Here is a 113,650-nt window from a genome sequence, read left to right as displayed (position 1 = left end):
CTCCTGGCTACCGACACGATCGACGTCACCCTCAACGGCACCGCCGGGCAGTCCCTTGGCGCGTTCCTTCCGGCCGGTATCACCCTGCGCATGTTCGGCGATTCCAATGACTACGTTGGCAAGGGCCTGTCCGGTGGTCGCATCATCGTCCGCCCCGACCGCACCAACGTGTTCCAGGCAGAGCGGAACGTCATTGCCGGCAACGTCATCGGCTACGGTGCCACCAGCGGCGAGATGTTCCTCCGCGGCCAGGTGGGCGAACGCTTCCTGGTCCGCAACTCCGGCGCGACAGCCGTCGTCGAAGGTATTGGCGACCACGGTTGCGAGTACATGACCGGTGGCCAGACGCTGATCATCGGACGCACCGGCCGCAACTTTGGTGCCGGGATGTCCGGCGGTACCGCCTACGTGCTGGACCTGCAGCCCGAGCGCGTCAACAAGGATGCCCTCGACTCCGGCGAACTCCAACTCATGGAGCTGGATGCCGAAGACCGCGACATCGTGCACGGCCTCCTCACCAAGCACCTTGAGGAGACCGAATCCGTCCTGGCCGGCCGTCTGCTCGAAAACTTCGACGACACCGCCGCCCGCATCACCAAGGTACTGCCGCGCGATTACGCTGCAGTGCTGCAAACCCGACTCAACGCCATCGAAGAAGGCCTCGACCCCGACGGCGAAGAAGTATGGTCTCGAATCCTGGAGGTAACCGGTGGCTGATCCACGCGGATTTCTGAAAGTCCGGCAGCGCGAAACGCAGCCACGCCGTCCCGTTCCCGTCCGCATCATGGACTGGAAGGAAGTGTACGAAGCCCAGGAAAAGGGCGTCCTGAAGAGCCAGGCCGGCCGGTGCATGGACTGCGGCATTCCTTTCTGCCACCAAGGCTGCCCGCTGGGGAACCTCATCCCCGAGTGGAACGACCTCATGTGGCGGGACAAGGGTGAAGAAGCGATCGAGCGCCTCCATGCCACGAACAACTTCCCCGAGTTCACGGGCCGCCTGTGCCCTGCACCGTGTGAAGCGTCCTGCGTGCTTGGCATCAACCAGCCGGCTGTCACCATCAAGCAGGTGGAGGTCTCCATCATTGATGAGGCTTTCGACAACGACTGGGTTCACCCGCTTCCGCCCACCCGCCTCACCGGCAAGACGGTCGCCGTCGTTGGTTCCGGCCCCGCGGGCCTGGCCGCTGCCCAGCAGCTGACCCGCGTTGGCCACACCGTTGCCGTGTATGAGCGCGACGACAAGATCGGCGGCCTGCTCCGCTACGGCATCCCCGACTTCAAAATGGAGAAGGAACAGGTTGACCGCCGCCTGGAGCAGATGAAGGCCGAAGGCACCCGTTTCCGTACCGGGGTGGCCGTTGGTACCGACGTCACCTGGGAGCAGCTCCGCCGTCGATATGACGCCGTGGTTGTTGCTACCGGTGCCACGGTTCCCCGCGACCTGCCCATCCCGGGCCGCGACCTTGACGGCGTCCACTTCGCCATGGACTACCTCGTCCCGGCAAACCGTGTGGTGGCGGGGGAGAACCCCGCGAATCACATCGATGCCCGCGGCAAGCACGTGGTGATCCTTGGTGGTGGCGACACCGGCGCCGACTGCATCGGCACCGCGCACCGCCATCAGGCAGCATCGGTGACGACGCTCGCAATCGGCAAGCAGCCGCCGTCGGAGCGTGCCGCACACCAGCCGTGGCCTACGTTCCCCACGCTCTTTGAGGTGGCCAGCGCCCACGAAGAAGGCGGCGAACGCACGTACCTGGCGTCCACCGTTGAGTTCGTCGGCGAGAACGGCAAGCTCACGGGCGTGAAGGTTGCCGAGACCGAATTCGTTGACGGCAATCGTCTCCCCAAGGCCGGAACCGAGCGGGTCATCCCCGCGGACCTCGTGTTCCTCAGCCTTGGTTTCACCGGCCCTGAACCGGCCGGTATCACCGAACAAGTAAGTGCAGAGTTTGACGGTCGTGGCAACGTTGCCCGCGATGGCTACTACATGACGAACACCGAGGGCGTGTTTGTTGCCGGCGATGCCGGGCGTGGCCAGTCTCTGATTGTGTGGGCCATCGCGGAAGGCCGTGCTTGCGCGGCAGCCGTAGATAAGTTCCTCATGGGAAGCACCATCCTGCCGGCGCCGGTAGCCCCCACAGACCGGGCAATCGCGGTCTTATAGCGCCGGAAGGAACCTTCTTTTACTCAATCAGCAGCACACTACTTAGGGTAGGTATATGAGACGCGCGAAAATTGTGGCAACATTCGGCCCGGCTATTTCCAGCTTCGACAACACCCTCGCGGTGCTGGAAGCCGGCGTTGATGTTGCGCGTATGAACATGAGCCACGGCGACTACTCCGTGCACGACAACACCTATGAGAACGTCCGCAAGGCTTCCTCGCAGCTGCGCAAGCCGGTGGCGATCATGGCTGACCTCCAGGGCCCCAAGATCCGCTTGGGCCGCTTCGTGGACGGTCCGCACGAGTTGGCTGTTGGTGACACCTTCACCATCACCACCGAGGACGTTCCGGGAACCAAGGACATCTGCTCCACCACGCTGAAGAGCCTCACCGAGGACGTCAACGTGGGAGACGCCCTGCTGATCGACGACGGCAAGGTCGCGCTCCGCGCGATCGAGGTGGACGACGTCAAGGTTGTTGCCACCGTGACCGTGGGCGGCAAGGTGTCCAACAACAAGGGCATCAACCTCCCCGGCGTTGCCGTGAACGTTCCCGCCTTGAGCGAGAAGGATGAGGACGACCTCCGCTGGGCGCTCAAGCGCGGCGTCGACCTGGTTGCCCTCTCCTTCGTGCGTGACGCTGCTGATATCAAGCGCGTGCACGAGATCATGGACGAAGAAGGCCGCCGCGTGCCGGTCATCGCCAAGATCGAAAAGCCGCAGGCCGTGGACCAGCTCCACGAGATCATCGATGCGTTCGACGCGATCATGGTTGCCCGTGGCGACCTTGGCGTTGAGCTTCCGCTCGAAGAGGTGCCGATCGTCCAGAAGCGCGCCATCGAACTGGCCCGCCGTTGGGCCAAGCCGGTCATCGTGGCCACGCAGGTCCTCGAGTCCATGATCGACAACCCGCGTCCGACGCGTGCCGAGGCTTCCGACTGCGCCAACGCAGTGCTCGACGGCGCCGACGCAGTGATGCTCTCCGGTGAGACGTCAGTGGGTCAGTACCCGATCGAAACCGTCAAGACCATGGCCCGGATCATCGAATCCACCGAAGAACACGGTCTGGAACGCGTCCCCCCGCTGGGCACCAAGCCCCGCACCCGCGGCGGCGCCATCACTCGTGCCGCCGTCGAAATCGCCGACCAGCTGGACGCCAAGTACATCTGTACGTTCACGCAGTCCGGTGACTCCGCACGTCGTCTTTCCCGCCTGCGCCCGGTGAAGCCCGTCTTCGCCTTCACGCCGGTGGAGCACGTCTGGAACCAGTTGGCCCTCACCTGGGGTATCCGTCCCGTGCTGGTCTCCATGGTTGGCCACACCGACGAGATGACCGCCCAGGTGGACAAGAGCCTGCTGGACATGAAGCTCGTGGACGAAGGGGACCTGGTGGTCATCGCTGCCGGTTCGCCTCCCGGACAGGCCGGCTCCACCAACTCGCTCAAGGTCCACAAGGTGGGCGACCTCGCAGACACCTCCAAGGTCTCCGGTTCGCGCAAGGAACCTGTTGGACCGTGGCCTGAAGACGAGACCAAGAACAAGGCCTAGCCTTCGTAGTGGCTTGGCAGGACCCCGCCTCTTTGAGGCGGGGTCCTGTTTTGCGTTTAAGCACGACGGCGGGAGGTGGCTGTGTTGCTTTGACGCCGGGTGGTGACGTTGTTGCTTTGGCGGCGGGTGGTGACGTTGCCGCTTTGGCGGCGGCCGTCGTCGTGCGTGTTTCTGGGCACGCAAAAGGCGGCCTCCCGAATGGGAAGCCGCCTCTCCTGGCGTTAGTTGACCTGGTTGATGATGGTCTCGGCAACCTCGCGCATGCTGAGGCGGCGGTCCATGGAGGTCTTCTGGATCCAGCGGAAAGCCTCGGGTTCGGTGAGGCCCATCTTGGTGGTCAGGAGGCTCTTGGCGCGCTCCACAAGCTTGCGGGTGGCGAACTGTTCCTGCAGGTCCGAGACCTCGTTCTCGAGGGCCTTGATTTCCTCGTGGCGGGAAAGGGCGATCTCGATCGCAGGGACCAGGTCCGCCGGCGTGAAGGGCTTCACGACGTACGCCATGGCGCCGGCGTCGCGGGCGCGCTCCACCAGTTCCTTCTGGCTGAAAGCCGTCAGGAGGACCACGGGAGCGATGCGGGCCTTAACGATCTTCTCAGCTGCGGAGATGCCATCCATCACGGGCATCTTGACGTCCATGAGGACGAGATCCGGCTTCAGTTCCTCGGCCAGTTGCACGGCTTTCTCGCCGTTGTCCGCCTCACCGACGACGTCGTAACCCTCGCCCTTCAAAATCTCGATAATGTCCAGTCGGATGAGGGTCTCATCCTCGGCAACGACGACGCGTCGGGCCGGCTGGGCTGCGGGTGCGGACTCCGTCTGTTCTGTCACGGGATCTCCTTGCAAAGGTTCGGCGGGTTCATGTCCATCTTAGTGCGGGCGCATCCGGGGCAGGTTTTGTTGCACGCGGCGCGTCCGGTTCTTTGAAACAGCCTATCTGCATGTAGAGTAGTTTCGCGTGCTGGGAACGGATCGCGTTGCTCACAGAAATGGAGCCGCTTTCAACCCGGTATCTCCGCGCCCGAGTGGCGGAATTGGCAGACGCGCCGCACTCAAAATGCGGTATCGAAAGGTGTGTGGGTTCGAGTCCCACCTCGGGCACGGCATGAAAAAGACAATTCATGACGACCCTCTCACTCAGCACAGCGTCCCCATTACGGCGGCGGATACTCGACAACAAGAGTGCGGCTATGTAACGGGGGGACGGCTCGCTACCGCAGGCAGTGGCGCAAATACACCTGAAGGGCTCCGGAGCTTTCCCACTCAGCAGCCGTCATCACCTTCTTGACCTTGCTCACATAGCCGGAGGCGGTGTCGAGGAGCTCACTTGAGAGGCCGGTAAGGTCCACTACTTCGTTGACTGCATCCAGTTGGTAGTTGGCCGTCGTTATGGCTCTCCGAAGCTCTTCCCACACAGTCTTGTGCGTCGGGGGCTGGGAGGGGCCAGAGGAGGGGATCCCTGGCAGTGGGCTAGATGAGCTCTTCGAAATCCCCGACATTCCATCGGCGTACAGCGAGCAAGTAGTGCTTTTCAGTAGCCGCCGTGCTGTGGCATCCAAGTGCTGCCTGAACGCTTGCGAGGGCGTTCTCATCAGGGAAGCTGATACAAGTTCGACCGCGTCCTTGCTGATGAAACCCATGACCTCATCTGAGGCGCCCAACATTGCAGCAACCTGTTTTAGGGCCGCTGCTCGCTGCGCGGCGGCATCAACGGTTGCCTTCTCGGAAGCACTCAGCGAGGTTCCTTCCGGGATGTCTTTCAACATGTCATCAATCTTCGTGGACAGGCTTTTGAACTCCGAAGGGTCCGCCGCCCTGCTCAAGAGGCTTCCGGCTTCATCTGCGCTGCTCTTCAGATTCGCCAAGGCCTGAACAGGTTTGCTGCACGATGTCAGGACCAACAGCAGAGCGGCGAACAACACCGACAGGAGATACTGTCGTCGTCCTTGCTGCCGCATACTGGCCACCTTCAGCCGCTGGATCCTGGACTCCTGTATACGCCGAGTGGGCAGCGGCGTCCAGAGGGTGTGGCGCCATTGGAAGTCAGCTACAGACGCCGTTCCGAGAGGAATATGAAGGCGCTCCACGGCCTCAATACCAATCGACAGTCCTGCCTGTGCCGGGCAGCAAACGAGGGCTGACGCTTCTGTCCCGCACGGAACATAGCCCGTGCGTCACAGGACAGGCAAACCAATTAGGGGGCCGCATGTTTCACCTCATCAATGTCCGGACAGATGCCACATGACCGGTCGGGCGCTTATAGCCCAACCAAAGCTGCCTTGACCATGCTGGCCCAGACACTTGCCTTGGAATGGGCGCCGGACGGCATCCGCGTCAACGTCGTGTCCCCGGCATGACTCAAACGAGGATGACCGCAAAGATGTATGAAGATCCAAAAATCAAGAAAGCTAGGGGAGACATCATCCCGCTGGCATGGATCGGAGAACCAATAGACATTGCCAACGCTTAGCTCGCTGTCGCGGAAGTTTCAGTCCGGTTTGTGGACCAAGTCATCGGCAACGCGCCGAAGGTCTTGGAGCCAGCCGATTGAACGGGTAGGCGCCGCAGTGTTGGATTCAAAGTTTTCCAAGGCTGTGGCCAGATGGTTCAGTGCTTCGGATAGGTTGGCTTTGACGGCTGCGTATCCTTCTTCGGAGCGGGGGTCGGCTGAGGCCGTGGACAGTTGCTCGGCACCGGCTTTGATGATGAGTGAGGCTTCGAATTCGTTCATGTGCCACCTCGCGTCTTAAGGCCGGGAACAGGCGTTTCCCGGTGTGCCAACCGTACACCCGGAGCAGGCTCCCGGGCTGGAGGTCTTCTCGATGACGCGGCTTGCCGGCCGAATCAAAATCTGTACTAAAGGTTTCTCCTCCGTGGGACCAGTAGTGGATCAACCTGGCTTCGCCGAGGGCTATGAGCAGGTTTGTCGTACAAGGGTCACCGGAGTAAGGGCAGATCCAGGGCTCGGCGGATGTTGCATTCAACCATCGCGGTCTTTCCGTGCCGAGTCCTTCCTCTTAGGCGTGTGGAGGAGGGGAGCGGTGGAGAATTCATGCCCAGGCCACGCGCGCTGCTTTCGTTGGACTACATCCATGCTTCTTTGGCCGCCCTCCCGTACCCCGTCAAATGGAAGAACAAAGATTCGCAAGTGCCCCTGTCAGCGAGGACGACGGCGGGAGTTATCCTCCCGCCGTCGTGAGCCGTTCGGCTTGACGCGCAGAATTGTTGGCGCGACGCTCAGCCCTCAAGCTTGGAATGCTCGCCCAGACGGTGCCATGACCGGTTGTGGTAAACCAGAGCGTCGCCGGGTTCGCCCGCGTGGACGTCACGCAGCACCCGGGACTCCAGGGCGTGAACGGCGATGATGGTGGAGGTCCCTACCTCCATGCGATCGATGACGGCGCAGCGCACCCAGGCGCGGACGTCGTCATACACCGCTTCGCCGGTTGCAAGCGCCGACCAGTGGTGCGTCTGGTCAAAGCGGTCGGCGCCGGGGGTCGCTCCAAACTTCGCCAAGTCGACGTCGTGAGCGTCCAGCAGGTGCACGATGACGGTCTCGGCGCGCGAGAGCACATCCGACGCAGAGGACAGTGCCGAGACCGAGAAAATCAGCAACGGAGGTTCCGCACTGACCGACACGACCGACGACACCGTCAGTGCCACCGGTCCTTCGCCGGCATCGGCCGTGATGACGGCGACACCTCCCGGGTGGCCACGGAACAGTGCCTTGAAGTCGTCGGCCGAGAGGGAAGACGGGAAGCTTTGCGTCGGAGCCCCGAACCAAGTGTCTGCGGGGTAGGCGTGAAACATCGTTATGACGCCCTGGGGGCGGAGCGCGCGAGTTCCTCGCGAATGATGTTGGTCCCTGCGCTGAGAGCACTCAGCTTGGCCAGTGCGACGTCCCGGGGGAACGGTGCCATGCCGCAGTTGGAGCTGGGGATGAGCTTGTCCGCATCGACGAACTTGAGGGCCTTGCGGAGGGTGTCGGCGACCTCCTCCGGGGTCTCAATGGTCTCGCTTGCGACGTCGATAGCACCAAGCATGACCTTCTTGCCGCGGAGAAGCTCGATGAGGTCCATGGGCACATGGGAGTTCTGGCATTCCAGCGAAATGATGTCGATGCTGGAGCCCTGCAGCAGCGGGAACGATTCCTCGTACTGCCGCCACTGTGAGCCGAGCGTCGCCTTCCAGTCCGTATTGGCCTTGATGCCGTAGCCGTAGCAGATGTGCACGGCGGTCTCCGCACGCAGTCCCTCTGCCGCTCTCTCAAGCGCAGCCACGCCCCAGTCCTTGACCTCATCAAGGAAGACATTGAACGCGGGCTCGTCGAACTGGATGATGTCCACGCCGGCCGCCTCCAGTTCTTTCGCCTCCTGGTTCAGGATCGTGGCGAACTCCCAGGCGAGCTTCTCGCGGCTCTTGTAGTGGTCATCGTAGAGCGTGTCCACCATCGTCATGGGACCGGGAAGAGTCCATTTGATCGGCTGGTCCGTGGCTGCGCGGAGGAACTTTGCGTCTTCGACGAATACCGGCTTCTCGCGGCGCACCGGTCCGACGACGGTCGGCACGCTGGCGTCGTAGCGATCCCGGATGCGCACGGTCTTGCGCTGTTCAAAGTCGACCCCGCTGAGATGCTCAATGAAGGTCGTGACGAAGTGCTGGCGGGTTTGCTCGCCGTCGCTGACGATGTCGATGCCGCGCCGGCTCTGCTCGTGGAGCGCGATGCGCAGCGCATCCTGCTTGCCCTCGATCAGCGCTTTTCCCTCCAGCTTCCATGGGGACCAAAGAGTCTCCGGCTGCGCGAGCCAGGATGGTTTCGGCAGGCTTCCGACAACGGTGGTGGGCAATAGAGTGTTCATGATTGACGATTCTCCGTGGGTCAGTTGACGAGGGCGGGATAGTTGGCGGTCCACTGGTCCAACAGGTCCTTGTGGGGGGTGATGAAGTGCTCCTCCGTGTACTTCGCCTGCGTGACCGCGAGCTGGCTGCGCTCGACGCGGTCGTAAGCGATCTGGGTCCGCGAGAAATCCTGCTCGCCCAGGCTCGGCTGGTAGACGTGGGCGGCGGCCGAGTTCGCGTTGTAGATCTCCGGGCGGTAGATCTTCTGGAACGTCTCCATGGTGCTGATGGTGCCAATGAGCTGCAGGTTGGAGTAGTCGTTGAGCAGGTCGCCGCGGAAGTAGAAGGCGAGCGGCGCAACGCTGCCGCGTGGCATGAAGTAGCGGACTTGCAGTCCCATTTTTGCGAAGTACGCGTCCGTCAGCGAGAACTCGTCTTGCTGGTACTCGACGCCCAGGACCGGGTGACGGTTTCCGGTCCGCCGGTACGTCTTGCTCGTGGAGACGCTGATGCAGACCACCGGCGGCTGCGGGAAGCGTTCCTGGCCTTCGGGGGAATCGAGGAAGTGCTGGAACAGTTTGCCGTGAAGATCGCCGAAGTCCTCGGGAACGGTGGGCTTGCCCGAGTCGCCTGCTGCCGCGGGCAGCACGACGCTGAAGTCGAAGTCACGGACGTAGGAGGAGAAGTTGTTTCCCACAATGCCTTGGTGACGAACCCCGTTCAGCAAGTCGAGGATCTGGATGTCGAGGACTTCGAACAGCGGGAACTGCTGATCCGTTCCATCCCCGGTGAGCTGTATCTGCACGGAGACGATCTCAAGCTCCAGGGCGTAACGGTCCCGGTCCGGATTATCCCAGTCGGCGAGATCGTTGAAGCGGCGCCGCATCATGGTCAGGGCATTGCGAAGGTTCTCCTGGCGGTGCTCGCCACGTGCCAGGTTGGCGAAGTTCGTGGTGATCCGCGAGCCTTCCGAAGGGGAGTAGTCCTCGTCGAAGCGGGTGGTCGTGATGCTGAAGGAGAAGTCGTCTGCCATGCGCTGCCAATCCGTGGGTGATGGGCCGGGACGGCCTTTTCGAAAGGGGATGCATCCATGGTGCCGACTTTCAAGGGGTATCAAGTAACTCGTGGTTACTATGCATTCATATAGACTTTTCCTATGCCCCAGATTTCGAGCGGATTGACCCTTCAGCAGCTCCGCTACTTCATTGAAGTTGCCGCTGAGGGGTCGATCTCCGCGGCTGCCGATCTTCTCTACGTAGCGCAGCCGACAATGTCCGCAGCGATGAAGGAGCTTGAGGCCCGGGTGGGCCGTGCGCTCCTGGTTCGCTCCGCGCGCGGGGTCACCCTTACCGCAGACGGGGCAGAGTTCCTCGGCTACGCCAGACAGGTGGTCGAGCAGTTCTCCCTCCTCGAGCAGCGCTACCTAGGCAGGCCACCGACTCGGCGACTGCTCGGAGTCTCAACGCAGCACTACTCGTTCGCGGTGGACGCGTTCGTCCGGATGGTCAAGGCCACTGAGGTGGCCGAATACGAGTTCTCGCTTCGTGAGTCCCGCACCTGGGACATCATTGAGGATGTCCGGACTCTCCGCAGCGAGATAGGCATCCTCTACCGGAACGATTTCAACCGGAAGGTCATCGACAAGCTGCTCCGGGAATCCGGGCTCGCGTTCACACCGCTTTTTCTCGCTGATCCGCACATTTTCATTTCACGAAAGCACCCGCTCGCCTCCAAGGAGCGTGTAACTCTCGCTGATCTCGCCGGCATGCCGCGGCTAACCTTCGATCAAGGTGCGAACAACTCCTTTTACTTCGCCGAGGAAATTCTCTCCACGCTGTCCAGCAAGCAGGAGATCCGGGTTTCTGACCGTGCCACGATCTTCAATCTCATGATCGGGCTCCACGGTTACACGATCTCGACTGGCATCATCAGCGGGGAGCTCGACCCGGAGATCGTGGCCATCCCGCTAGACGTTGACGAACGCATCGAGATCGGCTGGATCGGCCACGCCTCGATTCCGCTCACTGACCAAGCGCAGCGCTACCTCAAGGAATTGCGCGCCGTGGTTGCTGAGTTCGGCGTAGCGCTACTCGACTGACTGCCGTACAGCGGACGACGTAAAAATATCACTTGATTGTCTAGATATATGGCAAGCTAACTAAGCGAGGCAATGCACAAGGTCTAAGGTGACCTACATCACACTATTTCGGCCGTGAGGATTCGTCTGGCAGGCACGTCTTATTCATGACGGCGCACAAGGAGCGCCGCAATCAACGGACAGGAGCATCGCCATGACGATCCAGACGCACACCCCCGCAGACGTACCGGCCAAGACCAAGCAGAACGCCTCTGCAGCCGTGGCGGATGCACCCACCCGGGACAAGGGCAAGGACGGCCGCGGCGCAACCACCGTCGCCGATGGAGTAGTAGCCAAGATCGCCGGCATCGCCATCCAGGAGATTCCAGGAGTGCATGCCTTGGGCGGCGGTGCGGCACGCGCCATCGGTAACCTGCGGGAGAAGGTTGGCCAGAAGGACCTCACCCAGGGGGTCAACGTTGAGGTAGGCCAGACCCAGGTAGCCGTTGACGTGACCCTGGTTGTCGAATACCCGCACCCGCTCCAGGAAGTAGCGGACAACGCCCGCGACGCCGTGTACACCGCCATCGAGGACCTGGTGGGCATGGAAGTAACCGAGGTCAACGTGACCATCACGGACATCCACGTTCCATCCGAGGACTCCGATTCCGAAGACTCCGACCGCGAACCGAGGGTCGCATGAGCCGCACGATTGCGGGCCTTGCCGTAGGGGCGGTGCTTGCGCTGGCGGGTCTTGCCTTCGGGTTCCGGGGCCTGCTGCTGACGGCACTTTTCATGGGTGTCGGGGCGGTGCTGGGCCGTTCCGCCGAGGGAAAGCTTGACCTTCGCGGGGTGCTTGATGCCCTGCGGGGCAAGCGCTCCTCCTCATGAGCAGCGCCGCCGCCGCGAACCGTGGCTCGATCGATGTTCACCGGATCGGACATAACCGGCTAACCCACACCGCGATCCGGAAGACCGTGGAGTCGGTCACGGCCCAGGCGTTCCATGTAGATGCGGGCGACGTGTCAGCCACGGTGGAGGACGACGCAGGAAAGCTCGGCGTCAGCGTCTCCGTCAAGCTGACCCTCCCGCCGCTGCTGAAGCCTGTCCCGCTGCTGAAACCTCAGCCCGGCAGGGAACCACAGCCCACCCCAGCGACCGTTTTCGAACAAGCCCGGGCTGTCCGGAAGGGAATCGTGGCCCGTGGCACGGCAATGACTGGCCTGGACATAGGCCGGGTAGACATCCGCCTCACCGGAGGAAAGTCCGGACAGCCCAAGGAAAGGAGGGTCGAATGAGCAAAGACGTCACTATCCGCCGCCTGGTCCAGCGTGAAACTCACTCTTCGAGGGCGGTCCCGTCCATTGTGGTTGCCTCCCTCCTGATGGTCGCTTCGCTGTGGTTGGCCTTGGAATCCGTGCTGTGGCTGCTCAAACACCAGCCCCTGCTGGCCAGCCCCGCAGAGATGTTCCGCTGGTTGATCGAGCTTCCGGCCAACACCACACCTACAGGCCTGGTGGCGTCCGGTGCCGGGTTGGGAATCCTGGCGCTGGTGCTGCTCGGACTGGCCTTTGGGAGGGGCCGCAGGCAACGCCTGACCCTGGGTAGCCAACGCGCTGCCGTCGTGGTGGACCACGAGGTGATTGCGGCAGCGGTGTCCCGCAAGGTCCGCCGCGCCGCGGGCCTCGCTCCGGGCCAGGTGACCACCACCGTCGGTGGACGGTCCGTCCGTGTCCAGGTGCGTCCGACGTCGGGCGAACCGCTGGTGCCGGCAGACATCCAGGCGACGGTCGACGGCGAACTGGCCGCCTACGCGCTGGATCGTCCAGTGCGGTCCAGCGTCAACATTTTGAACGAAGGAGCGGTAGGGCAATGAGAAACACGAACAGGGCCCTCAACCGCATTCTGCTCAGCGTTGCGGGGGTGGTCCTGCTGGGAGCCGGAGCCGCATTGATCGCGGCCGGCAACCTGCCTGGGGCGGCAGAGTCCTGGACAACCACAGCGGCTTCAGCACGGGAGGCCGTGCGCGAGCTGGCGGGCATTGCGCCCCTGCCTGACCCCGTCCGGAGCTGGTGGTTGGTGTTGGGGATCGCCGTCCTGCTGGCAGGCGCCATCCTGGGCGCGGCCTGGATCGCGTCCCAGGGCGGCGGCAGGACACCACGCCTCGCCGAGGACTCGGAAGGCATTGCGGGCCGAACCGTGGTGGATGCCGGGCTGGTCTCAGCCGCCGTCAAGGAAGCCCTGCGTGGTAACCCCGATGTGCTCGCCACCTCTGTTTCCGCGTGGGAATCCCGGCGCGGCACTGCCTTGCGGCTCCGTCTGGAAGCCCGCAACGGGGCATGCCCCAGGGAGCTTGCCGACACGGCGGTCCGGCTGCTCCAGCAACTTGATGCCTGGCTTGGCCATCCGGTGCCCGCCCTGGTCCGAATCACCACCGGTCCCAGGACCCAGGTGTCCGGATCGCGCGGAGCCCGGTAAGCAGACCCCGGTAAGCAGAGCCCGGTAAGAGGCATCGCAACGTACTTCACACAGGAAAACACCAACAGAAAAGGGAGCACCATGGGAATCAACGACAAGATCAACAACGCCGCCACCGAGCATCTTGGCGCGGCCAAGGAAGGTGCCGGCAAGCTCACCGGCGACTCCGCCCTGGAGCGCGAGGGCCAGCACGACCAAGCCCAGGCCAAGCTCCAGCAGGCCGGCGAAAAGGTCAAAGATGCCGCAGCTGACATCGGCGGGAACATCCGGGACGCTGCCCGAAAGCTCAAGGAAGGCTTCACGGAAAAGTAGGCCGGCAGCAGGGACGGTTCCGCCGCACGCGGAACCGTCCCTGTCCATCCGCAGATCAAGCGCCGCACTCACAACACTGGAAAGGCAGGAACGTGACTGGTTCACCTGTGGCCTCTGCCGCAGCTAAGCAACACCTGGACCTCGTGCCGGACGCGTTGCTGGCCGGCCGGGCAGCAGATGGAGACACTGCCGCTTTCGAGGCACTGGCCCGGCGCCATGGACCGCTGATGCGGGCGACGGCGCGGCGGTTGACCGGCACCCTGGCAGACGCTGACGACGTCGTTCAGGAGAGCCTGATGCAGGCGTGGAAACAACTGGACAACCTTCGGGATCCCGCTGCAGTAAAAAGCTGGCTGCTTCGCATCGTTGGCACCCGCAGCATTGACCATCTCCGCAAGCGGCGCAACGACGTGGCCTTGGACGAGGCGGAGACACTCGCTGATGCCTCTTCCGGCCCACGCATCCAGGATCCGGAAAGCACCGCGGTCAACGCCTCCAGGGTGGACGCGTTGAAATCGGCGCTCCAACGGCTTCCCGAGGAACAGCGCCGCTGTTGGGTACTCAAGGAATTCAACGACCTGAGCTACGAGGAGATTGCACTGACCTTGAACATAAGCCCCGACAGCGTTCGTGGCCGTCTCGCCAGAGCACGGACTGCCTTGGCCCGCACAATGGAGGAGTGGCGATGAATTTCCCTGGCGATGCACTGGAATGCGGGCACAGCCTCGCGGAACTGAGCGCCTACTTGGACACGGGATACACTGCTGATCCCGCACACGTAGATGCCTGCCCCGAGTGCCAGGCCGGCCTGGCTTCTTTGCGCAGGCTCGCCGAACTGGGCCATGAACTGCTGGCCTCGGACGTGGCCGACGCCGGCTCGGGCAACGATGACTGGATGCAGAACATCCTGAACAACCTTCAGCTGGAGCTGCGTCCTGGCCGCAGCATCCCGCTCCGCTCTGAGGACCCGCACGATGCCCTCTGGGAGACCGAGGGCTCGGTATCTGCGTTGATCCGTTCAGTGGTCGACTCCATGCCCGGAACAGCTGCCGGTAAATGCCGCCTGACGGGAGACATCACGACGCCGGGAGCAGGAATCGACGTCGACGTGGAGATCGCGGTGGTCTTCGGACGCTCTCTGGAAGAGCACGCTGTGACGCTGCGGAATGAGCTGGCGGACATCCTGGCGGTCCAGACCGAACTCACCATCCAAGCCATCAACATCACCGTCACCGACGTGCTGGAGCCTCCCGCCCCGGCCGTCACGCCCACCACGGAGGACCAGCCATGACGGAACATGTGGAGACCAATACCCCCGCCCTTGCCGAGGAACTCCTCGGCGTTGTCCAAGCGGTGGACGGGGTCACGGCGGTCTTCCCTGCCCAGCCCTTGTGGCAGTCGATAGCCGGCGCAGCAGCCGCGGCGGTCACCGGGGAACAGCAGCCCTTGGTCGGCCTTTCGGGACAGGGGGAGGGAATGGGCGTCAAGGTGCGGATCGGCGTCGGAATTCACCGGCCCGCCCCGGAAGTGGCCCGCGACGTGGCCGCAGCGGTCCGCAAGCACTCGGGAAACGCGAGCACCGTCGTCGAAATCCTGGTGGTCAAGATAGGCCAGTAGAAACCTGTCCTTGTTTGGAAGGTGTCCGGGTCATCAGTGCTGGGTGCCTTCCTGGTGGTTGCGGGCGTCTGCGTTTGGGCGCCTCAACGCCAGGTCCTCAGTCTCAGGCTGACCGCTGTGGCATCCGGGGCAGCACCCGGAATCCGGGGCCCCGCTGCCGGCCTGGCCGGTAGGGGCGCCCAATAACTGGATAGGGACCGGTTCGGATGTGGCAGCCGGCGCGCAGCAGACATCGCCTTTCCAGGCGTTAGTGCCTTCGCGGACCGCGATGGCTGCGATCACCAAGGCGGCCCCGGCGTCCGCCCACCACCAGCCCAGGGTGCTGTTGAGGAGCAGGCCGACGAGAAGGACAGCGGACAGATACGTGCATAGGAGGGTCTGTTTGGAATCTGCGACTGCTGTTTTGGAGCCCAGTTCGCTTCCCGCCCGCCGCTGTGCCCATGACAAGACCGGCATGATGGCCAGGCTCAGCGCAGCAAGGACAATGCCCGGGGTCGAATGCCGGGCCTCACCGGTACCGATCAGGGAGCTGATAGCGTCCACGGCCACGAACGCGGCCAACGCGAAGAAGGAAACGGCGATGATCCGCAGGGTGAGATGTTCGCGGCGTTCCGGGTCTTGGGAAGAGAACTGCCAGGACAGGGCCAAGGCGGAAGCTACTTCGATGACCGAGTCCAGCCCGAAACCGATCAGGGCAGAAGAATCAGCGACGCCGCCGGCCCATAGTGCCACAGCCGCCTCAAACACGTTGTAGGTGATGGTCGCCGCGGCGAACAACCGGATCCGACGCATCAACACCAGCCGACGCTCCGGTGCCGGAGCTTGCTGAACGGCACTCATGCCACGCACGTGCCGTTGGGGGCACGGCAGGCCGGGTCAACAGCCAGGACAACACCGAGCAGATCTTTCAGGGCATGCCCCAGCCGCTCGTCGGCCAATTCATAGCGGGAGCGGCGCCCGTCCGGTACCGCTACGACCAACCCGCACCCCCGCAGGCACGTCAGATGATTCGACATACTCTGCCGCGACACCCCGATATTGTCCGCCAGGTCGGACGGGTACGACGGCGCCTCCGCCAGGGCCAGCAGGACCTGCGCCCTGGTGGGATCCGAGACCGCATAGCCAAATCGGGCCAGTACAGGTGCGTGCACTAGGGTTTCCATGAACCCGACAATACATCCTCTGCTGTATTCATCGAAATGTGTATCAAACATCGTCCGCGCCACCGAATGCTGCCATCCAAAACCTCGTAGTGCAGAATTGGCGCAGTGACCAGTACCCGAGCCATGTTCAAAAAGCCCAAGTCCGTCCTGCGCCACGTAGTGAATGTGTTGCTCGCCACCGTGTTGGTGCTGGCAGGACCCGCCCTGATGATCACGAGTTATCAGCAAGTCGACGCCGACGAAGAGCTCGCCCGCACCGGCGTCCACGTCACCGGGACCATCACCTATTTCAGCGACGCCAGGAAGGCGTCGAACCGGGACATCACGGTGGAATACGTGGCGGCCGACGGCGTGAACCGCTACGCCAATGCCCCCGTGGATCATGAGCAGCACCCCTCCGTTGGCGGGCAGGTCACCGTCTCCTATCGCGAACAAAACCCTGATCAAGCAGTCGTGCTCGGCTATGGAAGCAACAGCGGGTTTCCGGGTGGTGTCGGCCTGATCTTGACGGTAGTTTTTACAACGTCCGGCCTCGCGCTCATCGTTTCAGGGTTGCGGAGGCGGCGACGGGCCGCGGCCAGTGGCGGCTCCGGGCCTTAGCGCTGACCAAGCCCAAACAGGCCTGCCGGCAAACTATTTGGTTGCGGCCGCGTGCTTTGCCTTGTAGCGGTTTCGTCGTGCCCGGAGGTATAGCGCTCCAATGGCGGCAACGATGACGGGAACTGTAATGCCCAGAGGAGCAGCCCAGTCCTTGGTGACGTCGCTGACGACTTTGAGGATGCTGACGTTGACGTTGATGTCCCGTGTGTAGGTTTCAACTTCGAATTCGCCGTCGACGTTCGGAATGGGGGCGATCAGCCGGAGGGTCAGCGTTTGCGTGCCGGGTTTGTTGGGTGTGATGTACCAGCCCCATTCGCCAACTTCGTCGCTTGGCAAGGCGATAACGCCTGAGGAATCGCCACGCCGTTCGATGTCGAAGCCTTCACCGGTGAGGTCGGCGCGCATGAGGGCGCAGATCCGCGGGTGTTCGGTGGCTACCGGGCTGCCGCTGGGGAAGCCTGTGGCCGGGTTCTCTTCCGCGCCGTGCAGGGCGACCCGAAGGATGAATTCTTCGCGGCTCCCCAGTTCCATGGCTGCCGGAGGTGAGTAGGCGACTGTGCCCTTGAGGCATTTCTCCAGATATTCCTGAACATCACTTCCAGGCTCTGCGGAGGACGTTGCCGTGGGGTCCGGCGTCCCGGTATCGCTGGGGACGGGGCTGCCGGAATTGCTGCCGCTGGCTGTTGGAGTCGTGGAAGGAACAACAGGGGTTCCTGTTGGCTTTGGCGTGCCGGTTTCTGTTGGCGGCGGTTGTTCCTGCGTTATCTGGAGCTCGATGGCTTGTGACTCGCCCTGGGCGTTCGTGATTCGGGCGGTGTAGGTTCCGGGGGCCGGATAGGTGTGGTTCGTGCCGGCGCCGCAGGGGAACGTGATGGGGGCGGTTCCGTCTCCGGCGTCGAAGGTGCAAGCCGCCGACGGCGGATACGTCACCTTTGGTTTGAAGGTGCATGACGAGGTATTGCACGCGGCCGAATAACTCACTGACAGCACCCCCGCATTCGTCGGAGCGAGTTTGTCAGGTCCAAAATCCGGACCCACTCCTCCCAGGGCGGACGCCAAGCCAAGCAGCAATGCGCCGGCCCCCCGGCTCCAGCGGCTTATACCGCTCCGGCCCTTCGGCAAGTAGAGCATGGCATACCGAACCCATTGAGTATCCGCGACGATGCACGTCCTTTAGGGGCAGTTTGCGCCCTCACGTGGCCGGATTCAACCATCGATTTTATGGTGGGATGAAGTGGGAGAACGCCATCAGTGGGGCTAAATTCACCGCTGCGGAAGTGCCTGAGAAGTTTTAAACAAATGAGAAAACTTTCTTGCTTTAACGTGACCTGCGGCATAAGCTCGATTTATCAGGTTTTCCGGGCCGGACAGCCAGCCCAAACAGTCGGAGGCACGTCATGTTGCGCATAGTTGGAGAACACTCGGTCGGCCATACACATCGTTGCCGGTACGTTGCCGGCACGGGTTCCCACTGTCCGGTGAGCGGTATCTGGGCTCCCGTTGGTGTTGTTGGCCAGGGACTTCAGGTGCTGGAAGGAAGCATCATGCCGACGCATAGCAACGCAGCTGTGGTTTGGCATCTGGTCCAGGGCCTTACCAGCCGTGACTTACGTAGCTGAGGCAAGGCCGCGCCGGAGGAAGGCACGCCATGAGCCCCGCCGAAATGCCTTGGAGCGCAGGCTCTCGCAGTCGCGGGTGACTCGAGCCCGGGTAGACAGCCATGTACGGCTGCTGCTCGGGCGTCGAAACGAGGCGATTGGTGCGGCCCTGGCGGACAAGGTCCCCCTGGCCACGGTCTCCAAGATCGTCGGAATCCGGGCGAGCGACGTTAAGAGGCTCGGTGGCGCCTATCAGGATTTAGACTTTTCGGGGTTCCCCGAGGAATGGCACATAGCAGTACTTTCAGCCGCGGTCCGGCGACTCGACAGGGCTTTGGCTGAGAAACAGCGGTCAGTGCACGAGCTCCGCGCTGACGTCCTTGTTGGTTTGGAGCAAGGGGGCATGGATCTCTTCAGGATTGCGGCCCTGACTGCGCTTCCGGCCGAAAGAATCCGTGAGCTTATCCGCGATCCGCGGCCCATCCAGTGAGCGCACCCTTAAGTGCGGCAATCAGCCGGGCGGTGGCTTGGTCTTTGTTGAGGCCGATGGTGTTGATCAGGTCCAGAATTTCACGGGGGTCGAAGAGGATGTTCCACAGGAACATTGCCTCATCGCCAATCGGCGGCAGCCCCAGCTCCTCGCATGCTTCACGCAGCGGCCGCTCCAGGGCATCGGCCTGGACGGTCAGGTAGAACGCCCCCGCACGCAGGCGGGCCAGGTAACCTTCCCCGGAACGGGTGTAGAGCATTGCGCCGCCATGCCGCGTCACGAGGTCCACCCATTTGCGGCTCACGACCGTCAGAAGTTCGACGCCGGCCAGTTCCTGCTGCTTGAGGCTGAAGTCGCGCAGTTTCTCGCCAACGCCGAAGCGGTACTCCGCCAGGATGTCCTCAACGGAGGCGAAGTGCCGGTAAGCGGTGGCGGTGGAAATTTCCGCATGCTTCGCCACATCGGTCATGCTGATCGGGCCGCGGCGGGACGCGAAAAGCTGCCCCGCGGCCTTGACCAACTGTCTGCGGTTGCGCTGTGTATCACTACGCATTGATAGGCACCCTTTCGTCACCTCAAGCTTAGGTCCTTGAAGACGACCACCCGGTCAGGGCGGCCGTGAACGTTGTGACCAGCCGGGCAGATACCTCCGCCCCGTCCAGATCCAGGCTCCGGAGGAGGTCGTGGATCTCGCGGGGGTCGAAGAATCCGTTCCACAGGAAGAGTGCTTCGTCGCCTGGATCTTCGATGCCGAGGGCCTCTGCGGCCTCCCGCAGGGGCTTCCTGAGTGCCTCTGCCTGGACAGTCAGGTAGTAGGCCCCTGCTTTGACGCGGGCCAGGTACCCTTCCGCCGACCTGGTGTGGATCATGGACTCGCCGTGCTGGACCACTAACTGCACCCACTTGCTGCACACGGCATCCAGCAGTTCCAAACCCTGGGCTTGATGGTTTTGGCTGAACGCCAGGAGTTCACGGCCCACCTCGAAGCGGTACGCAGCCAACACGTCATCCACTGATGCGAAGTGCCGGTAGGCAGTCGCTGATGAGATGCCGGCTTCGGCTGCGATCTCGCTCATGGTAGCCGAACGGCCGGCTCCGAAGAGCCGGCCGGCGGCATCCACCAACAGGGTCCGGTTCCGTTGCAGATCCAGGCGCTGGCCGGATGGTTGGCTGAGCAAGGTCATCCTACTGGCCGCAGTGCCGCCAGGCCTGCGGCCAGCCGTTGGACGCCGATGGAAATTGCTTCGGCACTGGCGGCGTAGGAGAGGCGGAGATGGTGTTCACCGTTCCTGCCGAACTCGCTGCCCGGACGAACGGCGACGCCGAACTCACGCAGGTGCGTCACCATCCGGGCCGCGGGCATGTCGACGTCGTACTTGGGGAATAGGTAGAACGCGCCTTCGGGAGAGCTGACGGTAAGGCCCGGGATCTTGCTGAGGCCCTCAACCATGAGTTGCCGGCGTTCGGCGTAGGAGGCGTGCATGCGCTTGATGTCCGGCCCGCAGGTCTTGAGCGCTGTCAGTGCCGCCATTTGAACGGCAGTGTTCATGGAGCCGTTGAAGGTGTTGTGGACGCGGGCGGCAGAGGCGATGACCTCGGACGGCCCCCAGAGGTAGCCGACTCGCCAGCCTGTCATGGCGTAGCTCTTGGAGAACGTCTGGCAGTAGATCGTCCTTCCGGCCAGTCCGGGGATCTCCAACGCAGAGGTGAAAGGTTCTTCCGTGTAGACGAGGTCGCTGTAAGCCTCATCTGACAGGACAAGGGTGTCCGTGTCCGCCAACATCCCGGCGAGCGCTTCGAGCTCTGCGCGGGAGTGGACTATGCCTGTGGGGTTCGACGGGTTGCAGAAGACGAACATCTTGGCGCCTTCAAGGGCTGTGGCCAGCGCCTCAAGGTCCCAGTGCAGGTCCTCGGTCAGCGGAACGGGAACAACCATGCCGCCCGCCATGCTGACGAGGTCCGCATACAGGGAGTAGGTGGGATCCGGAATGACCACCTTGTCGCCAGGGTTGACGATCCCCAGGATGGCCGCCGAAAGGCCGGCTGTTCCGCCTTGGGTGATCAGCACGTCGCCGGGGCCGGCCACTTCGCCGAGGAGCCGGCCGATACGGGCAGCCAGCTCCTCGCGAAGCACCAGCTCGCCGAGCAACGGCGAGTAGTGGGTGTACCCCTCTTCGAGTGCGCGTGCGGCGGCGGCGCGTACTTGTTGGGGGGTGTCGAAGTCCGGCTCGCCCATGGCGAGCGAGACGAGGTCGCCTTTGGACTGGGGTTGCTGGACGCGCAGAGACGTGCGCTGGACCCGCAGCACAGCTTCAGAGGGTTGGAAGGTCGCGACGGCGGTGGATGGTTCGAGGGTCATGGCAGTCCTGCTTCGAAGTGGTTGGGCTGGAAAGTATGGGGGAGTAGCGGTCAACGCTGCGGCAGATCGTCCTGGGGCGCGCCGGTCCAACGGCTGATTTCGATGTCACCGGAGGTGTCGCGCTGCACGGTGGGTGCGATCACGAGCTCCTGGACCACGGTGCGCTGCGGCAAGGTGGCCACCAGGTGGATGGCGCGGGCCACGTCCTCCGGTTGGACCATGGCTTCGCGTTCCTCGGACCTGGGTGGCCGGGCCCGGTTGTCCAGGATGGGTGTCGCCGTTTCCCCGGGAAGGATGGTCACGGCGCGGAGCCCTTCATTGCGGAAAGTGTTGTGGAGGTAGGTCATGAAGTTCCGGACCGCGGCCTTCGCTGCACCGTAAGCTGCGCCGCCCAGGAGGTTCGGGTTTACTGCCGCCAGTGAGGAGACAGTGATGATGGTGCCCGTGTTCCTGGAGAGCATGCCCGGAAGCACTGCCTGCGTCAGCAGGTAGACGGCGTTGAGATTCACATCCAGGACGTCGTTCCATTCCTGCTGGCTGATCCACCGCACATTGAGCACCCTGCTGGCACTTCCGGCGTTGTTCACCAGGATGTCCACGGGTCCGAAGTTTTCCGAAACCCACTCAACCAGGGCATCGACGTCGTCCTTTGACGCGATGTCCGCGGCGCGGGCCTGCACTGTGCCGCCGGCGGCCTTGATCTCTGCGGCGGCTTCCTCAAGAACGGCGAGGCGCCGGCCCACAAGGACCACGTTCGCTCCTTCGGCTGCGAGCAGCGCGGCGGTGGACCGGCCCATGCCGGTGCCCGCGCCGGTAATTACGGCAACTTTGCCTTCGAGAAGTCCCATGGTTCCGTTCCTGTAGGGTGGGTGATCTTGAGAGATCCATCGCATATGCGAAAAGTTTCTCATTTGTTGGGTCTGGTGGTCAAGCGTCGCCGGGGAGAATGATCAGGCCGCTGTAGCGGTGGTGACCTGCCCGGAATGATGCGGGAGGCCGGTGGCCGCGAACAGGTTGGCTACCCGCGAATCGAGCAGGCCAAGCAGGCGTTGCGACTCGTGGTACGCCTCCACGGCATCGTGCTGGCTGACCCAGCGGAAGGTCATCCGCTGGCCGGGACGTGCCTGTCCCAGCATGGGCAAGGACGCTTTGGTGGCGAAGGCCACGATCGGGTATCCGGCGGTGAGCGTCCGGTAGCGGCCCAGGATGATGAGTTCATCCCCGTGCGGAATCTCGAAGGCTCCGATCGGAACGCCGTGGGACACTATCTCGCCGAGGCCCTCAGGGTGAACCACCGGTCCGTCCAAGCGGAGTCCGACGTGGTTGGACTTGGCTGTGACTGTGTATTCACGCGAGGAGAGCAGTTCCCGTATTCCGGCCGCCGCATCTGTCTCCGGGCCTTCAACGATGTCAATGGTCCAGAGCGGGTGGTCAAACGACGGGATGGGCACGGGAAGCCTGAAAAGGGGCTGGGTGAGGTACGGGTGCTCGAAGCCGGCATAGGAGGTCCTTAGTTCCAGTTGCTGCCCCGCCGCAATGGTTTGCGGAAAGCCCATCCGCGCTTCAGGTGCGGCGCTCCCCATGAAATGTCCTGATGCCAAGGTTCCGTTGAAGGCCACGTAGTTGCGCATCCCGCCGTGGGCGTTCGCAATCACCACCCGGCCCTTGGCAGGGACGCAGACGGGCTCCCATAGAGAGGCTTTGCCGCCATTGACCGTCACGTCCGCCGGGGCTCCTGTCACCGAGATCAGGATCGGCTCGGAAGCCGTGAAGGAAAACCGGCCGCCCATAAGTTCCAGCAACGTGGCCCCTCGCTGATTGCCTACCAGGACGTTGGCCACAGCTGCTGAATGCTGGTCCGCAGCTCCGCCGCAGGGAACACCCAAGGCTTCAGACTGTTCCCTGCCCAGATCCTGGAAGGTGGCCAACCAGGCTGTCTCGCGGACTTTGAGGGTAACGTCCCGCTCCGGTGCCATCAGTGTGCCCTTTCCATCAGGTATGGCTCGTTCATGAGGAACTGCCCTTCCAAACGCTCCCACTCCGACTCCGGCACGACCTTGAACCTGACGGTATCCCCGGGTGTGTAGGAAGTGGGCGGGTCCTGCCGGATATCGCAGATGGTCAGGGGAGTGCGCCCGATGACTTTCCAGCCAGTGGGGCCGGGGAAGGGCTGGATGATGGCGTTGGTTCCGGCGACCATGACGGATCCGGGATCCACGTTGGTCCTTGGCTCCTTGCAGCGGCTGACCTGTCCCGGGAACTGTACTGTGCCCATCATGGGGGCCATTGCGGATGCCAACAGATTGATCGACAGCAGGGAATCCTGGAGAGAGTCCAAGACCGCTTCCTCGCTGATTCCCAGCTCCGCGGCAACGTCCTGCAGATCCGGCGCGAAGGCTTGGTTGACCACCATCGGGATCACGAAATGCTTGTGGGCATGAGTGTGCCCGGCGGTGTCCTGGAAGCGTCCGGCGGCGGCCAACCGGATGGTCTGCGCCAGCTGCTCGTGGCCCACGGCCAGGCAATCGAACTCCACCAATAGCGAGTCGACACCAGCTACGACGTCGTGCAGTCCGTAGGGGCGGACGTCGAGGAGGATTTCGCGGAGCCTGCGGCTGCCCGCTTGTCGTTCCTCGACGGTCCCGGAGGCCAGGCTGATCATCAGGGCGGAGTCGCCGAAGGGGACCGCCTTGATGTCCGGAGTCTGCCCGGTGTCTGGGTTCGTACTCATGGGTCCTTAGCTTGTTGTCTCAGGGAAAGGGTCAGACGGCGGCCAGCTTGGCCTTTTCGGCCAGCACTTCCTGCAGGCCCGTGGCCTGGATGCCGGCCTGGGCCAGCGCGGCGCGAAGTGCGGTGCCGTTCTCGAGGACTTGCGGGTGGTCGCCGTGGAGAAGGGCGACGTCGGCATCGTGGCCGAGCGGGACCACCTTGCCCGTCACGGCGCGCACCGTTCCTTCGGTGACTACCTGGACAACGCGCCGGCCGATCTCCCCGGGGTCATGAAGAAGGGCGCCTTCAGTATTGCGGGAGACGGGCATGCCGTCCTCGCCGTAACCACGGTCAGCCAGGAAAACGTAGCCAACCTCCAAGCCACGTTTGCGGGACTCCTCGGCGAGCAGGCCGTTCTGGCAAATCACAATGTAGGAAGGGTCGTAGGCCTTGATGGCGTCGGTGATCGCGCGGGCGTGCTTGGCGTCGGTCTGGGCGATGCTGCCCATGCGGCCATGTGGGGCAACGTGGCTGATCCTGCCGCCATGGATGCGGGCAAAGGCGTCCAAAGCACCGATCTGGTAGAGGACATCCGTGCGGATTTCTTCTTCGCTGGCTTCGATCAGGCGGCGGCCGAAGCCCACGAGGTCCGGGTAGCCCGGGTGCGCACCGAGTTCGATGCCGCGCTCGACACAGGCCTTGACTGTGGTGTCCATGACGCGGGGGTCTCCGGCGTGGAAGCCGCAGGCAATGTTGGAGGCCGTGACAAGGCCCAGCAGGGCGTCGTCATCGCCGATGGTGTAGTTTCCGTAGCTTTCGCCGAGGTCTGCGACGACGGCGACAGAGTTGATGCCCAAAATGACTCCCAATGGTTTTCGTTGTGGTGCTTCATGGTCCAACGACGGCGGCCGTGCGGCAATGGCGGCAGGCCGCCGTCGTACTGTTTTGTTAGTGCGTGGCCAGTGGCTGGCCCTTGGTCTCCTTCAGGAAGTAGACCGAAACCAACGTGATGATTGCCGTGCCGATCGACGCGTATGCCGGGACCATGCTGTTGCCTGTGGCCTTGATGATTTCGGTCATGACCAGCGGAGCACTGCCGCCAAAGATGATGGTGCTGAGGCTGAAGCCGATGCTGTAGGCGCTATAGCGGACCGTGGTGGGGAACATTTCGGTCAGGACCGTGTGGACTACGGCTGCGTGGCCGGAGAACGCGATGGCCATGACCACCGTTGCGATGCAGGCCATGAGCATGTTGCCCGTGGTGATCATCGCGAACATCGGATAGGACACCACGGCCATGAGGACGGCGGAGAGTGCCAGTACCGGCTTCCGGCCGATACGGTCCGAAAGCCGCGCCATCAGTGGGATGGCGATGATGATGGCTACCAAGCTGAAAGCGGTGACCGTCAAGGCCTGCAGCATGCTGAAGTTGTTGCCTTGTCCAAGTTGCGTCTTCAGGTAGGTCGGCATGTACGCGAAGAGCAAGTAGTAGCCCGGGCCGTTCAGGGCCGGAAGGAAGATGGTCAGGGCAATGGCCTTGAGGTGGCGCTTGGAGGTGAAGACGGCACGCAGCGGGTTGCGTTCCACTTCATTGCGCTCCCGGAGTGCCTCGAAGTGCGGGGTGTCTTCCATCTTGGAGCGGATGTAGTAGCCGACGTAGCCCAACGGCACAGCGAACAGGAATGGAATGCGCCAGGCCCAGGATTCCATGGTGACGTCGCCCAGGGTGGTGATGAGTACCGCCGAAAACGCGCTGCCGAAGAGCAGGGCGCAGAAGGAGCCGACGGCGATGAAGCTCATGGAGAAGTTGCGGTGCTTGTTGTGCGCGTACTCGCCTACGAAAGCCATGGCGCCGGCCACTTCGCCGCCGGCCGAGAAACCCTGCAGGATGCGGAGCAGGATCAGCAGCGCCGGAGCAGCCCAGTCAATCACGGACGACGACGGGATCAGGCCGATGCAGGCAGTGGCGCCGGAGATGAGCAGCAGGAGCATGGACAGCAGGTTCTTGCGGCCCAGCTTGTCACCGAGGTAGCCACAGATGACGCTGCCGAAGGGACGTGCCAGGAAACTGACCAGGAAGCCGACGTTGGTCAGGAGCAGGGACCCGATGTCCTTGGAGCCCATGATGTTGATGGCGAGGTACGTTGTCAGGAGGCCATAGATGCCGTAGTCGTACCATTCCACGAAAGAGCCCATGGTGCCGGCAATGGTTGCTTTGCGGACCATCTTGCCGTCAGCAGTGACGACTTTTACTTGTGCGGTGTTCAGTTCCACTGATTCCGTCGATGAAGTAGACATTGGTGGTTCTCTCAGTTTAGGTCCCGGTATGGGGGCAGGGCGGAGATTAGCTGTATTCCCGGGTGATCTCGGCTGTCATTTCCGCCTCGTGGACTGCTACGGCTCTGACCAGTTCGAGGATTTCCGCGGCCCGGGCCTGCGGGATGATCACGACGCCGTCATCGTCTGCGGCGACGATGTCACCGGCGGAGCATACGATTCCGCCGATCGCGACGGGCTCACCAATCACCCCGGGCCCGTTCTTGAACGGGCCGGCGGGGGTGGTGCCGCGGGCGAAGACCGGGAACTTGATGTCGGTGATGGTCGCCCGGTCGCGGATGTAGCCATCAATGACGGCGCCCGTTGCACCGGCGGCCTCGAAGCGCTGGGAGAGCTGCTCGCCCACCAGGGCCCGGTGCTCATGGCCGAAGCCGTTGATCACAAGGATGTCGCCTGGCTCAATGTAGTTGAGGGATTCGATGACCGCAGCGTTGTCGCCTGCTGCACCCAGGACGGTGAGGGCTGACCCGACACATTTGGCGCCGGCCCAGACGGGATTGATGTTGCCGTCCACGAGTCCGAGGCGTTCCATGGCGTCGCCGATGTTGGCTACCGGGAACTCTTCGAAGGCGCGGACCAGTTCCCGCGGCGGGCGGGTCCACTGTGCCTTGCGGACTGTGAGCTCGAGAGTTGTTGCCATGGGTGTTCCACCTTTGGGGTTGGTGCGAAGTCGGGGAGACTGCGGCGGTTGAGACCACAATCACATATGAGAAAAGTTTCGCGTTTTTTCGTCTCCGCGTCAAGCCCTCATGTCATCTGCCCGAAAAAGAAGGAGGGCGGCCTGGGCTCCTGTGGGTGAACTCACAAAAAAGCGTTGACTTACGGTTCGCGATTTGCGAAGCTCTTCTCATTCGCGAAACTTATCGCAGTTCACTTCCCTTGGATTCCAGCCGGCTTCGGCCCGTTCGCATCCGCCGAGGCCAGGCCCAAGGGCGACCAGGAGGTTCATCCCCTATGCAAGGACGTTCCACGTTCATGGCCGCGGCGGCAGCTGCCACTGCCGCCGCTTTCCTCTTGACCGCTTGCACCACCGGCGGCCAGGCTCCGGCGGGCAGCACTGATGGCGGTGGCATGTCCACGGACACCATCCGAACGGCGCTCAATGCCGACCCAACCACCTTCAACGCCGCCAAGGCCAACGCCAAGGACGACTACGAGGTTGCCAGGTTCCTGTTTGACACTGTGGTCAGGCGTGATGCTGACGGCAAGTTCATTGGAGGGCTGGCCACAGAGTGGGAGTCCACAGCCACCAACGCCACCTTGACCATCCGTAAGGACGCCACCTGCGCAGACGGGACGCCCATTACCCCCTCGATCGTGGCCAAGTCGCTGAGCTACTTTGCCGACCCGGCCACCAAGAACAACTTTGGCAAGCTCGTCTTCGGTCCAGGTCAGCCCACCATCACCGGTGACGACACCGCCGGTACCGTGGACATCAAGCTGGCCCAGCCGTGGTCCGAGCTCATCGGCGGCCTGACCCTCGCCCAGACAGGCATCATCTGCCCGGCCGGGCTCGCCGACCTGGAAGGGCTGGCCAAAGGAACAGTCAAGGGAGCCTTTTCCGGTCCCTACACGCTGACCAAGGCCAGCCACGGCGTCAGCTACGACATGACGCTTCGTGAGGACTACGACGCCTGGCCCCGGTACTCCAAGCCGCTGGAAGGTGTTCCGGCCAAGACCGTCCGGTTCTTCCCCGGCGTCAACAAGACCACAGTGGCAAACCAGCTGCTCACCGGTGAAATGGACGTCTCCGACATCGCACCCGCAGACGTCCAGCGTTTCGAAGGCAATAAGGACTACACCGTCACGTCGGTACCCTTCGCCGGCATCTTCCTCTTGTTCAACCAGCGTGAAGGCAGCCCCTTCACCGATCCTGCCTTGCGCAAAGCAGTCGCCCAGCTGATGAACCAGCAGGCGTTCAACGCAGCGGCCTATGCCGGTAAGGGCATCACGTACAACTCCATCGTTGCGCCTACAGTCCCGTGCGTCCTGCCCGATAACTCCAGCATGACCAAAGAGGACGCCGACGCAGCCAAAGCCGTTCTGGCAGGGAAGACCTTCAAGATGGTCGGCACCACCAGCATCGGCCCCAACGGAGCAGGCAGCACCTATGTCCAGGAAGCCCTCCGGGCAGCCGGGGCGACCGTAGACCTGCAGCTCGTGGACAACGGAACCTGGGCCACAATGACCCAGACCAAGCCGGAAACCTGGGACCTGACCGTCCAGGGCGACGCCAACTTCGTGGGGACGGTCGCGGCCTCCCTCACGCGCATCGCCGGAGTACCTACCGAAAAGGGCGGCCGGAACATCGGCGGCGGCGAGAACGCGGACATCCTGGCCGAAATCGCTACTGCACAGTCAGCGACGGACGAGGCCGCCCGTTGTGAGGCCTACACGAAGGCCCAGAAGAGCATCCTGAGCGACAACGACATTGTTCCCTTCGTCGGTGAACCGCAGATCGTCGCCCAGCGCTCCGGATTCTCCATCCAGGCGCCATCCGGGATTGTCGACTACGCCACTCTTCGCATCACCAAGTAAGCAAAGGTTTCACGATGACTGAACCCACCATGCTCTCCAAGGAAGTACAGATCCTTGAGAGCCAAACCCCGGGGGCCGCCAAAGGCCCCCGGGGCAGGGCCCTGAGCCTCTCACCTTGGGCCGACTACGCCCTTCGCCGCGCCGGCGGCGTCCTCCTCTCCGTCGCCCTGCTCGTCGTCGTGACCTTCTTCATGGTTCCGCTCATCCCGGGCGACCCGGCAGTTGCAGTAGCCGGCGCTGACGCCACCACCGAACAGATCGAGGCGATCCGGAACAACCTCGGACTCAACGATCCCCTCTACGTGCAGTTCATCAACTACGTCGGCGGCCTCCTCACCGGTGACCTCGGCGAATCATTCGCCTACAGCACCTCCGTGTCCCAGATCATCGCCACCAAGCTGCCGTTCACCGCCGAAATCGCCCTGCTCGGAATCATCCTGGTGCTGGTGGTTTCGGTTCCGGCGGGCATGCTGGTGGGAATCCTCACCCGCGGAGGACGGAACAAATGGCTCGACGTTTCCTTCGGGATGCTGACAGCCTTCTTCCAAGCTGTACCCCAGTACGTGGTATCCACCATGCTCGTTGTGGTTTTCGCCATCATCCTCAAGGTGCTGCCCGCCGCGGGCGCCGCCTCACTCAGCGCACTCATCCTTCCCGTTGTTGGCTTGTCCATAGCCCCCATCTGCTCCATTGCCCGAGTGGTTCGCCGCGAGACGGCAACTGTCCTGGAGCAGGACTACCTGCGGACCGGACGTGGCTGGCGGCTTCCGGCGCTGCGGCTCTATGCCCGGCACGCCTTGCCCAACCTGCTCACCACGGCCCTGACCCTGGCTGGACTCATCCTCGCCGGCATGTTGGGCGGGGCCATCATCGTAGAGAACGTCTTCAACTGGCCCGGCCTCGGACGGGAGATCGTCACGGCGATCGTGAACAAGGACTACCCGGTCATCCAAGGGATCATCCTGGTACTGGGTTTTCTGGCGATCCTGCTCAACTTGCTGGTCGACGTGATCCTCGGCCTCATCGACCCCCGTACGCTGGGAGGCAAATCCAATGGCTGAGACAGCTCCGCGCCACAGGTTCCGTTGGACCACCGGCCTGATCATCGGCATCGTGCTCATGACTGTCATGGTGCTCACCGCCCTCATTGCACCGTTGTTCCTCAGCGAGGCTGCCGAGAAGCTGACGCCCCAAGCGTCCCAAGGCCCCAGTGCCGAGCATTGGTTGGGAACTGATGACTTCGGCCGCGACGTCCTCGCCCGGTCCTTGGTGGCCGCCAGGTTGACCCTGCTCATGACCGCGGCAACCACGGCCATTGCCGTCGTCGCCGGCATCGCGGTGGGTACCGCAGTCTGGCTCGCACCGCGCCGCATCCGTACGGCGGTCCTCCGGGTGCTCGAAGCTGCCGTGGCCTACCCGAGCCTCATCTTCTCCCTGCTGATCGCGGCCATCCTGGGCCAGGGCACCTGGTCGGCCGTACTGGCCATTTCCATCGCGAGTATCCCGGCCTTCGCACGCTTGACGGCGAACATGGCGGCCTCAATATCCCAGCGCAACTACGTCTCCACGGCCAGGTTGCTTGGTGTATCAGGGCCGCACATCATCACCCGCCACCTTCTGCCGAACATGGCCGAACCCCTCCTGGTCCTGACGGCTACGGTGTTCGCCACTACCCTGATCGACCTGTCCAGCCTGTCCTTCATTGGCCTCGGCGTGCAGAACCCCGAGTACGACTTCGGCCGGCTCCTCAACGAAGCCTTGGTCAACATCTACTCCCAACCGCTGCAGGCAGTGATGCCGTCCATCATGATCACCATCACCGGACTCTCCGCGATGCTCATCGGTGACGGTCTCGCCGCAGCCACCGATCCCCGCGGCGGCCGCAAGTTCGGCAGCCTCCGCAAGGCATCCGAGGTACCCGCCTCCCTGCGGGCCGACGCCGAAGCGCTGGTTGAGGTGGACAACCTCACTGTCACCACGCCGTCGGGCATTCCGTTGGTGAAGGGCGTATCGCTCAGTATCCACCCGGGCGAAGTGGTCGGGCTGGTAGGCGAGTCCGGCTCCGGCAAATCGTTGACGGCCATGTCCATCGCCGGGCTGCTACCCGAAGAGCTGGGGGTCAACGCGAAGACCATGCGCTTGGGGGAGCTCAACCTGCTCAAGAAGAACAACCCCCGCGAGCTCGCCACCTCCATCGGACTCGTGTACCAGGATCCGGGAACCAGCTTCAATCCGGCCCTTCGCATCGGCTCGCAGCTGACCGAAGTGAGCCGTGTGCACCTGGGGCAATCCAAGCAAACCGCCGTTGCGCGGATGGTCAAGGCGCTGGCCGATATCCGGATCACGCAGCCGGAGAAGCGCATGAAGCAGCACCCGCATGAACTCTCTGGCGGCATGCTGCAGCGGGCCATGATCGCCTCCACGCTGGTAACAGACCCGCGCCTGATCATCGCCGATGAACCCACCACGGCTCTTGACGTGACCGTCCAGGCTGATGTGCTCCGTCAGTTCCGGACCATCAACCGCGAGATGGGCACCGCAATGCTGTTCATCTCCCACGACATCGGTGTAGTCCAGGCACTGTGCGACAAGGTCATTGTGATGAACGGCGGCAAAATCCTGGAACGCCTCACGGGCGAGGAACTGGCTGCCGGCAAGGTCAAGCATCCGTACACCAAGGCCCTTCTCGCCGCGACACCGTCGATCGCCGAGCGCAAGGCCGAACTGGTGACCGTCAAGGCAACGGACTTCGAAATGGACGAAATTTACGACGACGAACCAGCCGCCGGCAGCAGGGTCGAGGAGGCAGCACAATGAGCGCACAAGCAGTGTTGGAACTGCAGGATGTCAGGGTCACCTTCGGTTCCGGGCGGTCAGCCGCAACCGTACTGAAGGGTGTCAGTGCGAGCATTCCCCAAGGGAACACCTTGGGAATCGTGGGGGAGTCCGGCTCGGGCAAGTCCACCATGGCCAAGGCGATCGTCGGGCTGGTGAAACCCAGCGGCGGCACCATCTCCTTCGACGGACGCGATGTCACTGCGATGTCCGGTGCAGACCGCCGCCGGATGCGACGTATGGTCCAGATGGTTCCGCAGGATCCCTATTCCTCCTTGAACCCGCGGAGGACCATCGGACAAACCTTGGCCGAGGCTATTGATCCGTTGCGGGCCAATCCCAAGGAGCATCGCGAGAAGATCTCGTACTGGCTCTCCACCATCCGGCTCGATCCGGACGTGGCCGAACGCTACCCCCACGAGTTCTCCGGAGGGCAACGGCAGCGCATCGCCATAGCCCGGGCACTGGCTGTCCAGCCGAAGCTCATCATCGCAGACGAGATCACCTCCGCGCTCGATCTCTCCGTTCAAGCCGAGATCCTGAACCTGATAGGGCGGCTTCGTAAGGAACTGGACCTGACAATGGCCTTCATCTCCCATGACTTGGACGTGGTGCACCACGTCAGTGACCAGATCCTGGTGCTGTTCCACGGGGAAGTCGTTGAACACGGGGACGTCGATGCCGTCTACGGCAACCCCCGGCATCCCTACACCCGTCGCTTGATCGACTCCGTTCCGGGCGGGCCGGGCTTTGATATCGGCGAACGGCGCGTGGCGGCAGCATAGGAAAAATCCAATCCGGGAAGGCCCTTGGGCGCCAGCCAATCCATGCAGGGGCTGGCGCCAGGGGCTCGGCTGGTGCCTTGACGATCACCTGTTCACTTGGTGTTGGCGGGGCCGAACGTTGCGCCGCCATCGGTGGACACCACGACCTCATCAATGGTGGCCGCCCACAAGGACGGAGTGCCGCTTGGTCCGCTCCCTGCGGCGATGGCCTGGACCTCGGACGCGACGCGGCCTTTCCTGGTCCAGGTAACACCGGCGTCGGCGGAGTGGTACGTGGTTCCGTCCGGAGCCACGCCGAAGGCGTCGGTGGGGTCCGCGAACGCGGCGAACTGGATCACTGGTCCGTCGGGGACCGCTTTCCAGGTCTTCCCGCCGTCGGTGGATCGCTGGATCCCGTTCTCGGTGGTGGCCAGCACCGTGTCAGAGTCGGCATGTCCGGCCAGGACGGCAGGGGCGAAGCCGGCAGCAGCGACCTCCCAGGCTTTACCGTCAGCACTTCCGCGCAACTGGCCGTCGTAGCCGACAATTCCGGACTTGGTGACCGTCAGGGCGTGGAAGTCTGATTCGCCTTGCCGGGAGAGTGCTTCCCAGGTCTTCCCGCCGTCGGTGGATTTCATCAATCCCAGCGGATCCGGCAGGGACGACCCGGGCCCGGGATGGCCGGAGGCGTAGAAGACGTTACCGGCGCCGACGGTGAAACCCATGAGGTCGTTCGTGTCACCGATCTTGGTCGCGGGGGTAACAGTAACGTCAAACAAACCCTCGTGGGTGGCGAGCAGGACCTGGCCGGACGCACTGTTGACGGCCAGCGCGTGCACGTGGTTGCCGGGCAGCGCGTTGTCCGTCATCCCATGTGAAGACTCTGCAGGGCCGGAAGACGGAGAGGGCTGGGTGCAGGCAGCCGTGGCAGGAAGGAAGGCGAGGAGTGCGGCGACTCCTGCCGCCCGGTATAACGACGGTTTGGCTAAAGGCATGGGAAGCTCCAGGGCTCGATGGCGGGGATGAGTCAAAGACGGAGGGGAGTGCCGGCGCTTCCAAGGCCGGCACTCCGCTGGCTGCTAAAGGACGGCGCCGGCCGCTAGAGGCTGGCCAGCAGTTGCTCCATCTCCTTGATCTCTGCCTCCTGCGCGGTGATGATCTCCTTGGCCAACTTCACGGCATCGGTGTTCTTCCCGTCGCGGGTTTCCGTCTCCGCCATCGCCACGGCACCGCGGTGGTGGGCAATCATCTGCGACAGGAACAGTTTGGCAGCCTCGGTACCCTGGGCTGCGTCGAGCTTGGCCATGTCATCGTCACTCATCATGCCGTCCATGCTGTGGCCCGAGGGCATCATCGTGGACTCGTTCCAGCCTTTCAACCAACCGGTCATTGTCTCGATTTCCGGGCCTTGGGCATCCTTGATACGGGTTGCCAACGCGCTCACCTGGGCAGGGATGTCCTGCTTGGCGAGGATCATCCCGCTCATCTCCACGGCTTGGGCGTGGTGGGGGATCATTGCCTGCGCGAACATCGCGTCGGCCGCGTTATGGTCCTCGGCGCTCGCGGGCGCGGATTGCGCGGGGGCGCTGGAGGAGCCCATATTTCCATGGTCCATCCCGGGCATGGACGTCCCCGACGAACCGGGGGTTCCGGTGCTGCATCCTGCGAGTGCCAGGGAAGCGACAAGGGCAACAGCGGAGAGGGGCAAAAGCTTTTTGGTTTTCACAGAACAGTCCTTCAAGCGGGTATTCGTGAACGCCGACGCGCTCACGGCAAAGCGGGATATGTGGACGCCGGGCCGGTAAGCCCGGGCCGCCGAGGGGGCGGCGCAAGACAGAGTGGCCCCTGGGTGAGCGGGGCGCAGGCCGGTGCCTATGTTCTGCTGATCGACAGTTCGCCCGGGGAAGGACTTCCGGGCAGGTAGGACCATAGCGTGCTGGAACCTGTAGCGACAGGCCGGAATGAGGACGGCACCGTCGTGGAGGTGTCCGGGAGCGGGGCTGCCAGGACGCTGGTGGCGGTTGAGGGGACGCAGGAGACGCCCATCGCATGCTCCGTGGAGCAGTTCCCCGAGCAGGCGCATTGTGCCAGTCCACCCGCGGCCGGACCCACGGCCGGACCGGCGTCGGCCTGCGCATCAGTGATGCCCGCCCCTCCGCCGTGGGGGTCGTGGGCGGCGGTGCCATGGTCCACCGTTTCAACGGATATGACCGTTGTTGTTGCTGCGGTGGTCATGGTGTGTTGGGTGTGCAGACCGGTCATGACGTGCATCCCCAACACGCCGGCGATCAATGCCATGACTGTCACCAGCAGCCCGATGTTAAGGAAGGTCCCGGTCATGGTCCGACGTGCCTGCATGACTGTCTCCTTCCTTTCGTGCGGGTTGCATGGCTTCTTGTGCTTCCAGCCTATCGGCCCCCGGCCCCGCCCCGATCCGTGGGGCGGGGCGCCCGGTGCGTGGTTGGTTTAACGAACCTGGGAGGGGTTCAGTTTCACCCGTCGGAGAAGCTGGGCGTTCAGGGCCACGACGATCGTGGACGCAGACATGAGCACTGCCCCGGCTGCCGGGGACAACACGACCCCCGCGAAGGCCAGAACGCCGGCAGCCAATGGCACGGCGATGATGTTGTAACCGGTGGCCCAGATGAGGTTCTGCCACATCTTGGTATAGCTGGTCCGGGACAGATCAACCATGGACAGCACGGCACGGGGATCGTTGCCGGCCAGGATGACTCCGGCCGATTCCATGGCGACGTCGGTGCCGGCGCCGATGGCGATGCCGACTTCGGCCCGGGCCAGGGCGGGGGAGTCGTTCACCCCGTCACCGACCATCGCAACTTTCAGCCCGCGGTCCTGCACTTGCGCGACCTTCTTGTCCTTGTCGGCCGGGAGGACCTCGGCGAAGACCTCGTCGATGCCAAGCTCGGCTCCCACAGCATCCGCAACCTGGCGGGCGTCACCGGTGATCAGAGCCACCTTGATGCCCCGGGCCTGCAGGGCCTTCACTGCTTGCCGTGACTCCGGACGGATCGCATCTTCCAGGCTCACCGCTCCGAGGATCCGGTCACCCTCTACGACGTGCAGCACCGCAGCGCCACGTCCGGCCCATTGCCTGGTGGTGGCGGCCATGGCGTCGGTTTCGGTCAGGTCGAGTTCGCGGAGCAGGGCCGGCCCGCCGACCTGCACTGTGCGGCCATCGATCATCGCCCTCACTCCGCGGCCGGTCATTGAGGAAAATCCGGTCGCGGTTGGCAGGTCCAGGCCTTGGTGGTGCGCGGCGCGGACGATGGCCCGGGCGACGGGGTGTTCACTGTCGGATTCCACGGCTGCGGCCACTGCCAGCAGTTCCCGGGGCGTGGTGCCGTCGACGGCGGTGATGTCTTTGAGCTCAGGTTCGCCTTTGGTCAGGGTGCCGGTCTTATCGAACAGGACGACGTCGACGGTGCGCATCCGTTCAAGGGCCATCCGGTTCTTGATCAGCACCCCGACCCGGGCGGCTTGTTCGGTGGATATGGCGATGACCAAAGGGATGGCCAGGCCCAGTGCGTGAGGGCAGGCGATGACGAGCACTGTGACAGTGCGGGTCACGGCTTCGGGCAGGCTGCCGAGCAGGATCCAGGCGATGAAGGTGACGACGCCGGCGATCGTGGCGAAGTAGAACAAGAACGCCGCCGCCCTGTCGGCCAGGGCCTGGGCTTTGGAGGAGGAAGCCTGCGCTTCCGCGACCAGCCGCTGGATACCCGCCAGGGCTGTGTCCTCTCCGACGGCGGTGATGCGCACCCGGACGGTGTTGTCCGTGGCGACTGTGCCGGCAACCACGGGGTCTCCGGGCCCTCGGGCGACGGTCTTGGACTCGCCGGTGATCATGGATTCGTCGAACTCGGCCTGCCCCTCCACGATCGTCCCGTCCGCGGGCATCCGGGCGCCGGAGCGGACCAGCACTACATCCCCTGGAGCGAGGTCGGTGACGGGGACTGTTTCCGTGCCGTTGGGGGTGACGCGTTCTGCTTCATCAGGCAGTAAAGCGGCCAGGGCATCCAGGGCACCTTGGGCCGAACCAAGGGCGCGCATCTCGATCCAGTGCCCCAGCAGCATGATGGCGACCAGCAGTGCCAGTTCCCACCAGAAGTCCAGATCGAAGTTCCCGATCCGCAGGCTGGTGGCCCACGAGGCGATGAACGCGACGCTGATTGCCATGGCAATCAGCAGCATCATGCCCGGCTTCCTGGATTTCAGCTCACTGAGTCCTCCTTTGAGGAACGGCATGCCGCCGTAGAAGAAGATCACGGTGCCCAGCGCTGGTGGGATCCAGGCCGAGCCCGGAAACTCCGGCGGCATGTAGCCGAGCAGGTGGGCGAACATCGGGCTGAAGAACACCACCGGGACGGACAATGCCAGGGTCAACCAGAACCGGTCCTTGAACATCGCCGTACTGTGCCCGGCATGCTGCCCATGGCTGTGCACCATATGGTCGTCGTCCGCAGCGTGGCCGTGGTGCTGTTTGTGCTGGTCGCCGTGCATTTCAGGGCTGTGCCCGGCGTGGTGGGTGGGGTCCGGTTCGGGTTCCCTGACCGGTGAGTGCGGGTGGTGGTGGGTGTGCTCTGTCATGGCGTGGTCCTCCAGTAACGGCCGCTTCAACGCCACAAGAGGCGGCACTGGCCGTTGGTGTATGGACTAGCGGTTGTTGGTGAGGCTGTAGCCGGCGGACGCCACAGCGTCCCGGACAGCGGAGGGCCCGGCAGGCCCGGTGACGACCAGGCGGGAGACCCCGCCCGGGACCAGCACGACCGTGGCGGACCCGACGCCGTCGACGTCCCGTACGGCGCGTTCAACGCGGTCCGCACAGCTGCCGCAGGTCAGGCCTTCGACGCCGTACTCAACACCTTGGGCGGTGGAGGCGGGGGATTCGAATCCGTTGGTGGAACAGCAACCGCAACCTGAGGAGGACTTTGCGATGAGGGGCAGTTCGGTACGTGGTGGTGTTTGCATGCCAGTTTCCATTTCTTAGCAGATGAGCGATGGATGCTGGGGATGAACGGCTGTGAAAGAGGGCGGACCCTCCGGGACATACCACTTCACTGACAACACCATTAACATACCCCTAGGGGGTATAAGAGGCAATGCCGGGCGCGCATGAGCTAGGTCACTTCAAGGGCCCCCATCATTCCCAAATCTTCGTGGTCCAAGATGTGGCAGTGATAGACGGACCGCCCGCTGAAGTCCTTGAACGCCACCCTGACCTTCACCCGCCCGTTGGCGGGTACATTGACCACGTCTTGCCAGATCACATCGTCCACGGACTGACCGTTCTCCTCGATGATCTGCATGGGCCAGACATGGAGGTGGAACGGGTGATCCATGGGACTGGCGTTGCTCAGCGTCCATTCCTCCACGGATCCGGAAGCCACCCTGGTGTCTATCCGGCCTTCATTGAACTCCCTGCCATTGATCGTGAAGCGCATCATGCCCATGCCCATGCCCATGCCCATGCCTCTGCCCATGCCGGCGGCCAGTACGATCCGCCGGCGTGCCGCCACCGCCGCTGACCGCAGGTCTTCAGGCACGTCTTGGATGGGCACCGTCGGAAGTGGCGGGACCGGTTCGCCGGCCACGCGGAGAGTTGCCAGTGCCGTACCGTCCGGCTGGTCGGCCGGGCCTCGTTCTCCGGGCATCTGCCCCATCATCCCCGGCATACTTCCCCGGTCCTGGTAGAGCGCGCGCAGTACCGATCCGCCGTCGTAAGTCACAAGAAGGTCAGCGCGGTTTCCTGGGGTCAGGAGAACTTCATTGACCGGCTTGGGCGCCGGGAACCGGCCGGAGTCCATGCCCAGCAGTTGCATTTGCTGACCGTCCAGCCGCAACCGGAGGTAGCGGGCCACGCAGGTGTTGACGATGCGCCACCTTTCGCGCTGGCCCGGGCGGGCATCGAAGTGCGGGTTACTTTGACCGTTGACAAGGAGCAGTTCACCCTGCCGGCCCATCATCCGTTCCATCATGGGCACTTGTGCAACGTTCCCTTGCCCATCAAGGGTGGTGTCCGAAATAAGCAGCACCCGCTCCAGGGCTGACTCAATCGGTTTCCGGTCTTCGACGATGATTGCTCCGAAGAGTCCTGCGAAGATCTGGTCGGCTACCATGCCGTGATGGTGGGGGTGATACCAATAAACGCCCGGGGGATGGTCCGCAGGGAGTTTGTAGCCATAGGAAAAGGCGTCGCCGGGGTTCACCGAAACAAAAACGTTGTCGCCGTTGCCCTCGGGTGAAACGTGGAGCCCGTGCACATGCAGGTTGGTGGCTTGGGCAAGCTTATTGACGAGTTCCACGCGGAGCACATCGCCTGGAAACAAACGAAGCGTTGGGCCGGGAATGCCGCCGTTATAGCCCAGCGCCGTGGCTTGCCGTCCTCCCAACACCATCGGTCCTGGTGCTGCTTGGAGGCGGACCTGCAACTGGCCGTTCGTGCTCCGCACTTCCGCGGGCTGGACCAGTTCGCCGCCCGTCCCGGCCGTCGTCCGCGGGGCCAGGGTCCAGGCCAACCCGCCCCCGCCGGCCGCAGTTGCCGCTATGCCCACCCCGCCAAGGAGCAACGCCCGACGGCGACTGAGCGGCTTCATTACGGGCCCTCATCAAGCACTTTGAGATGTTCGCGGTACTGGTCTGCCGTGAGTTCTCCTCTGGCAAAGCGCTCATCGAGGATCCGGCGGGCCGTGCTCCGTCCCGTAGGCGGGATGCTCCCCGGCATCTGTGGGTCGGCGGGTCCGTGTCCGCCAAAGAGCTTGACTGCCAGAAGTACCAGAATCGCGACGCCGACCAGCAGCAGGGGGACCCACAGCCACATCCACATCATGCCTTGTCCGTAACCCCACATCATGACCGGTCCTTCCGCTTTGGAGGTTTACTCCAGTCATAGCGCGGAGCCATGGCGGGTGGTAGGGTCCGAGGTCCCGGCGAGGCCAGGATGATAATTGACGCGGCTCAGCCCACGCCCCAGGGGTTTTCGGATCCTCAGCTGTTCTTGCTGCGGTCCTGAGTGAGGAAAGTCTGCAACGCTTCGACCACCAGCTCATGGTCGTCTTGCTGTGGCAGCCCGGACACTGTGGCTATGGCAACCACTCCTGTTCCGTCGACATGAATCGGGACCGCTCCGCCGTGGGACGCATAAAGCCGTTCGTCGAACCAGCCGTTGTCCTCAAGCCTTCGCCCGCCCCGCCGTCCCTTGAGCCCAACCAGGAGGGAGGGTTCCAGATAGCGCTGGGCTGTCCTGCTCTTGCGCTCTATCCATACGTCGTTATCAGGTGTGGCCCCCGGCAGGGAGGCATGGAACAGGATGTGCTGCTCCCGTCGGATGTCGATGGCCACCGGAAGTGCCCGGGTTGTGGCCAGGTCAACGAGCAGCAGACCCAGTGCCAAAGCATCCGATTGGTCGAACCCGCCAAGACGCAGCGTTAGTGCCTGGGTTTCCAACCGCTTGATGAGAGCGTCCAGGGCCTGTTCGGACTGCTCGCCAAAGTAATCGGGGTCGAAGGGAGCCGTTGCGTCGTGCGTGGCGGGGGATGGGGTGGAGTTCATGGGCGGTCCCTTGCTATGTGTGACGGGGGCTAAGTGTGAGGGCGCCGCTGCTGCCTGGTTAGGCGGACAGTGTTCGGGGGCGCCAGGTGGCTGTGGAAGACCTGATCTTCAGTTGTGGTTCGATGAGGGTGACCTGGGCAGGGGCGTCGGCGTTTCCTTCGGACAGACGGGCCATCAGCATTTCAGTGCCTTTGGAACCCACCTCTCCGGGGAAGCCCGCCACTGACGTCATGGGCGGGACCTGGGCAGCTGCGATCCGGGTGTCGTCGAAGGATGCAACGGCGATGTCCCTCCCCGGTTCCAGGCCGCGGCGGCGCATCTCGTCGTAAACCCCCTGCGCGACGACGTCGCTGTAGACCACCACCGCGTCGGGCAGGTTACCGCGGTCGAAGAGCCGGCCGAGGGCGGCGGCTCCGCCCTCCGGTGTGACCGGGCTACGGAGTTCTTCGCTGCTCCACAGCTGCACGCCATGGGCCTCGAGGGCGATCCGCAGGCCCTTTTCCCGTTCCCTGTACGACGGCGCAGGCCGGCCACCCACGAAGGCCACCGTCTTGCTCCCAAGAGCCGCGAGATGCTCTCCCACCATCCCCGCGCCCTTGACGTTGTCGCTGCCTACGTAGTCGAAGCCGGGGAAGTGGCGGGCCAGCAAAACGACGGGAATGTTGGCTGCAGTCACCTGTTTGGCCAGGCGTTCCCGGTCGGTGTCCAGGGCGGGAAGTATGAGCAGGCCGTCAACTTGGCGTTCAATCATGGAGGCGACGATCTCGTGTTGCCGGTCTTCGAGGTCCCGGCTGTAGCCGATGAAGATCGTGTAACCGGCATCATGGGTGATCTGGTCCACGGCCATGGCAAGTTCTGCGAAGTAGGGGTTGATGATCTCGGTGACGATCAGGCCCAGGGTCATTGTCCGGCTTTGCCGCAGGTTGGCCGCCTGCCTGTTGTACACGTAGCCGAGCTCATTCATGGCCTGCCGGACTTTCTCGGCCGTGGACTCGGGGATCCGCGAGCTGCCACGGACGACGAGCGACGCTGTGGAACGGGAGACGCCCGCGGCCTTGCTTACGTCTTCAAGGGTGATGCGGGGTGCCATGGTTTGTTCCTGCCCGTAAAGTCGAAAGGTGGAGACTGGAATCTCCACCTTTCGACTTTATCAATCCGGGGTGGGGTCTTCGCGGACGTGGAACAGCGGGTTACCGGCCGTTCTCCACCTCCACGGCGTCCCGGGGGTCTTCCAGGCTTCGACCTGCCGTTTCCGGGGTAAAGAACGTCGCGATAATGGTGATTACCGTAAGCAGCGACAGATACCCGGCGATGGGCAGCCATGCTCCGGTGCCGGCGTGGGGGACGGCGGAACCGCCCTCTGCGGTGACAACCAGGGACATCAGCCACGCGCCCACCATCGGCGCGATGCCGCCGGCGATGACAGCGGAACCTTCCCGTGCCACCGAGACGCCCAAGTAGCGCTGGCGGGAGCCGAAGAGCTCGCACATCAGCGCGCTTTGAGAACCAAACATGCCCCAGGTGCCGACGCCCAGGCCCAAGGACACGACGACGATAGTGAGCACGGTGTCACCAAAGCTGAGCGCGTACCAGACCGGGAAGGCCGCGGCCAGCTGGAAAATCGCGAAACCGCGGTAAACCCGGACACGCCCGTACCGGTCGGTGAGCCATCCGGCCAGCGGAACGACGGCGGCACCAACTGCTGCGGCGAAGACCAGGGAGAGCGCACCGATGGGTCCCTTGATCCCGATGGCGGCGCTGGATACGTAAGCTACGGCGAGGGCCTGGTAGATCGAGGACCCGCCGTTTTCGGCCATCCGGAGCCCGATGCCCACCAGCACCGTCTTGCCTGAACGCTTGACGAGGGTGCGCAGCGGCTTCTCGGTGATCTGTTCGTGTGGTTCCAGCTGCGCGAACGTCGGCGACTCCTTCAAACGGAGCCGGATGTAGATCGCGACGCCGAGGATAAGCACACTGGCCAGGAACGGTACGCGCCAGAGCCAGGTGTCGGTGATCATCACGCTCTGGTTGGTGTTCAGCAGCAGGAAGTAGACCAGCGCCGCAGCCACTGTTCCCAGCTGGACTCCAAGGAAGGGCAGCGCGGCGATAAACCCGCGCCGGCGAACTGGAGCGTACTCGGTCATCAGGATGGAAGCGCCGGCCATTTCCGCTCCGGCGCCAAGCCCCTGCATGAGGCGCAGGAAAACCAGGAGGATCGGCGCCAGGAGGCCGACGCCGCCGTCGTACCAGTCTCCTCGTGAGCCGTTGTAGGTCGGGAGGACGCCTATCAGGGTGCTGGCGCCACCCATGAGCAGGACAGTGGCGAGCAGGACGAACTTGCGGCCGAGACGGTCGCCCAGCCGGCCGAAGATGATGCCGCCCAGGGGGCGGACAGCGAATCCCAGGAAGTATGTGCCGAAGCTGAGGATCAACCCGGTGGCGGGGTTGCTCCCGGGGAAGAAAAGGGGGCTGAAGATGATGGCTGAGGCCAGGCTGTACAGCGCAAAGTCGTAGTACTCCAGTGCGCTGCCGAGGGAACTGGCCCAAGCGGCCCTTGTCAGGTCGCGGGTGGAGACATGATGCGCGGCGGGGGCGAGTGTTTGTTCTTGGTGGGAGGTCACGGTTGTCCTGTCCTGTGAGGAAGGGGATTCTTGCTTGCTGCCCGGTTTCCGCGTGAGGTCATGCCGTCGGCCAGGATGGTGTCAGCGACACGCAGGGCGTTGGCGGCGATGGTCAGGGCGGGGTTGAGGGCTGCCGAAGAGGGGAAGAAGGAGCTGTCAACAACCCAAAGGTTGTCCAGGTCATGGGCGCGGCAGTCCGGGGCGAGGACACTCGTGGCGGGGTCATGGCCGGCGACTGCTGTGCCGCATTGGTGGGAGTTGGTTTCAATCCCCATGCGTTGGGTCAGGATCACGGGGTATCCGGCCTTCCGTACTGCCCTCTTGACGCGCCGGACCAGCTCCTTGTGGGGAGCGAGGTTGTTGGGTTCCCACCACAGATGGATCTTTCCGTCGCTGACGCTGACGCCGTTCTCCCGGCGTGGCAGGTCTTCGGTGGTGAGGTAGATGTCGATGCTGCGGTCCGACATCAGTTTCAGGAGGATTTCAGGCGCCCACGGGCGGGCCATCTTGAGCATGCTGGACCTCAGTTTTCCCAGCATCTGGAGGTTTCCGAGCGGGTACCGGGTAGTGGGGCCTGCCTCGTACCAATCATTGAGGCCAAGGGTCTTCTGCCACAGCGTGCGGTTGATCCTGAGGGGATTGATGCCAATGAAGAAGGTGCTGTTGTGCACCATGTAGTTCCGGCCGACCAGCCCGGAGGAGTTGGCGAGCCCGCGGGGGTTGTCCTTGGTGGCTGACCTCAGCAGCAGGGCAGCTGAGTTAACTGCGCCGGCGGCGAGGATGAACTTGTCCGCCTCGATGCGGATGATCCTTCCGTTGTTCTCGGCGAGTGCCGCAACTATGGTGCGGCCATCGCCTCCCGGAATAAGCCTGGTCACCGTGGTCCCGGTCATGAGCCGCACACCCGCAGCTATTGCGGGGTCGACGGCGATCTTTTCGGCGTCCGCTTTCAGCCCCGCCTCGTTGGGCGCACCGTCGCTGGTTGCGCACAGGGCCCGCTTTTCGGGGGTGTCGGCGTCCAAACCGTTGGCCATCCGAAACGGATGCAGGCCCTGCCGGCGGAATGATTCGGCCAAATCCCGGATGGCCGGTTCATGGTCCAGTGCGGGGTGGGGGTAGGCCTCGGAGTGCGGCGGCTCCGTGGGATCTTCGTCCACCTGCCCGCGGACCTGGAAGAGCTTCTCAGCGCGGGTGTAGTAGGGCTCCAGGTCGGCGTAGGTGAACGGCCATGCCGGGGAGACCCCGTCCGCGTGCCGGACTTCTTCGAAGTCGCTGGCCCGGAACCGGGGAAGGCACGCGCCATAGACTTTCGTGTTGCCGCCCACCCAGTAGTAGACGCCGGGCTTGAATCCCGCCCCTGTGCGGCCGTTGTACCACGTGTCCGCATTCTTGTAGCGGCCTTTGAGGTAAACCTCCTCCAGGTCCGAGTTTTGCGGTTCGGTGGGGAGCCGGTTCCCGCGTTCGATGACCAGTACGTCCGCCCCGGAGTCCTTAAGGGCGTAGGCCATGGTGCCGCCGCCCATGCCTGAGCCGATGATCGCGACGTCGGTACGGATCACTTCGTCCGCGGTGATGGGCTCGTCGAAAGCCTGGGGCAGCGGTGCCTCGTCAATTGTTGCGTGTGCCATATCGCTCACGAGCTCCTGTGTTCGTTCCTAGCGGCGGGGCGCGTCGGGTGCGTCGACCCAACGGGTGCTCCGCGTCCCGACCTGGAGCTGGATCGTCTTCAGCTCACTGAACTCGGCCAGCGCCTGGCGGCCCAGTTCGCGTCCGATTCCGCTCTGTCCGTAGCCACCGAAAGGTACTTCCGGGTAACCATCCATCCACCGGTTCACCCAGACCGTCCCTGCCCGCAGGTCCCGGGCCGCGGGCAGTGCTTCATTAATGTCGTTGCTCCAGATACCTGCCGACAGGCCGAACGAGGTCGAGTTGGCGATGCTGATGGCTTCCTCGAGGGTGTCGAAAGGCAGGACTGACAGCACCGGACCGAAGATCTCGTCGGTGGCGATGGACATGGTGGCGGTGACATCGGTGAAGACTGTCGGCTGGTAGAACCGGCCGCCGTCGAGCCCTGTGTCGAGGAGACCGCCGCCGGTCAGCAAGTGCGCTCCTGCTTCGCGGCCCTCGGCGACGTAGCGTTCGACGACGGCGAGTTGCGCGTCATTGACCAGGGAACCGACCAGGGTTTCGGACTTGAGCGGGTCTCCAACGCGCATGTGGCGGGCGCGCTCCACCACGGCTGCTGCGAATTCGTCAGCGATGGAGCGATGCACGATCAGGCGGCTGCCGGAGTTGCAGCACTGTCCGACGTTGAAGTACCCGCCGAAGACACCGGCGTCCACGGCGGCGTTGAAGTCGGCGTTGGCCGTGATGATCTGGGGGTTCTTGCCGCCCAGCTCCAGTTCGACCTTCTTCAGGTCGCGGCCGGCGATGGAGGCGATCGACTTTCCAACACCGGTGGAGCCGGTGAAGCTGATCATGTCGATACCGGGATGTTCAGCGATTGCTGAACCGACCACACGGTTGCCGGTGACGACGTTGACGACGCCTGCAGGGAAGCCGGCCTCCCGGACCAACTGCCCCAGCATGACGGTGGTGGCCGAGGTGCTTTCGCTGGGCTTGATGACCGCCGTGTTGCCGGCGGCCAGCGCGAAAGGCAACTTCTGGCTGATGATGAGGAGCGGGAAGTTCCAGGGGGTGATCATGCCAATCACGCCGATGGGTTCGTGGACGACGAGGGCCAGGGTGTCCGGTCCCAGGGCATTGTGCGCATCGCCTTGGGTGTTGCGGGCCAGGCTGGCGGCGTACTCCCACAATTCGGCGGTGCTGGCTACCTCGTTGCGGGATTGGGTGATTGGCTTGCCGGTTTCGAGGGTTTCGGCCAGTGCGAGCTGTTCGGCGTCCCGGCGGATCAGGTCAGCAACCTTCAGCAGCAGTTTCGAGCGCTGGGCGCCGGTCGACTGGCGCCAGCCGTGGTCCAGGGCCCGGCGGGCGGAGGTGACTGCGCGGTCTACGTCTTCCGCGGTGCCCTTCGGGAATGAGGTGACTTCGACCTCGTGGGCGGGGCTGAGGCGGGTGAAGGTCTCGCCGGAGCTGGCCCGGGCGTCCTCCCCGTCGATAATCATGGGGCGGTAAGTGGGCTCCACGTCCGCGAGGGTGTAGTTCTTGGTTTCCATGTCGGTACGTCCTTAAATCCGTGTTGTTCTAGTTGTCGGTGAACCGGGCAGTGCGCTTCCCGCGGAACGCTGCAACGCCTTCGGCGAGGTCCGCGGTTGCCGCGGCAAGGCCGCCGGCCAGGGCTTCGAGCACCCTGGAGGGCGCGCCGTCGGCCGCAGCGTCGATGAGCTGCTTTCCGAGCTGCACCGCCACGGGGGCGCCGGCGAGCAGTTCGCCCGAGAGGCCGGCAACGGCGTCTTCGAGCGCGGAACGTGGGGCCGCAGCGGTAGCCAGGCCCCAGGCGACTGCTTCGTCGCCGGTGAGCTGCCGACGGGTCAGGACCAGCTCCTTGGCACGTGCCCTGCCGGCCAGTTCCGTGACCCGTTCGGTGCCGCCCCATCCCGGGACGGTGCCCAGTCCGGTTTCGGGGAGGGCGACCTTCGCTTCCCGGGCAATGACGCGGAAGTCGCAGGCCAAGGCCAGTTCCAGGCCGCCGCCGAAGGCAAGGCCGTCGACGACGGCGATGCTCGGCTGCCGCAGGCCGGCGAGGGCATCGAAGGCCCTGTGCCCGGTGGCAATCCAGTCCCGCCACATGCCTGCAGCGGAAAGGTCGGCGAAGTGGTTGATGTCGGCGCCGACGCAGAAGACCTTCTCCCCGGCGGTGCGGACGAGGACCAAGCGGGCCGTGGAGGCGTCCACGTCGCGTACGGCCGCTTCGAGCTCGTTCAGCAGCTGCAGTGTGAGCGCGTTCAGCTTGGTGGCCCGGTCGATCAGGATCGTGGCCGTATGCCCGTCGGGGGAGTATTGGACAGTGACCGTGCCGAGGTTCTGTGCCGTTGTTGCCGGGGCGCTCATGACTGGACCTTCCGCGTGCCGCCGAGTTCTCCGGCGAGGTGTTCGGCTGCGCGCATCACCACGGCCCAGATCGTCAGGGTCGGGTTGATCCCGGGGCAGCTGGGGAAAGCGGCACCGGAGTACATGAAGAGGTTGGGGGTGTCGTGCACGGCGAGGTGCTCGTTGAGGACCGTCCCTGCGGGGTCGTGGCCGAACCGGGCACCGCCCAGGTCATGGCTGGATCCCACTCCGGTGAAGTAGGGGCCCTGCCAGGTCTTCGTGGCTCCCATGTCCTTCAGGAGTCCGGTGGCTTTGTCAGCCATCCAGGAAGCCAGCCGGCGCTCGTTCTCACGCAGCCGGTAAGTTACCCGTACCAAGGGCATGCCCAGGCCGGAAGAATCGCGGTGGCGGGGGTCGACGTCGATCCTGTGGGAGGCGTAGGGCAGTGCGTCCGGCTGGATACGGATGACGCCTTGCTGGGACCACAGCTTGAGGTGGTCCCGGTACTTCGCGCCCCAACGGGGAACGTCCGGCGGCAAGGTTTCGCGGGCGATCTGGAGGGGTAGTGCCTGCTGTTCGGCGCCCAGGGTCGCTCCGCCGATGAAGCCGTGGTCCAGGGACCGGAAATCAGGGGAGAGGAAGTCGTCCAGGACCACGCCTTGGGCTGCGGGACCGGTGTGCCGGTTGAATTCCGTACCGGGGAAGAGGGCATCGACGTGGCCGAACATTTTGGTCATGTAGTGCATGCCGAGCTGTCCGGTGTTGTTGCCGAGGCCGTCCTGATGACGTGAATCCGCGGACAGGTACATCAGGCGCAGGTTCTCGTAGGTGTAGGCGGAGAGGATGACGGCGCGTGCGTACTGGCGGCGTACCCGGCCCAAGGGGTCGACCCATTCGACGCCGCGGGCGGCGCCGGCCTCATCGGTGATGATGCGGGTGACCCGGGAGTGCGTGCGGAGTTCAAAGTTTCCGGTGGCAATGGCAGCGGGAACGGGGCCGAGGCCAGGGTGCCAGCGGTCACCGCGGAAGGACCCGAGTCCGTTGTTCCAGGCACTGTACCCGGTGGCGGGGTGCCCGCCGTAGGACTCCGTGGTGAATCCCACCGGCACAGGGTGCGGGTGGAGCCCCGCGGCGCGGGTGGCGGCGGTGAACTTGTTGCCGAGGATAAACGGCCGGGTGGCCGGCAAAGGCAGCGGCTTGCTGCGCTTGATGAACGGGTTGGACTCGTCACCGGCGATCCCGATCAGGTGTTCGAGTTTGGTGTAGAAGGGTTCAAGATCCTCGTAGCTGACGGGCCAGTCCGCCAAAGTGCAGTCCTCAGGCAGCGCATTCGGCCCGTAGAGGGCGTCGTAGTGGCTCTTGGGCGCAAACTGCCACGCGTGGAAGCGCCGGAGCCAGGACCCGTAATGCCCTGCCGATCCGCCGACGCCGTTGACCATGCGGCCAAGCGAGAAGGTCGCCTCCCGGGTGTCCTCGTCGTCGGCGTTTTCGCGCCAGCGCGGGGTTTCCTGCTGAAACTTCGGGCCAAGGCCACCTCGCGTGTAGTAGGCGTGTTCCAGTTCATCGGGAAGGAATTCATCCAGCGGACGGAACGGGCCCGCTTCGAGGCCAACCACGCTGAGCCCTGCCTCGGCGAACACCTGCGCGCTGAGTCCACCCATGGCGCCCACACCCACCAGCAAGACATCAACCTCGTCGGTCATCTGCGGGTTGACGGCATTCTCGTAGCCGAGTTGCTTGAGCTTGTGCCCTTCGGCGTCGCGCGGAATTTCCTGCATCGCGTCGGAGAGCGTCTTGATAACGCCGCCCTTGGTGACGTGTTCGGGGCTGAGGTTCTCCTCGGCAGAGTTCTCCAGCCACACCCCGGGGTGATTGAGGAACTTCCAGCCGATGGCGTCCTTGTTGCCGCCGTGGGCCGGATCGGCAAAGAGGCCTTCCTGGGTGTGGGCGACCACCAGTCCGAAGAGTTCGCGCTGTTCCTTCACCGGCAGCTGGTCGGTCAATTCGCCCTGTTCCAGGAGGGCCAGCACATCCGCGCGCTCATCCAGGCTCAGGGTTGCGAAGTTGCGTCCGTGTTTGTCCTCGGCGAACCGGTCCAGTGCGCCGAAGAGCCACTGGTACTTGGGCAGTTCCTTCCGTCCATAGCCTTCGAGCGTGAGGTCAAGGTATTCGGTGACGCCGGCTTCCCGGACGTCCGGGCTGTGCCCGTCGGAGGGGAACATCGCCTCGAACATGGCATCGGCGAGTTCGGTCTCGTAGGGGGTAAGAATGCGGAAGCTTCTCATCGCGGTTGGTCCTTTCAGGTTTCGCCGGCGTCAGCGCACGGCCAAGGAAGAGGCCCGCTGCTCAAGGCGTTCGTGCAGCGGCAGTGTGGCCAGGTGGATGCCGGCGGGGGCGTCGGCGAAGAGGGCGAGGTCCATGGTGCGCAGGTCGTCAGCGACGATGAGCGGGAATTCGCTCCGGTCCAGGACGTCTTTCTGCAGATGCACGCCCGGGGCGATTTCCGTGACGACGAGCCCTGCATCGGTCAGTTCCATGACAGCGCGTTCGGTGATGTACTTGACCTTCTGGCCCCGGGCCAAGGCGCGGGGCCCCGAGAAAGTCACGGCCGAGACGTCGTTGACAAGCTTGGTAAAGGGTCCGTCGGCACGGATGTCGAGCCCGTTGTTGCCGGCAGTGATGTCCCGCCTGCCCGCGGTAAAGGCACCCATGAAAACGATCTCCGGGGCCGAGGACGTGATGTCGGCGAAGCCACCCACTCCGGCGGTGACGTGCCGCTTCTTGGGCAGGTGGTGGACGTTGACGTTGCCGTGCCGGTCGATTTCCAGGAAGGAAAGCAGTGAGCGGTTGAAGCCGCCTCCCTGCAACAGGGTGAACTGGTCGATGCTGGGCATGATCGCGTCGGGGTTTTGGGAGCAGCCGAAGGCGAAGTCCAACAGCGGGACGCCGCCGACGGCACCTTGTTCGATGACCCAACTGACCTCACGGCCCTGGCCTTCTTCGACCAGGATGTGGGGGACCAGGGCGGACACGCCAAAACCGAGGTTGACGATTTCTCCGGCCTTGAGTTCCTGGGCTGCCCGGCGTGCCGTGATCTTTTCGATCGAGAACCCTACGTGCGGCAGCGAGGACAGCGGCTTGCGCAGCTGGCCGGAGATTGCAGGGTCATTGGGCGTCAGGGTGGTTTGCAGCTGGTCTTCGGCGATGACGACGGCGTCAACCAGGATGCCCGGTACCTTGACGTGCTGGGGGTGGAGGCTGCCGGCTTCAGCGACGCGCTTGACTTGGGCAATGACGATTCCGCCGTTGTTGTGCGCGGCATATGCCAGATCGAGGGCTCCAAGGGGCGATCCCTCATCTTCGAAGGTCAGGTTTCCGTATTCGTCGGCGGTTGTGGCCCGGATAATGGCCACGTTCGGAACCACGGCCGGGAAAAAGAGCCACTCCTGGCCTGCGACCGTGGCAGTTTCAACGTGGGCTGCCGGGGTAGTGGTGTTCATTCGTCCGCCCTGAAGACGGGGATCGACGAAGGTGTCCAGGCCTACCTGGGTGAAGACCCCCGGCTGCCGGGCGGCGGCCGTACGATGCATCTGGTAGATGACCCCGGACGGAAAATTGTAGGCTTCAACCTCTTCGCGTTCGATCATCTGCCAGATGCGCGGCGGCTCGGCACTGGACGGGCCCGAGGGATAGGACCCGGCGATGACCTTGCGCAGCAGTCCCGGACGCGCGATGTGGTCAATGCCTTTGACCCCGTACATATCCCCGGCAGCGATCGGGTGGATGGACGTGAGATTGGCCGGGTGGCCGGTTTCGTCGAAGCGCTGGCCGATCCCTGAAAGGACAGCGTCGGGGCATCCCAAGGCACTGGAGGAGCTGACGGTGATGACGTCGTCGTCATTAATGAGGTCCGCTGCTTCGCGGGCCTGGAGGAGCTGTACCTTCTGCATGGCGTTCTTTCTGCTATTCGTTGATGCGGACAGTGCGTCCGGTGGTTGCTGACTTCTCCGCGGCCAGGGCGACCTTGAGTGCCATGAGGCCGTCACGGCCGTCGGCGGTGGGGGTTCCGGTCCCATCCACCGCTGCGGTGAAGGCGCGGAGACCGATGACATACAGGTCATCGGAGCAGTCGACGTCTACGTCGCGGGTACCGTTCCTGGTAGTGAGCAGGACCTGCCCCTTGGTGTCCTGGGTCATGGCATCGATGACTTTGATGGTGCCTTCGGTGCCGTGGACCTCCAGGGACGTCTCGGCGTAACCGACCGTAAAGGAGTCGTGGGTTTGGGCAAGGACCGGAGGCTTGCCGTCCTGTTCGTAGCGGATCACGGTCATGGCGGCATCTGCCTGGCCCCCGGCGTTCCACTCCGCCTGCTGGACAGCTACGGCGGTGACAGCAACAGGGTTGCCCAGCAACGGGTTGAGTACGGACGCGTCGTGGCAGGTGATGTCAAGGATGACGCCGCTGCCCGGCTTGCTCTGTCCAAGCCGCCAGCCACGGAGACGGCGGGGCAACAGGACGGCGTGTGCAACCTTCGCCGACAGGACTGTTCCGATGGCGCCGTCGGCGACGAGCTCACGGACTTTTGCGTGGAGGGGGCTGCCCGGGAGGTGGTGGTTCGCGGCCAGGACGAGGTCGAGGTCGTCCGCGAGGTTCACCATGGTTTCGGCTTCCTCTGCGGTGAGGGCGAGGGGCTTTTCGCACAGGACGTGCTTTCCGGCGCGGAGGGCGCGGCAGGCCTGCTCGAAGTGCTGGTCGTTCGTGGAAGAAACGTAGACAGCGTCGATGTCCCGGCCGAGGAATGTGTCCAGGTCCGTCGTGGCGCAGGGCAGTCCGTGGGCAGCCGCGAACTCTTCGGCCCTTCCAGCTGAGCCGCTGACCACTCCTTCTATGTGTCCGCCACTGGAACGGATCGCGTCGATGACACGGGTCGCGGCGATGTCGCTGGCGCCGATGAGGCCCCATTTCAAAGCTGGCATGGTTCTGCTCCTATGTTCGTGGTCGCCATTGGGCGGTGGAGGCGCGGACTTTCAACGCCGGTTCAATGAGGGATCGCTGCGGCGGAAGAGTGGAGTCGCGAATCCGGTTCAGCAGTGATTCCGCCGCCCGGCTGCCGATGTGCCCGGGATACGTGGCTACCGACGTCAGGGGCGGTAGCAGTAGTTCCGATAGTGCGATGTCGTCGAAGCTGGCCACTGCCACGTCTCTGCCTGGTTCGAGGCTGCGGCGGCGCAGTTCTGCGTAGACGCCAAACGCAACTGCGTCGCTGTAGGCGATGATGCAGCCAGGCCAGATTCCCTGATCGAGGATTCGTGCAACGCCCTGGGCGCCGCCAGCCGCATTGTTCGTGGTGGCAGCCGTGCCGTTCACGTCAAAGCCGACGCCGGTCCCGGCGAAGCCCGCTGCCAGCCCCCTGATGCGTTCTTTCCGGGCCGAGGAATTTTCGGGCCCGCCGACCAGGACCGCGAAGGTCACACCAAGGGAAGCGAGGTGTTGGGCCAGTTGCCGTCCCGCGCCGACGTTGTCAGGGCCGACGTAATCCAGTTCCTCGGAAAAGTACCGGGACAGTTGCAGGACGGGCACGTTCAAGCGGTCCACGATGCCGCATACCGGTGCAAGTTCCGATCCTGTGGCCGGCAGCAGGAAGATGCCGTCCACCTGCTGCTGGACCATGGTCTCGATTTGGGCGTACTGCCGTTCGGCATCGTCACGGCTGTAGCCCACGAAGAGTGTGTAGCCGGCGGCATGGGCTGCCTCCTCGATGGCCATGGTCAAGCCTGCGAAGTACGGGTTGCTGATATCCGTCACGATCAGGCCCAACGTCATGGACTCGTTCCGGCGCATGTTGGCCGCTCGACGGTTATAGACGTAGCCCAAGTCAGCCATGGCCAGCTTCACCCGGTCGGCAGTGGCCTCCGGAATGCGCGCACTCCCCCGGAGGACCAGCGAGGCGGTAGATCGAGATACTCCTGAAAGCTTGGCGACGTCGTCGAGGGTGATGCTTTTCATCCGTTTCCACCTCCTGGGGCTTCTCGTGGGACTATTCATAAGCAGTGACAGGTCAGAATGTTACACCGATCTACTAGATGCGCAACAGGCGGTTTTACGGCGTTCGCGGTCGCAGGGCATGGGCCAGGCGAGATGCTGAGATGCGGTCAATCGACATTGCGGGCAGCTTGCAAGAAAACTGTTGCATCGTTCTACTAGCTTATGTAACCTGAACCACAACGCAGGCTGACGCCGACCGTATGCGGGCCGGCGTCTCATAAACCCAAAGGAGAGTAGTCATGCGTGCAGGGAACAAAATCAAGGTTTCGCTCGCCGTCTCGGCAGCGGCGGGCCTCATTGCAGTAACGGGATGCTCGGCCAACCAGCCCGCCGGAAGTTCCCCGGGGGGCGGCTCCAACAAGCTGGAGATCACCTCCTGGTGGACCTCGGGATCAGAGGCGGAGGCGCTCAACGGGCTGATCGACGGCGTGAAGAAGGCTTCCCCGGGCCTGTCGGTGGACAACGCTGCAGTATCCGGCGGCGGTGGCGCCAACGCCCGGCAAGCCCTGGCGGCCCGGCTGCAGGCCGGCAGCCCGCCGGACTCCTGGCAGCTGCACCCTGCCGGTCAGCTGAAAAGCTATGTCGACGGCGGTCAGGTAGCCGACCTGACGGATCTGTGGACCCGCAACGACTGGGCTTCCAAGCTGCCCAAGGACGTCGCCGAGGCGCAACAGGTGGACGGCAAGTACTACACCGTTCCCATCGGCGTTCACCGCGGCAACGTCTTGTGGACCAATCCGGCAGTGCTGGCCAAGGCCAATGCCAAGGTCGACCCGGCCGCCGGCGTCGATGGTTTGATCAGTACGCTCAAGCAGGTCCAGGCCTCCGGTGTGACTCCTGTCTGCCTTGGCGACAAGGACATCTTCGCCTCGGCGGAACTGCTGGAATCCATCATCATGTCCCGCACCGGGGCAGATAACTACAAGAAGCTCTTCACGAACGAATACTCTTTCGATTCTCCGGAGGTGAAGCAGGCCCTGGAGGACTACAAGGTCATCCTGTCGCTCTCCAACAAGGACCACTCCGCTGTCACATGGGATGAGGCGGTGAAGAAGATGGCCGACGGTAAGTGCGCGGTCAGCCTCATGGGCGACTGGGCCTACGGCGAGTTGGTCAACGCGAAAAAGACCCCCGGAACTGACTTCTCCTGGGCCACCTTCCCGGGCAAGGAGGACATCTTCGACTATGTGGGCGACGGGTTCTCCATCCCTGCCCGGAACATTCCCCATGCAGAGGCAGCCGAGGCCTGGCTGACGACCCTCATGGACCCGAAGATCCAGACCGAATTTGCTGCCAGGAAGGGGTCGATTCCGGCCGTCACGAACGCCGACGTTTCAACCCTTTCCCAGTACCAGCAGGAAGCAGCGCAAAGTTTCTCCAAGGCGTCAGTGGTTTCATCCATCGCCCATGGCCAGGCGGCCACGGCTGAGTTCGCCCAGACCTACGCCGACGCAGTATCCACTTTCAACGGCAGCGGCAACGTCGATGCCTTCCTTGCCAGCATGACCCAGGCCCAGAAGACCCAGCTCTAGCGGCGGGCAAGCCAACCAAGTCGCCAAGGGTGTGGTTGCCGGTCCCACGGCAGCCACACCCCGGACAGGATCAGTTCATATGACATCGTCAACAACACGACCGCCCGCACCCACTGGCACGCGGTCCAAGAAACAAGTTCCCCACAACGTCAAAACCTCCCGGCGTTCCGCCTTGATTTTCACCCCCAGCCTGCTGGTGAGCTTCGTCTTCGTGTACGTCTTCATCGGCATCACCGTTTACATTTCGCTGTCGAACTGGAAGATCGGAACCAGCCCCGACTTGACACTTCGCCAGCCCTTCGGCGGAACCTACGGCGAAATCATCCAGGAGCAGCGCTTCCAAGCGGACATCCGGAACGTCGTTATCTTCACGATCATCTTCCTTGTCCTGGCGATCGTGGGCGGTCTCATTGCAGCGCTGTTCATCCACCACGTCAGTGTTGGCAAGGGCCTCTTCCGTACCGTGTTCCTGCTGCCCTACGCGTTGTCGTTCATCGTCACCGGCGTCGCATGGCGATGGATCTTCTCCCCGTCCACCGGCGTCAACGAGATCCTGCGAAGCATCGGAATAGAGGACCCGCCCGGATGGACCACGGACCCTACAGTCCTGGGTGCCTTGAATGACCCGTCCGGGACGGATTTCCTGAAAGTGCAGTTCGGCATCCCCGTTGCGCTGCTGCCCATCATTTTCGCCGCTGCCTGGCAGTTGGTTGGTTTTGCGATGGCCATGTACCTGGCGGGCCTTGCCTCGATCCCTGAAGAGCACCTCGAAGCGGCAAACGTCGACGGTGCGAACACCTGGCAGCGCTTGCGGCATATTGTGCTTCCCCAGCTCTGGCCCTCCACCATCACCTGCTTCGTCCTGCTGCTCCACGTAGCCCTGAAGATCTTCGACCTTGTGGTCGCGATGTCAGGCTCCGGGCCCGGGTTTGTCACCGACGTACCGGGCATCTACATCTACAACTACCTCACCAGCCGGTACGACAAGGCCTCAGCGATGGCAATCATCTTGCTCCTGCTGACACTCGTTGTGATCGTCCCGTACCTGATCCGGGGCTACCGGAAAGAGCGGAAGGCATAAGAAATGGCTGTCGACACTCTGCAAGCAAAAACCTCGCTTCCGGCCGAACCGGGCAGCCGGAAGACCCCGCGCGCGGTCCGCAAGCCCCGGGGCCGGGGCCTGCCGAAGTCCCCGGGCGGGTGGGTTGTCCTGGGCATCTGCGTCATTGCCACCCTCGGCATGCTCGTCCCCGTCTATGTCATCATCGCCACTGCCCTGTCCGGCAGCAACGGAGCTCCCAACTTCTTCCTCGCCTTCCCTGACGCTCCAAGCCTTGAGGCATTCAAGGGAGCCTGGACGAAGCTCCACGGCTCACTGGCGAACTCCCTGCAGATCACCATCCCTGCGGCGCTCATTTCCTGCCTGCTCGGTTCGCTGAATGGCTACCTGCTGTCGAAGTTTCCCTTCCGTGGCTCGAACGCCCTGTTTACGGTCCTGCTGGTGGGTATGTTCATTCCGTTCCAGGCTGTCATCATCCCGGTCTTCCAGTTCCTGAACCTGGTCAATATTCAAGGCAGCCTCGTCGGTCTGATCCTGGTCCACATCATTTACGGCATCCCGATCACCACCCTGATCTTCCGGAATTACTATGAGGGCATCCCCAACGCCATCATCGAGGCGGCCGCGATCGACGGTGCAGGCATCTGGAAGACCTTCACCAAAGTCATGCTGCCGTTGTCCATCCCCGGGTTCGTGGTCGCGGGAATCTTCCAGTGCACCAACATCTGGAACGACTTCCTCTTCGGTTTCATCCTGGCGTCCCCTGCCGCTTGGCCGGCCACAGTCACCCTGAACAACCTCATCGGCACCACCACTGTCGACTACCCGGAACTGATGGCCGGGGCCGTTCTGGTCGCTGCGCCCACAGTCCTTCTCTACCTGGTCCTCGGCAAGTTCTTCGTCAGCGGCCTGACGGCGGGGGCCGTGAAGTGACAACCATCGATGTCATCTGCGTGGGGGAGACGATGGGCGTCGTCACCCCCGCGCACGCCGAACCGATCAAGACGGCGGAAGAGTGCCTCCTTGGCTACGGGGGAGCGGAATCGAACGTCGCCGCCCACCTGGCTGAGTTTGGCTACCGGGTTGCCTGGGCCAGCCGGCTTGGCCGGGACGCTTTCGGAGAGCGGATCATCGAAGGCCTCGCCGCCCGCGGAGTCGACGTCAGCCTCGTCATCCGGGATGGGACGGCCCCGACAGGGGTGTACTTCAAGGACCCGGACCTTGGGCATGGCGCACGAACCCTCTACTACCGGTCCGGCTCAGCCGCGTCCCGTATGTCCCCCCGGGACTTCGACACCTGGCCCGCCGGGCGGACACGTTGGGTGCACACCAGCGGAATCAACCCGGCGCTGTCGGACACGGCAGGAGCCTTGACCAGCCACATCCTCACTCAGGCCAAGGACATGGGTTACAAGGTTTCCTTTGATGTTAACTACCGTCCCGCACTCTGGCCCGTGGACGTCGCCGGCCCCCGCCTCCAGACGCTGGCCGAGCAAGCGACTGTGGTCCTCGTCGGCCTGGACGAAGCAGAAACGCTCTGGGGATGCACCAGTGCGGCCGACGTGGCGGGCTTGCTGCAGGGTCCGCGGCATCTCGTCGTCAAAGACTCCTCCACGGAAGCGGTGGAATTCATCCGCGACGGCCAGGGGGAGCGCACGGCCCGGGTCCCGGCGCATAACGTCGAGGTCATCGAACCTGTGGGTGCCGGCGACGCCTTCGCAGCCGGCTACCTTGCAGGCATCCTCCGCGGCGATACACCCGAGGACAGGCTCGCCCTCGGCCATTCCTTCGCAGCCTGGACCCTCGGCACCCGCAGTGACTTCCGTCCCGGCCACGGCAACCAGCCCCGCACGTATGCCTCCCGCGCCGCTCTCGCCAGCTCCGGCTGACTACAGGGAACGGCCCCGCAATGTGCCCCCATCCGAGAAAGACAGAACCTTGACACACGATCTACCCCACACATGGTTTTCCGGAGGATTTTTCCAGGTCCCGGTCATCGCAGTCCTACGAGGGCTCTCTCCCCACGAAGCCGTCAGACGGGCAAACCGGGCATGGGACGCCGGAGTGGAACACGTCGAGGTCACCATCGAAACGCCGGAAGCGGTTGCCGCGCTGACCGCCGTCGTCAGGGCCGCATCCGAACGCGGGCTCACCGTCGGCGCCGGAACCATCACCACCACCGCCCAACTGGAGGCCGCTGCCGCCGCCAACGCCTCCTTCACCGTTTCGCCGGGCCTGAATGAGGAGATTGTCGCTGAAAGCGTCCGTCGGTCCCTGCCTCATCTACCCGGCGTCGCTACCGCCAGCGAGATCCTCCGCGCCAAAGCCCTCGGACTGACCTGGCTGAAAGCCTTTCCTGCCTCGGTGCTGGGGCATGAGTGGACCAAAGCCATGAAAGGGCCTTTTCCCGACGTCAACTTCGTCGCCACGGGAGGAATGCAGGCGGCAACGGCGCGTGCCTACCTGGACTCCGGCGTCAGCGTCGTAGGGCTGAGTTCGGACTTCGCTACGGACCTGGGCGCGTCGGCCGTCCAGCGGTTCCTCGCGTCCAATGCCGACCGGCCTGCCGCTGCGGCATCCACCCACAACCTGCTGACGCAGCTGCCCCTGTAGGACGGAGACAACAATGACTAACACACAGCCGCAATCCCTGGCCTTCGGGAAATACCAGGTGCCGGTAGTTACTGTGTCCACCGTCATCGTGGGAACAGGCTCGGCCGGTTACTGCGCAGCCGACAGGCTGTGGGAACTGGGCCACGACGACATTGTGATGGTTGCCGACAAGGTACGGGCCGGTGCCTCGCGTAATGCCGGATCCGACAAGCAGACCTACTACAAACTGACCCTCTCCGGAAGCGAACCTGACTCCGTGCGCGAGATGGCCGGGACGCTGTTCTCGGGCGGTGCCATGGACGGTGACAATGCGCTGGCCGAAGCAGCACTCAGCGCACGGGGCTTCATTCGGCTCTGCGACCTTGGGGTGCCGTTCCCGCAGAACCGCTACGGGGAGTTCGTGGGCTACAAGACCGACCACGACCCCCGCCAACGGGCAACGTCCGTGGGCCCGTACACGAGCCGGACGATGGTGGAAAAGCTCGAGAAAAAGGTTCTCCGCAATGGCACCCGGGTCCTCGACGAATGCAGGGTAGTGGACCTTGTGGTGTCCCCCGATGGTGCCGGTGGAACGAAAATTGCGGGGCTCCTGGTACTACGGACCGGTGTCTCCCTTGATTCGGAGGAGTGCCCGTTCCTCTTCTTCAGGTGCCGGAACATCGTGTACGCAACGGGCGGACCCGCTGGAATCTATGCCAAGCGGGTCTTTCCCAACGGGCAATGGGGCGCCACGGGCGCGGCCTTGCGCGCAGGCGTGGCCGGAAAAAACCTCACGGAATGGCAGTTCGGCCTGGGCTCCATCAAGCCCCGTTGGAACGTCTCGGGAACGTACATGCAGGCCATCCCGCGTTTCATCTCGACGGACCAAGACGGGAACGACGAACGGGAATTCCTCACCGAAACCATTGAGGATTACGGACGGCTCATGTCCCTGGTATTCCTCAAGGGCTACCAGTGGCCGTTCGACGCCAGGAAGGCAGCCAACGGATCATCCCTGATCGACCTGCTGGTCTATCAGGAAACAGCGTTGCGTGGCCGCAGGGTCTTCCTGGACTTTCGCAGCAACCCGGTCCGTCCGGACTTCGACCCTGCAGCCCTCGAACCGGAAGCCCGGGAATACCTCGCCAAGGCCGGTGCCCTGTTCGGAACACCCATCGAGCGGCTTCGCCACATGAACGAACCCGCCTACCGGTTCTACCTCGACAGAAACCCCTACATCGACCTTGAAGAACAAATGCTCGAAGTCGATGTCTGCGCCCAGCACAACAATGGCGGACTCACCGTTGATGCTTGGTGGCAGTCCAACGTCAGAGGGTTCTTCCCCGTCGGAGAAGCAGCCGGATCCCATGGCGTCTACCGGCCTGGAGGTGCCGCCCTCAATAGCGGACAGGTAGGGGCAACACGTGCCGCGCAGTACATCTCCGCGAACAGTGACAGTACTTTCCTTCCCGACACGGAACTCATTGAAGCTGCCACTCCGGTTATTGAGGCGGCCTTCGACCTTCTGGCACGTGCAACGGAGCGGGAAGAACAGGGCGAACCCGACAACACCGCCGGGATGCTCACCCGTGTCCAGGAACTCATGAGTGAAAAAGCCGGCCCCGTGCGGTCCGGCGACTCAGTGCTGGAGGCCCTGAAACAGGTGTCAGTGTGGGCGGACGAATATACCGGGGCGGTGGCCGCCAATCGTTCTTCCCGCCGTTCCATCAGCCGGACATTCCTCATCAGGGACATCCTCACCACAGCCCACGTCTACCTCTCGGCTATGGCGGACTACATCGGCCACAATGGACATTCGCGGGGATCGGTCATCTATTCCGACCCCTCGGGATCCCTCCCTCTCAAGGGGCATGGCACCGACCCGGGCAAGGAGTTGGACCTTCCTTCGATCTTCAGGTTCCGGCTCGACAACGGTTCACTGGATGATCAGGTGCAAGAAACGGTCGTGCCCTTCCGGCGGGCAATCCAGCCCGACGACGGCGCGGCCGGGGGCGCCGAAAGCCCGACCGCAACGCCGCTGCCGGCCACGGTCGAATTCCACTGGCGGCAACGCCGGCCAATTCCCCGGCCGGACGAATTCTTTGAGAATGTTTGGAGGGACTTCCGAAGCAACGGCAACGTGTATTGATCCCGGAGTCCTGCCGCGAATCGGATTCAGTTCCGGATGAGATCCAGGACGGCATCCCGAACGGACTGCATGGTTGCGGCATCATTGGCCTCAACATTCAAGCGGAGCAGCTCCTCGGTGTTCGATGCCCTGACGTTGAACCACCAGTGGCCTGATTCCGCGGCTATGGTCAGCCCGTCCGACTCGTCAAAGGCAACTCCGGGTGCCGGTTCGTAGGAGTTCCGGACCGCCGCGATGGCTTGATCGGCATCGGTGACAGTGGAATTGATCTCTCCGCTGGCAGAGTACGGCTCGAACTTCCCGGCAAGCGTGGAGAGCGGCGCATCCTGTTCGCCAAGGGCAGCGAGGACATGCATCGCGGCCAGCAATCCCGTGTCCGCGTTGTAGAAGTCGCGGAAGTAATAATGGGCCGAATGCTCGCCTCCGAAGACAGCGTTTTCCTCGGCCATGCGTGCCTTGATGAACGAATGGCCAACGCGCGTGCGGACGGGCCGTCCACCGGCCTGTTCGACGAATTCAGGCACTGCCCGGGACGTAATGAGGTTGTGGATGACGGCCGGGGCGGCCTCGCCCTGTGCCTGGGCCCGGGCAATTTCGCGGACGGCTATCATCGCGGTGATTGCCGACGGCGATACCGCCCGCCCTGTCTCGTCGACGACGAAGCAGCGGTCCGCGTCGCCGTCGAAAGCCAAACCAATATCGGCACCGTGCTCCAGGACGGCTGCCTGCAAGTCCAGCAGGTTCTCCGGCTCCAAGGGGTTGGCGGGGTGGTTCGGGAACGTCCCGTCCAGTTCGAAGTACAAAGGGACAATGGTGAGGGGCAGGCCGTCCAGCAATTCGTTGCCCAAGACGGCCGGAACCGTCAAACCTGCCATGCCGTTCCCGGCGTCGACAACAACCTTGAGGGGCCGCACGGTGTCCAGGTCGATGAGTGTACGCAGCTTCGCGGCGTAGTCGCCGAGGACGTCGAGCGGGGCGATATTCCCTGCCCTTTCCGCCGTGGGGTAGCCCCCGTCCAGGTAGCGTTGCGCAAGATCGCGTATGGCGGGCAACCCCGAGTCGGACGAAATGGGAACGGCCCCTGCTTTGGCCATCTTGATTCCGTTGTACTGGGAGGGATTGTGACTTGCCGTGAAAATGGCGCCGGCGGCGACAAGCGCACCGCTGGCAAAGTAGAGCTCATCGGTGGAAATCAGCCCGAGGTCGTACACCTCGGCGCCCCGGCGGGACGCCCCGAGGGAGAACGCCGAGACGAATCCCCGGGATGACGGGCGCATGTCGCCTCCGCAGAGAACCTTCCGGCCGGCGAGGCCCAGGACGTCGACGAAGGCGGCGCCTATGGCTTCGGCGGCTTCGTCAGTGAGTGAATCACCTACGATGCCCCGCACGTCGTAGGCCTTGAACGCGGAAGAAAGATCCATGTGACTCCTAAAAAACACCCGTGGTGACAGCTTGCGGTTTCCGGGCCCTAGCGTGCGCCGAAGTCGGTATCGGTATAGGAACCTACGTGCCGGGCGTGGCCGGCACCGCACGTGCAGGTGTTCTCCACTTCGACGCGCACGGCCAAGGGCGCGTCGCCCTCGATGGTGAGGGAGAGGGGTTCGTGGTTCGGGGTCGATACCTGGAGGGTGCCTTGGGGTGAAATGACAGACATGACGGTCCTTTGGTTGATTGGTTTTTTGGTTTTGGGATGAATGGTTTGGGGTGGGCCGCCGGTGTCAGCCCATGGCATCCAGCACGCCGCGCACAATCGTGGCGGCCGCACCAAGATAGGCCAGGATGATCAGCAGGATCTGCGCTGCGCGGGCTGAAACGCGTTTGGCAGCCAGGTCACCCAGCACCAGTCCGGCCAGGCAGGCTGCCGCGACGGCGAGCCACATCGTCATGGGTAGAACCGGAAATGACGCGGGGGCGGTGATGGCTTTGGAGAGGAGGGAAAACGAGCCGATGGTGAAAAAGTAGGGCTGCATGGTGGCGGCGAAGGACTTGTGCTGCCACCGGGTTGCGATGGAATACATGCTGACCGCCGGTCCGCCCACTCCTGCTGCGGTATTCATGAAGCCGCTGAGTCCGCCTGCCGCGAAGAGGTACCGACGACGGCGGGGGAGGACTGCCGATTTCATCACCAGCAGGACTGTCAGCCCGATGGCGAGGATGACTCCGATGGAAATCTCAAGCACCGGAGGTGGCAGGAACCGGATGAGGATGGCCGCCGGCACGATTCCCACCAGCGCCGACGCAGCCAACGCCAGGTACTGTTTCCAGTCAATATCACGAACGACGCGGAAAATAATCGCTCCCGCGGTCACGGCTCCGCAGACGTTGACCAGCACCACGCCCTCCACCGGGCCCAAAAGCAGGACCAGGAACGGGGCCGCCACCAGGGCAAACCCCATCCCGGTGACACGCTGCATGCCGGCGCCCATGACGACGGCGCCCAGGACCAGCCCGGTGGTCAGCATCTAGGCCCTCCACGCCACGTACTGGACCTCCTCAAACTCCTCCAGGCCGAGGCTGGACCCTTCCCTCCCGAGGCCGGACTGCTTGGCACCGCCCATAGGGGCGAAGGCTACGGAGGGGAGGGGGTCGTTGACTCCGACGATGCCTGCCTCCAGCTGCTCAGGTACTTCCCAGCCCCGCCTGGCGTCCTTGCTCCACACGTAGGCAGCAAGCCCCATTTCAGTGGCGTTTGCCTTGCTGATGGCTTCGTCCTCCGAGGCGAAGGTGACAACACCGGCTGCAGGTCCGAAGACCTCGTCGCTGACCAACGGCGCGTCCGCGGGAACGTCGACGAGGAGGGTGGGTGCCAGGAAGGAACCCTGGCCGGGGACCTGGGTACGTTCGGTGACGCGGCGTGCGCCGCGGTCCAGGGCATCATCGACCAACGCCTGCACCGCGCGCACCCGGTCGTCGTCGATCACGGGTCCCAGATCGGGGACTGCCGAGTCACCCTCGGGAACACCGTGGCCGATCGTCAACGCATCGAATTTCGCCGCCAGTTTCCGGGCGAACTCGTCCGCGATGCTGTCCTGAACCAGGAAGCGGTTTGCGGCTACGCAGGATTGGCCGGTGTTCCGGAGCCTGCCAAGAACCGCCCCTTCCACGGCCGCGTCAAGGTCGGCATCCTCGAACACAATGAACGGGGCGTTGCCGCCCAGTTCAAGCAGCGGCCTCACGATGCGATCCGAGGCGGACGCCATGATCTGGCGGCCAACCCCGGTGGAGCCGGTGAAGCTGACAGCGCGCACGGCGGGGTGCTTGAGCAGCGCTGCGGTCGTTTCGCGGGACGGGCCGTGGACCAGGTTCACGACGCCGGCAGGGAAGCCGGCGTCATGCAGGACTTCGAAGAGCCCGGTGGCGGCCAGAGGCGCCTTTTCAGAGACACGGCCCACGACGGTGCATCCGGCGGCGAGCATGGCCGCCAGCTTTCGGGCCTGGATGGAGACCGGGAAGTTCCACGGGGTCAGGCTCAAAGCCACACCTATTGGCTTGCGTGTGCTGAGATGGCGCCGGCCCCTGAGCTCGGGTGGGCTGACCGTTCCGGTGCTGCGGCGTACTTCCTCCGCGAACCAGCGGAAGTATTCCACGGAGAAGTCCACTTCGCCTTGGGCTTCCGGTAGCCGCTTGCCGGCCTCCAACGCCAACGTGTGGGCGAGTTCGTTGCGTCGCTCGGCCAACAGGACGGCCGCATTCTGAAGGAGGTCTGCACGGGTCCGGACGGTGGTCCGGGACCAGCTGCCAAAAGCCTCCGCTGCTGCATCGGCGGCCCGTGTTGCGTCCGCGGCATCGCCCCACGCGACCTCCCCGACTGTGCTGCCATTGCCTGGATCCAGCACATCCTTGGAGGAGTCGGACGAATGCCAGGTCCCATTAATCAGGTGGTGTGCTGATTTCAGGTTCACGATGTTGCCTTTCGGATGCTCATCCCTTGCTGGCGCCTGCGGTGATGCCCGCTACAAAGTAGCGCTGCAGGAAGATGTAGGCGACGACGACTGGCAAGGAAGCCAGGATGACGCCGGCAAACAACAGGGGATAGTTGGTTTGGAATTCACCCTGGAAACTGAGCAGTGCCAGTGGCAGTGTGCGGTTTCCGGGGGACTGGATGAAGAGGAGCGGATACAGCAGTTCGTTCCAGTGGATGACGAACAGGAAGATGGCCGCGGCCGCGATGGATGGTGTCGAGAGCGGCAGGGCGATGGAGGCGTAGGTCTTCCACGGGCCGGTTCCGTCGATCGAGGATGCTTCGTAGAGTTCCTTGGGCAGGGTGCGCATGAAGCCACCCAGGATGAACACGGCGATCGGCAGGGTTGAGACGACGTTGGCCAGGATCAGTCCCGTGAGGCTGTCCAGCAGACCGAGCCGACCGAAGAGCACATACAGCGGGACCATATTGGCTTGGGCCGGGATTGCCATGCCCAGGACCAGGAATCCGAAGATGGCCCACGACACGAATCCCCTGAGCCGTGACACTGCATAGCCGGCCAGGCTGGCGATGAACAAAGTGAGCGGAACGGATATCGCGGTGACGATCACGCTGTTCAAGAATGACGAGCCGAGGTCCTGGCCACCAATGACTTCGGCATAGTTGGACGGGGAGAGGGATTGCGGCAGGCTGAAGGGGCCTTCGAACAATTCCTGTGTTGATTTGAAGCTGCCAAACCCCACCACAGTCAGTGGGACGATGATGATCAGCGCGTAGATGCCAAGGATGGCGCGGCGGCTTATTGAGGCGAGCATGCTGTTATTCCCCCTTCGGGGTCAGCCGGAGCAAGCGACGCTGAAGCCAGGTGACCAGAGCGATCATCGCCATGAAGATGATCGATTGGGCGGCCGCATAGCCGAACTCCGAGTTGGCGAAGGTGCTGTAGATGCGTGTGGAGAGGATGTCCAGGGAGCTCTTGGGCGGATTGCCTGCGATGCCGAGGATCAGGTCGAACGCCTTGAACGATTGCACGGTGGTGTAAGCAACCACGATGGACGTTGCGGGTGCCACGAAGGGCCAGGTAATGGACTTGAACTGCTGCCACTTGTTTGCGCCATCCATCTCCGCGGCCTCATAGAGTTCCCGCGGTATGGCCTGCAGGCCCGCAATGTAGACCACCATCATCTGCCCGGCGTGGAACCAGACCTGCGTTACAGCTACCCAGTACAAGGCCTGGTTGTTGTCGCCCAGGTAAGAGCCTTGGAGTCCTTCCAGGCCCACCGCACCCAGGACCGAGTTGGCCAGGCCGAAGTTGGGATCGTAGATGAACTTCCAGATGAACGCCACGGAGACGGAGGACAGGATGGTCGGGAAGAAGAACAGGGCTCGAAGCACGATGCTGCCGCGGGAGTTCTTTGTCAGGAGCAGCGCCAGCAGAAGCGAGAACACTGTCTGGGCGATGACGACCAACAGTACAAACTTCAGGTTGTTCGTCAGCGCGTTGGTAAACAACGAGTCCTTGGTGAACGCCCGGACGAAGTTGTCCACGCCCACGTAGTTGAACGCCGCCGAGAAGCCGTTCCAGTCTGTCACCGCATACTGGAATGCCTGGAGGGTCGGCATCACCAGGAAGAAAGCGATGATGGCCACTGCCGGCAACGGAAACAGGTAAAGCGCAGGATTCACGCGCGTGGGGGACCGGCGCTTCTTCACCGGAGCCCCCGCTTTGCTGTCGGGCGCTTGCCGCTTGGCAGCCATTCCGGTGTGGGTGCTCATAGCCGTTCGTCCACGATCTTCTGTGCAGCTTCGGCCGCTTGCTGCGGGCTGGTGCCGGAGATGACGGCGGTGGCGCTGGCCTCCACCGCATTGCGGACATCCAGGTTCTGGAATTGGAACCGGGCGGCCAGCGCCGTCTTCTTGTCCAGCCACGGGCTCAGGCGCTTCAGGTCCGGGTTGGTGTAGTCAACGTCCTTGACGGCAACGTGCTGGGCCGTCTCATTGGCGTAATAGGCCGCGTTTTCGGGTTCGGACAGGAAATCGATCCAGGCTGCGGCTGCCGCCTGGTGCTTGCTGGCCGAGTTGACGCCGAGGATGAAGGTGGCGTTGTAGACGCCCTCGTATTTGCCGTTGCCGCCCTTGGAAGTGTTGGGGAAGACCAGTTCGATGGGGAACGTCGCGCCCAGGTTCCGGACGGCGGCGAGGTGGTAGGACCCAGTGGCGAGCATGGCTGCCTTCCCCTGGGAGAAGAGGTTTTGCGCCGGTTCCACAGCAGTACCCGTGGCGTTGGCCTGCAGGAACGGGACCAGGTCCTTGTACTGGTTCAGCATGGTGATGAACCAGTCGTCCGTGCACTTGAGCTTGCCCTGTTCGATCTGGGCACACATGTCGTCCACGGGAGCGTTGTTGGCGATCATGCAGTTGAACAGCTGTCCGCCGTTACCGACGTCACCGCCGGGCCAGGAGATCGGCGTGACGCCGGAGGATGCGAGCTTCTCGCACATGGCTAGGAAAGCGTCCCAGTCCTTCGGGGCCAGATCGGCACCGGCCTTATCAAAAAGGTCAGTGTTTGCCATGGGCATCGGGAAAACTACCTGATACGGCAAACCCAGCTGGTTCTCGCCCGACTGCCCGGCCGACAGCAAGCCCTTTTGGTAGTTGCCGACGGCCTTGCTGTTCTTGAGCTCCGTATAGATGCCGGCCTCTGAGAAGTTGGTGAACTGCGCCCCGCGGAAGGTGGCGAACGCATCACCGATTGCTGCGCCGCGGACCTTCTGCAGGCCCTGTGCGTTGTAGTCGTTGGAGGTCGAGATGTCCTGGACGACTTCCGCGCCGCTGTTCTTGGCAACGAAGCGCTTGATGAGCTCGTCGAACACTGCTTTGTCTTCGCCACGCCAGTGTGCGAAAGAGACCTTGCCGGTGATGTCGCCGGTGGCCGGAGCGGAGGGGCCGGTGGCGCCACCCGGGGCTGTGGAACCGCCGGGGCCCGCGCATGCGGCGGCGGTGGCCGTGAGGCCGAGGGCACCGAGAACGGCCATGGCTTGCCTGCGTGAAATCTGACTCACAATATTCTCCTCGTTGAGTGTTTGCTGTGCCTGGTTGGTGTTGGGGGACGTCGGTGTCAGGCGTTGGTTCGCTGGGCGGTTACCACTTCATCGACGACGGCGCAGAGCCGCTGCAGCCGCTGTACGGCGTCGGTGGACAGGGATTCAGTGACATCGGGTGAGCCGATGCACGAGGCCCAGACCGCCCGTCCGGCCAGGAATCCGCTGGCGCCTTCAAGGCAGGCCCAGCGGACGGCCTCCGGGAAGACGTCTTCGGGGACGCCCGATGAGAGCACCACCCACGGGCCGTCGATGGCTTTGCTGAGTTCGGCGCAGGCTGCGCGGACTTCGGCTTCGGAAGCCTGGCCCTTGAACGGGACCTCAGCCTTGTAAAGGTCTGCGCCCAAGCTGCCCAGTTCCTTGGCTGCGGCCAGGATGCCGGCGTTCCAGTCGAAATCGCCACCTGCCAGCGGTTTGCGGGAAACGGGTTCGATGATGCTGATCAGCCCGGCAGCCTTGCAGCTGTCCACGAATTCACGGACCATTTCCACCCGTCCTTCGGCGGGCTCGTCCGGGCGGTAGAGGACCAGCAGTTTCAGCGCTTTCGCGCCCAGGGCAGCGTACTTCCCGGGGTCCACCAGCTTGTCGATGGTTACTTCGCCCACCAGTTCATCGTGTGCGGACTCGAAGTGGTCGGCGGAAGCGATGAGTCCGCAGCCGGGGTCCACCACCTTTGCTTCGATGGCCTGGTCCAGGGCGAACTGGCGGTCAATGAGGACACCGGAGGCATAGGGGGTGAGGATTCGTGCGGCCGCAAGCTTGAAGTCCCGCAGGTCCTCGTCGGTCACGGGCTGGTCCGTGTGCTCGGCGAACATGTTGCGCATCGCCTCGCGCTGGTCAACGGCGAGCATGGCGAACGCGCCTGAGGGGCGTTGGAGGGCGGAAAGGTCGGTAGTGCTCATGGGCTGCTTCTTTCAGCTAGGGAGTTGAACTTAGGTAAGTACTGGGGTGATGGTTTGGCGGGGAATCATGGAGCGTCCGTCCAGTCCGGCGCAGGATGCGGACGCGGTGCGTCCTGCGAACGCAGCTGCTTCGGCGAGCGGAAGCCCTGCGGCGACAGCCGCGAGGATGGCTCCGTGGTAGACGTCGCCGGCGCCCAGAGTCGAGACGATGTCGGCGGGAGTTGCCGGCACGTGGAACGGCACGCCGCCCTGTTCAAGTCCCCAGGCGCCCTCGGAGCCGGCTGTCGCAACGACGGCGGTGGCGCCGTCGTCGACGGCTTTTTGCAGGAGCGCTTCGGGCGAAAGGCCGTCGCCGTATTCGGCCTGCAGCCGCTCGATCGTCGGCACATACAGTGCTACGCCTTGCGGGCTGAAGGAGGGGATGGGGTTCCCGGCGTCGACACTGATGCGCAGGCCCGGCACATGTGCGACGGCGCTCCAGCCCAAGTGATCGACGTGGACCCAGGAAGCTGTTCCCAGAAGTTCATGGAACCGGCTGCCCTCGGGAAAGCGGACAGGAGGAACAGGCCGCGTGACGATTGCCCGGCTTTCGGTGGCTTTGCTGACCACAATCACGCTGGCGCCCGTCCTGGCATCCGGGTTCCGGATGACCGCGGAGGTGTCAACGCCCTCGGCTTCCAGGCCACTGATGATGCGGTCGCCCTCTTCGTCGGCGCCAACAACTCCTGCGAAAGCTGCACTGGCTCCTGCGCGGGCCGCGGCGACGGCCGCTGTGGCCGCGGGGCCGCCACCTGCCGTAGCGAAGTCGCTGGCAACGGTCCGGCTGTCGGCTGCAGGGTAGTGCTGCACCAGGGCGATGGAGTCCAATGTGGCACACCCGACGAAAAGCAGGGTTTCGGATGACAGTTGGGGCACGTTCCACCTCGTTGTAGTTGGGCTGGTGTGAAAAAATATACACACGCTATGTGTGAAAAACAACACATTCTGTATAGTGATGTTTGGGATGCAACGCCCGCCCCCAACGAACTCAACGCAGAGAAAACGGAGCAGATCAATGTCATTGCCCTCTGGAGAAGCAGCGCAGACCATCCGCTATGGCCTCATCGGTGCCGGCCACATGGCGCGCGAACACGTTCGAAACCTGGCTTTGATCCCGGGAAGCCTTATTACCGCGGTTTCGGACCCGACGCCGTCGTCCCTGGAAGAAACCGCGCGGGAAATCGGCTACGACGTACAGACCTTCTCCGCCCACAAGGACTTGTTGGCTTCAGGGCTGGTTGATGCGCTTGTGATCGCCAGTCCAAACGACACGCACCTGGAGATCCTGAAGGACATCTTCGCCAGCGGGACAAACCTGCCTGTGCTGGTGGAAAAGCCGGTGTGCACCAGTGCGGAGCAAGCGGACGAGCTTGAAGAGCTCGCGGCCACCTACACGGCTCCAGTGTGGGTTGCGATGGAGTACCGCTATATGCCGCCCGTTCAGGAGATCATCCAGGCCGCGCACAGCGGCAAGCTTGGCAATATCCACATGCTCTCGATCGTCGAGCACCGCTTCCCGTTCCTGCACAAGGTGGATGCCTGGAACCGCTTCGCGGAGCGTACCGGGGGGACCTTGGTGGAAAAGTGCTGCCACTTCTTCGACCTCATGCGCTTGATCCTGCAGGACGAGCCCACCCGCATCTACGCCAGTGGCGGCCACGACGTCAATCACATGGATGAGGTCTATGACGGCCGGATCTCCGACATGGTGGACAATGCCTACGTCATTGTTGATTTCAAGGGTGGGCGCCGGGCCATGCTGGAGCTCTCCATGTTCGCCGAGGGCTCCAAGTTCCAGGAGCGGATCTCGATTGTGGGTGACGCTGCCAAGATCGAGACCCTTATTCCAGTCGCCGCCAATCACTGGATCGAAGGTGACGAAACGGAAGCCACCGTCGAATTCAGCCCCCGCTCCCCGCTGGGCCCGGAGAAGCATGAGGTCCCCGTGGACGAAGCGGTGCTGGCCGCGGGCGCGCATCACGGCTCCACCTATTACGAACACCTCGGATACCGCAAGGCCATCCTCGGGGAGGGGCCCGTTGATGTCACGGTGGCTGATGGCCTCCAGTCGGTGCGGATGGGCCTGGCTGCAGAGCAGTCCATCATTGAAGGACGCGCCGTAGAGCTCCACGCGCCGAGTGTTGCTGTGCAGAAGTAGCTAGGATTGTGTTGGAATTACAACACTCTGCCGCGCCGACCGTCGGTTTACGGGGCAGGAGAGGAGGAGCCATGAGCGTCACACGGGAAGAGGCCGCGCTGACCCCACGTCAGCGGACCATTCTGGACGAGCTCGGGCGGCGGGGGTTCCTTTCCACCACCGACCTGGCGGGGACTTTCGACGTGTCGGATATGACCATCCGCCGCGATACGCGCGCACTCTCCAAGATGGGGCTGGTCAAGGTGGTCCACGGCGGCGTCAGTGCCGTCGAGGGGCACGGCCAGAACGCTGACTTCGCCGCCCGCGCCCGGGAGGATGCTGCCGCGAAACGGCGCGTGGCCCGGGCATGCGTGGATCTCATTGCCGAACGCGACGCGATCATCCTGGATGCAGGAACAACCACGTACCAGATCGCGCAGGAACTGCCCGCGACCTTCACGGGCACGATCATCACCCATTCGGCTCCCGCAATTCAGCGATGCCTGCAGCTGACGTCTGCCCGGACCATCTGCCTTGGGGGAGAACTGCTCCTCGACAGCCAAGCCTTTAATGGTGCGATCACCGTCAGCGCCGCCGAGGGCCTGCATGCCAAAACAGCGTTCATTGGGGTCAGCGGGATCCATGACGAGGCTTTCTATATCGAACGGGACGTCGAACGTGCCACAAAGCTCGCCTTGATGGCGTCCGCGGAGCAAGTCGTGGTGGTTGCGACGCATCAGAAAATGCTTCGTTACGCCCTGGCGCGCCTGGCAGCGTTCGACGCCGTCGACATCCTGGTCACGGATGCGCCACCGCCTGCGGAGATCATGACTGCGTTGGAGGCGGCAGGAGTGAGGCTGATAGTAGCCGCGTGACGGCTGCCTATCGGGTTGCTTGCTGACATAAGGAGCTGCGTTCCGTACGCTCCGAACACCGGGCCTGGTCCTGGTCCGGACCCGTTCCCGGTATGGGCTGTGCCCATGCGTTGATTTCCCACTCCTTTGAATGTCGGAAAATAAACTTTCTCTGGTGGATTTCCACCATCAAGCGTTAAGATCGAAGCAGGCCCTCGCTCAGTGGCCACTAACTTATTGAGGAGATGCACATGACGTGGCTGAACAGCGCCGCTCACGCACGTTGGCTCGAAACAGAAACAGACCGGCTCATCAACTTCGCTGCCGGTTCCAAGGTCTCCACCGGTTTCGGTTGGCTGGACAACTACGGCAAGGTTCAGGCCGGCAAGCCGACCCACCTCTGGATCACGGCGCGCATGGTGCACAGTTTTGCCATCGCCGCGCTGATGGGGCGCCCGGGAGCCGGCTCGTTGGCGGACCACGGCATTGCCGCGCTCAACGGGGTCTTCCGTGATGAGGAGTTCGGCGGCTGGTACGCCGAGGTGAATGAGAACGGTCCCGTAGATGACACCAAATCCGGCTACCAGCAGTCGTTCGTCCTCCTGGCCGCCGCCAGCGCTGTTGCAGCCGGCCGCCCGGGAGCGCAGGAGCTCCTCCAAGAAGCCTTGCGCATTGCCGACTCGAAATTCTGGGATCACGAATCCAACATGTGCTTCGACTCCTGGAACCGCGACTTCACGGAAACCGAGGCCTACCGGGGCGGAAACGCCAGCATGCATTCCGTTGAGGCCTACCTCATAGTCGCTGACGTGACCGGCGAAAACCGCTGGATCGAACGCGCCCTCCACATCGCCGAGGTGCTGATCCACCAGTTCGCCCGCAACAACAACTACCGCGTCTTTGAACACTTCGACCCGGAATGGAACCCGATTCCGGACTACAACACCGACGATCGGGCTAGCCAGTTCCGCGCCTACGGCGGAACCCCGGGTCACTGGGTCGAGTGGGCCCGTTTGCTCCTCCACCTCCGTGCCGGGCTGGAGGCACGCGGCCTCAGCGTTCCGGACTGGCTTCTGGACGATGCCAAAGGCCTGTTCGACGCCGCCATCCGCGACGCTTGGCAGCCCGATGGCAACCCGGGGTTTGTCTACTCCGTGGACTGGGAAGGCAAGCCGGTTGTCACCTCCCGCATTCGCTGGGTCCCCGTAGAAGCCATTGGGGGCGCGGCAGCACTCTACATGGCCACCGGCGACCAGACTTACGCGGACTGGTACGAGCGGATCTGGGACCACGCCCGGGACTGGTTCATCGACTATGAGCACGGTTCCTGGAAGCAGGAATTGGACGAGCACGGCAACGTCGCCTCCACGGTCTGGTCCGGCAAGGCAGACGTATACCACTTGTGGCACTGCTTGGTGGTCCCGCGTCTTCCGCTGGCACCGGGTTTGGCGCCGGCGCTGGCGGCAGGGCTGCTGGACTCGGACCTTCGTTTCGGCAAGGCGGATAGCTGACCCGTTTCCGGGAATCCAACGGGACCCGGCAAAGGCTGCTGCGTCAACCCCCGGCACCAGACATCACAGTGGGGAAGGCGGACCGGGGGATCATTTTGACTTTCCCCTGCCAAGGGACCGTCCTGCGCAGCTGGGCCGGGATGCCAGGCATCGACTGGCATCCCGGCCACTTTTCATGACCCGGCAGGGGTCATCTATTCGGCGTCGTGGTCGGTCTCGAGGATCCTCGCCAAGCTGTCCAAGGCAGCGTCCGCGCCTTCGCCCTCGGCGCGGAGGACCACTACATCGCCTTGGGCCGCCCCCAGGCTCATGAGGGACAGGATACTGCCGGCATCGGCCTGATCATCGGGAGTGCTGAGGCGGGCTATGGTGACATCGATGCCGAGTTCGGCGACGGCGTCCACAAAGATGGCGGCAGGCCGCGCGTGCAGGCCGACGCTGCCTGCAATGGTGGCGGTACGTTCGGGCATGGTTTTCCTTCTTTCGCTGGTTTTGGTTGATTCTCCGAGGGTTTAGAGCCCGAGTTCCGCCAGGACGGGGAGCCTGTTGCGGGCAGCCTTGCGGGCTGCGGCCGCGGACGGCGCCGCCAGGGCTTCCATGGCTATGCGTCGGGCCTGGACGAGGGTCACCGTCGAAAGCACTGCGCCGACGGCGGGAAGCGCGCGTGCGCTCATGGACAGTGACGCGGCACCGAGGCCAACCAGCACGACGGCGAGGGCGGGGTCCGCCGCTGCCTCGCCGCAGACTCCTACCGGTTTGGGTGCTCCCGTCATGGCGCTTGCCTGCGCCGCGCCGTCTGCAGCCAACTGGATGAGTTGCAGGACCGCCGGCTGCCATGGGTCGTTGAGCGTCGCTAGCGGACCGAGTTGCCGGTCAGCTGCCATCGCGTACTGGTGAGGTCGTTGGTACCCAGCGATGCGAAGGCGACTTCCCGGAGTACGGCAGACGCTGTCAGGGCCGCCGACGGCACCTCGACCATGACTCCGGGCGTCCTGAGTCCGGCAGAAGCGCACAGTGAGGCAAAACGGCGCGCCTCCTCCGCCGTCGAAATCATGGGGGCCATGACCTGTACGTCGGAACTGTGGGCTGCTGCTGCGGCGGCGATGGCCCTGAGCTGACGCTCAAGCACGCCCGGAGTGGTGGCGTCGGTGCGGTAGCCGCGGACGCCCAAGGCCGGGTTGGGTTCTTCGAGGTTACTGAGGAACGGCAAGGGCTTGTCCGCCCCTGCATCCAATGTTCGAACCACTACCTTCCTGCCGGGGAAGGCCGCGAAGACGGCACCATACGCAGTGACCTGTTCGTCGAACGACGGCTCGGTGTCCCGGTCCAGGAAGCAGAACTCCGTCCTCAGGAGTCCCACGCCTTCGGCGCCCGCCCGGGCTGCCGCCCCGGCATCTGCTCCGTGACCCACGTTGGCGAGCAGCGGGACCGGCAGGCCATCGGCCAGGGTGTTGTTGCCGCCGAACGCAGGCAGGGAGTTTGCCTTGGTGGTCCATTGTTCGGCCTCTTGCAGCAGCCCGCAGTCCGGGTTGGTGCACACTGTACCCTCAGCACCGTCGACGTAGACGACCGTGCCTTCGGGGATGGACTCCACGCCCGGGGCGGCAACAACCGCCGGCAAGCCAAGTGCCCGGGCCAGGATGGCTGTGTGCGATTGCGGGCCTCCGCCGGAGGTGATGAGCGCCAGTATTTTGGCCGGATCCAACGTGGCGGTGTCTGCCGGTGCGAGGTCATGCGCGACGAGGATGAAGGGGACCTCGCATGTGGGAATCCCGGGCGCCGCCAGGCCTTGGAGCCCGGCTACGATTCGTGCCCGCACGTCCAGGACGTCCGCTGCGCGTTCGGCCATGTAACCGCCCAGGGCTTGCAGGGTTTCGGCCACCTCTGCGCCCGCTTCCCATACCGCCCGTTCGGCGCTGCGGGCACCGCCCGGGTTCGCGGGGGAGAGCCTGGCCACCGCCGACTTCAGGAGCAGGGGGTCCGTGGCCATCCGTGCTGTGGCCAGAAGGACTTCCTTGGCGTCGCCGTCGGTGGTGTCCGCACGAAGCCGAAGCTGGCCCTGTACGGATGCGGCGGCAGCCCTGATCCGCTCTCCTTCCGACTCCACCGTGGTTCCGGGTGGCATGCCGGCGTGCTCCGTCGGTTCGGCCACAGGCGAGGGCATGTGCTTGACCACGGCGACGACGCGTCCGGGTGCCACGCCAACACCCTTGATGGTCCGGGTCAGCGGCAACATCCGTTGATGGTGGTTGATGTCGGGCGTTGCGGTGGTGGTGGGTGCGGTGTCCAGTGGCTTCAGCATGAACGTGCCTTGTCGAGGGCGGATCGGGTGGAGGCCAGGAGGTCATTCCAGCTGGCGGCGAATTTTTCCAGGCCATCGCGCTCGAGGTGCGTTACGACGTCGTGGTAGGAAACGCCCGCCGCCTCGAGGTCTCCGAAGACAGTGCGCGGTTCGTGATACCTGCCGGTGAGTGTGTCCCCGGTGATGACGCCGTGGTCGAAGGTTGCCTCGAGGGTCTTCTCCGGCATGGTGTTCACGACGCCTGCGGCAACAAGTTCGGTGACGTAGAGCGTGTCGGGATACGCCGGGTCCTTGACGCCGGTGGAGGCCCAGAGGGGTCGCTGCCTTCGGGCGCCTGCGTCGGCCAAGGCCTTCCAGCGTTCGGTGGAGAACCATTCCACGTAGGCCTGGTAGGCAAGACGCGCGTTGGCCACACCGGCACGTCCTTTGAGGGACAGCGCCTGCGGCGAGCCGATGGACTCGAGCCGTTTGTCGATTTCAGTGTCCACCCGGGAGACAAAGAATGATGCAACGGAGTGGATCGTGGAGAGGTCGTGGCCGTTGTCCCGGGCTTGTTCCAGTCCGGTGTGAAACGCGTTGACCACTGCGTGGTAGCACTCGAGGGAGAAGATCAGTGTCACATTGACGCTGATTCCCTCCGCCAGCACAGTCTTGACGGCCTCAAGGCCGGCGAGGGTTGCCGGGATCTTGATCAGGACGTTGTTCCTGTTGATCTTCTTGTACAGCTCCCTCGCTTCGGCGATCGTGCCTTCGGTGTCCCACGCCAAGCGGGGGTCGACTTCGATGGATACCCGACCGTCCACGCCATCAGTGGCGGCGGCGATCGGAGCCAGGAGGTCGCACGCCTCCACGACGTCCGACGTCGTGAGCTCCATAACAGTCTCTTCGGCGCTGGCGCCGGCTGCTGCGTGCGCCGCTATTGCGTCGTCGTAGCCGGTGCCGGAGGTGATGGCGGCCTGGAAGATCGAAGGGTTGGTGGTGACGCCGACGACGTTCCTGTGGTCCGTGAGCTTCTGCAGATTGCCCGACCGTAGTTGGCTGCGGGAGAGATCATCGAGCCAGATGGAAACGCCGGCGTCTGCCAGTTGCTGCGTGGGTGTTGTGGTCATGGGGGTCCTAGCAAAGATTGAACGGTTATTGGGTTTGGCCTGGTGTCCGGGCATCATGCCTTCTGGTTGTCCTTGGCCCCGTCAAGCTCGGCCAGCCACGAATCGCGTGCAGTCCCGGGAGTCCACCCCGTGTTCACCACCTTCTTCTGGAAGATGATGGCTGCGGTCACCAGGGCGGCGGCGATCACGATGGTCAGGACCGCTCCGAGTGCGGTACCACCCTTGAGGCTCACGCCGATGAGTGTTCCGAACCACCCGAAGTCAGCGTCGCCGAACGTGCTGTTGGACAACCCGAACTGGCCCAGCACCAAGAGGAGGACGGCGGGAAGGAGCGTGATGATGATGCCGTTGACCAGGCCACCCACGACGGCTCCCATGCGGCCGCCCACGGCGTTGCCGTAGACGCCGGCTCCGCCGCCGGTGAAGAAGTGCGGAACCATGCCCGGCAGGATCAGGGCCAGGCCGAACATGGGGTTCAGCCAGGCTGCCAGGATGCCGAGCGCGAGGAGGCCCCCAGTGAAGGATGAGAGGAATCCGATCAGGACGGCGTTGGCGCCGTACGGGAAGACAATGGGGATGTCCAGGGCGGCCTTGGCGCCGGGAACCACCTTGTCCGCAATGCCTTGGAAGGCCGGAACGAGTTCGCCGAGGACCGTACGGACTCCGTAGAGGATGACCGCGACGCCGACTCCGAACTGCAGGGCCTGGGCGAAGGCCGACATGACGAACGCGCCGGCGTCGGCGGACCCAAAGATGGTAAGGGCAGTTTCCAGGGGAAGGGCGATCAGGCCCCACACCGTGAAGACCATGTAGATCAGCACCATGGACAGCGAGGTGGCCACCATGGAATCGCGGAGGAACTTCAGGCTTTGGGGGAACTCGATTTCTTCAGTGGATTTGCTGCGGCGGCCTACTGCTGCTCCGGCAATTCCGGCAGCGAGGTAACCCAAGGATCCGAAATGGCCAATGGCAATCGCGTCGTTGCCGGTGATCTTCTTGGTCCACGGGTGGATGAACGCCGGCATGACGACCATGATGACGCCCAGAAGGATGGCGCCGATGAGGACCACCAGCCATCCGCTGTCCTGCCCGAAACCGACAGAGAGGACCACCGTGATCATGGTTGCCATGAACACCATGTGGTGTCCGGTCAGGAAGACATATTTGAGCGGGGTGAACCTTGCCAGGACCAGCATGAAGATGAAGCCGAGCGTCAGGACGTAGGCGCTTTGCGCCCCGAACTGTTCCTGGGCCATGGCGGTGATGACCTCGTTGGTGGGGATAACGCCCTGGGCGCCCGTGACGGCCAGGATCAATTCGCCCAGCGGCTTGAGCGACCCGACGACGACGGTTGCGCCGGCGCCGAGGATCAGGAAGCCGACGGCGGCTTTGAGGCCTCCGCCGATGACCTGCCCCGCATTGCGCCTCAGCGCGATCAGGCCCAGGGCGGTGATGATGCCGATGAGGTAGGCGGGCACGTTCAGGACCTGCTGCCCGATGAAGTTGAGGATGACGACGAGCCATTCCATGGTGTTGCTCCTTTCCTGGTGTGGGCAGCCGGCTACTGGACCGCGTCGGAGATCTTGGCGGTGATCTCGCCGAGGTCGAAGAAGTTGTTGATGATGATGACCTTGGCCGGGACATCGCCCAGCTCGCCGGCGAGCTCATCGGATGTGAGCACGATGTTTGCCGATTGGGCGGCGCCGCGGGCCACTCCAATATCGGCGGCCTCGACGTCGGCCTCGATTCCCAACTGGTTGAGGACCTTCTCTGCGTTCATCTTCAGCAGTACCGATGTGCCGATACCCATGCCGCAAACTGCAACGATTTTCATGTGTGGTGCCTTTCGGGTGGTTGTTGGTGGTGGGGTGAAGGCCTAGGCCGTGGCCTGGCTGAGGATTGCACGGACGTCTTCAGGGGTCTGTGCCTCACTAAGCCGCGCCCTGATGGCGTCGTTTCCGAGGACTCCGGCCATGGCCTTGAGCGCCTCGATGTGGGCGGTGTGGTCCAGGGCCGCGAGCCCGATGACCAAAGTGACCGGATCATTCCGGGGGTTGCCGAACTCAACCGGCGATTCGAGGCTGACCCAGCTCATGCCGCCGTGGAGGACGGCGTCCGAGGGCCGGGCATGGGCCAGGGCGATGCCGGGGGCAATGACGATGTAGGGTCCGTGTTCTTCAACGGCTGTGATCATTTGCTCCGTGTACTCGGCGGTGGCGGCGCCCCCGTTCACCAGTCCGTCCCCGGCAAGTCGGATGGCGGCACGCCAGTCCCGGGCCGGGGCGTTGGTCGAAATGGAGCAGAGGGATTCGGCAAGGCTAAGAGACATGAAACTGTTCTTTCAGATATTTTGGGCGCGGGGCATCACGGTGATGGCCTGCTGGTGAAAATGGACGTGCGGAAGTACTCCGCGGTGTCCCGGCGGGTGCCGGGAGCTCTAGGAGGAGGTGGTGAGGGGGCTAGTTACGGGAGCCGCCGGAGTCACGGACGATCAGCCGGGGCGCCAGGCGCACTTCCCTCGGTTTGAGTTCGGGTTGTTCCAGCCGCTGGATCAGCATTTCGGCGGCCAGGGTTCCGAGTTCTTCCACGGGTTGTGCCATGACGGTCAATCGGGGGTCGAAAAGGTCGGCCCATTCAAAGTCGTCGAAGGCTGCCAGCCCAATATCGGCCGGAACACGGAGGCCCAGTTCCCTGAGGCCCCGCATGGCCCCGATGGTCATTTGGTTGTTGGCGGTAATCAAGGCGGTTGGCGGCGAAGGCAGTGCCAGGAGCTCTTTGATGGCCTGGGCTGCCGGACCGGCTTCCGAGTGTCCATCGCGGATGAGGTCCTCATCCGGCTGGATCCCGGATCGTTCCAGTCCCAGGAGGTATCCTTCGGTGCGTTCTATGGATGTCCGCAACCCGCTGCGTCCGGAGATCAGTGCGATGCGGCGGTGTCCTCGCCCGGCAAGGTGCTGCACCAGCTGGGACATCGCTTCGGTGTTCTCCACCCCCACGGCATCGATGGGCTGCGTGGGATCCAGCTGTTCCGGTACACGGTCCAGCAGGACAGTGGCGATGCCCCTGCGGGAGATTTGCCGCAAAGCCTCGTGCGGGTCGGCGGAGGGAGCAAGGATGATCCCTGCCGGCCGTTGGGCCAGGAGGTCCCGGACAGCCCGCAATTCGCGCTCGGGATCGTCGTGGGTGTCGGCCAGCACCAGGCTGTAGCCAAGATCCGACAGGTGCTTCTCAATGGAGTGGACGACCTCCCCGAAGTACGGGTTGGACATCGCGGAGATAGCCAGCCCGATGGAGTTGGTCTTGCCCGTGCGGAGGGACTTGGCGATCCCGTCGTTGACGTAGCCTGTGGCTTCGATGGCCGCCTTGACAGCCTTTTCCGTCTCCGGGGCGATGCGTCGGGTCTTGTTGACCACATGGGAAACCGTGCTTTGTGAAACGCCCGCCACACGGGCTACTTCGCTCATGGTCACCATGTGCTCTCCTTCCGCCGCCTCCATTGTTCCATCCGGCCGGTAGTTCGCCATCACGACGCTCTGTCCCACCGTCACGCGAAACGAATGATCAGGTCGGCGGACTCCATGGTGGTCCTGATGAAGTCCGCATTTGATTCATCCGAACCATGGACCCATTCAAGGGCCTTGGACCTGGCTTTGCCGAAGTGGACGTGGCGGTCGATGAGCCGCGCAACCCGAACCTCGTGGGGGATCTCCAGGTACCAGACTTCATCCAGCAACGCCCGCGCATCCTGCCACTGCGGAACCGGAGCGAGGAGGTAGTTGCCTTCGGTGATAACCACCGGGACGCTCCTTGGCACAGCGATCGAGGCGGCGATCGGCTCTTCCAGTCCCCGCCGGTAGGCGGGGGCGTAGACGACCTCTTCGTTCCGGGAACGAAGCCGCTGCAGCAGGGAATGGAACCCACCGATATCGAACGTATCAATGGCACCCTTTCGTTCAAGCTTCGGCGAATCCTTGATGACCTCGTGGCCTAAGTGGAACCCGTCCATGGGAACCACCACGGCCGTATCACTGCCCAGTTTTGCGGCCAGTTGTTCGGCGAGGGTTGACTTGCCTGCCCCGGGTGCGCCGCACACGCCCAGAATGAACCTGCGGCAGGGGACCAAGCTGCCGAGTATGCGCTGCGACAGCAGTCCAACATCGGCCTCCAGGGTCTCCGGAAACGGCCGCTGCTTACTCAGCTCCATGGAAAGTACTCCTCGATGGATAGTGCCGGGCCGGCCGGCAGGACCAACCGGCCCGGGGGATTAGAACGCGAATTCGCTGACGTTTGCCGGCGTGACGGTCTTGGCTGGTCCGAGGATCACCACGTTCTGTTCTCCCACCGTGTAGGAGCCCAGGGTTCCGGCGTCGAAGGTCTCGCCCGCCTTGCCCGTGACGCTGCAGCCGGCAACGGCCTTGGCTGCGTAGAAGGACAGGTAGCCGAGGTCGGAGACGTTCCACCAGATGTCCTGGACGTTGCCTGTTTCGATGTGCTTCCTGATCAGGGAGGCGGGCGCGAGGCCCGTGAGCTTCACTTTGCCCAGCGCGCCAATCTCATCCAAGGCAGTAGCGGCAGCGGGCAGGGAGATTCCGGCGGGGACAATGATGCCCTTGAGGTTCGGGTGGGTGGTCACCAGCTCCTTGGCGCGGTTGGCGCTGACGTCCGCTTTCTCCTCGCCATAGACGACGTCCACGAGTTTCATGCCGCTGAACTTCGACTCGGACTCAAGCCGCTTCTTGATATCGGCGATCCAGGCATTCTGGTTGACGGCTGTCTGGGTGGAGGACAGGATGGCAAATTCACCCTGGCCGCCCAGCAGATCGCTCATGCTGTCCAGCATCCCTGTGCCCAGTTCTTCAGTCTTGGCCTGGTTCACGAACAATGACCGGGCTTCCGGCGCCACATCCGAGTCAAAGGTGATGACCTTGATGCCCTGGGCCTGCGCCTTTTTCAGTTCGGCCGCTGCGCCATTGAGGTCGCTGCCCGAGATGGCTATGACATCCACCTTCTGCGAGATCAGCTGCTGCACGAACGGAATCTGGGCTGCACCGGTCGCTTCGCTGGGTGAGGTGTAGACGACCTTGTTGCTGCCACCCAGTTCCGCCGCCGCTTTTTGGGCGCCGTCCCGGACTGTGGTCATGTAGGGATCGTCACCGAGCTTGGGAATGTACCCCACGGTGATGTTGTCCTTGGGGGTGCACTCGCCGGCATTGGCGGCGCCGCCTCCGGCGGGTGTACAGGCGGTCAGGGCAAGGCTTGCCAAACCGATGGCAGCTACGCCGGACAGGGCAGCCCTGGTGGTTGTACGCATTTAAGTCCTCCTGGGGATTGTTGGGGCTTGCAGGTGTGTCATTTGCTGGATGGAACGGGTGGGGAAACTGGTTGCCCGCTGCCTGGACCGAGCTTCTGGGCCCTGGTTCTGCGGGCTGCCAGCGCTGAGGAGATGGTATTGGTGATGTTGGCCATGAGCAGCGAGAGGATCAGGACGAGGCCGACCACTGCCGCTTGGCCGTAGGCGCCGAAGTTTTGTAGCTGGAGCATGCTCCGGATGGCGATGACCACTACCAGGGCCCAGAAAACGCCGGTCATGCGGCCTTTTCCGCCCAGGAAGCTGATCCCGCCGAGGAAGACGACCGTTACGACGTCCAGCTCGTAGCCCAGCGCGCCGTCGGGAGACGCTGATGAAGTGATGCCCACGTGGATGATGCCGGCGAGGGCGGCCACCAGTCCCGAGGTGACGAACAGCTCGAAGATGATCTTCCGGTTCTTGACTCCTGAATAGGAAGCGGTGGCCGGGTTGCCGCCGATGGCAAAGACGCGACGGCCGAACGGGGTCTTGTGAAGCACGACGAAGAAGACCGGGGCCAGCAACAGGAACGGTACGATTGCCGCCGGGATGTAGGTGCCGAGGATGGAATCGTTGCCCAAAGAGATGATTTCCGGGGGCATGTTGCTGATGGGAGTGCCGCCCACCAGGACGTAGCACAGACCGCGGAACAGGGCCAGGGTACCCAGTGTGACTACCAGCGATGGGAGGCCGAGGACGGCAACAAGGAAACCGTTGAGGACCCCGCAGGCCAGGCCCACCGCTAAAGCGGCCACTGCGGCCACGGGCGTGCTTCCTCCGGACTGGATCACCATGCCGAATGTGATTCCGGTCAGTCCGGCGATGCTTGCCACCGAGATGTCGATCTCCCGGGCGATGATCAGGAACACCAGGGGCAGGACCATGAGTGCCTTGGCTGCCATGCGGGCCACCGACGATCCAAGGTTGTAACCGTCGGCGAAGCCGGGCGTGGTGAGGACCGCCGTGAGGATCAAGAGGATGGCGAAAGCCCCGAGGAGCCCTTCCCAGGTCAGCAGCCGCGCTTGCAGGCGGTGCAGGGGAGCTGCGGTTGATGCGATGGACATGTCAGTTTCCCTTCGCCTTCTTGTGGCGGTTATGGAGGATGACGTCGACGGCGACTGCCGCGATGATGGCCGCACCGTAGACGGCCTGCAAGTACTGGTCGGGGACGCCTGCGATGGTGAGGACCTTTCGGATGGCCAGAAGGCCCAGGGTGCCGATGAGGACTCCGACTACTGTTCCCGAACCGCCACGGAGGGCCACTCCGCCGACCACCACTCCGGCGATGACGGCGGTCTCCAGTCCGAAGGCCACTTGCCCGTCAACGTAGGGGTAGTACGAGGCCCACATGGCTCCGACTGCCCCGGCCAGCAGCCCGGAGATGGTGAATGCGCTCAGGGTTCGCCGCTTTGCCGGAATGCCGATCAGCTCTGCGCCCGCAGGATTGGATCCGGCGAAGTAGGTCTCCCTGCCTTTCGAGGTCCACCACAGCAGGAAACCTGCTGCACCGAAAACAACGACGGCGGTCAACAAGACCGGAGAGATGCCGAGGATTTCCGACTTGGTCATGGCGAGCCAGTCTGAGGGGACCTGTTCCGGTTTCACGCGGTCACCGGATGAAATGATGCTGAGGATCCCGCGATAGAGGGCCAGGGTTCCAAGCGTGACAACGATTGACGGCACTCCGCCGTAGGCAATGACAAGGCCGTTCACGAGGCCGCACAGCAGGCCGACCAGCAGGGCAACTGCAATGCCCAACAGGATCGGGGCGTCAGGTACTGCCCGCATTGTGGCGGCCGAGACGTACGCAGCGAGTCCAAGGGTGGAGGCAACGGAGAGATCGATGTTCCGCGTCAGGATCACCAGCATCTGTCCGATGCCGATGATTCCGAGCATCGCCGAATAGTCCGCGAGATCGTGCAGGTTGTCGCCGGAATAGAAGTTGGTGTTCAACAGGCTCAGGGGCGCCACTACGGCAGCAAGGGCCAGGAACAGTCCCACCTCCCGTCGTCCAAGCGCTTGTTTCAGCCACCATCCGACGCCCTTTCGTGAAGGGGGCGTCGGCTCCTGGGGGCGGGTGGCCGGGGGAGGGGTGGACGGGGTATCAGTAGTAGTTCCCTGCGTCGCAACCCGGCCCTGCCCCGCTGCCTGGCTCTGCGCCGCTGCCGTCAGTCCAGCAGCTGGGGTGTCCCCGCTCCGTGCGGAGGAGTGGACTCCCGTGGCAGCCAGGCCGATGTCGTACTGGTTGGCATGTTCGCGGTCGAACTCGGCGACCAGGTTGCCGTGCTTCATAACGTAAATTCGGTCGCAGGCGCCCAGGAGCTCGGGCATGTCGGAGGAGATCATGAGGATGGCGATCCCTTGGGCTGCCAGTTCGCGGATGATGCGGTGCACCTCGGCCTTGGCCTGGACGTCGATGCCCTGGGTGGGCTCGTCCAGGATCAGGAGCCGCGGGTTGGTGGCCAACCATTTTGCGAGAACAACTTTTTGCTGGTTTCCACCTGAGAGGTTGCCGATGGGCTGGCTATAGCCGGCGAATTTGAGCTTCATGCGCTGGAGGGGGCCCTGGACCATGGCCAGTTCGGCCTTGGTGCTGATCAGCCCCCAGCGGGTGGTCTTGGTAATGACCGGCAGGGTGGCGTTGTCCAGGATCGAGAAATCTTCCACGATGCTCTGGCCGCGCCGGTCCTCGGAAACATAGGCAATGCCTTCTGCGATGGCGTGGGCGGCGGACTTGATCGACACCTTGTGGCCGTCCAGGAGGATTGTCCCGGATGTTGGCCGCTCGATGCCGAAGACCGCCCGCGCGACTTCCGTGCGGCCGCTGCCGATGAGCCCGGCCATGCCCACGACCTCGCCGGCCCGGACAGTGAGGTCGATATTGTGAAACTGGCCCTGGTGCGTCAGTCCCTGTAGTTCAAGAACCGTGCCACCCAAGACTGCAGCCGACCGTTCGTAGAGGTCTCCGAGTTCGCGGCCGACCATGAGTTTGACGATTTCGCGCTCCGTGATGTCGGCGGCGCGGACCGTCTCCACCAGGGCGCCATCACGCAGGACGGTCAAACGGTCCGCGATCCGGAAGATTTCCTCCAGGCGATGACCGACGAACATCATGGCAACGCCCTGTTCCTTCAGCCGGTCGATCACGTCGAAGAGACGGTCGACCTCTGCCGTGGTGAGGGACGCAGTGGGCTCGTCCAAAATCAGGACTTTGGCTTCGGAGACCAAGGCACGGGCAATTTCCACGAGCTGCTGCTCTGAGACCCGCAGTGAACCGACTGGCATGCTGACGTCGCGGTTAAGCCCCAGCGTGTGCAGGACCTTCTGTGCTTGGACTTTCATCCCGGCGTGGTCGAGGAGGCCCGCACGGGTCTTCAGCGGTTGTCCGGCGAAGACGTTCTCCGCGATCGACAGGTCGCCGAACAATCCCGGGTGTTGGTGGACGACGGCCACGCCGTGGCGGTGTGCGTCCATGGCAGTGGCGAAGTGAACATCCTCGCCTGCGATGCGGACCGTGCCGGCATCGGGGTGGTAGACGCCGCCGAGCATCTTGACGCAGGTGCTCTTGCCTGCGCCGTTTTCTCCGACGAGCGCCAGTACCTCGCCCGTGAACAGCGAGAAAGAAACATTCGAGACGGCGACCGTTGATCCAAAGATCTTGGAGACGCCGGACAGCTCGGCGGCGGGCGCAGGCGCATAGGTGCCTGGCGCCAGGTTCCCCTCTTCTTTGGGTGAGGTGAGTTGGGCTTGTGATACATCCACGATGATGTCCTCCGTGCGGTAGGGGCAACCGAATCAAATCGGGAAGCATTCGTATGCGCAATCGTATGCGCATGTGATGCAAATGACAAGTACCTACTGTGTGGAGGAGGCTCACCGCTCGGACGGTGTCATATGTGGACGCCAAAAAGGGGTGCCGCCGGGCTGATGACAACCCGGCGGCACCCCGACTGTAGCTGGGGCCCAGTGGTCTTAAGGGACTCGCTGATCGCTGGAACCTTCGTACGCTGGGGCCCTCGTTAGTCGCCGGGCTGGTGCCGTCAGCCGAGAGCAGTCCCGTACTTCACTTACTTCGTGCCGGCCGCGCCGCTCGACGTCTGGTCGCCGTCGTACTCCGCAGACTCAAGGGCCTCGCCCACCGTGACCCCGTCCGCTGCGGCCGCGCCGTCCGGCAGCCGGGGGTTGTCCCGCTCCGCAGTACGGCGGGTCTTGAGCAGGCTCGCCAGGGTGGCGACGGCGATGGTGCTGCCGATGAAGAGCAGCGAGAATCCGATGGGGATCTCGGGTACCCAGAGGAGCGGCTCGCCACCGTTGATGAAGGGCAGCTCATTGACGTGCAGGGCGTGGAAGACGAGCTTCACGCCGATGAACGCAAGGATCACGGCAAGCCCCTGGGCGAGGTAGACCAAGCGTTCGAGCAACCCGCCGATGAGGAAGAACAGCTGCCGCAGGCCCATCAACGCGAAGGCGTTGGCCGTAAAGACGATGTACGCCTCACTCGTCAGGCCGTAGATCGCGGGGATGGAATCGACGGCAAAAATGAGGTCTACGAAGCCGATGGCGATGATCGTCAGCAGCATCGGAGTGATGAAGCGGGTACCGTCCTTCTTCACGGTGAGCCGGTCTCCGTGGTACTCGTTGGTCACGGGCAGGACACGGCGCACCAGGCCCATGAACTTGCCGTTGGCCGGGTTGGATTCATGTCCGCCGAACGCCTGGCGGTAGGCCAGGACAAGCAAGAGCGCGCCGAAAATGTAGAAAATCCACGAGAAATTCTCGATCAGTCCGGCGCCGATGGCGATGAACGCCCCCCGCAAAACCAAAGCAATGATGATCCCGATCATCAGCACTTTCTGCTGGTACATCTTCGGTACGGCGAAACCGGTCATCACAATGAGGAACACGAAGAGGTTGTCGATCGACAGGGCCTTCTCGGTGAGATAACCCGCGAAATACTCGCCGCCGAACGTCCAGCCCGAAACTACGCCGATGCCAACACCGAACAGGACGGCCAGGATGATGTAGAACGCGGACCAACGTGCGGATTCGGCGATGCCCGGTTCGTGGGGTTTGCGCACGTGGGCAAAAAACTCGTAGACGAAGAAGAGGATCGTCACGCCGATGGTGATAAGCCAGATCAGGGGTGTGACTTGCATGGGAGCTCCAAAGGGTAGGCGTCGGATACAGGCGCCAAGGTCTCCTCCGCCCGGATGGAACCGGGACCGATGACCCGGGATGCATTGCTGCATCCGTAATGACGGATCAATCGCTAATGGGAGTACTCCCCTTGATGGAAAAATAGTAGCGCCCCACAGAGTGCCCTCTCAACCCAGGGCATCCTGTGAGGCGCTGTACCAGGCTTAGTGCACGTCCACAGGCGCTTCGTGTCCGGTGTGTTGGACCGCCGGGTTCCAGGTCATCCGCACAATGAAGTGGCCTTCCGCGGTTGACTTGGCGACGAGCGCTCCTGCGTCGCCGGCGAGCTTGATGCCGAATTCGATTTCCAGGGTTTCCGGAGCGAGCTCCTGCATCGAATCCAGTGCAGCCGTGGCGGCCGGCCGAACGCTGGCGAGGGCGTCTTCCAGGCGCCGGCCGACATCCAGGATGCCTTGTTCGTTGCGCCCGGGGTGGTCCACTCCGAAGCTGCCGTCTTCAACCTCCACCAGCACTGTTCCGGCGCCAACTTCATATCTCAGTACGTCCGTCACGGCTACTCCTGCGGTGAATTAAAGCGGTGGCCCACAATGTCCCCTCCATGATCAGTTACCGCCTGCCGGTGCAACAGGGACAAAGGACCTATGAATCCGTGGAGCTGCCATCCTGGCTGGGAGGTACGACGACGGTCGGGCACGGAAGGTGGGTCAGTACACCATGGGTTGTGGAGCCAAGGACCAGGCGGGCGAAGCCGCCCCGGCCATGGCTGCCCATGACCAGCATCCGGGCCCCTGCGGCCGCATCGGTGAGGGCACGGACCGCTTCCTTGCCGGGTTCGAGCACTTTGTGAACAACCAGGTCCGGGTAGGTGCTGCGGAGGCCCGCAACCGTCTCGGACAGGATGACGCGTTCCTGCTCATCCATCAGTTCCGCGAGCTCGGCCGGTGCCAGCCCCGCGTCGCTGACCGGGTCCGGAGCCTGATAGGCGTGGAGGACGGTGAGTTCCTGTCCTTCTCTGTCCGCCTCCGCGGCGGCGAACTCGACCGCACGCAGCGAAAGTTCGGAGCCGTCGGCGCCCACCACAATGCCGCTCCCGCCATCCGCGTCAGCAGTACCGACCACTGCGAGAGGAGCCGGTGTAACTCCTGCGATCTGCAGGGCCCTGTCGGTAAGGGTGCCGCCAAGATGCGGACTTCCGGAACCGACCACCACGAGCCCCACGTTCGGACCGTAATGGCCCAGTGCGCCGGCGACGCTGCCGGTCAGCAGCTCGGTGGTGGCATCGATACCGAATTGCCCGCTCACCCGGGAGGCGGCCGATGCCAGCAGCTCCTCTCCGGCCTTCCGGAGCTGTTTGTTCCACGTAGCGGGGTTCAACGACCAGTGGTCGTCGAACACATGGAGGATGACCAACGGCACATGGTGTTTGCGGGCCCGTGAAGCGGCCCACCCAAGGGCCGCTTCACTTTGCGGAGAATCCTTGACGGCCACAACGATTGGGTTGGTGGTGCTCATGGCGATGCTTCTTTCTTCTGTCCGGCCGCGCCCGGCCGCGCCCGGCCGCGCCCGGCCGCGTCCTGCCGCGTTAGGAATGCATGGACCTCACGAGGCGGGTGCCTGCCGGCCCATAGTGTCCTGGGCTACAGGCCACACCACCCGCGTTTGCCACGTGGCAGGGTCCGGTTCCCTGACCGGATCGCTGAGGTAGAACTCCCACATGGTGTCTGAAGGCGTCTTGCCCTCTGCACTCATTCGCTCAATGATGAGCGCGTAGGTTTTTTCGAGGGTGTCGTACGGGCCCCGATGGATGGCCTCGAAAGCTTCGGACTCAGGCAGTTTGCTGGCTGCCACATCGCTGGTACCCGTGAAGTTGGGGGTGATCGGAAACCCGGCTTCCACATCAACGGTGTCCGTCGGCATGCCGTGATACATGGCAAAAGGCGGGCCAACGGGGCTTGCATGCTGGGCCTGCGCCGCTGCCATGACGGCACCGAAGGCCCGGCCGAAAAAGTCGGTAAGTCCGGTCATTGCCACGCGCTCGCGGACCACTGCAGTGTGCTGCTCCGGGGACGTGATGGGCCGGGGCTGAGGTTCGATGGTAGCCATAACACCAGAATCGCCTCACAGCCTTCCCGGCGGCAGGGCCAAAGGACCCTAAGCTGCCTCGAACGCCAGCCGGAGCCAGTGCCGGACCTCGGTGTCAACGGACTCCGCTGTGGGCAGTTCCAGATGATGCATCCATCGCCCCGCGGCTGGTTGGACGACTTCCTTGAACCTGGCCGAAGCTAGCCGGTAGGGCAGTGCCAGGGACAGGACTGCCGGCACGGACGACGTCACGTACATGGCGGGCCGCCACAGGTAGGCAAACCCCCGGCCATGCCGGAAAGCGATCTGGCTTTTTGTCGCCCGGACCTCACACGGGCCCACGTCGCGGATGCAGGCGAACACCGCTTCACCGATCTCCAACCCTGCCGGGGAACCGGCGAAGAAAGTACGGGCTTCCTCAGGGAGTCCCGGTGCCGCGGCGCTGGTGCTCACAACGCCCGGGCCAGGCTTCGCCGGAGCAGCCAGGTTCCCAGGACCAACAGACCCGCGGCCATCGCTGCCAGGACTCCCAGGTGCGGAAGGATGTCCGGCAAGGCCGCTTCGTGCCGCTGGACCTCAGCGATGGCATCGTAGGCCCAGCGGTGCGGAGTGAAGCGTGACACCGCAGCCATCGGTTCGGAAAAGAACTCAGGCGGCACCATGCAGCCGCCCAAGCCGGCCACCACCAGACCCAAACCTATGCCCACACCGGTTGCGGCGCCGTCGTGGTCCAGCATCGAGCCGACCACCATCGCGGCTGCCGCGGCCACAAGGCTGAAGACGCCGACCACCAGCATCGCGAGCCACAGGTTCCCCCAGTCAACGCCGAACAGCAGGGCGGTGCCCAGCAGGATGTAGATGCCTTGGACCCCTGCGATGGCGAATCTGCCCAAGGCCAGTCCCGTCATGGTCCGGGCGGCGGTCACCGGCGCCGCCAAGGCGCGGGAGATCACGCCGTAGCGGCGCGCCTGGATCAGGGCGGCCGCGCCTGTCAGGGAGCTGAGGAAAATAAACAGCAGCAGTTGTTGGGCGGCGCCCAGGTCGAACCGGCCCAGGCCGCGGAACTCCGAGGAGACACCGCCGGATTCCATCACCTGCACCGTGGGTTCAACGGTGGAGGTTTTGGCACGCGCCAGGGCCGAGCGCGCGGCGTCCTCCGTCACGCCGCCGTCCATGAGGGCCCGTAATTGCAGCTGCGTCCTGCCCAGGTCCCGGACTGTTGCCCGTACAGCCTGCAAAGCGGTCTGCCCTGAAGCATCGGGCGCGGCGAGAACCTCAAGTTCCACCGGTCCGGCGTCGTCATAGGCTTTCCCGGCCTGCTCGCTGATGAAAAGTCCGACGTCAGTGCTGCCGCGGCTTACGTCGCGGCGAACCGCGGACGCCGTGTCCGGGCGGACGGTGAGGCCTTCTGCTTTGAGCCGGTCCGTGAGGTCGCGGGCCAGGGGCGTGCCCTCGCCTCCTGCCACAGCCACTATTGGTCCCGCGGACCCCACCCCGAACTGGATTCCCAGCAGGAGGATCAGCATCAGGGGAAAAATGAAGACGAAGAAGATGTTGGACCGATCCCGGAAGAACCGCCTTAGCTCCACACCGGCAATGGCCAGCACGGGGTTCATTGCGCCGCGCTCCGATCGGGAATGAATCGGGAGAGGAGCGTACAGGCAGCGGCGAAGATCCACATGACGCCAAGGGGTCCCAGGACATCCCCGATTCCGCCGCCCCCGGCTGATATTCCCAGCCCGCGGATGAAGGCCGCCACTGGATTCAACTCCAGCACCGTTGCCAGGAACCCCGTGGATTGAAGGGGAAAGAAGGCGCCGCCTGCGATTCCCAGGACCATGGCAATAATCGACTGGGCTACGTTGGCTTGTTCAGCCGAACGGACCAGCCGCACCACGATGAAGGTCAGGCTGGTGGCCGCTGCTGCAGCCGAAATGACCAGCAATCCCACCACTACCGGAGAACCGAAGGCCACCCCGAAGAACACCATGCCACTGGTGAGCAGGACCGTGCTGGCGGCTACTCCCAGCAGGAACCCGACCACGGCCTTGGACGCCGTGATGGTCCATGGGGGGACCGCAACGGACCTGATCCGGGCAAACGTTCCCTGTTCCTTTTCCACCAACAGCCCCACCACGCCAAAACCCACCGTGAACAGCAGGAACAACCCGGTTTGGCCGGCCACGAGCGAGGCGCGGAGGGGTAGTTGCTCAGTGGGTGCTGTGGCTTCCTTGAGCGCCATCAGCGGTGGGGCAGCCGCCGTCGACCGTGCGATGTCGCTCGCTGCGGCAGGGGAGAGGCCGGCGATCCGGCCTGCCGCTCCGGTGAGGGAAGCGGCATGGAGCTCCTTGACGATCTCTTTGACCACGGAGATGAGCACATCGGTTTCCAGTGAGGGGCTGGAGCCCCTTGTGAGCTGGAGGCTAGCGGCTCTTCCGGTTGTCAGTGACTCGGTGAAATCCTGCGGGATGACAATGCCGAGTGAACTCCCGCCGTCAAGGGTGCTCCGGGAGACGTCGCCGGGTGCCACGCGCCGAACGGAAACCTCCAAGGCAGGCGAGGAAACCAAGGATTCCAGGACCACATCGCCCAGCGGCCCTTCGTCCTCGACGCCGGCGGTGACGGTCACGGGCTTGAGGGCCGGACCGTCGTCGCCTAAGCCCCCGAAAGCCAGGTTGAGCACGGTCATCAATGCCAAGGGCACCAAAAGGCCGAAGATCAGGACTGATTTGTCCCTGAGCCGTTGCTTGAGGTCGTTGGCCACCAGGGCCGTGAGTGCGTTCACGTCAATCCCTGAGTGCCTTCCCCGTGAGATGGAGGAAAACTGATTCGAGATCCGGCCTGGACACTTGGACGGACGTGACATGCATGCCGGCAGTTGCGGCTCCGGTCACGATCGAGGCGAGAATGCGGGGCCCGTCGGAAACCGTCAGGGTCAAGCCTGAGGTCCCCACGGGGCTTATCCGTTGAACCCCTGGTATCCCTCTGATGGCCTGGGCCGCTGCCGCCATATCCCCGGTGCCTTCCAGGTCGATACGGTCAGCTCCACCGGTCAGGGTGATCAGTTCGTCGCTGGTCCCTTCCGCCTGCACGCTGCCCTGGTCAAGGATGGCTATCCGGTCGCAGAGGCGTTGGGCCTCTTCCATGTAATGGGTGGTGTACAGCACGGCAGTGCCCGCGGCGGACAGTCGATGCACGGCATCCAGGATCGAATTGCGCGATTGCGGATCCACGCCCACCGTCGGCTCGTCCAGGATCAGCAGATGCGGACGGTGCAGCAGTCCGATCCCGATGTTCAGCCGCCGCTTCATGCCACCCGAGAACTTCTTGGTTTGCTCCTTGGCACGGTCGCTCAAGCCTAGAAGATCCAGGACTTCGGTGACCCGGGCCTCCCGCTCCTTACCGCGCAGCCCTTGCAACCTGCCGAAGAAGTGCAGGTTCTCCCGGGCGCTGAGGTCCGGATAGATGGCAAGCTCCTGCGGTACCAGCCCGATGTTCCGCTTGGCCTGCACGCTTGAGGGGGACATGGCGGTGCCGGCAACGTCCACGCTGCCGCCGTCGGGAGGGAAAAGCCCGGCAACCATGGAAATAATGGTGGTCTTCCCGGCACCGTTCGGCCCCAGGAGGCCGAACGTCTCACCCGGGCGGATCTCAAACGATACGTCGTTGACCGCGGTGACGTCGCCGAATTTCTTGACCAGGTGACTGACGGTCAGGACTCTGTCCGTGATGGTGGTGGTCGTTCCGCCAGTCACCATGGAACCTATTCCAGGCCTGCCCTGGTGGCCTCGTTGAGCGGAGTGTCGAACGAGTTGGTTGCGCTCAGGTCGAAACGCCGTCCGGTGATGGAGTCAGGAACTATCACGTACAGCAGTTCCTTGCCGACCCCCTGCCAGGGGAACATGCCCCGGCGGGCCTCGGAGAGGCCGGGGCTGGAGGGGCCCGCCTGCGTTGCCTGGCCCTTGATGACGACGCTCCAGGCAAGCCCGAACTCGGCACTCACCGCATCGGCTTCGAGTGCCACCACCGAGTCCGCCTCGATGGCCTGCTGTTTGGTTCCCATACCGGTACGGAACACCACGCTGCGGCCGTCCACCACGAAGCTCACCGGGAAGATATCCGGATGGCCGTTCACGATGACAGAAAGCCGCCCGACGTTGGTCTCGGTGAGCAGCCGCCAGCAATCGTCGGGCTCCAGTATTTCCGGATCAGGCACTAGGTTCTTCTCGTTCATGCCGCGATCCTATGGGCGGTCCGGATTACCCGACAGGGCCCAAAGTCCCTTGGGCGCGCTGACCGGTGACTTTCTTGCCCGCGGTCACGGGGCCGGGGAGCGGGGAGGCCACCTTGAGCATCAGCAGCAACAGGCCAAGCTCGGCAAGTCCTGCGCCGAAATAGACCGCCTGCAGCACACTGAACGGGATCAGCATCATTTGGACGAAGATCCAGACCAGGATCGAGTAGCCCGCTGCTGCCGTCAACAGGCCCGCCAGGCGGTGGCGTCGCAACATGGCCACGAAGGCAGCGACATGCAGGCCACCGACAATGAGGGCCAGCAGGAGCCCTGGGACCACGAATGAGCTGAAGGGTGAACCATTGAGGTACTCAAGGGGCACCTGCGCTTCAACAGGCAGCCCGAGTTTTTCGGGGCCCAGCCAGGAACCGAGCGCCATGGCAAGTCCTCCGGCCAGGGAGGTCAGCGCCCCGAAGCCCAGCACGATCAGAAGCAGTATGCGGACCATGTGACTCTCCTACAGATGTTGGGACGGACGTTAGGTGATGTTGGGGCGGAAATGTTTGTCCAGCGCCACTACTCCCCACGCCGCAGCGGCCGCCAGGAAGACTGCAAGCCAGGATTGCAGGTCCAGTGGCGCGGTATGGAACAGCGTGTTCATCGCCGGGAGGTAGGTGATCGCGGCCTGGGCCAGAACCTGCAGGAGAACCCCGACGGCCAGCCAGCGGTTGCTGAAGGGCTTGACGGTCCACGCCGGGTGGCCGAGTGAGCGGCAACTGAAGAGGTAGAGAATCTGGAAGGCCACGAACAGGTTCAATGCGGCCGTGCGGGCTTCGGGAAGAGAGGCTCCCCGCCCCAGTTCGCCCTGGAAAGTCCACCACGTTCCACCCACCAACAGGGCCGAAACGAGGAGGACACGCAGGCCCAGCTGCCGGGTGAACAGCGGCCTGTCAGGATCTCGCGGTGGCCTGGACATGAGGCCTGGTTCTTTGGGTTCAAAGGCCAGCATGAGGCCCAAAGCCACGGCGGTGGTCATGTTGATCCACAGAATCTGGGTTGGGAGGATCGGCAGAGTCCATCCCATGAGGATGGCCACGAGGATGACCAGCCCCTCGGCCATGTTGGTGGGGAGTGTCCACGTGATGAACTTGAACAGGTTGTCCAGGACGTTGCGGCCTTCCTCCACTGCCGCTTCGATGGTGGCGAAATTGTCGTCCGTGAGCACGATGTCGGCAGCTTCCTTGGCCACTTCCGTGCCGGATCCGCCCATCGCAACACCCACGTCCGCTTGCCGCAGTGCGGGTGCGTCGTTGACGCCGTCGCCCGTCATCGCCACGATGTGGCCACTGTCCTGCAGGAGCCCGATGAGCCGGAGTTTCTGTTGCGGCGTCACCCGGGCAAAGACCGTCGCCGTGTTCACGGCGCGGCTCAGTTCATCCCCGGTCAGTCCCTCCACGTCGGTTCCGGTCAGCAGGCCGCCAACAGTGGAGTTCCCGTCCAGTCCCACAGCAGCGGCGATGGCAGCGGCTGTGCGGGGATGGTCGCCCGTCATCATCTTGACGTCGATGCCGGCGTCTTTGCAGGACTGCACTGCGCGCGCTGCCGCCGGCCTGGGTGGATCCTGCATGGCCTGGAACCCCGTAAAGACCAGCCCTGACACCGCCCCGGTGTCTTGCAGGGGAGCTTGGCCATGCGTAAATCCCACGGCGGTGGCAATGATGCGCAAGCCCCGGCCCGCCAGCTGGTCAGCCTCCCCGAACGCTTTTGACGGTTCAAGGGCTGAGATGCTTCCGTCGGTGCCCATCCGGCCGGTGCACAGCCCGAGAATCCGTTCCAGGCTTCCTTTGACCAGGAGAATCCCCTGATCCGGCGAGGTGCCCTTCCGGTGGTGGCTGGCCGAGTATTGGCGTTCGTGCGTGAAAGGCAGGCTCTGCAGGACGTCGTTCCTCGCCAGGAAGAGCTTTGTGTCGATGCCTCCTTTGGGTGCAGCCACCAGCATTGCGGCTTCGGTGGGATCACCCCGCACGCGCCACTGCCCGTTCCCGCGGGACTGTCCGCTCTCCCGGGACAGGGCGGAGTCGTTGCTGACGGCACCGGCCAGCAGGCACCAGTAGAGGGCAGCGTCGCGATCCGCCACCGGACCAGGAGGGGCAGCACCCGGTGTTTCCTGCGCCGTCGTGATGGCTCCCTCCGGACTGTAGCCGGTCCCTGAGACGTGGTAGTGCCCCGATGGCGTGGTCACAGACACCACTGTCATCTGGTTTTCGGTGAATGTTCCGGTTTTGTCCGAACAGATCACCGTTGTGCTGCCAAGGGTCTCCACAACAGGCAAGCGCCTGACAACGGCACGGCGCGCAGCCATCCGCCTGACCCCGATAGCCAGTGTCACCGATACTGCGGCGGGCAGCCCTTCCGGGACAGCGCCTACCGCGAGGGCCACGGCGGCGGTAAACATCTCACCTGCCGGCTGGCCCCGTGCCACCCCAAAGACGAAGGTGACTGCCGCCAGCCCCAGGATGACCCCGGTCAAAGCCTTGCTGAAACCTCCCAGTTTGCGTGTCAGCAGGGTTGGCTGGCGTCGGATTGCTCCCATCAGCCGCTGGATCTCGCCAAGTTCAGTGCCGCCTGCGGTGGCAACGACGATCCCGGCCCCGCTGCCGGCGGAGACCAGCGTGCCGCTGTAGACCATGTTGCGGCGATCAGCCACGGGGGTGGTCACGGGCAGGACGATCTGGTCTTTGGGCACCGGCTCGGACTCCCCGGTGAGGGCTGACTCATCGGCTTCCAGCCCTTCGAGGCGCACCAAACGGATGTCCGCAGGCACCTTGTCTCCCGCTTCGAGGAAAACCAGGTCCCCGGGCACAAGTTCTTCGGACCTCACGTCCATCTTTGCGCCACCGCGAATGACCGTGCTGGCCGCGGGCACCAGTGAACGCAGCGCTTCCAAGGCGGCCTCGGCCCTGGATTCCTGCAGCAGGCCGATGGCGAGGTTCACGATCACGACCACCGAAATGACCAGGGCGTCCACATACTCAGCCAACAGAAGGGTGACTGCCACGGCTGCGAGCAAGACGTAGATGAGGGGGTCGTTGACCTGGTGGATCAGCGACCGCAGGAATCCTGCGCCTTGCGGGCGGGGAAGCACGTTGGGTCCGAAGACGCCCTTGCGGGTGGCGGCTTCCTGCGGACTCAACCCCTTTAGGGCGTCCGTCTCCAGGATGAGGACCACTTCATGCGCAGCCAGGCTGTGGTGGGCCGTATCGGACGCGGTGTTCATGCCGGAATTCCGTATGCCTAGGGGCCAAGCAGCCGGTCGAGGGTCACAAAGCCGTACCCGGCGGCCCGGATGCCGTCAATGACGTCAGCCAATGCGTCGGCGTCGAGGGTGCTGCCGTCGTCGGGATTCGAACCGAGGTGCATGAGGATGATTCCGCCGGGTTGCAGGTTGCCCAGGACCCGCTCTGCCACCCCGCTCCGGGACATGCCGCCACTGGTGCCTTTCCACCCCAAGGTGTCCACGGTCCAGCGGACAGGGACATAGCCCAAAGAGTTGACCGCGTTGATGGTCCGCTCATCCCGGTCTCCGAACGGGAAGCGGAACAAAGGCCGGGGGTCGCCTCCGGCAGCGGTTATCGCCGCTTCGGCATCCCGGATTTCCGCGGCGATGGCCGGCTCCGGGAGCCGGGTCATTGCGGGGTGGGTCATGGAGTGGTTTCCCACCCGATGCCCGGACGCCACGATCCGTGCCACGCCGGATGGGTTGGACGCGGCCCAGGCCCCGGTCAGGAAGAATGTTCCGGCCACCTGCCTGTTTGCCAGCGTTGCCAGGATGCTGTCCAGCCCCGCGGCGTTCGCGCCGGCGTCGAATGTCAGGGCGATGTTGTTCCCGGCCCCCGGGATGATGGTCAGGTCCTGCCCCAGCAGCCCCGGCGGAATGGGCGGCGCGGCTGTTGCACCGGGAGTCGGGGGCTGCGCGGGGCTGCTAGCGGTGGGGCCGGGTTCCGGGGGGAGTGGCGTCGTTCCACCGGTCGTTGCCGTGGGTTCCGTGTCCGCTGTGGGTCCTGTATCAGCGGTGGGGGAGGGAGACACGACGCCGGTGGTGCCGGGGGTCGGGGCCAGGGAACCCGAGGACGTGGTCGCCGACGGCGTCCCGCCGGGCCCCGCCACCAGGAGCGTGATCGTGACGGCGGCCGCCAGGAGGATCACGGTCGCTGCCAGCACGACGGCGACCACCCGGCGTCGTGCCCTGAGTCCCCGCTCCGGGCGTGGTGACTCAGCTCCGGTCGCCGCCACCGTCAGGCCTTCCGGGCCGCTCGGCCGGCAGACCCTGGTGGCCGGCCGGGCGGGGGTCCGTGTCCCGGGGGTCCATGTCCCGGGGGTCCGCTGCATCGGGTTCGTCAGGTCCTTGGTCCAGGCGGAACGGCGGGTATTCGTCCCTCATGAGGGCGCCGTAAACCACGACGCGGTAAGCCCAGCGGTTGATCCCCATGATGAAGGCGAAAAGGGGCCGCGGATAGCGTCCGGAAAAGAGCAGGATCACCAGGGCGATAAGCACCAGAATGGCCAACAGGGACAACCCGCCGCCGCGTTCGGTGACCACCCCTGCCGGGCCGTCCTGGGTGCGCCAGGCCCACGTCGCACTACCGGTGACGGCTCCGATGACGAGCCAGTGCGGGATCAGCAGCAGCCACGATTTCACCAGGACCAGGCCACGCGAGAGCCGGTGCGGGTACTGGACGTCCAGGGTGGCGGGGTAGTCGGCCTGCTCGAGGGTGAAGGGCGGATACTTGTCCGTTCCTCCTGCCGCATAGGCGTAGAACGCGACGCGCCATGTCCAACGCAGCACACCGACGTTGAAGTGGAAGAGCGACTGCGGGTACCGGCCGGTGAAGAGGATGGCGAACCACGCCACAACTGTTGTGACGGCAAAAGCGAACCACAGGAAGAACAACACGAAGAAGTGCGGAATGGCCAGCAGCCATTTGACGAGCCACAACCCGCGGGAGAGGCCGGTGTCCACATGGCCTGTCAGCCTGACGGGATGGGCTTGGTCCCACGTGATGGCCGGCGGCGACCCACCGGGTACAGTGGCCGGTGCGGGGCCGCGGCCCGCGGGCCCTGCCGGTGGTGGCGGCCCGGGCGTCCCCCGACGCCCCAGGCCCACCGCGCCGATGACCAGCAGTGGCAAGCCGACCACCAGGGCCAGTCCGCCGGCAACCAGCAGGCCGGTTGCTGCGGGCCTGATGAGCTCGGACCTGAAACCTGCCTGCAGGTCCACGGAGACACCTTGGGCCGCGTCGGCGTTCATGATAACTACCGTCCAGGTGCCGGGTGTGATCTTCCACGTTAGTTCCTGCAGGCCTTGGCCCGATGCGGAAGCAACCCAGATGTCCTGGCTGCCCGCAGGGGCCGGGCTGGACAGTCCGGAAACGTCCCGGTAGACGGGCCGGAAGGGATTGAACTTCACTTCCTGCAACTCGGTGTAATGCACTCCGGCAAGGTAGCGGTCCACGTCTTCCCGGGGAGCGATCCCGATGAAGATGTCTTGCTCCGGATCCGCGGCCGTCGCCCGTAGCCGCAGGGTTCCGACGTCGAAGGGGAGCCTTTCGGGGGTTCCCTCACCAACAGCGTCCAGATGGGGCGAAACCAAGGCGAAGGACGGGACAGTGAAGCGTTCCGTCCGGGACGTGAAGTAACCGCCGTCGCGCTGTGCGGCGCCCAGCCAGGCCGCCGCAGCACCGGCGGAGGCGAGGGTGAAGCCGATGAGGGAGAGCACGATTCCCACTGTGAGCATCACGATTGCGCCTGGTCGCTTCATGGCTGCAACTCCTTCCGCTGGAAAATGAACACGGTCACTGCAACCGCCGCCCCGGCCGCAATCAGCGTCGTCACCACGGGCCACACCGCTCCGGGATGGCTTTGGCCGGCGGCCACGCTCGCCGCGATCCCGGGCATGCCGGCCGGCGAGAACCTGAACAGGGGGTCCCACGCCCCGCCCACCGCCAACAGGGCGTACAGTCCCAGGCCTGCACCGGCTGCCCCGGCCGGGGCGGGAATGACCACCGAGAAGAACTCCATGAACGCCAGCAGGAGCAGCGCGAACAGGCAGAGCATGGCGGCCGGACCCCACAACTGCGCAGCCGGTGCCGTGCCGAACACCACACCCGTGGTGATCCACGTGATGGTGGTTCCTGCCGCGAACACGACCGCGATGAAAAGTGCATGGACAACGGCCTTGGCGGTGATGAAGGTGGCGCGTCGCACGGGCTTGGTCAGAACGAAGGCGGCCGTACCGTCGCGCACCTCGGTGGAGACGATCCCGCCGTACATGATGATGATGGCGAAAAGGACCAGTTGGGACAGGTTCTTGACCCATTGGCCGTAGGCATCGGCGAACGTCGCCGGCGGCAAAACCAGGGATTGTTGGCCAGGTGGCGTGAGGGACGCGAGGAGTTCGGGGGTGATCTTCGCCAGGGGTGGGCCACTCACCGCGAAGACCAGGATGATCGCGGGAAGAACCCAGATCCGCCACGTGTGGACGATCTCCTGTGCTTCTTTGGCGGCGAGGGCCGGGAAGGTTTTCACTGCGCTGGTTCTCCCGTCAGCTCAAGGAACACGTCTTCCAGGCTGAGCTCGGCGCTGTCCAGGCGGACCAGGCCAATGGCCGCGCTCGCCACGAGCGAAGGAATTCCACGTTGGGCAGCAGCAGGGTCGGTGGCCCGGACCATGATTTCGCCGCCCGGGCCCGGCCGCACTGACAACGCCCAAGGGGCTTGGGCGATCTGGTGGGCCAACTGCTCCGCACCGTCCGTGACTTCCACGGCGATGGTTTGTTGGCCGTGCCGGGCACGGAGTTCCTCCATGGTGGACTGGGACAGGACCTTCCCTTTGTCCAGGACAGCAACGTGGTCGCAAACCCGCTCGACGTCACTGAGTATGTGCGTGGAGAAGAAGACCGTGGTCCGGCCCCGCAAGGTCACAAGGAAATCGAGCAGTTCCTTCCTGCCCGCGGGGTCAAGCGCACTGGTGGGCTCGTCCAGCAGCAGCAGCTTTGGTGCGTTGATCAAAGCCTGCGCAACACCGAGCCGCTGGCGCATGCCGCGCGAGTACTTGCCGATGCGCTGTTTGCCCGCTTCGAGCCGGACGAGCTGCAACGTGTCGCGGATGCGCCCGCTGAGCCCGGCTCCGTCGAGGCCGGATAACCGGCCGGCCAGCCGAAGGGCCTGGGTGGACGTCATCCAGTCGTAGAACGCGGGAACGTCCGGAAGGTACCCGATATCCCGACGCACGTACGGGTCATCGGCGCGAAGTTCCCGGCCCAACAGGTGCACGGATCCGGCCGACGCCCGGGACAGCCCTGTGAGGATGCGCAGGAGCGTGGTCTTCCCTGCCCCATTGGGCCCGACGAGTCCGAAGATGGAACCCGGAGGGACATGCAGGTCGATGGCGTCCAGCGCCACGTGGCGGCCGAACGCTTTACTCAAGGCAGAACACTCGACGGCGGCAGGAGGGTTCGCCAGGTGCGCGGACTCCTGCGACGGCGGGGGAAGGATGTGGTGTGCTTCCATCTGACGGGCCTGCCTTGTTCCGACCTCTGTTCCCACGCGATGCCTATGGTGTGTGGACCACGACGACCGGGCAGTGTGCATGGGCTACCACCGCGGAACTGACCGAACCCAAAAGCAGCCCGCCGAAGCCACCGTGCCCCCGCCGTCCGACAACCAGGAGGGCGGCGTGCCTGCTGCCTTCCACCAGGGCGGCCCGGGCGGAGCCTTGGACCAGCCGCGTACTGACATTCTTGGGCAACTCCGGACCAAAGACTTCATTGAGGGTTTCTTTGACGTTTTCCTCTGCCGTGTGGGCAAAACCGTCAATTCCCATGGCAAGGTAGCCCTCGTAGCCCAAGGGAAGTTCCCAGCAGCCCCACGCTTCGAGCGGGGCGTTAAGCGCGAGCGCCAGGCGTTGCCCTTCGCGAAGGGCCTGCTTGGACGCGGCGGAACCGTCGACGCCGACGATGATTTTGCTGGGATCAAGACGGCTGCTCATGATGTGCCCTTCCTTGACGCGAGGGCTTTCACCGAAGCCGCCAGTTCATGGCTCCAGGAGAAGGCCCGTTTGATCTCGCCCTCCAGCAGCGGCCCTTCCGTGCCTTTGACGTAGAAGGGCATGGGCTGGGCCACGATCGTGGCCCCGGCTTTCTGCAGTCCGTGGGAGATCTTCTTGGCGGCATCGCCATGGATGAACAATTTGACCCTGGTATCGAAGGCCGCCGCCAGCACGCCGGCCAGGCCGTCCGCTCCGGCTGCGTCCAGGGCCTTGGTGACGGCTTCGGTAGGGCGCCAGCCGTTGATCGGACTGCCGACCACCAGCAGGTCCCCGACCGAGACGTCGCTGCTGCGGAATTGCGACACCGGGACAGTCCGGCTGTTCTCCAACCCCGCTGCTATTGCTTCAGCCACGGACTTTGTGTTCCCGTAGGCCGAGTCGTACATGATTACAGCTTTCATGGCATTTCCTCGTGGGTGTTAGGGAGGTTCCCCGCATTCTTCGGGGCGCGTCGAAGAGGGTTGTCGTCCATGAGCAGTGTTGCCCAGTAGGTGCCGCCGCCCATCATCATGAAACCCAGCACCCCGAGCGGGGGACTGCCCAAAGGGAGGCTGGCCAACAGGATCCCCAGGCCGCCCAGGGCCACCAGCAAGCCTCGTTGGGTCCGCTTCCAGCGGTGTCCCCGGAGGTCCTGAAGGCTCATGAGGGTGGCAAGTCGTGGATCGTCTTCTTCCAGCCCGCGCGCGATCTTGTCCAGTTCCTGTTTCTCGAAATGTGAAAGTTCCATGGTCGGCCTCCTGCTTGTGCCTCCAGCATGCTCAATGGGGCACAACCAAAACAGGGCCGAAAGTCACCTCAAGCGGCGGGTACAAAGACCCTCCCGCATCGTGGCGGGCCAGCGCAGAATCCAATCATGGATTCAGCACCGAAGGCTGCCTTGGCCAACACCCATGTCCTGTGGTTCGACGCTGCCGGTCTTGCCGACATTCCAAGGATCGGGGGGAAGAACGCCTCCCTTGGCGAGTTGACCCGGGCTTTGCAGGCTGCCGGCGTCCGGGTCCCCGAAGGCTTTGCAACGACGGCGGATGCGTACCGCCAGTTCCTGGCCGTCAATGGCCTGGAGTCCTTGATTGCCGGTTGCATCAACGATTACCGCCTGCGGAAGACGTCGTTGAGGGAAGCCGGAAGCCGCATTCGGAAGGCCATTCTGGGGGCAGAGTTCCCGCCTGAAACCGCTGCAGCCATCAGTGCCGGCTACGCTGAACTTTGCCGTCGTGGCGGCGGACAGGACGTGGCCGTGGCAGTACGAAGCAGTGCGACGGCGGAGGATCTTCCCGATGCCAGTTTCGCCGGACAGCAGGAAACCTACCTGAACGTGGCGGGATCCGCAGCGGTTCTGGACGCCTGCAAGCGCTGCTTTGCTTCCCTCTTTACCGACCGGGCCATCAGCTACCGGGAAATCAAGGGGTTTGAGCATTTGGATGTTGCTTTGTCAGTGGGCGTCCAGCGCATGGTGCGCTCGGACCTGGGCGCATCCGGGGTGATGTTCTCCATCGACACTGAATCGGGCTTTCCGCGGTGCGCTGTGATCAGCGCGGCCTGGGGACTCGGAGAGACCGTGGTCCAGGGAACCATCAACCCGGACAAGTACCAGGTTTTCAAGCCTTTGCTCGCCGATCCTGACCTTGTTCCGATCATCCAGCAGGAGGTCGGGACCAAAGAGCGCAAACTCATTTACGGGCAGGACGGGGACACCGGAACGCAAATGGTGGACACGAGCGAGGCGGAGCGGAAGGCGCTGGTCCTCAGTGATGCTGAAGTGCTCCTCCTGGCCCGCTGGGCTGTCGCTGTGGAAGAGCATTACGGACGGCCGATGGACATGGAGTGGGCCAAGGACGGAATCACGGGCGAACTGTTCATGGTCCAGGCCCGGCCCGAGACCGTCCAGGCGCAACGCCCGCTGACGTCCTTCCGGATGTACAAACTCGAGGAAAGCGGAACTGTCCTGGCACGCGGCGCGGCCGTGGGAGATGCCATCACCACCGGTAAAGTGTCGCGGATCCTGGACGCCCGGGACCTTGAGGACTTCATCGACGGTTCCATCCTGGTGACCCGCGTGACGGATCCCGACTGGGTGCCCATCATGAAACGGGCTGCCGGCATTGTCACCGATCACGGCGGTCCCACCAGCCATGCGGCCATCGTCAGCAGGGAACTCGGCGTGCCGGCGGTGGTCGGTACGGGAAACGCAACCCTGACGCTGGAGCAGGGCGCCCCTGTGACCCTCTCCTGCGCCGAAGGTGAACAGGGCCGCGTCTACGAAGGGACGTTGAAGTTCGACGTCGAGGAGGTTGACACCGGGACGCTGCCCGCCATTAGGACCCAACTCATGATCAACATGGCCAGCCCGGCAGCAGCGATGCGGTGGTGGCGGTTGCCGGCCGCCGGCGTCGGACTGGCCCGCATGGAATTCATCATCAACAACCTGATCCGCGTCCACCCGATGGCCCTGGTCCACCCGGAAAGGGTCACTGACGGTGCCGAAGCTGAAACCATCACGTCCCTGTGGGCAAACCACGCGGATCCCGAGGAGTACTTCGTTGACGTCCTGGCCACCGGAATCGCGAAAATTGCGGCCCCGTTCCACCCCAAGCCGGTGATAGTGCGACTCTCCGACTTCAAAAGCAACGAATACGGCCACCTCATTGGCGGGACGTTCTTTGAGCGTCCCGAGGAAAATCCCATGCTGGGCTTCCGCGGCGCGTCCCGCTATTACAGCGACGAATACCGGGAGGCTTTTGCTTTGGAATGCCGTGCGTTGAAACGGGTCCGGGAGAAGGCAGGCTTCAGGAACGTCATTGTGATGGTGCCGTTCTGCCGAACCGTCCAGGAGGCCCGCACCGTGCTGGAAGCCATGGCAAGCAACGGCTTGGTCCGTGGGCAGGACGGCCTGCAGGTCTACATGATGTGCGAGATACCCTCCAATGTGGTCCTCGCCGCCCGGTTCGCCACGTACTTCGACGGCTTCTCCATTGGATCCAACGACCTTACCCAACTGGTCCTGGGCGTTGACAGGGATTCCGAGCAGCTCTCCGGAATCTTTGACGAACGGGACCCGGCCGTGACGGCCATGATCGCCCAGGCAATCCGGGAAGCCCACGAGGCGGGCATCAAGATCGGACTCTGCGGCCAAGGGCCCAGCAACCACCCGGACTTCGCTGAGTTCCTGGTGGGTGAAGGCATCGACTCGATCTCGCTCAACCCCGACACCTTCCTCCGCACTCTGCCATTGATCGCCGACGCCGAGTTCCGATGGCTGTAGCGGTCAATGAAAAAGTCGCCCACCGCAGCAGCGGCTGCAGCTCCTTACGACGCAGTCATTCTTGACCTGGATGGAGTGGTGACAAATACGGCCCTCGTTCACCTCGCGGCGTGGAAAGAGGCGTACGAAGCCATCATTCATGATCCCCGCTACCCGAAGGATGGAAGCCGGGCCCCCTTCACACCGGATGACTACTACGCCTTGGTGGACGGCAAGCCCCGGGAACAAGGGCTGATCGGGCTCATGGCATCCAGGGGAGTGGACATCCCGCCGGGAACCCCGCAGGACGCCGGCGGCGACTGGACCGCCGTCGGGCTTGGGGCCTGGAAGAACAAGGCGTACCTGAGACGGCTGCAGGAAGGAGGCGTGCAGATCTTTCCGGGCACCGGACGGTTCCTGGAGAACTTGAAGGACGCCGGTGTCGCCACCGCGTTGGTAACCTCCAGCCGTAACGCGACCCCCGTCCTTGCCGCCGCCAACCTGCTGGACTCGTTCTCGGTGGTCATCGATGGCCGGGTGGCAGCGTCGCATGGCCTGGCCGGCAAACCGGCCCCCGATACATTCCTGGAGGCCGCACGCAGGCTGGACGTGGGCGTGCGGCGCGCCGTGGTGGTGGAAGACGCCGTCGCCGGGGTGCTGGCCGCAAGCCGGGGCGGATTCGGCTTGGTGGTGGGCGTTGACCGGCACGGCAACCGGGCGGAGCTGGAAGCTGCCGGTGCCGACGTGGTGATCAACAACCTCGCCGAACTGGACCTGGGCCTCGTGATGCGGGATCCGTGGCTGCTGATCTACGAAGGCATGGATCCTGAGCACGAAGGCCACCGCGAAGCCCTGACCACCCTCGGCAATGGATACATGGGGATACGGGGAGCCGTCAGTGAAAACCGCAGGCCCGGCCGCTATGCCGGAACGTATCTGGCCGGTGTGTATAACAGGGTTTGGTCCACGATTGGCGAGGGAACCGTCGCGGAAGAGCACATGGTCAACCTGCCCGACTGCCTGCCCCTGGACCTGCGCCTGGAAGGCACCCAGTGGTGGTCCGGGGGCGGCCTGGAGATCCTCCATGAACGCCGCGTCCTCAATATGGAAAAGGCGGTCCTGACCCGGCATCTCCTGCTGGAAGCGCCGGACGGGAGGCATCTCCACCTGGAAGAAACGAGGTTCGTGTCCATGGACACCCGGCACATCCTGGCTATCCGGACACGGCTCACACCCCGCGACTGGAGCGGGCTCCTGGATATCACCGCCGGGGTCAATTGCCTGGTCCGCAACAGCAACCTGCCCGAGCCCCCGCTGAGTTCCCAGGTCCATCTGATCGACAGGACCATACCGCCATCCCGCGACGCCGGCCCGGTCCTGGCCGCGGAGGTGGAGACCACCCAAAGCCAGGTGCGCGTGGCCATTGCGGCGGCAGTTGACGTCTCCGGGTCCACCGGAGTGACCGAAAGCCGGGCGGGTTTCCACTTCCGGAGCTTCCAGGTCCGGTCCTCGGAGGAAAACCCCGTCACAGTGGACCGGATCATTGCGATCTCGACGTCCAGGGACCGGGCAGCCTCGTCGGCAGCCACGTCCGCTGCCGCTGCGTTGGCAGGTTCCGGGGGCGACTTCGAAGAACTGTTGCGCCGGCACAAAGCATCCTGGCGGCGTGTCCTTCGGCCGTTCAAGGTGCAGCTTGATGCGCCCGTGCAGGTTCAGTTGGTGCTGAACCTGCACTTGTTCCACCTCTTGCAGACCCTGACTCCGCACACGGCCGAACTCGACGTCGGTGTTCCCGCCCGTGGACTGCACGGCGAGGGATACCGCGGCCACGTGTTTTGGGACGAGCTGTTTGTCCTCCCGGTCCTGAACCCGCGCATGCCCGAGGTTTCCAAAGCCCTCTTGGACTACCGTTGGCGGCGGCTGCCCGCCGCCCGCCAGGCCGCCGTCGCAAAGGGCTTGTCCGGTGCGCTGTTTCCGTGGCAGAGCGGCAGCGACGGCACGGAAGAAACACCGGATTGGCTTTACAACCCGCGCTCAGGGCAATGGGTGCCGGATTATTCGCACCTGCAGGTCCACGCCGGACTCGCAGTGGCGTTCAACGCCTGGCAGTACTTCGAATCCAGCAACGACGTCCCGTGGTTGCTGGGACACGGCGCAGAGCTGCTCATTGACGTGGCACGCTGTTTTGCCTCCCTGGCCGTCCACGATCCCGGTCACCGCCGCTACCACATCCGCGGAGTGGCGGGCCCGGATGAATACCACACGTGGTTGCCCGGGCGGGATGTTCCCGGCCTGGACGACAACGCTTACACGAACGTCATGGCGGCGTGGGTTTGTGGCAAGGCGGCCGAAGTCACTTCAATGTTCCCGGGCCACGAACAGCAGGAACTGCTGGAACGGCTGGGTGTCGGCAAACGCGAGCGGGCACACTGGGGCAGGCTCTCCCGGGCCATGTATGTGCCGTTCAACAAAGACGGCCTGATCAGCCAGTTCGAAGGCTACGATCTTTTGCGGGAGCTGGACTGGGATGGCTACCGGCAAGAGTACGACAATATAGAGCGGCTGGACCTGATCCTGGGGGCGGAAGGCGATGACGTCAACCGCTATAAGCTCGCCAAGCAGGCGGACGTCCTCATGTTGCCGTACCTGCTGGGTGGTTCCGGCCTCATCGCAATGCTCCACCAACTGGGTTACCGCATGACCGAGGCACAGCTGGCGCGGACCGTTGAGTACTACCTCGCCAGGACAGCGCACGGCTCAACACTGAGCAGGGTGGCGCACGCCTCCGTCCTGGCTGCCGTGGACCCTGACCGCGCCTGGGAAAGCTACCGCGAAGCACTCGACGCGGACTTGGATGACACCCAGCACGGAACGACCAAAGCCGGTATCCACCTGGGTGCGATGGCGGGCACGGTGGACGTCATCCAAAGAAGTTTCGCGGGGCTGCGGGTTGGCCGTTCAGGAATCACCTTCACCCCCAATTTGCCGCGCGGACTCAACTCCGTGTCCTTCACGGTGAAGACCCAGGGACACTGGCTGGACATCGAACTGACCACAGAACGGATCCGGGTCACGTCCTCTCCCGGCAGCGCTCCTCCGCTCCGGATCCAGGTCCGCGACCAAACACTGATGCTGCCGGCAGGAGAGAGCCGGAGTTTCAGGCTGCAGGCGGGATCGCGATGAGAAGGTTGGGGATCCTGACGAGCGGCGGCGACTGCCCGGGCGTCAATGCCGTCATCCGGGGAGCAGTCCTGGCCGGGGTCCGGACCGGGCAGTATGACTTCGTGGGCTACCTGGACGGTTGGAGCGGTGTGCTCAGCAACAACACTGTTCCCCTGACCCTTGAATCGGTCAGGGGCCTTTCGCGCCTGGGCGGAACAATACTGGGAACCTCACGGACCAACCCCATCACGTCCGGGGGAGCCCCGGCAGTCATCGCATCCTTGGAGCGCGGCCAGGTTGATGGCTTGATTGCGGTGGGGGGAGAAGGCACCCTCGCAGCTGCCCGGATCCTGGGCGAATCGGGTATCAAAGTCATCGGCGTCCCCAAGACCATCGATAACGACCTCAGCGCAACGGACTACACCTTCGGGTTCGACACCGCCGTGCAAACGGCCACCGAAGCGATCGATCGGCTGCGCACCACCGGCGAATCCCACCACAGGTGCATGATTGCCGAGGTCATGGGGCGCAACGCCGGCTGGATTGCCCTTCATGCAGGCATGGCCGCCGGAGCGCACGCCATCCTGATCCCGGAACGCCGGGTGAGCCTGGAGCAGGCAGCGGCGTGGGTCCTGTCAGCCCGGAACAGGGGCAGGGCACCTCTGGTGGTGGTGGCAGAGGCCTACGTTCCATCAGGCCAGGATGCTCCCTACTTCCCGCGCGGACTCGATACCTTTGGCCGTCCGCGCTTGGGTGGGATCGGATACCTCTTGGAGGAACAGCTCCAGGAACTGACGGGAATCGAATGCAGGGCAACGGTCTTGGGGCACATCCAACGGGGTGGGGCGCCCACGGCATTCGACAGGGTCCTGGCAACGCGGTTGGGAATGGCGGCCGTCCGTGCAGCATCCAAGGGGGAGTGGGGCGTGATGGTTTCCTCGCGGGGCACGGAGATCACCACTGTTGACCTTGCTGCCGCGATTGGTGAGCTGCACACGGTCCCGGAGGACCGGTATTTGGAGGCCGAAATGCTGTTCGGGTGACCTGCCCTGCTGCCCTACTATCGGGCGTCGGGCGTCAGGCGAGGGAGAGGAACAGCTTCTCCAGCTCTTTCCTGTCCATCGTTTGGTCCTCCTGGATGATGCACTGCTCCAGGCCCGTGGCGATGATGGCGAAGCCGGCCCGGTCCAGCGCCTTCGAAACGGCGGCGAGCTGGGTGACGACGTCTTTGCAGTCACGGCCTTCTTCCAACATGCGGGTGACGGCGGCGAGCTGCCCCTGTGCGCGCTTGAGGCGGTTGATTACAGGTGTGAGTTCGGTGGGGTTCAGTTCCATGAGGGTGCTCCATCGGTGGGTTGCTGCCCTCCATGGTATACCCCTATGGGTGTACTGATAGTGGTGGCTGACGACAGGCCGGGCAGGTGCCATCCCATCCGCACCTGCCCGTAGCACGTTCTCAACTCCTGGTGATGGGAACCTTCGAGGGCGAAGCTGTCGCTGTCTTTTCCGGGATGGGTGCCCGTACTTCGAGGACGCCGTCCTTGTAGGAAGCGGTCACGTCGCCTTCCTTCACGCCGTCCGGCAAAGGTATGCGGCGGACAAAGGAGCCGTACCGGAACTCCGAGCGGTAGCTGTCCTTCTCCTTGTGCTCCTTCTTTTCCTGGCGTTCGGCCCGGATGGTCAGGCCGCCGTCGGAGACGGTGATCTCCGCGTCCTTTTCCGGGTCGATGCCGGGAAGTTCGGCACGGATCACCAACGTATTCCCGTCAACCACTTCCTCCACTTTGATCCCCCCGGCGGTGCTGTCGCCGTCGAACAATCTCTCGATAAGCTCCATCGGTGAGCGACGCGCATCAAGCCATTTCGTCAGCTCGGTCATGCCAGCCTCCATCTCTTATCCGCCGCGGAACCTTTCCCGGCAGTACCAGCTTTTCGCTTCGGCAGCGCGGCTTCCAGAGTCCAAAGTCCCCGCCCCCGCCGGGGTCTTCCGGCCCTTACCCTGCGCCGGGGACTGCTGCAGGATGGGGATATGCCCGCGGAATTGCCGGGTGCAGGGAGGAGTCAGTGATGGGTGGACGGGTCAACCCGGAGTCAGAGCCCCAACGGCCCAACGACGGCCAGGGAAAAGGGCGTTCCCGCAAGAGGCTAACGGGTCTCCCGCTCCAAGGCAGCCCCCTGGTCCAAAGGATGCTCCGCATCGGCAAACGCCGGGAGGCCGCGGAAGAAAAGCTGGAGCGCCGGCTGGGTGGAGAGGACACTGAGACTCACACCTGACGTTGCCCCTGGCCCCCACACGCCGGATCGTCCCCCCAGGCGCCGGACCGGAACCGGCGTCGGTGGATCTGTCAGCGCATCTGTCAGCGCATCTTCAGCACGGCAGCGCCGGTGATGTGGTCGTTGGCCAGATCCTCCAGCGCACGGTCCGCGTCCGTGAAGTCGTAGGTGGTGACGGTAGGGGCCAGGCCGATCTCCGCGGCCAGGGCCAGGAAAGCGGTGCCGTCGGCCCGGGTGTTGGCGGTGACGCTGCGGATCTGCCGTTCATAGAAGAGTTCGTTCTGGTAATTGAGGGACGGGATGTCCGTGAGGTGGATGCCGGCAATGGCCAAGGTTCCGCCGCGATCCAACGCCCGCAGGCCCACCGGAACCAGTTCGCCCACGGGAGCAAAAAGAATGGCTGAGTCCAGGGGGACCGGCGGAGCATCGTAGGCGTCGCCGGCATAAACCGCTCCGAGGCTGAGGGCCAGGTCCCGGGCTTGTGCCGATCGGGTCATGACGTAGACGGACGCGCCTTTGCTGATGGCGATTTGGGCCGTCAAGTGGGCGGACCCACCGAAGCCATAGATGCCCAGCCTCCCTCCCGGCGGTAGCGCAGCCCGTTCCAGAGCCCTGTAGCCAATGATCCCCGAGCACAGGAGCGGTGCCGCTTGTTCGTTGGTGAAGCGCGCAGGCAAGGCATAGGCGAAGTCCTCATTCACCGTCATATGGTCGGCAAAGCCGCCGTCACGGTCCCACCCCGTGAATCGAGGCGCCAAGCAGAGATTCTCCTGGCCGCGCCGGCAGTAGGGGCAGTGGCCACAGGTCTGGCCGAGCCACGCGACGCCGATTCTGTCCCCGGGAGAGAAGCGGCCTCCGCTGAAACTTTCCACGACCGTGCCTACGGCTTCGTGGCCGGGGATCACCCCGGCGTGGCGGGGCGGAAGGTCGCCCTCGGCGAGATGGAGATCGGTGCGGCAGACACCGCACACATCCACGCGCAGGAGTACCTCGCCCGGCCCGGGCCGCGGGTCCTCGCGTTCGCCCATCCTCAAAGGCCTGTCCGCTATCTTCCCCGGCACATCAACCCACCATGCACGCATGACTCTTCCTCGTCGTCGGATATCAGGAGGCTCGCACGGACCCTTCCCGCCTTCCAGAGGCGAAAGTCACGTCCGCACCGTGGTTGCCGCGGGTAACGTACCGTCCCACAAGCTCGACGGCGGCACTTGCCGCCAGCGCGGTCAGCACCGAGACCAGCAGCAGGTCAGGTGGAGGCCATTCGAGCAGGAAGAACCCGCGGAGGAAATCAAGGCCCATCACCGCTGCCATCCCCACATAGCATCCCGCCAGAACCGGTACCTTCGTTGCGTTCAGGGGCCGGGAAGTCACAGCCAGGATCCACGATCCGATGATGGTCAAGGTGATGGTGGTGGCCGAACGGCTTGTCAGGACACTGTGATCGCCGCTGAGGGACGCATAGGTGTTGACCCCAAGAATGGCAGTGGCCGTGATGACTCCTGCCGGTATCGCGAAGGACAGGGAACGCTTCAGAAAGCCCGGGACGTAGCGACGGCTGCTGGGCAGGAGGGCCAGGAAGAACGCCGGCAATCCAATGGTCAGGCCATCGACGGCGGACAGCTGGCGGGGGAGGAAAGGATACGGCTGCAGCAACAATCCGCAGGCCACGGCCAGGACCGTGGCGTAGGCGGTCTTGCTGAGGAAGAGCATCGATACCCGTTCCATGTTGTTGATGGCCCGGCGCCCTTCGGCCACAATGCCTGGCAGGCGGCTGAAGCGTCCATCGAGCAGGACCAGCCGTGCCACGGCTTTGGTTGCCGGGGCGGCCGTGTCCATCGCGATGCCCAGGTCGGCAACCTTGAGTGCGGGGATGTCATTGACGCCGTCACCGGTCATGGCAACGGTGTGGCCTTTCCTTTGAAGGGCCTGGATCAGGTCCTTCTTCTGGTGGGGGCCTACCCGGCCAAACACGTCATTGTCCTGGACACAGGATGCCAGGGCTTCAGGATCCGCGGGGAGTGTTGTGGCGTCACAGGCAGGGCGGCCACCCAGTCCGAACCTCCCGGCCAGCAGTCCCACTGTCCGGGGATCGTCGCCGGAAAAGATCTTGATCTGCACGCCCTGTTGCCGGAAGTAGTCCAGCGTGGCCGAGGCGTCCTCCCGTATCGATTCCCGAAACGTGACGAGCAGCACCGGTGAAGCGCCGGCGGGAGAAGGAGTCCCGCCGGTACCGCCGGCGTCGTTTCCTGCAGCCAGTACCAGAGCCAGGGTCCGGAGGCCGGAGGAGGCCAAGGCGGTAGCGCGTCCACGCGCCTCTTCAGCCGTGCCAAGAACAACCCCGGGGGCGCCCAGGAGCCACGTCCGGGGCGCTCCTGAGGCACCCGCGAGCGTGACGGAGCTCCAGCGCCGCGCAGGGTCGAAAGGTACCGAGGCGAGGGGAGGTTGGGCGCTTCGCGGCGGAAAGGCTGCCTTCAAGGCGCGGGCGGTCGCGTTTGTACGCTGGATGGCACCGAAGCATTCCAAGGCGTCCCGCCAATCCGGAAATTCTTCCTCCGGTCCGAGCAGATGGACTGCGTCGAAAACCATCCGGCCGTCCGTCAGTGTCCCGGTCTTATCCAGGCACAGGACGTCAACCCTCGCCAAGACCTCCACGGCGGCCAGTTCCTGGACGATGACCCGCAGCCTGACCAGCCGGATCGCCCCGACGGCGAACGCCACGCTGGTCAGCAGGACCAAGCCCAAGGGGATCATCGCGATGGTGCTGGCCACAGCCGGCACCACGCCTTCCTTCCAGTCGCCGGACGCGAGCGCCGCGTTCCATCCGCCGTGCTGGATCATTTGGGAATTGAGGACCAATGCGGACAACGGAAGGACAAGCCATGCGATGGCTTTCAGGACCTTATTGATTCCGGAGCGGATTTCGGAGGTCACGAGCGAGAAGCGTTTGGCTTCCGTCGCGATGCGTTGGGCGAAGGTCTCAAGGCCCACGGTGGTGATCCGGGCGAACCCTGATCCGGACACCACCAATGAACCCGACAGCAGGACCTGGCCGGCACTCTTCCGGACGGGTTCGGATTCGCCCGTCAGGAGTGATTCGTCGACGTCGAGGCTGCCGTGGCCAAGGCTGACGGCGTCGGCAGACAGCTGGTCCCCGGCGCCCAGAACCACAATGTCATCCTTGACGAGGTCCCGTCCCGGGATCACTTGTTCCGTCCCGTCCCGGAGCACAGTTGCCTGCGCACTGTGCAGGATGGCCAAACGGTCCAGTGCCCGTTTGGCCCGGTACTCCTGGACCACGCCGATGATGATGTTTCCCATCGCGGCGAGCCCGAAGAGTGCATCCTGCCATTGCCCCAGGACGAGCAGCATCGCAAAGGCCGCAAAAACCAGGCCATTGAAGAGTGTCAGGACGTTCGCCCTGATAATAGCGCGCAGACTCCGACTGGCTGGTAGTTGTGCACTGTTGTCCAGGCCATGGTCGATGCGGAGTGCGACGTCCGCCCGGGTGAGTCCTTGCATGGCCCGGCGCCCTAGATGTAATTCCCACGGAGGTTGTGAACGCGGCTGATGGGGGTTTTGCCTCCGATGCCGGTATGGGTTCTGTGCTGATTGTAGTGGTGGAGCCAGTCCAGGTAGGTGGCAGCGCGCTCGGCTTCTGAAACGTAGGGGCGGGCGTAGGCCCATTCGGTGGCGAGGGTGCGGTTGAAGCGCTCTACCTTGCCGTTGGTCTGTGGCCGGTAAGGCCGGGTGCGTCGGTGTTTGATGTGCGGGCCCAGGGCCGCGGCGAAGGCCCGGGAGCGGTAGCACGATCCGTTGTCGGTCAGCACGGCTTTGACGGTAATTCCGTGCGCGGCGAAGAATGCGACGGCTCGCAGCCAGAAGGCGGATGCGGTCTCTTTTGTCTCGTCATTGAGGATTTCGGAGTACGCCAAACGGGAGTGGTCATCGACCGCGTGGTGCAGGTAGGCGTAGCCGGTTCCCGCCCTGCGGTTGCGTCGACCCTTCGCCCGTCCGAGGGCGCGGTGTCCACCGCCGTCCGGGATGCGCCCGAGCTTCTTGATGTCCACGTGGATCAGGTCCCCGGGGTTCTCGTGCTCGTAGCGTTGTGGTGCGGGTTTGCGAACGGGCAGGCCGGTGCCCTGATCCAGGCAGGCCAGCCGGGGCATCCGGTACCGGGTCAGGACCT

At 63.9% G+C, this 113,650-nt stretch carries 112 protein-coding genes, 1 tRNA gene and 1 pseudogene (1 of these 114 cut by a window edge); 33 read left to right on the top strand and 81 right to left on the bottom strand.

Annotated elements, in window-relative coordinates; translation table 11 throughout:
- The 3 genes in view from gltB to pyk are tightly spaced (at most 55 nt apart) and all read left to right on the top strand, a layout consistent with a single transcriptional unit that may run on beyond the window.
- Positions 1-717: the 3' portion of a glutamate synthase large subunit gene (gene gltB, locus OCL88_RS02680; protein ID WP_264961532.1), read on the top strand. It extends 3,897 nt beyond the left edge of the window; the window shows 717 of its 4,614 coding nt (coding positions 3,898-4,614); its start codon lies beyond the left edge, outside the window; the stop codon is at positions 715-717.
- Positions 710-2,167, top strand: a complete 1,458-nt coding sequence (locus tag OCL88_RS02675; protein ID WP_264961531.1) for a glutamate synthase subunit beta — start codon at positions 710-712, stop codon at positions 2,165-2,167. The genes gltB and OCL88_RS02675 overlap by 8 nt, the downstream gene beginning before the upstream one ends.
- Positions 2,168-2,222: 55 nt before the next feature.
- Entirely contained in the window at positions 2,223-3,713 is a 1,491-nt protein-coding gene (gene pyk / locus OCL88_RS02670) for a pyruvate kinase (protein WP_031216728.1), read from the top strand.
- Positions 3,714-3,769: 56 nt separating this feature from the next.
- Here pyk and OCL88_RS02665 read toward each other — a convergent pair whose 3' ends face one another.
- On the bottom strand, positions 3,770-3,892 hold the full coding sequence (locus OCL88_RS02665; protein ID WP_264961530.1) for a hypothetical protein: 123 nt from the start codon (positions 3,890-3,892) through the stop codon (positions 3,770-3,772).
- 42 nt (positions 3,893-3,934) lie between these two features.
- Entirely contained in the window at positions 3,935-4,540 is a 606-nt protein-coding gene (locus OCL88_RS02660) for an ANTAR domain-containing response regulator (protein WP_021473049.1), read from the bottom strand.
- Positions 4,541-4,728: 188 nt separating this feature from the next.
- Between OCL88_RS02660 and OCL88_RS02655 the strand changes: the two genes are divergently transcribed.
- Positions 4,729-4,810 (top strand) — tRNA-Leu (locus OCL88_RS02655).
- Between the two features lie 110 nt (positions 4,811-4,920).
- Here the strand turns inward: OCL88_RS02655 and OCL88_RS02650 are convergent.
- Together OCL88_RS02650 and OCL88_RS21250 are read right to left on the bottom strand one after the other, a co-directional pair.
- A complete protein-coding gene (locus OCL88_RS02650) occupies positions 4,921-5,667 on the bottom strand; it encodes a hypothetical protein (RefSeq protein ID WP_264961529.1) in 747 nt (248 codons plus the stop codon).
- Positions 5,668-5,756: 89 nt separating this feature from the next.
- A complete protein-coding gene (locus tag OCL88_RS21250; protein ID WP_410868087.1) occupies positions 5,757-5,903 on the bottom strand; it encodes a competence protein CoiA family protein in 147 nt (48 codons plus the stop codon).
- Positions 5,904-5,931: 28 nt separating this feature from the next.
- Here OCL88_RS21250 and OCL88_RS02645 point away from each other — a divergent pair, with 28 nt between their 5' ends.
- Positions 5,932-6,066 (top strand): SDR family oxidoreductase, encoded by a 135-nt coding sequence (locus tag OCL88_RS02645; RefSeq protein WP_319951637.1) that lies wholly within the window; start codon positions 5,932-5,934, stop codon positions 6,064-6,066.
- Positions 6,067-6,197: 131 nt separating this feature from the next.
- On the opposite strand, the gene OCL88_RS02640 is transcribed toward OCL88_RS02645, so the two are convergent.
- From OCL88_RS02640 to OCL88_RS02625, 4 genes are all read right to left on the bottom strand, one after another.
- On the bottom strand, positions 6,198-6,440 hold the full coding sequence (locus tag OCL88_RS02640) for a hypothetical protein (RefSeq protein WP_264961527.1): 243 nt from the start codon (positions 6,438-6,440) through the stop codon (positions 6,198-6,200).
- A 506-nt stretch (positions 6,441-6,946) separates the two neighbouring features.
- Positions 6,947-7,519 carry a flavin reductase family protein gene (locus OCL88_RS02635; protein WP_264961526.1) on the bottom strand — a complete coding sequence of 191 codons (573 nt, stop codon included), beginning with the start codon at positions 7,517-7,519 and terminating at the stop codon, positions 6,947-6,949.
- A gap of 2 nt (positions 7,520-7,521) precedes the next feature.
- Positions 7,522-8,568 (bottom strand): methionine synthase, encoded by a 1,047-nt coding sequence (locus OCL88_RS02630; protein WP_264961525.1) that lies wholly within the window; start codon positions 8,566-8,568, stop codon positions 7,522-7,524.
- Between the two features lie 20 nt (positions 8,569-8,588).
- A complete protein-coding gene (locus OCL88_RS02625; protein ID WP_264961524.1) occupies positions 8,589-9,581 on the bottom strand; it encodes a DUF1852 domain-containing protein in 993 nt (330 codons plus the stop codon).
- A 123-nt stretch (positions 9,582-9,704) separates the two neighbouring features.
- Between OCL88_RS02625 and OCL88_RS02620 the strand changes: the two genes are divergently transcribed.
- The 10 genes from OCL88_RS02620 to OCL88_RS02575 all read left to right on the top strand — a co-directional run bounded on the left by OCL88_RS02620 (position 9,705) and on the right by OCL88_RS02575 (position 15,032).
- Positions 9,705-10,646: a LysR family transcriptional regulator gene (locus OCL88_RS02620; RefSeq protein ID WP_264961523.1), complete on the top strand. Its 942-nt coding sequence runs from the start codon at positions 9,705-9,707 to the stop codon at positions 10,644-10,646.
- A gap of 193 nt (positions 10,647-10,839) precedes the next feature.
- A complete protein-coding gene (locus tag OCL88_RS02615; RefSeq protein ID WP_264961522.1) occupies positions 10,840-11,328 on the top strand; it encodes an Asp23/Gls24 family envelope stress response protein in 489 nt (162 codons plus the stop codon).
- The gene (locus OCL88_RS02610; protein WP_264961521.1) at positions 11,325-11,516 is read left to right on the top strand and encodes a hypothetical protein; all 192 of its coding nucleotides are present in this window, start codon (positions 11,325-11,327) and stop codon (positions 11,514-11,516) included. Before OCL88_RS02615 ends, OCL88_RS02610 begins: the two co-directional genes overlap by 4 nt.
- Positions 11,513-11,923 (top strand): hypothetical protein, encoded by a 411-nt coding sequence (locus OCL88_RS02605; protein WP_264961520.1) that lies wholly within the window; start codon positions 11,513-11,515, stop codon positions 11,921-11,923. Before OCL88_RS02610 ends, OCL88_RS02605 begins: the two co-directional genes overlap by 4 nt.
- On the top strand, positions 11,920-12,501 hold the full coding sequence (locus tag OCL88_RS02600) for a DUF6286 domain-containing protein (RefSeq protein ID WP_264961519.1): 582 nt from the start codon (positions 11,920-11,922) through the stop codon (positions 12,499-12,501). The genes OCL88_RS02605 and OCL88_RS02600 overlap by 4 nt, the downstream gene beginning before the upstream one ends.
- Complete coding sequence (locus OCL88_RS02595; RefSeq protein WP_264961518.1) at positions 12,498-13,103, top strand: hypothetical protein; 606 nt, start codon at positions 12,498-12,500, stop codon at positions 13,101-13,103. The genes OCL88_RS02600 and OCL88_RS02595 overlap by 4 nt, the downstream gene beginning before the upstream one ends.
- Before the next feature lie 81 nt (positions 13,104-13,184).
- Positions 13,185-13,415 (top strand): CsbD family protein, encoded by a 231-nt coding sequence (locus tag OCL88_RS02590; RefSeq protein WP_166186351.1) that lies wholly within the window; start codon positions 13,185-13,187, stop codon positions 13,413-13,415.
- Between the two features lie 92 nt (positions 13,416-13,507).
- Positions 13,508-14,104, top strand: coding sequence for an RNA polymerase sigma factor (locus tag OCL88_RS02585; protein WP_264961517.1), 597 nt, complete (start codon positions 13,508-13,510; stop codon positions 14,102-14,104).
- Positions 14,101-14,706: an Asp23/Gls24 family envelope stress response protein gene (locus tag OCL88_RS02580; protein WP_264961516.1), complete on the top strand. Its 606-nt coding sequence runs from the start codon at positions 14,101-14,103 to the stop codon at positions 14,704-14,706. The genes OCL88_RS02585 and OCL88_RS02580 overlap by 4 nt, the downstream gene beginning before the upstream one ends.
- Positions 14,703-15,032 (top strand): hypothetical protein, encoded by a 330-nt coding sequence (locus OCL88_RS02575; protein WP_264961515.1) that lies wholly within the window; start codon positions 14,703-14,705, stop codon positions 15,030-15,032. Before OCL88_RS02580 ends, OCL88_RS02575 begins: the two co-directional genes overlap by 4 nt.
- A gap of 33 nt (positions 15,033-15,065) precedes the next feature.
- Here the strand turns inward: OCL88_RS02575 and OCL88_RS02570 are convergent, their stop codons facing one another.
- Both OCL88_RS02570 and OCL88_RS02565 read right to left on the bottom strand, forming a co-directional pair.
- Positions 15,066-15,872 (bottom strand): cation transporter, encoded by an 807-nt coding sequence (locus tag OCL88_RS02570; RefSeq protein WP_264961514.1) that lies wholly within the window; start codon positions 15,870-15,872, stop codon positions 15,066-15,068.
- Entirely contained in the window at positions 15,869-16,195 is a 327-nt protein-coding gene (locus tag OCL88_RS02565) for an ArsR/SmtB family transcription factor (protein ID WP_264961513.1), read from the bottom strand. Before OCL88_RS02565 ends, OCL88_RS02570 begins: the two co-directional genes overlap by 4 nt.
- A 105-nt stretch (positions 16,196-16,300) precedes the next feature.
- Here OCL88_RS02565 and OCL88_RS02560 point away from each other — a divergent pair, with 105 nt between their 5' ends.
- The gene (locus OCL88_RS02560) at positions 16,301-16,795 is read left to right on the top strand and encodes a DUF3592 domain-containing protein (protein WP_264961512.1); all 495 of its coding nucleotides are present in this window, start codon (positions 16,301-16,303) and stop codon (positions 16,793-16,795) included.
- Positions 16,796-16,828: 33 nt separating this feature from the next.
- Here the strand turns inward: OCL88_RS02560 and OCL88_RS02555 are convergent, their stop codons facing one another.
- Complete coding sequence (locus tag OCL88_RS02555) at positions 16,829-17,725, bottom strand: hypothetical protein (RefSeq protein ID WP_264961511.1); 897 nt, start codon at positions 17,723-17,725, stop codon at positions 16,829-16,831.
- Between the two features lie 672 nt (positions 17,726-18,397).
- Between OCL88_RS02555 and OCL88_RS02550 the strand changes: the two genes are divergently transcribed.
- The gene (locus OCL88_RS02550) at positions 18,398-18,883 is read left to right on the top strand and encodes a hypothetical protein (RefSeq protein ID WP_193591513.1); all 486 of its coding nucleotides are present in this window, start codon (positions 18,398-18,400) and stop codon (positions 18,881-18,883) included.
- Here the strand turns inward: OCL88_RS02550 and OCL88_RS02545 are convergent.
- The 9 genes from OCL88_RS02545 to OCL88_RS02505 form a co-directional block, all read right to left on the bottom strand.
- Positions 18,855-19,436: a TetR/AcrR family transcriptional regulator gene (locus tag OCL88_RS02545; protein ID WP_193591512.1), complete on the bottom strand. Its 582-nt coding sequence runs from the start codon at positions 19,434-19,436 to the stop codon at positions 18,855-18,857. The genes OCL88_RS02550 and OCL88_RS02545 overlap by 29 nt on opposite strands.
- Before the next feature lie 28 nt (positions 19,437-19,464).
- Positions 19,465-20,061 carry a TetR/AcrR family transcriptional regulator gene (locus tag OCL88_RS02540; protein WP_264961510.1) on the bottom strand — a complete coding sequence of 199 codons (597 nt, stop codon included), beginning with the start codon at positions 20,059-20,061 and terminating at the stop codon, positions 19,465-19,467.
- 2 nt (positions 20,062-20,063) lie between these two features.
- Positions 20,064-21,242: a pyridoxal phosphate-dependent aminotransferase gene (locus OCL88_RS02535; RefSeq protein ID WP_264961509.1), complete on the bottom strand. Its 1,179-nt coding sequence runs from the start codon at positions 21,240-21,242 to the stop codon at positions 20,064-20,066.
- Positions 21,243-21,292: 50 nt separating this feature from the next.
- A complete protein-coding gene (locus OCL88_RS02530; protein WP_264961508.1) occupies positions 21,293-22,090 on the bottom strand; it encodes an SDR family oxidoreductase in 798 nt (265 codons plus the stop codon).
- Between the two features lie 102 nt (positions 22,091-22,192).
- On the bottom strand, positions 22,193-23,218 hold the full coding sequence (locus tag OCL88_RS02525) for a biotin-dependent carboxyltransferase family protein (RefSeq protein WP_264961507.1): 1,026 nt from the start codon (positions 23,216-23,218) through the stop codon (positions 22,193-22,195).
- Positions 23,218-23,973, bottom strand: a complete 756-nt coding sequence (locus OCL88_RS02520; protein WP_264961506.1) for a 5-oxoprolinase subunit B family protein — start codon at positions 23,971-23,973, stop codon at positions 23,218-23,220. The genes OCL88_RS02525 and OCL88_RS02520 overlap by 1 nt, the downstream gene beginning before the upstream one ends.
- 31 nt (positions 23,974-24,004) lie before the next feature.
- Positions 24,005-24,808, bottom strand: coding sequence for a LamB/YcsF family protein (locus OCL88_RS02515; RefSeq protein WP_193591507.1), 804 nt, complete (start codon positions 24,806-24,808; stop codon positions 24,005-24,007).
- Between the two features lie 91 nt (positions 24,809-24,899).
- Complete coding sequence (locus OCL88_RS02510) at positions 24,900-26,249, bottom strand: MFS transporter (RefSeq protein ID WP_264961505.1); 1,350 nt, start codon at positions 26,247-26,249, stop codon at positions 24,900-24,902.
- A gap of 46 nt (positions 26,250-26,295) precedes the next feature.
- Positions 26,296-26,928, bottom strand: coding sequence for an RraA family protein (locus tag OCL88_RS02505; protein ID WP_264961504.1), 633 nt, complete (start codon positions 26,926-26,928; stop codon positions 26,296-26,298).
- A gap of 314 nt (positions 26,929-27,242) precedes the next feature.
- Between OCL88_RS02505 and OCL88_RS02500 the strand changes: the two genes are divergently transcribed.
- The 4 genes from OCL88_RS02500 to OCL88_RS02485 are packed head-to-tail and all read left to right on the top strand — an operon-like array spanning position 27,243 to position 32,446.
- Positions 27,243-28,826 (top strand): ABC transporter substrate-binding protein, encoded by a 1,584-nt coding sequence (locus OCL88_RS02500; RefSeq protein WP_264961503.1) that lies wholly within the window; start codon positions 27,243-27,245, stop codon positions 28,824-28,826.
- A 14-nt stretch (positions 28,827-28,840) separates the two neighbouring features.
- Positions 28,841-29,887, top strand: coding sequence for an ABC transporter permease (locus tag OCL88_RS02495; protein ID WP_236593511.1), 1,047 nt, complete (start codon positions 28,841-28,843; stop codon positions 29,885-29,887).
- Positions 29,880-31,643 (top strand): dipeptide/oligopeptide/nickel ABC transporter permease/ATP-binding protein, encoded by a 1,764-nt coding sequence (locus tag OCL88_RS02490; RefSeq protein ID WP_264961502.1) that lies wholly within the window; start codon positions 29,880-29,882, stop codon positions 31,641-31,643. Before OCL88_RS02495 ends, OCL88_RS02490 begins: the two co-directional genes overlap by 8 nt.
- Entirely contained in the window at positions 31,640-32,446 is an 807-nt protein-coding gene (locus tag OCL88_RS02485; protein ID WP_264961501.1) for an ABC transporter ATP-binding protein, read from the top strand. Before OCL88_RS02490 ends, OCL88_RS02485 begins: the two co-directional genes overlap by 4 nt.
- Before the next feature lie 92 nt (positions 32,447-32,538).
- Here the strand turns inward: OCL88_RS02485 and OCL88_RS02480 are convergent, their stop codons facing one another.
- The 17 genes from OCL88_RS02480 to OCL88_RS02400 form a co-directional block, all read right to left on the bottom strand.
- Positions 32,539-33,420 (bottom strand): F510_1955 family glycosylhydrolase, encoded by an 882-nt coding sequence (locus OCL88_RS02480; RefSeq protein ID WP_264961500.1) that lies wholly within the window; start codon positions 33,418-33,420, stop codon positions 32,539-32,541.
- A gap of 104 nt (positions 33,421-33,524) precedes the next feature.
- On the bottom strand, positions 33,525-34,151 hold the full coding sequence (locus OCL88_RS02475; protein ID WP_264961499.1) for a DUF305 domain-containing protein: 627 nt from the start codon (positions 34,149-34,151) through the stop codon (positions 33,525-33,527).
- A gap of 146 nt (positions 34,152-34,297) precedes the next feature.
- Positions 34,298-34,783 carry a hypothetical protein gene (locus tag OCL88_RS02470; protein WP_264961498.1) on the bottom strand — a complete coding sequence of 162 codons (486 nt, stop codon included), beginning with the start codon at positions 34,781-34,783 and terminating at the stop codon, positions 34,298-34,300.
- A 108-nt stretch (positions 34,784-34,891) separates the two neighbouring features.
- The gene (locus OCL88_RS02465; protein ID WP_264961497.1) at positions 34,892-37,033 is read right to left on the bottom strand and encodes a copper-translocating P-type ATPase; all 2,142 of its coding nucleotides are present in this window, start codon (positions 37,031-37,033) and stop codon (positions 34,892-34,894) included.
- Positions 37,034-37,099: 66 nt separating this feature from the next.
- Entirely contained in the window at positions 37,100-37,414 is a 315-nt protein-coding gene (locus tag OCL88_RS02460; RefSeq protein ID WP_264961496.1) for a heavy-metal-associated domain-containing protein, read from the bottom strand.
- 149 nt (positions 37,415-37,563) lie between these two features.
- The gene (locus OCL88_RS02455; protein WP_264961495.1) at positions 37,564-39,039 is read right to left on the bottom strand and encodes a multicopper oxidase family protein; all 1,476 of its coding nucleotides are present in this window, start codon (positions 39,037-39,039) and stop codon (positions 37,564-37,566) included.
- Entirely contained in the window at positions 39,039-39,296 is a 258-nt protein-coding gene (locus OCL88_RS02450; RefSeq protein ID WP_201434758.1) for an SHOCT domain-containing protein, read from the bottom strand. The genes OCL88_RS02455 and OCL88_RS02450 overlap by 1 nt, the downstream gene beginning before the upstream one ends.
- A gap of 134 nt (positions 39,297-39,430) precedes the next feature.
- Positions 39,431-39,994 carry a heme-degrading domain-containing protein gene (locus tag OCL88_RS02445; protein ID WP_264961494.1) on the bottom strand — a complete coding sequence of 188 codons (564 nt, stop codon included), beginning with the start codon at positions 39,992-39,994 and terminating at the stop codon, positions 39,431-39,433.
- A 58-nt stretch (positions 39,995-40,052) separates the two neighbouring features.
- Positions 40,053-41,084: a LacI family DNA-binding transcriptional regulator gene (locus OCL88_RS02440; RefSeq protein ID WP_069696430.1), complete on the bottom strand. Its 1,032-nt coding sequence runs from the start codon at positions 41,082-41,084 to the stop codon at positions 40,053-40,055.
- A 100-nt stretch (positions 41,085-41,184) separates the two neighbouring features.
- Positions 41,185-42,615 carry an MFS transporter gene (locus OCL88_RS02435; RefSeq protein WP_264961493.1) on the bottom strand — a complete coding sequence of 477 codons (1,431 nt, stop codon included), beginning with the start codon at positions 42,613-42,615 and terminating at the stop codon, positions 41,185-41,187.
- The gene (locus OCL88_RS02430; RefSeq protein ID WP_264961492.1) at positions 42,612-44,243 is read right to left on the bottom strand and encodes a GMC oxidoreductase; all 1,632 of its coding nucleotides are present in this window, start codon (positions 44,241-44,243) and stop codon (positions 42,612-42,614) included. The genes OCL88_RS02435 and OCL88_RS02430 overlap by 4 nt, the downstream gene beginning before the upstream one ends.
- Before the next feature lie 27 nt (positions 44,244-44,270).
- Positions 44,271-45,791 carry an aldehyde dehydrogenase family protein gene (locus OCL88_RS02425; RefSeq protein ID WP_264961491.1) on the bottom strand — a complete coding sequence of 507 codons (1,521 nt, stop codon included), beginning with the start codon at positions 45,789-45,791 and terminating at the stop codon, positions 44,271-44,273.
- A gap of 28 nt (positions 45,792-45,819) precedes the next feature.
- Positions 45,820-46,626, bottom strand: a complete 807-nt coding sequence (locus tag OCL88_RS02420; protein WP_264961490.1) for an enoyl-CoA hydratase/isomerase family protein — start codon at positions 46,624-46,626, stop codon at positions 45,820-45,822.
- Complete coding sequence (locus OCL88_RS02415; RefSeq protein WP_264961489.1) at positions 46,623-48,890, bottom strand: GMC family oxidoreductase; 2,268 nt, start codon at positions 48,888-48,890, stop codon at positions 46,623-46,625. The genes OCL88_RS02420 and OCL88_RS02415 overlap by 4 nt, the downstream gene beginning before the upstream one ends.
- 30 nt (positions 48,891-48,920) lie before the next feature.
- Positions 48,921-50,555: an acyl CoA:acetate/3-ketoacid CoA transferase gene (locus OCL88_RS02410; RefSeq protein WP_264961488.1), complete on the bottom strand. Its 1,635-nt coding sequence runs from the start codon at positions 50,553-50,555 to the stop codon at positions 48,921-48,923.
- A gap of 13 nt (positions 50,556-50,568) precedes the next feature.
- Positions 50,569-51,582 carry a Gfo/Idh/MocA family protein gene (locus tag OCL88_RS02405; RefSeq protein ID WP_264961487.1) on the bottom strand — a complete coding sequence of 338 codons (1,014 nt, stop codon included), beginning with the start codon at positions 51,580-51,582 and terminating at the stop codon, positions 50,569-50,571.
- A 10-nt stretch (positions 51,583-51,592) separates the two neighbouring features.
- Positions 51,593-52,612 (bottom strand): LacI family DNA-binding transcriptional regulator, encoded by a 1,020-nt coding sequence (locus OCL88_RS02400; protein WP_264961486.1) that lies wholly within the window; start codon positions 52,610-52,612, stop codon positions 51,593-51,595.
- Positions 52,613-52,890: 278 nt separating this feature from the next.
- Between OCL88_RS02400 and OCL88_RS02395 the strand changes: the two genes are divergently transcribed.
- The 6 genes from OCL88_RS02395 (at position 52,891) to OCL88_RS02370 (ending at position 59,984) form a co-directional block, all read left to right on the top strand.
- A complete protein-coding gene (locus OCL88_RS02395; RefSeq protein WP_264961485.1) occupies positions 52,891-54,183 on the top strand; it encodes an ABC transporter substrate-binding protein in 1,293 nt (430 codons plus the stop codon).
- Between the two features lie 79 nt (positions 54,184-54,262).
- Positions 54,263-55,264: a carbohydrate ABC transporter permease gene (locus OCL88_RS02390; RefSeq protein WP_264961484.1), complete on the top strand. Its 1,002-nt coding sequence runs from the start codon at positions 54,263-54,265 to the stop codon at positions 55,262-55,264.
- Between the two features lie 3 nt (positions 55,265-55,267).
- A complete protein-coding gene (locus tag OCL88_RS02385) occupies positions 55,268-56,176 on the top strand; it encodes a carbohydrate ABC transporter permease (protein WP_264961483.1) in 909 nt (302 codons plus the stop codon).
- A complete protein-coding gene (locus OCL88_RS02380) occupies positions 56,173-57,132 on the top strand; it encodes a sugar kinase (protein WP_264961482.1) in 960 nt (319 codons plus the stop codon). Before OCL88_RS02385 ends, OCL88_RS02380 begins: the two co-directional genes overlap by 4 nt.
- Positions 57,133-57,154: 22 nt before the next feature.
- Complete coding sequence (locus OCL88_RS02375) at positions 57,155-57,856, top strand: bifunctional 4-hydroxy-2-oxoglutarate aldolase/2-dehydro-3-deoxy-phosphogluconate aldolase (RefSeq protein ID WP_264961481.1); 702 nt, start codon at positions 57,155-57,157, stop codon at positions 57,854-57,856.
- A gap of 13 nt (positions 57,857-57,869) precedes the next feature.
- Positions 57,870-59,984: an FAD-binding protein gene (locus OCL88_RS02370; protein ID WP_264961480.1), complete on the top strand. Its 2,115-nt coding sequence runs from the start codon at positions 57,870-57,872 to the stop codon at positions 59,982-59,984.
- A gap of 26 nt (positions 59,985-60,010) precedes the next feature.
- Here OCL88_RS02370 and OCL88_RS02365 read toward each other — a convergent pair whose 3' ends face one another.
- The 9 genes from OCL88_RS02365 to OCL88_RS02325 all read right to left on the bottom strand — a co-directional run bounded on the left by OCL88_RS02365 (position 60,011) and on the right by OCL88_RS02325 (position 68,824).
- On the bottom strand, positions 60,011-61,405 hold the full coding sequence (locus OCL88_RS02365) for a phosphomannomutase/phosphoglucomutase (RefSeq protein ID WP_264961479.1): 1,395 nt from the start codon (positions 61,403-61,405) through the stop codon (positions 60,011-60,013).
- A 47-nt stretch (positions 61,406-61,452) separates the two neighbouring features.
- A complete protein-coding gene (locus OCL88_RS02360) occupies positions 61,453-61,638 on the bottom strand; it encodes a hypothetical protein (RefSeq protein ID WP_166186376.1) in 186 nt (61 codons plus the stop codon).
- Positions 61,639-61,702: 64 nt separating this feature from the next.
- Entirely contained in the window at positions 61,703-62,446 is a 744-nt protein-coding gene (locus tag OCL88_RS02355) for a sulfite exporter TauE/SafE family protein (protein WP_264961478.1), read from the bottom strand.
- Positions 62,447-63,886, bottom strand: coding sequence for an NAD-dependent succinate-semialdehyde dehydrogenase (locus tag OCL88_RS02350; RefSeq protein ID WP_264961477.1), 1,440 nt, complete (start codon positions 63,884-63,886; stop codon positions 62,447-62,449).
- Positions 63,887-63,905: 19 nt separating this feature from the next.
- Entirely contained in the window at positions 63,906-64,721 is an 816-nt protein-coding gene (locus OCL88_RS02345) for a carbohydrate ABC transporter permease (protein WP_021472105.1), read from the bottom strand.
- 4 nt (positions 64,722-64,725) lie between these two features.
- Entirely contained in the window at positions 64,726-65,682 is a 957-nt protein-coding gene (locus OCL88_RS02340; RefSeq protein WP_166186379.1) for a carbohydrate ABC transporter permease, read from the bottom strand.
- The gene (locus tag OCL88_RS02335) at positions 65,679-66,968 is read right to left on the bottom strand and encodes an ABC transporter substrate-binding protein (RefSeq protein WP_043427298.1); all 1,290 of its coding nucleotides are present in this window, start codon (positions 66,966-66,968) and stop codon (positions 65,679-65,681) included. The genes OCL88_RS02340 and OCL88_RS02335 overlap by 4 nt, the downstream gene beginning before the upstream one ends.
- Before the next feature lie 56 nt (positions 66,969-67,024).
- Positions 67,025-67,909 (bottom strand): aldolase, encoded by an 885-nt coding sequence (locus OCL88_RS02330; RefSeq protein WP_264961476.1) that lies wholly within the window; start codon positions 67,907-67,909, stop codon positions 67,025-67,027.
- 30 nt (positions 67,910-67,939) lie between these two features.
- Complete coding sequence (locus OCL88_RS02325) at positions 67,940-68,824, bottom strand: PfkB family carbohydrate kinase (RefSeq protein ID WP_264961475.1); 885 nt, start codon at positions 68,822-68,824, stop codon at positions 67,940-67,942.
- Positions 68,825-68,963: 139 nt separating this feature from the next.
- On the opposite strand from OCL88_RS02325, the gene OCL88_RS02320 reads away from it, so the two are divergent.
- The 3 genes from OCL88_RS02320 to OCL88_RS02310 all read left to right on the top strand — a co-directional run bounded on the left by OCL88_RS02320 (position 68,964) and on the right by OCL88_RS02310 (position 72,450).
- Complete coding sequence (locus tag OCL88_RS02320) at positions 68,964-70,106, top strand: Gfo/Idh/MocA family protein (protein ID WP_264961474.1); 1,143 nt, start codon at positions 68,964-68,966, stop codon at positions 70,104-70,106.
- 71 nt (positions 70,107-70,177) lie between these two features.
- Entirely contained in the window at positions 70,178-70,960 is a 783-nt protein-coding gene (locus tag OCL88_RS02315) for a DeoR/GlpR family DNA-binding transcription regulator (RefSeq protein ID WP_021472111.1), read from the top strand.
- A gap of 230 nt (positions 70,961-71,190) precedes the next feature.
- Positions 71,191-72,450: an AGE family epimerase/isomerase gene (locus OCL88_RS02310; RefSeq protein ID WP_264961473.1), complete on the top strand. Its 1,260-nt coding sequence runs from the start codon at positions 71,191-71,193 to the stop codon at positions 72,448-72,450.
- 194 nt (positions 72,451-72,644) lie between these two features.
- Here the strand turns inward: OCL88_RS02310 and OCL88_RS02305 are convergent, their stop codons facing one another.
- From OCL88_RS02305 to OCL88_RS02165, 29 genes and pseudogenes are all read right to left on the bottom strand, one after another.
- Positions 72,645-72,920: an HPr family phosphocarrier protein gene (locus OCL88_RS02305; RefSeq protein ID WP_062096657.1), complete on the bottom strand. Its 276-nt coding sequence runs from the start codon at positions 72,918-72,920 to the stop codon at positions 72,645-72,647.
- A 42-nt stretch (positions 72,921-72,962) separates the two neighbouring features.
- Positions 72,963-74,686, bottom strand: a pseudogene (locus OCL88_RS02300) (putative PEP-binding protein).
- A gap of 59 nt (positions 74,687-74,745) precedes the next feature.
- Positions 74,746-75,861: a transaldolase gene (tal, locus tag OCL88_RS02295; protein WP_264961472.1), complete on the bottom strand. Its 1,116-nt coding sequence runs from the start codon at positions 75,859-75,861 to the stop codon at positions 74,746-74,748.
- Positions 75,862-75,914: 53 nt separating this feature from the next.
- Entirely contained in the window at positions 75,915-77,390 is a 1,476-nt protein-coding gene (locus OCL88_RS02290) for a PTS ascorbate transporter subunit IIC (protein WP_264961471.1), read from the bottom strand.
- Between the two features lie 32 nt (positions 77,391-77,422).
- Positions 77,423-77,695 carry a PTS sugar transporter subunit IIB gene (locus OCL88_RS02285; protein ID WP_062096663.1) on the bottom strand — a complete coding sequence of 91 codons (273 nt, stop codon included), beginning with the start codon at positions 77,693-77,695 and terminating at the stop codon, positions 77,423-77,425.
- Positions 77,696-77,737: 42 nt separating this feature from the next.
- A complete protein-coding gene (locus OCL88_RS02280; protein WP_062096665.1) occupies positions 77,738-78,190 on the bottom strand; it encodes a PTS sugar transporter subunit IIA in 453 nt (150 codons plus the stop codon).
- 130 nt (positions 78,191-78,320) lie between these two features.
- A complete protein-coding gene (locus tag OCL88_RS02275; RefSeq protein ID WP_062099159.1) occupies positions 78,321-79,334 on the bottom strand; it encodes a LacI family DNA-binding transcriptional regulator in 1,014 nt (337 codons plus the stop codon).
- Positions 79,335-79,405: 71 nt separating this feature from the next.
- A complete protein-coding gene (locus OCL88_RS02270; RefSeq protein ID WP_264961470.1) occupies positions 79,406-80,065 on the bottom strand; it encodes a nucleoside/nucleotide kinase family protein in 660 nt (219 codons plus the stop codon).
- 60 nt (positions 80,066-80,125) lie between these two features.
- Positions 80,126-81,172, bottom strand: coding sequence for a rhamnose ABC transporter substrate-binding protein (locus tag OCL88_RS02265; protein WP_166186388.1), 1,047 nt, complete (start codon positions 81,170-81,172; stop codon positions 80,126-80,128).
- Between the two features lie 38 nt (positions 81,173-81,210).
- Positions 81,211-82,272 (bottom strand): ABC transporter permease, encoded by a 1,062-nt coding sequence (locus OCL88_RS02260; protein WP_193591487.1) that lies wholly within the window; start codon positions 82,270-82,272, stop codon positions 81,211-81,213.
- A 1-nt stretch (position 82,273) separates the two neighbouring features.
- Complete coding sequence (locus tag OCL88_RS02255; protein ID WP_264961469.1) at positions 82,274-84,970, bottom strand: ATP-binding cassette domain-containing protein; 2,697 nt, start codon at positions 84,968-84,970, stop codon at positions 82,274-82,276.
- A gap of 305 nt (positions 84,971-85,275) precedes the next feature.
- Complete coding sequence (locus OCL88_RS02250; protein WP_264961468.1) at positions 85,276-86,364, bottom strand: TerC family protein; 1,089 nt, start codon at positions 86,362-86,364, stop codon at positions 85,276-85,278.
- 204 nt (positions 86,365-86,568) lie between these two features.
- Positions 86,569-86,916 (bottom strand): CU044_2847 family protein, encoded by a 348-nt coding sequence (locus tag OCL88_RS02245; protein ID WP_021472114.1) that lies wholly within the window; start codon positions 86,914-86,916, stop codon positions 86,569-86,571.
- Positions 86,917-87,004: 88 nt separating this feature from the next.
- Positions 87,005-87,877, bottom strand: coding sequence for a universal stress protein (locus OCL88_RS02240; protein WP_264961467.1), 873 nt, complete (start codon positions 87,875-87,877; stop codon positions 87,005-87,007).
- 87 nt (positions 87,878-87,964) lie between these two features.
- Positions 87,965-88,468, bottom strand: a complete 504-nt coding sequence (locus OCL88_RS02235; RefSeq protein ID WP_264961466.1) for a GyrI-like domain-containing protein — start codon at positions 88,466-88,468, stop codon at positions 87,965-87,967.
- A gap of 48 nt (positions 88,469-88,516) precedes the next feature.
- Positions 88,517-88,900, bottom strand: a complete 384-nt coding sequence (locus OCL88_RS02230; RefSeq protein WP_264961465.1) for a DUF5655 domain-containing protein — start codon at positions 88,898-88,900, stop codon at positions 88,517-88,519.
- On the bottom strand, positions 88,897-90,063 hold the full coding sequence (locus OCL88_RS02225) for an ABC transporter permease (protein WP_264961464.1): 1,167 nt from the start codon (positions 90,061-90,063) through the stop codon (positions 88,897-88,899). The genes OCL88_RS02230 and OCL88_RS02225 overlap by 4 nt, the downstream gene beginning before the upstream one ends.
- Positions 90,060-91,232, bottom strand: a complete 1,173-nt coding sequence (locus OCL88_RS02220; RefSeq protein ID WP_264961463.1) for an ABC transporter permease — start codon at positions 91,230-91,232, stop codon at positions 90,060-90,062. Before OCL88_RS02220 ends, OCL88_RS02225 begins: the two co-directional genes overlap by 4 nt.
- Before the next feature lies 1 nt (position 91,233).
- Positions 91,234-92,205, bottom strand: coding sequence for an ABC transporter ATP-binding protein (locus OCL88_RS02215; protein WP_264961462.1), 972 nt, complete (start codon positions 92,203-92,205; stop codon positions 91,234-91,236).
- A 5-nt stretch (positions 92,206-92,210) separates the two neighbouring features.
- Positions 92,211-92,681: a pyridoxamine 5'-phosphate oxidase family protein gene (locus tag OCL88_RS02210; protein WP_264961461.1), complete on the bottom strand. Its 471-nt coding sequence runs from the start codon at positions 92,679-92,681 to the stop codon at positions 92,211-92,213.
- A gap of 25 nt (positions 92,682-92,706) precedes the next feature.
- Positions 92,707-93,189, bottom strand: coding sequence for a hypothetical protein (locus tag OCL88_RS02205; protein WP_264961460.1), 483 nt, complete (start codon positions 93,187-93,189; stop codon positions 92,707-92,709).
- Between the two features lie 30 nt (positions 93,190-93,219).
- Positions 93,220-95,958, bottom strand: coding sequence for a cation-translocating P-type ATPase (locus tag OCL88_RS02200; protein WP_264961459.1), 2,739 nt, complete (start codon positions 95,956-95,958; stop codon positions 93,220-93,222).
- A 17-nt stretch (positions 95,959-95,975) separates the two neighbouring features.
- Positions 95,976-96,974 (bottom strand): polysaccharide deacetylase family protein, encoded by a 999-nt coding sequence (locus OCL88_RS02195; RefSeq protein ID WP_264961458.1) that lies wholly within the window; start codon positions 96,972-96,974, stop codon positions 95,976-95,978.
- Complete coding sequence (locus OCL88_RS02190; RefSeq protein ID WP_264961457.1) at positions 96,955-98,499, bottom strand: DUF4389 domain-containing protein; 1,545 nt, start codon at positions 98,497-98,499, stop codon at positions 96,955-96,957. Before OCL88_RS02190 ends, OCL88_RS02195 begins: the two co-directional genes overlap by 20 nt.
- On the bottom strand, positions 98,496-99,266 hold the full coding sequence (locus OCL88_RS02185) for an ABC transporter permease (protein WP_264961456.1): 771 nt from the start codon (positions 99,264-99,266) through the stop codon (positions 98,496-98,498). The genes OCL88_RS02190 and OCL88_RS02185 overlap by 4 nt, the downstream gene beginning before the upstream one ends.
- Complete coding sequence (locus tag OCL88_RS02180) at positions 99,263-100,249, bottom strand: ATP-binding cassette domain-containing protein (RefSeq protein WP_264961455.1); 987 nt, start codon at positions 100,247-100,249, stop codon at positions 99,263-99,265. Before OCL88_RS02180 ends, OCL88_RS02185 begins: the two co-directional genes overlap by 4 nt.
- Positions 100,250-100,292: 43 nt before the next feature.
- Entirely contained in the window at positions 100,293-100,727 is a 435-nt protein-coding gene (locus tag OCL88_RS02175; protein WP_264961454.1) for a universal stress protein, read from the bottom strand.
- On the bottom strand, positions 100,724-101,188 hold the full coding sequence (locus OCL88_RS02170) for a flavodoxin family protein (RefSeq protein ID WP_166186263.1): 465 nt from the start codon (positions 101,186-101,188) through the stop codon (positions 100,724-100,726). The genes OCL88_RS02175 and OCL88_RS02170 overlap by 4 nt, the downstream gene beginning before the upstream one ends.
- Entirely contained in the window at positions 101,185-101,514 is a 330-nt protein-coding gene (locus tag OCL88_RS02165) for a DUF3040 domain-containing protein (protein WP_264961453.1), read from the bottom strand. The genes OCL88_RS02170 and OCL88_RS02165 overlap by 4 nt, the downstream gene beginning before the upstream one ends.
- A gap of 126 nt (positions 101,515-101,640) precedes the next feature.
- Between OCL88_RS02165 and ppsA the strand changes: the two genes are divergently transcribed.
- From ppsA to OCL88_RS02150, 3 genes are read left to right on the top strand one after another with little or no spacing between them, the layout of a single operon-like run.
- Entirely contained in the window at positions 101,641-104,049 is a 2,409-nt protein-coding gene (gene ppsA / locus OCL88_RS02160) for a phosphoenolpyruvate synthase (protein ID WP_264961452.1), read from the top strand.
- 6 nt (positions 104,050-104,055) lie between these two features.
- Entirely contained in the window at positions 104,056-107,211 is a 3,156-nt protein-coding gene (locus OCL88_RS02155; protein ID WP_264961451.1) for an HAD-IA family hydrolase, read from the top strand.
- Positions 107,208-108,233 (top strand): 6-phosphofructokinase, encoded by a 1,026-nt coding sequence (locus tag OCL88_RS02150; protein WP_264961450.1) that lies wholly within the window; start codon positions 107,208-107,210, stop codon positions 108,231-108,233. Before OCL88_RS02155 ends, OCL88_RS02150 begins: the two co-directional genes overlap by 4 nt.
- A 34-nt stretch (positions 108,234-108,267) precedes the next feature.
- Here OCL88_RS02150 and OCL88_RS02145 read toward each other — a convergent pair whose 3' ends face one another.
- The 6 genes from OCL88_RS02145 to OCL88_RS02120 all read right to left on the bottom strand — a co-directional run.
- Positions 108,268-108,525 (bottom strand): metal-sensitive transcriptional regulator, encoded by a 258-nt coding sequence (locus OCL88_RS02145; protein ID WP_021472132.1) that lies wholly within the window; start codon positions 108,523-108,525, stop codon positions 108,268-108,270.
- Positions 108,526-108,646: 121 nt separating this feature from the next.
- A complete protein-coding gene (locus OCL88_RS02140) occupies positions 108,647-109,069 on the bottom strand; it encodes an Hsp20/alpha crystallin family protein (protein ID WP_264961449.1) in 423 nt (140 codons plus the stop codon).
- Positions 109,070-109,335: 266 nt separating this feature from the next.
- Positions 109,336-109,458: a hypothetical protein gene (locus tag OCL88_RS02135; protein ID WP_264961448.1), complete on the bottom strand. Its 123-nt coding sequence runs from the start codon at positions 109,456-109,458 to the stop codon at positions 109,336-109,338.
- An 89-nt stretch (positions 109,459-109,547) separates the two neighbouring features.
- Positions 109,548-110,546, bottom strand: coding sequence for a zinc-dependent alcohol dehydrogenase family protein (locus OCL88_RS02130; protein ID WP_264961447.1), 999 nt, complete (start codon positions 110,544-110,546; stop codon positions 109,548-109,550).
- A 22-nt stretch (positions 110,547-110,568) separates the two neighbouring features.
- Positions 110,569-112,983, bottom strand: coding sequence for a cation-translocating P-type ATPase (locus OCL88_RS02125; protein ID WP_264961446.1), 2,415 nt, complete (start codon positions 112,981-112,983; stop codon positions 110,569-110,571).
- A gap of 11 nt (positions 112,984-112,994) precedes the next feature.
- Positions 112,995-113,650, bottom strand: a 656-nt coding sequence (locus OCL88_RS02120; protein ID WP_264961445.1) for an IS481 family transposase, incomplete at its 5' end; no start/stop codon positions are given.

It is taken from the genome of Paenarthrobacter sp. PAE-2, assembly GCF_026013155.1.
GTDB classification, from domain to species: Bacteria; Actinomycetota; Actinomycetes; order Actinomycetales; family Micrococcaceae; genus Arthrobacter; species Arthrobacter ureafaciens.
Note: the sequence above shows the minus strand (reverse complement) of the source record. Positions and strands in the feature narration are given on the sequence as shown.

Coding starts and splice junctions, on each gene's coding strand:
- OCL88_RS02390 (WP_264961484.1), top strand. CDS start 54,263: ATGACATCGTCAACAACACGACCGCCCGCACCCACTGGCACGCGGTCC.
- OCL88_RS02545 (WP_193591512.1), bottom strand. CDS start 19,436: ATGCGTAGTGATACACAGCGCAACCGCAGACAGTTGGTCAAGGCCGCG.
- OCL88_RS02400 (WP_264961486.1), bottom strand. CDS start 52,612: ATGAAAAGCATCACCCTCGACGACGTCGCCAAGCTTTCAGGAGTATCT.
- OCL88_RS02285 (WP_062096663.1), bottom strand. CDS start 77,695: ATGAAAATCGTTGCAGTTTGCGGCATGGGTATCGGCACATCGGTACTG.
- OCL88_RS02650 (WP_264961529.1), bottom strand. CDS start 5,667: ATGCGGCAGCAAGGACGACGACAGTATCTCCTGTCGGTGTTGTTCGCC.
- OCL88_RS02205 (WP_264961460.1), bottom strand. CDS start 93,189: ATGGTCCGCATACTGCTTCTGATCGTGCTGGGCTTCGGGGCGCTGACC.
- OCL88_RS02305 (WP_062096657.1), bottom strand. CDS start 72,920: ATGCCCGAACGTACCGCCACCATTGCAGGCAGCGTCGGCCTGCACGCG.
- OCL88_RS02630 (WP_264961525.1), bottom strand. CDS start 8,568: ATGAACACTCTATTGCCCACCACCGTTGTCGGAAGCCTGCCGAAACCA.
- OCL88_RS02600 (WP_264961519.1), top strand. CDS start 11,920: ATGAGCAAAGACGTCACTATCCGCCGCCTGGTCCAGCGTGAAACTCAC.
- OCL88_RS02275 (WP_062099159.1), bottom strand. CDS start 79,334: ATGGTGACCATGAGCGAAGTAGCCCGTGTGGCGGGCGTTTCACAAAGC.
- OCL88_RS02640 (WP_264961527.1), bottom strand. CDS start 6,440: ATGAACGAATTCGAAGCCTCACTCATCATCAAAGCCGGTGCCGAGCAA.
- OCL88_RS02645 (WP_319951637.1), top strand. CDS start 5,932: ATGTCCGGACAGATGCCACATGACCGGTCGGGCGCTTATAGCCCAACC.
- OCL88_RS02280 (WP_062096665.1), bottom strand. CDS start 78,190: ATGTCTCTTAGCCTTGCCGAATCCCTCTGCTCCATTTCGACCAACGCC.
- OCL88_RS02330 (WP_264961476.1), bottom strand. CDS start 67,909: ATGAGCACTACCGACCTTTCCGCCCTCCAACGCCCCTCAGGCGCGTTC.
- OCL88_RS02635 (WP_264961526.1), bottom strand. CDS start 7,519: ATGTTTCACGCCTACCCCGCAGACACTTGGTTCGGGGCTCCGACGCAA.
- OCL88_RS02535 (WP_264961509.1), bottom strand. CDS start 21,242: ATGACCCTCGAACCATCCACCGCCGTCGCGACCTTCCAACCCTCTGAA.
- OCL88_RS02570 (WP_264961514.1), bottom strand. CDS start 15,872: ATGAGTGCCGTTCAGCAAGCTCCGGCACCGGAGCGTCGGCTGGTGTTG.
- OCL88_RS02455 (WP_264961495.1), bottom strand. CDS start 39,039: ATGAAGCCGCTCAGTCGCCGTCGGGCGTTGCTCCTTGGCGGGGTGGGC.
- OCL88_RS02425 (WP_264961491.1), bottom strand. CDS start 45,791: ATGGAAACCAAGAACTACACCCTCGCGGACGTGGAGCCCACTTACCGC.
- OCL88_RS02440 (WP_069696430.1), bottom strand. CDS start 41,084: ATGGCACCCCGCATCACCCTTGAAGACGTAAGCAAGGCCGCGGGCGTC.
- OCL88_RS02265 (WP_166186388.1), bottom strand. CDS start 81,172: ATGCGTACAACCACCAGGGCTGCCCTGTCCGGCGTAGCTGCCATCGGT.
- OCL88_RS02260 (WP_193591487.1), bottom strand. CDS start 82,272: ATGTCCATCGCATCAACCGCAGCTCCCCTGCACCGCCTGCAAGCGCGG.
- OCL88_RS02250 (WP_264961468.1), bottom strand. CDS start 86,364: ATGCAAGTCACACCCCTGATCTGGCTTATCACCATCGGCGTGACGATC.
- OCL88_RS02225 (WP_264961464.1), bottom strand. CDS start 90,063: ATGAACCCCGTGCTGGCCATTGCCGGTGTGGAGCTAAGGCGGTTCTTC.
- OCL88_RS02125 (WP_264961446.1), bottom strand. CDS start 112,983: ATGCAAGGACTCACCCGGGCGGACGTCGCACTCCGCATCGACCATGGC.
- OCL88_RS02480 (WP_264961500.1), bottom strand. CDS start 33,420: ATGCCTTTAGCCAAACCGTCGTTATACCGGGCGGCAGGAGTCGCCGCA.
- OCL88_RS02470 (WP_264961498.1), bottom strand. CDS start 34,783: ATGCAGGCACGTCGGACCATGACCGGGACCTTCCTTAACATCGGGCTG.
- OCL88_RS02490 (WP_264961502.1), top strand. CDS start 29,880: ATGGCTGAGACAGCTCCGCGCCACAGGTTCCGTTGGACCACCGGCCTG.
- OCL88_RS02595 (WP_264961518.1), top strand. CDS start 12,498: ATGAGAAACACGAACAGGGCCCTCAACCGCATTCTGCTCAGCGTTGCG.
- OCL88_RS02385 (WP_264961483.1), top strand. CDS start 55,268: ATGGCTGTCGACACTCTGCAAGCAAAAACCTCGCTTCCGGCCGAACCG.
- tal (WP_264961472.1), bottom strand. CDS start 75,861: ATGACCACAACACCCACGCAGCAACTGGCAGACGCCGGCGTTTCCATC.
- OCL88_RS02605 (WP_264961520.1), top strand. CDS start 11,513: ATGAGCAGCGCCGCCGCCGCGAACCGTGGCTCGATCGATGTTCACCGG.
- OCL88_RS02130 (WP_264961447.1), bottom strand. CDS start 110,546: ATGCGTGCATGGTGGGTTGATGTGCCGGGGAAGATAGCGGACAGGCCT.
- OCL88_RS02450 (WP_201434758.1), bottom strand. CDS start 39,296: ATGATGTGGGGTTACGGACAAGGCATGATGTGGATGTGGCTGTGGGTC.
- OCL88_RS02240 (WP_264961467.1), bottom strand. CDS start 87,877: ATGAGCACCACCAACCCAATCGTTGTGGCCGTCAAGGATTCTCCGCAA.
- ppsA (WP_264961452.1), top strand. CDS start 101,641: ATGGATTCAGCACCGAAGGCTGCCTTGGCCAACACCCATGTCCTGTGG.
- OCL88_RS02370 (WP_264961480.1), top strand. CDS start 57,870: ATGACTAACACACAGCCGCAATCCCTGGCCTTCGGGAAATACCAGGTG.
- OCL88_RS02215 (WP_264961462.1), bottom strand. CDS start 92,205: ATGGTGACTGGCGGAACGACCACCACCATCACGGACAGAGTCCTGACC.
- pyk (WP_031216728.1), top strand. CDS start 2,223: ATGAGACGCGCGAAAATTGTGGCAACATTCGGCCCGGCTATTTCCAGC.
- OCL88_RS02150 (WP_264961450.1), top strand. CDS start 107,208: ATGAGAAGGTTGGGGATCCTGACGAGCGGCGGCGACTGCCCGGGCGTC.
- OCL88_RS02460 (WP_264961496.1), bottom strand. CDS start 37,414: ATGCAAACACCACCACGTACCGAACTGCCCCTCATCGCAAAGTCCTCC.
- OCL88_RS02320 (WP_264961474.1), top strand. CDS start 68,964: ATGTCATTGCCCTCTGGAGAAGCAGCGCAGACCATCCGCTATGGCCTC.
- OCL88_RS02200 (WP_264961459.1), bottom strand. CDS start 95,958: ATGAACACCGCGTCCGATACGGCCCACCACAGCCTGGCTGCGCATGAA.
- OCL88_RS02565 (WP_264961513.1), bottom strand. CDS start 16,195: ATGGAAACCCTAGTGCACGCACCTGTACTGGCCCGATTTGGCTATGCG.
- OCL88_RS02430 (WP_264961492.1), bottom strand. CDS start 44,243: ATGGCACACGCAACAATTGACGAGGCACCGCTGCCCCAGGCTTTCGAC.
- OCL88_RS02310 (WP_264961473.1), top strand. CDS start 71,191: ATGACGTGGCTGAACAGCGCCGCTCACGCACGTTGGCTCGAAACAGAA.
- OCL88_RS02615 (WP_264961522.1), top strand. CDS start 10,840: ATGACGATCCAGACGCACACCCCCGCAGACGTACCGGCCAAGACCAAG.
- OCL88_RS02140 (WP_264961449.1), bottom strand. CDS start 109,069: ATGACCGAGCTGACGAAATGGCTTGATGCGCGTCGCTCACCGATGGAG.
- OCL88_RS02410 (WP_264961488.1), bottom strand. CDS start 50,555: ATGCAGAAGGTACAGCTCCTCCAGGCCCGCGAAGCAGCGGACCTCATT.
- OCL88_RS02510 (WP_264961505.1), bottom strand. CDS start 26,249: ATGTCTACTTCATCGACGGAATCAGTGGAACTGAACACCGCACAAGTA.
- OCL88_RS02610 (WP_264961521.1), top strand. CDS start 11,325: ATGAGCCGCACGATTGCGGGCCTTGCCGTAGGGGCGGTGCTTGCGCTG.
- OCL88_RS02315 (WP_021472111.1), top strand. CDS start 70,178: ATGAGCGTCACACGGGAAGAGGCCGCGCTGACCCCACGTCAGCGGACC.
- OCL88_RS02235 (WP_264961466.1), bottom strand. CDS start 88,468: ATGGCTACCATCGAACCTCAGCCCCGGCCCATCACGTCCCCGGAGCAG.
- OCL88_RS02505 (WP_264961504.1), bottom strand. CDS start 26,928: ATGGCAACAACTCTCGAGCTCACAGTCCGCAAGGCACAGTGGACCCGC.
- OCL88_RS02575 (WP_264961515.1), top strand. CDS start 14,703: ATGACGGAACATGTGGAGACCAATACCCCCGCCCTTGCCGAGGAACTC.
- OCL88_RS02155 (WP_264961451.1), top strand. CDS start 104,056: ATGAAAAAGTCGCCCACCGCAGCAGCGGCTGCAGCTCCTTACGACGCA.
- OCL88_RS02145 (WP_021472132.1), bottom strand. CDS start 108,525: ATGGAACTGAACCCCACCGAACTCACACCTGTAATCAACCGCCTCAAG.
- OCL88_RS02580 (WP_264961516.1), top strand. CDS start 14,101: ATGAATTTCCCTGGCGATGCACTGGAATGCGGGCACAGCCTCGCGGAA.
- OCL88_RS02165 (WP_264961453.1), bottom strand. CDS start 101,514: ATGGAACTTTCACATTTCGAGAAACAGGAACTGGACAAGATCGCGCGC.
- OCL88_RS02270 (WP_264961470.1), bottom strand. CDS start 80,065: ATGGAGCTGAGTAAGCAGCGGCCGTTTCCGGAGACCCTGGAGGCCGAT.
- OCL88_RS02420 (WP_264961490.1), bottom strand. CDS start 46,626: ATGAGCGCCCCGGCAACAACGGCACAGAACCTCGGCACGGTCACTGTC.
- OCL88_RS02520 (WP_264961506.1), bottom strand. CDS start 23,973: ATGAGTACGAACCCAGACACCGGGCAGACTCCGGACATCAAGGCGGTC.
- OCL88_RS02345 (WP_021472105.1), bottom strand. CDS start 64,721: ATGCTCGCCTCAATAAGCCGCCGCGCCATCCTTGGCATCTACGCGCTG.
- OCL88_RS02365 (WP_264961479.1), bottom strand. CDS start 61,405: ATGGATCTTTCTTCCGCGTTCAAGGCCTACGACGTGCGGGGCATCGTA.
- OCL88_RS02170 (WP_166186263.1), bottom strand. CDS start 101,188: ATGAAAGCTGTAATCATGTACGACTCGGCCTACGGGAACACAAAGTCC.
- OCL88_RS02175 (WP_264961454.1), bottom strand. CDS start 100,727: ATGAGCAGCCGTCTTGATCCCAGCAAAATCATCGTCGGCGTCGACGGT.
- OCL88_RS02465 (WP_264961497.1), bottom strand. CDS start 37,033: ATGACAGAGCACACCCACCACCACCCGCACTCACCGGTCAGGGAACCC.
- OCL88_RS02405 (WP_264961487.1), bottom strand. CDS start 51,582: ATGCCAGCTTTGAAATGGGGCCTCATCGGCGCCAGCGACATCGCCGCG.
- OCL88_RS02590 (WP_166186351.1), top strand. CDS start 13,185: ATGGGAATCAACGACAAGATCAACAACGCCGCCACCGAGCATCTTGGC.
- OCL88_RS02530 (WP_264961508.1), bottom strand. CDS start 22,090: ATGGGACTTCTCGAAGGCAAAGTTGCCGTAATTACCGGCGCGGGCACC.
- OCL88_RS02625 (WP_264961524.1), bottom strand. CDS start 9,581: ATGGCAGACGACTTCTCCTTCAGCATCACGACCACCCGCTTCGACGAG.
- OCL88_RS02445 (WP_264961494.1), bottom strand. CDS start 39,994: ATGAACTCCACCCCATCCCCCGCCACGCACGACGCAACGGCTCCCTTC.
- OCL88_RS02190 (WP_264961457.1), bottom strand. CDS start 98,499: ATGAAGCGACCAGGCGCAATCGTGATGCTCACAGTGGGAATCGTGCTC.
- OCL88_RS02360 (WP_166186376.1), bottom strand. CDS start 61,638: ATGTCTGTCATTTCACCCCAAGGCACCCTCCAGGTATCGACCCCGAAC.
- OCL88_RS02485 (WP_264961501.1), top strand. CDS start 31,640: ATGAGCGCACAAGCAGTGTTGGAACTGCAGGATGTCAGGGTCACCTTC.
- OCL88_RS02180 (WP_264961455.1), bottom strand. CDS start 100,249: ATGGAAGCACACCACATCCTTCCCCCGCCGTCGCAGGAGTCCGCGCAC.
- OCL88_RS02395 (WP_264961485.1), top strand. CDS start 52,891: ATGCGTGCAGGGAACAAAATCAAGGTTTCGCTCGCCGTCTCGGCAGCG.
- OCL88_RS02340 (WP_166186379.1), bottom strand. CDS start 65,682: ATGAGCACCCACACCGGAATGGCTGCCAAGCGGCAAGCGCCCGACAGC.
- OCL88_RS02500 (WP_264961503.1), top strand. CDS start 27,243: ATGCAAGGACGTTCCACGTTCATGGCCGCGGCGGCAGCTGCCACTGCC.
- OCL88_RS02210 (WP_264961461.1), bottom strand. CDS start 92,681: ATGAACGAGAAGAACCTAGTGCCTGATCCGGAAATACTGGAGCCCGAC.
- OCL88_RS02525 (WP_264961507.1), bottom strand. CDS start 23,218: ATGGCACCGGAGCGGGACGTTACCCTCAAAGTCCGCGAGACAGCCTGG.
- OCL88_RS02495 (WP_236593511.1), top strand. CDS start 28,841: ATGACTGAACCCACCATGCTCTCCAAGGAAGTACAGATCCTTGAGAGC.
- OCL88_RS02620 (WP_264961523.1), top strand. CDS start 9,705: ATGCCCCAGATTTCGAGCGGATTGACCCTTCAGCAGCTCCGCTACTTC.
- OCL88_RS02290 (WP_264961471.1), bottom strand. CDS start 77,390: ATGGAATGGCTCGTCGTCATCCTCAACTTCATCGGGCAGCAGGTCCTG.
- OCL88_RS02415 (WP_264961489.1), bottom strand. CDS start 48,890: ATGAGAAGCTTCCGCATTCTTACCCCCTACGAGACCGAACTCGCCGAT.
- OCL88_RS02355 (WP_264961478.1), bottom strand. CDS start 62,446: ATGCTGACCACCGGGCTGGTCCTGGGCGCCGTCGTCATGGGCGCCGGC.